The organism is Adlercreutzia sp. CNCM I-6215 (genome assembly GCF_977072315.1).
This window is the reverse complement of the sequence record NZ_CDRVMA010000011.1, coordinates 1-110,035: the sequence shown is the minus strand read 5'-3', so window position 1 is coordinate 110,035 and position 110,035 is coordinate 1. Positions and strand designations below refer to the sequence as shown.

At 61.6% G+C, this 110,035-nt stretch carries 108 protein-coding genes and 1 tRNA gene; 88 read left to right on the top strand and 21 right to left on the bottom strand.

Annotation, left to right across the window (positions count from 1 at the left end; all coding sequences use genetic code 11):
- Window positions 1-92: 92 nt before the first annotated feature.
- Window positions 93-455, bottom strand: a complete 363-nt coding sequence (locus ACW4LP_RS09430; RefSeq protein ID WP_455803751.1) for a helix-turn-helix domain-containing protein — start codon at window positions 453-455, stop codon at window positions 93-95.
- A 129-nt stretch (window positions 456-584) separates the two neighbouring features.
- Between ACW4LP_RS09430 and ACW4LP_RS09425 the strand changes: the two genes are divergently transcribed.
- From ACW4LP_RS09425 to ACW4LP_RS09185, 49 genes are all read left to right on the top strand, one after another.
- Complete coding sequence (locus ACW4LP_RS09425) at window positions 585-806, top strand: helix-turn-helix domain-containing protein (protein ID WP_452039561.1); 222 nt, start codon at window positions 585-587, stop codon at window positions 804-806.
- A gap of 2 nt (window positions 807-808) precedes the next feature.
- A complete protein-coding gene (locus tag ACW4LP_RS09420) occupies window positions 809-1,141 on the top strand; it encodes a hypothetical protein (RefSeq protein ID WP_305296654.1) in 333 nt (110 codons plus the stop codon).
- Window positions 1,142-1,176: 35 nt separating this feature from the next.
- Complete coding sequence (locus tag ACW4LP_RS09415) at window positions 1,177-1,551, top strand: hypothetical protein (protein WP_455803750.1); 375 nt, start codon at window positions 1,177-1,179, stop codon at window positions 1,549-1,551.
- Window positions 1,548-1,715, top strand: coding sequence for a hypothetical protein (locus tag ACW4LP_RS09410; RefSeq protein WP_451917252.1), 168 nt, complete (start codon window positions 1,548-1,550; stop codon window positions 1,713-1,715). Before ACW4LP_RS09415 ends, ACW4LP_RS09410 begins: the two co-directional genes overlap by 4 nt.
- Window positions 1,716-1,789: 74 nt before the next feature.
- Window positions 1,790-1,999, top strand: coding sequence for a hypothetical protein (locus ACW4LP_RS09405; protein ID WP_451918182.1), 210 nt, complete (start codon window positions 1,790-1,792; stop codon window positions 1,997-1,999).
- Window positions 1,996-3,201, top strand: a complete 1,206-nt coding sequence (locus ACW4LP_RS09400; protein ID WP_451918181.1) for a tyrosine-type recombinase/integrase — start codon at window positions 1,996-1,998, stop codon at window positions 3,199-3,201. The genes ACW4LP_RS09405 and ACW4LP_RS09400 overlap by 4 nt, the downstream gene beginning before the upstream one ends.
- 50 nt (window positions 3,202-3,251) lie before the next feature.
- The gene (locus tag ACW4LP_RS09395) at window positions 3,252-3,518 is read left to right on the top strand and encodes a hypothetical protein (protein ID WP_451917249.1); all 267 of its coding nucleotides are present in this window, start codon (window positions 3,252-3,254) and stop codon (window positions 3,516-3,518) included.
- On the top strand, window positions 3,494-3,892 hold the full coding sequence (locus ACW4LP_RS09390) for a Lin1244/Lin1753 domain-containing protein (protein WP_451917248.1): 399 nt from the start codon (window positions 3,494-3,496) through the stop codon (window positions 3,890-3,892). Before ACW4LP_RS09395 ends, ACW4LP_RS09390 begins: the two co-directional genes overlap by 25 nt.
- Before the next feature lie 462 nt (window positions 3,893-4,354).
- Window positions 4,355-4,588 (top strand): hypothetical protein, encoded by a 234-nt coding sequence (locus ACW4LP_RS09385; RefSeq protein WP_451917247.1) that lies wholly within the window; start codon window positions 4,355-4,357, stop codon window positions 4,586-4,588.
- 106 nt (window positions 4,589-4,694) lie between these two features.
- Window positions 4,695-5,321, top strand: coding sequence for a hypothetical protein (locus ACW4LP_RS09380; RefSeq protein ID WP_451918136.1), 627 nt, complete (start codon window positions 4,695-4,697; stop codon window positions 5,319-5,321).
- Between the two features lie 402 nt (window positions 5,322-5,723).
- Window positions 5,724-6,125, top strand: a complete 402-nt coding sequence (locus ACW4LP_RS09375) for a hypothetical protein (RefSeq protein ID WP_451918135.1) — start codon at window positions 5,724-5,726, stop codon at window positions 6,123-6,125.
- A 45-nt stretch (window positions 6,126-6,170) separates the two neighbouring features.
- A complete protein-coding gene (locus tag ACW4LP_RS09370) occupies window positions 6,171-6,920 on the top strand; it encodes a hypothetical protein (protein ID WP_451918134.1) in 750 nt (249 codons plus the stop codon).
- Window positions 6,921-7,497: 577 nt separating this feature from the next.
- Window positions 7,498-7,761 (top strand): hypothetical protein, encoded by a 264-nt coding sequence (locus ACW4LP_RS09365; protein ID WP_451918132.1) that lies wholly within the window; start codon window positions 7,498-7,500, stop codon window positions 7,759-7,761.
- Window positions 7,762-7,778: 17 nt separating this feature from the next.
- Window positions 7,779-8,384, top strand: coding sequence for a hypothetical protein (locus ACW4LP_RS09360; protein ID WP_451917242.1), 606 nt, complete (start codon window positions 7,779-7,781; stop codon window positions 8,382-8,384).
- Window positions 8,384-8,698: an HNH endonuclease gene (locus ACW4LP_RS09355; RefSeq protein ID WP_305296641.1), complete on the top strand. Its 315-nt coding sequence runs from the start codon at window positions 8,384-8,386 to the stop codon at window positions 8,696-8,698. The genes ACW4LP_RS09360 and ACW4LP_RS09355 overlap by 1 nt, the downstream gene beginning before the upstream one ends.
- Before the next feature lie 187 nt (window positions 8,699-8,885).
- A complete protein-coding gene (locus tag ACW4LP_RS09350) occupies window positions 8,886-9,287 on the top strand; it encodes a hypothetical protein (protein WP_452039534.1) in 402 nt (133 codons plus the stop codon).
- Between the two features lie 2 nt (window positions 9,288-9,289).
- Window positions 9,290-10,975, top strand: a complete 1,686-nt coding sequence (locus ACW4LP_RS09345) for a terminase large subunit (RefSeq protein ID WP_451917241.1) — start codon at window positions 9,290-9,292, stop codon at window positions 10,973-10,975.
- A 47-nt stretch (window positions 10,976-11,022) separates the two neighbouring features.
- Window positions 11,023-12,252: a phage portal protein gene (locus tag ACW4LP_RS09340; protein WP_455803749.1), complete on the top strand. Its 1,230-nt coding sequence runs from the start codon at window positions 11,023-11,025 to the stop codon at window positions 12,250-12,252.
- Window positions 12,242-12,847, top strand: coding sequence for an HK97 family phage prohead protease (locus ACW4LP_RS09335; RefSeq protein WP_305296637.1), 606 nt, complete (start codon window positions 12,242-12,244; stop codon window positions 12,845-12,847). Before ACW4LP_RS09340 ends, ACW4LP_RS09335 begins: the two co-directional genes overlap by 11 nt.
- The gene (locus ACW4LP_RS09330) at window positions 12,844-14,100 is read left to right on the top strand and encodes a phage major capsid protein (RefSeq protein ID WP_451917238.1); all 1,257 of its coding nucleotides are present in this window, start codon (window positions 12,844-12,846) and stop codon (window positions 14,098-14,100) included. The genes ACW4LP_RS09335 and ACW4LP_RS09330 overlap by 4 nt, the downstream gene beginning before the upstream one ends.
- Window positions 14,101-14,137: 37 nt before the next feature.
- Window positions 14,138-14,440: a phage head-tail connector protein gene (locus ACW4LP_RS09325; protein WP_451917237.1), complete on the top strand. Its 303-nt coding sequence runs from the start codon at window positions 14,138-14,140 to the stop codon at window positions 14,438-14,440.
- Window positions 14,437-14,751 (top strand): hypothetical protein, encoded by a 315-nt coding sequence (locus ACW4LP_RS09320; protein ID WP_305296634.1) that lies wholly within the window; start codon window positions 14,437-14,439, stop codon window positions 14,749-14,751. The genes ACW4LP_RS09325 and ACW4LP_RS09320 overlap by 4 nt, the downstream gene beginning before the upstream one ends.
- Window positions 14,744-15,112, top strand: a complete 369-nt coding sequence (locus ACW4LP_RS09315) for an HK97 gp10 family phage protein (protein ID WP_451917236.1) — start codon at window positions 14,744-14,746, stop codon at window positions 15,110-15,112. Before ACW4LP_RS09320 ends, ACW4LP_RS09315 begins: the two co-directional genes overlap by 8 nt.
- Entirely contained in the window at window positions 15,109-15,462 is a 354-nt protein-coding gene (locus ACW4LP_RS09310) for a hypothetical protein (protein WP_451917235.1), read from the top strand. Before ACW4LP_RS09315 ends, ACW4LP_RS09310 begins: the two co-directional genes overlap by 4 nt.
- Window positions 15,440-16,078, top strand: a complete 639-nt coding sequence (locus tag ACW4LP_RS09305; RefSeq protein WP_451918129.1) for a major tail protein — start codon at window positions 15,440-15,442, stop codon at window positions 16,076-16,078. The genes ACW4LP_RS09310 and ACW4LP_RS09305 overlap by 23 nt, the downstream gene beginning before the upstream one ends.
- A gap of 12 nt (window positions 16,079-16,090) precedes the next feature.
- Window positions 16,091-16,426 carry a hypothetical protein gene (locus tag ACW4LP_RS09300; protein ID WP_305296629.1) on the top strand — a complete coding sequence of 112 codons (336 nt, stop codon included), beginning with the start codon at window positions 16,091-16,093 and terminating at the stop codon, window positions 16,424-16,426.
- A gap of 58 nt (window positions 16,427-16,484) precedes the next feature.
- Window positions 16,485-16,634, top strand: coding sequence for a hypothetical protein (locus ACW4LP_RS09295; RefSeq protein WP_451917234.1), 150 nt, complete (start codon window positions 16,485-16,487; stop codon window positions 16,632-16,634).
- Window positions 16,635-16,638: 4 nt separating this feature from the next.
- Window positions 16,639-19,335: a phage tail tape measure protein gene (locus tag ACW4LP_RS09290; RefSeq protein WP_451917233.1), complete on the top strand. Its 2,697-nt coding sequence runs from the start codon at window positions 16,639-16,641 to the stop codon at window positions 19,333-19,335.
- A complete protein-coding gene (locus ACW4LP_RS09285; RefSeq protein ID WP_451918128.1) occupies window positions 19,332-20,090 on the top strand; it encodes a distal tail protein Dit in 759 nt (252 codons plus the stop codon). Before ACW4LP_RS09290 ends, ACW4LP_RS09285 begins: the two co-directional genes overlap by 4 nt.
- Window positions 20,091-21,992 (top strand): phage tail spike protein, encoded by a 1,902-nt coding sequence (locus ACW4LP_RS09280; protein WP_455803748.1) that lies wholly within the window; start codon window positions 20,091-20,093, stop codon window positions 21,990-21,992.
- A gap of 19 nt (window positions 21,993-22,011) precedes the next feature.
- Entirely contained in the window at window positions 22,012-22,362 is a 351-nt protein-coding gene (locus ACW4LP_RS09275; protein ID WP_451917230.1) for a hypothetical protein, read from the top strand.
- Entirely contained in the window at window positions 22,343-23,428 is a 1,086-nt protein-coding gene (locus tag ACW4LP_RS09270; RefSeq protein ID WP_451917229.1) for a BppU family phage baseplate upper protein, read from the top strand. Before ACW4LP_RS09275 ends, ACW4LP_RS09270 begins: the two co-directional genes overlap by 20 nt.
- 8 nt (window positions 23,429-23,436) lie before the next feature.
- Window positions 23,437-24,324, top strand: a complete 888-nt coding sequence (locus ACW4LP_RS09265; protein WP_455803747.1) for a DUF6273 domain-containing protein — start codon at window positions 23,437-23,439, stop codon at window positions 24,322-24,324.
- A 101-nt stretch (window positions 24,325-24,425) separates the two neighbouring features.
- Window positions 24,426-24,839: a hypothetical protein gene (locus tag ACW4LP_RS09260; protein ID WP_451917227.1), complete on the top strand. Its 414-nt coding sequence runs from the start codon at window positions 24,426-24,428 to the stop codon at window positions 24,837-24,839.
- Window positions 24,840-24,870: 31 nt separating this feature from the next.
- On the top strand, window positions 24,871-25,035 hold the full coding sequence (locus ACW4LP_RS09255; RefSeq protein ID WP_451918124.1) for a DUF6273 domain-containing protein: 165 nt from the start codon (window positions 24,871-24,873) through the stop codon (window positions 25,033-25,035).
- A gap of 174 nt (window positions 25,036-25,209) precedes the next feature.
- On the top strand, window positions 25,210-26,409 hold the full coding sequence (locus ACW4LP_RS09250) for an RNA-directed DNA polymerase (protein WP_455803746.1): 1,200 nt from the start codon (window positions 25,210-25,212) through the stop codon (window positions 26,407-26,409).
- A gap of 64 nt (window positions 26,410-26,473) precedes the next feature.
- Complete coding sequence (locus ACW4LP_RS09245; protein ID WP_305296619.1) at window positions 26,474-26,716, top strand: hypothetical protein; 243 nt, start codon at window positions 26,474-26,476, stop codon at window positions 26,714-26,716.
- Window positions 26,717-27,064: a hypothetical protein gene (locus tag ACW4LP_RS09240; RefSeq protein ID WP_451917224.1), complete on the top strand. Its 348-nt coding sequence runs from the start codon at window positions 26,717-26,719 to the stop codon at window positions 27,062-27,064. It abuts the gene before it with no gap.
- Between the two features lie 12 nt (window positions 27,065-27,076).
- Window positions 27,077-27,385, top strand: a complete 309-nt coding sequence (locus tag ACW4LP_RS09235) for a phage holin (RefSeq protein ID WP_305296617.1) — start codon at window positions 27,077-27,079, stop codon at window positions 27,383-27,385.
- On the top strand, window positions 27,372-28,085 hold the full coding sequence (locus ACW4LP_RS09230; RefSeq protein WP_451918122.1) for a C39 family peptidase: 714 nt from the start codon (window positions 27,372-27,374) through the stop codon (window positions 28,083-28,085). The genes ACW4LP_RS09235 and ACW4LP_RS09230 overlap by 14 nt, the downstream gene beginning before the upstream one ends.
- Window positions 28,082-29,125, top strand: coding sequence for a LysM peptidoglycan-binding domain-containing protein (locus ACW4LP_RS09225; protein WP_451917222.1), 1,044 nt, complete (start codon window positions 28,082-28,084; stop codon window positions 29,123-29,125). The genes ACW4LP_RS09230 and ACW4LP_RS09225 overlap by 4 nt, the downstream gene beginning before the upstream one ends.
- A gap of 12 nt (window positions 29,126-29,137) precedes the next feature.
- Window positions 29,138-29,572 (top strand): hypothetical protein, encoded by a 435-nt coding sequence (locus ACW4LP_RS09220; protein WP_451917221.1) that lies wholly within the window; start codon window positions 29,138-29,140, stop codon window positions 29,570-29,572.
- Between the two features lie 374 nt (window positions 29,573-29,946).
- A complete protein-coding gene (gene rpsF, locus ACW4LP_RS09215; protein WP_022738031.1) occupies window positions 29,947-30,240 on the top strand; it encodes a 30S ribosomal protein S6 in 294 nt (97 codons plus the stop codon).
- 46 nt (window positions 30,241-30,286) lie between these two features.
- Window positions 30,287-30,796 (top strand): single-stranded DNA-binding protein, encoded by a 510-nt coding sequence (locus ACW4LP_RS09210; RefSeq protein ID WP_041714233.1) that lies wholly within the window; start codon window positions 30,287-30,289, stop codon window positions 30,794-30,796.
- Window positions 30,797-30,816: 20 nt separating this feature from the next.
- Entirely contained in the window at window positions 30,817-31,077 is a 261-nt protein-coding gene (gene rpsR / locus ACW4LP_RS09205; RefSeq protein WP_022738039.1) for a 30S ribosomal protein S18, read from the top strand.
- Window positions 31,078-31,094: 17 nt separating this feature from the next.
- A complete protein-coding gene (gene rplI / locus ACW4LP_RS09200) occupies window positions 31,095-31,679 on the top strand; it encodes a 50S ribosomal protein L9 (RefSeq protein WP_117284093.1) in 585 nt (194 codons plus the stop codon).
- Window positions 31,680-31,859: 180 nt separating this feature from the next.
- On the top strand, window positions 31,860-33,251 hold the full coding sequence (gene dnaB / locus ACW4LP_RS09195; protein WP_041714730.1) for a replicative DNA helicase: 1,392 nt from the start codon (window positions 31,860-31,862) through the stop codon (window positions 33,249-33,251).
- Between the two features lie 9 nt (window positions 33,252-33,260).
- Window positions 33,261-34,541 carry a metallophosphoesterase family protein gene (locus ACW4LP_RS09190; RefSeq protein ID WP_418970988.1) on the top strand — a complete coding sequence of 427 codons (1,281 nt, stop codon included), beginning with the start codon at window positions 33,261-33,263 and terminating at the stop codon, window positions 34,539-34,541.
- A complete protein-coding gene (locus tag ACW4LP_RS09185; RefSeq protein ID WP_161128164.1) occupies window positions 34,538-36,763 on the top strand; it encodes an ATP-binding protein in 2,226 nt (741 codons plus the stop codon). The genes ACW4LP_RS09190 and ACW4LP_RS09185 overlap by 4 nt, the downstream gene beginning before the upstream one ends.
- Here the strand turns inward: ACW4LP_RS09185 and ACW4LP_RS09180 are convergent.
- Window positions 36,758-36,973 carry a hypothetical protein gene (locus ACW4LP_RS09180; RefSeq protein ID WP_022738058.1) on the bottom strand — a complete coding sequence of 72 codons (216 nt, stop codon included), beginning with the start codon at window positions 36,971-36,973 and terminating at the stop codon, window positions 36,758-36,760. The genes ACW4LP_RS09185 and ACW4LP_RS09180 overlap by 6 nt on opposite strands.
- A gap of 153 nt (window positions 36,974-37,126) precedes the next feature.
- Here ACW4LP_RS09180 and ACW4LP_RS09175 point away from each other — a divergent pair, with 153 nt between their 5' ends.
- From ACW4LP_RS09175 to ACW4LP_RS09150, 6 genes are all read left to right on the top strand, one after another.
- Window positions 37,127-38,452: an adenylosuccinate synthase gene (locus tag ACW4LP_RS09175; RefSeq protein ID WP_455803745.1), complete on the top strand. Its 1,326-nt coding sequence runs from the start codon at window positions 37,127-37,129 to the stop codon at window positions 38,450-38,452.
- Window positions 38,453-38,765: 313 nt separating this feature from the next.
- On the top strand, window positions 38,766-40,058 hold the full coding sequence (gene purD / locus ACW4LP_RS09170) for a phosphoribosylamine--glycine ligase (protein ID WP_161128162.1): 1,293 nt from the start codon (window positions 38,766-38,768) through the stop codon (window positions 40,056-40,058).
- A 104-nt stretch (window positions 40,059-40,162) separates the two neighbouring features.
- Window positions 40,163-41,608, top strand: a complete 1,446-nt coding sequence (locus ACW4LP_RS09165; protein WP_161128161.1) for a coproporphyrinogen III oxidase family protein — start codon at window positions 40,163-40,165, stop codon at window positions 41,606-41,608.
- 9 nt (window positions 41,609-41,617) lie between these two features.
- Window positions 41,618-42,304, top strand: a complete 687-nt coding sequence (locus ACW4LP_RS09160; protein WP_278981999.1) for a prepilin peptidase — start codon at window positions 41,618-41,620, stop codon at window positions 42,302-42,304.
- A gap of 122 nt (window positions 42,305-42,426) precedes the next feature.
- Window positions 42,427-42,502, top strand: a tRNA-Phe gene (locus tag ACW4LP_RS09155).
- Between the two features lie 135 nt (window positions 42,503-42,637).
- A complete protein-coding gene (locus ACW4LP_RS09150) occupies window positions 42,638-43,774 on the top strand; it encodes an RNA-guided endonuclease InsQ/TnpB family protein (RefSeq protein WP_161128159.1) in 1,137 nt (378 codons plus the stop codon).
- Between the two features lie 662 nt (window positions 43,775-44,436).
- Here the strand turns inward: ACW4LP_RS09150 and yfcE are convergent.
- Window positions 44,437-45,042 (bottom strand): phosphodiesterase, encoded by a 606-nt coding sequence (gene yfcE / locus ACW4LP_RS09145; protein WP_161128158.1) that lies wholly within the window; start codon window positions 45,040-45,042, stop codon window positions 44,437-44,439.
- A 281-nt stretch (window positions 45,043-45,323) separates the two neighbouring features.
- Here yfcE and ACW4LP_RS09140 point away from each other — a divergent pair, with 281 nt between their 5' ends.
- Window positions 45,324-46,673 (top strand): sensor domain-containing diguanylate cyclase, encoded by a 1,350-nt coding sequence (locus ACW4LP_RS09140; RefSeq protein WP_022738079.1) that lies wholly within the window; start codon window positions 45,324-45,326, stop codon window positions 46,671-46,673.
- Between the two features lie 88 nt (window positions 46,674-46,761).
- On the opposite strand, the gene ACW4LP_RS09135 is transcribed toward ACW4LP_RS09140, so the two are convergent.
- From ACW4LP_RS09135 to ACW4LP_RS09115, 5 genes are all read right to left on the bottom strand, one after another.
- Window positions 46,762-47,670 (bottom strand): hypothetical protein, encoded by a 909-nt coding sequence (locus ACW4LP_RS09135; protein WP_161128156.1) that lies wholly within the window; start codon window positions 47,668-47,670, stop codon window positions 46,762-46,764.
- Window positions 47,671-47,859: 189 nt separating this feature from the next.
- A complete protein-coding gene (gene proC / locus ACW4LP_RS09130) occupies window positions 47,860-48,696 on the bottom strand; it encodes a pyrroline-5-carboxylate reductase (protein WP_161128155.1) in 837 nt (278 codons plus the stop codon).
- 311 nt (window positions 48,697-49,007) lie between these two features.
- Complete coding sequence (locus ACW4LP_RS09125; RefSeq protein WP_022738089.1) at window positions 49,008-50,411, bottom strand: APC family permease; 1,404 nt, start codon at window positions 50,409-50,411, stop codon at window positions 49,008-49,010.
- A gap of 286 nt (window positions 50,412-50,697) precedes the next feature.
- A complete protein-coding gene (locus ACW4LP_RS09120; protein WP_041714237.1) occupies window positions 50,698-51,603 on the bottom strand; it encodes an acetamidase/formamidase family protein in 906 nt (301 codons plus the stop codon).
- 238 nt (window positions 51,604-51,841) lie between these two features.
- Window positions 51,842-52,303, bottom strand: coding sequence for a pyridoxamine 5'-phosphate oxidase family protein (locus tag ACW4LP_RS09115; RefSeq protein ID WP_161128212.1), 462 nt, complete (start codon window positions 52,301-52,303; stop codon window positions 51,842-51,844).
- A 233-nt stretch (window positions 52,304-52,536) separates the two neighbouring features.
- On the opposite strand from ACW4LP_RS09115, the gene ACW4LP_RS09110 reads away from it, so the two are divergent.
- The 8 genes from ACW4LP_RS09110 to ACW4LP_RS09075 all read left to right on the top strand — a co-directional run bounded on the left by ACW4LP_RS09110 (window position 52,537) and on the right by ACW4LP_RS09075 (window position 62,113).
- The gene (locus tag ACW4LP_RS09110) at window positions 52,537-54,111 is read left to right on the top strand and encodes an amino acid adenylation domain-containing protein (RefSeq protein WP_161128213.1); all 1,575 of its coding nucleotides are present in this window, start codon (window positions 52,537-52,539) and stop codon (window positions 54,109-54,111) included.
- Window positions 54,108-55,346: a diaminopimelate decarboxylase family protein gene (locus tag ACW4LP_RS09105; RefSeq protein WP_161128214.1), complete on the top strand. Its 1,239-nt coding sequence runs from the start codon at window positions 54,108-54,110 to the stop codon at window positions 55,344-55,346. Before ACW4LP_RS09110 ends, ACW4LP_RS09105 begins: the two co-directional genes overlap by 4 nt.
- 174 nt (window positions 55,347-55,520) lie before the next feature.
- Window positions 55,521-55,766: a phosphopantetheine-binding protein gene (locus ACW4LP_RS09100; RefSeq protein ID WP_161128215.1), complete on the top strand. Its 246-nt coding sequence runs from the start codon at window positions 55,521-55,523 to the stop codon at window positions 55,764-55,766.
- A gap of 219 nt (window positions 55,767-55,985) precedes the next feature.
- On the top strand, window positions 55,986-57,461 hold the full coding sequence (locus ACW4LP_RS09095) for an MBOAT family O-acyltransferase (RefSeq protein ID WP_455803744.1): 1,476 nt from the start codon (window positions 55,986-55,988) through the stop codon (window positions 57,459-57,461).
- A gap of 155 nt (window positions 57,462-57,616) precedes the next feature.
- Complete coding sequence (locus tag ACW4LP_RS09090) at window positions 57,617-58,771, top strand: hypothetical protein (protein WP_161128217.1); 1,155 nt, start codon at window positions 57,617-57,619, stop codon at window positions 58,769-58,771.
- Between the two features lie 345 nt (window positions 58,772-59,116).
- Window positions 59,117-60,190 carry an LPXTG cell wall anchor domain-containing protein gene (locus ACW4LP_RS09085; RefSeq protein WP_161128218.1) on the top strand — a complete coding sequence of 358 codons (1,074 nt, stop codon included), beginning with the start codon at window positions 59,117-59,119 and terminating at the stop codon, window positions 60,188-60,190.
- 54 nt (window positions 60,191-60,244) lie between these two features.
- The gene (locus ACW4LP_RS09080; RefSeq protein ID WP_455803743.1) at window positions 60,245-60,781 is read left to right on the top strand and encodes a phosphatase PAP2 family protein; all 537 of its coding nucleotides are present in this window, start codon (window positions 60,245-60,247) and stop codon (window positions 60,779-60,781) included.
- A 216-nt stretch (window positions 60,782-60,997) separates the two neighbouring features.
- Complete coding sequence (locus tag ACW4LP_RS09075) at window positions 60,998-62,113, top strand: helix-turn-helix transcriptional regulator (protein WP_278981551.1); 1,116 nt, start codon at window positions 60,998-61,000, stop codon at window positions 62,111-62,113.
- A 211-nt stretch (window positions 62,114-62,324) separates the two neighbouring features.
- Here the strand turns inward: ACW4LP_RS09075 and ACW4LP_RS09070 are convergent, their stop codons facing one another.
- From ACW4LP_RS09070 to ACW4LP_RS09060, 3 genes are all read right to left on the bottom strand, one after another.
- Entirely contained in the window at window positions 62,325-63,557 is a 1,233-nt protein-coding gene (locus ACW4LP_RS09070; protein ID WP_022738111.1) for an aminotransferase-like domain-containing protein, read from the bottom strand.
- Window positions 63,558-63,872: 315 nt separating this feature from the next.
- A complete protein-coding gene (locus tag ACW4LP_RS09065; RefSeq protein ID WP_455803742.1) occupies window positions 63,873-64,787 on the bottom strand; it encodes a nitroreductase family protein in 915 nt (304 codons plus the stop codon).
- A 67-nt stretch (window positions 64,788-64,854) separates the two neighbouring features.
- On the bottom strand, window positions 64,855-65,271 hold the full coding sequence (locus tag ACW4LP_RS09060; RefSeq protein WP_278980878.1) for a hypothetical protein: 417 nt from the start codon (window positions 65,269-65,271) through the stop codon (window positions 64,855-64,857).
- A 599-nt stretch (window positions 65,272-65,870) separates the two neighbouring features.
- On the opposite strand from ACW4LP_RS09060, the gene ACW4LP_RS09055 reads away from it, so the two are divergent.
- The 4 genes from ACW4LP_RS09055 (at window position 65,871) to ACW4LP_RS09040 (ending at window position 70,992) form a co-directional block, all read left to right on the top strand.
- On the top strand, window positions 65,871-66,698 hold the full coding sequence (locus ACW4LP_RS09055) for a ParA family protein (RefSeq protein ID WP_009305540.1): 828 nt from the start codon (window positions 65,871-65,873) through the stop codon (window positions 66,696-66,698).
- The gene (locus tag ACW4LP_RS09050; RefSeq protein WP_455803741.1) at window positions 66,652-67,590 is read left to right on the top strand and encodes a ParB/RepB/Spo0J family partition protein; all 939 of its coding nucleotides are present in this window, start codon (window positions 66,652-66,654) and stop codon (window positions 67,588-67,590) included. Before ACW4LP_RS09055 ends, ACW4LP_RS09050 begins: the two co-directional genes overlap by 47 nt.
- Before the next feature lie 225 nt (window positions 67,591-67,815).
- Complete coding sequence (locus ACW4LP_RS09045) at window positions 67,816-68,607, top strand: class B sortase (RefSeq protein WP_009305538.1); 792 nt, start codon at window positions 67,816-67,818, stop codon at window positions 68,605-68,607.
- Between the two features lie 93 nt (window positions 68,608-68,700).
- Window positions 68,701-70,992 (top strand): SpaA isopeptide-forming pilin-related protein, encoded by a 2,292-nt coding sequence (locus ACW4LP_RS09040; protein WP_009305537.1) that lies wholly within the window; start codon window positions 68,701-68,703, stop codon window positions 70,990-70,992.
- A gap of 51 nt (window positions 70,993-71,043) precedes the next feature.
- On the opposite strand, the gene ACW4LP_RS09035 is transcribed toward ACW4LP_RS09040, so the two are convergent.
- Window positions 71,044-71,181, bottom strand: a complete 138-nt coding sequence (locus ACW4LP_RS09035; protein ID WP_009608915.1) for a hypothetical protein — start codon at window positions 71,179-71,181, stop codon at window positions 71,044-71,046.
- Window positions 71,182-72,091: 910 nt separating this feature from the next.
- On the opposite strand from ACW4LP_RS09035, the gene ACW4LP_RS09030 reads away from it, so the two are divergent.
- The 5 genes from ACW4LP_RS09030 to ACW4LP_RS09010 all read left to right on the top strand — a co-directional run bounded on the left by ACW4LP_RS09030 (window position 72,092) and on the right by ACW4LP_RS09010 (window position 79,983).
- Window positions 72,092-72,457, top strand: a complete 366-nt coding sequence (locus tag ACW4LP_RS09030) for a TnpV protein (protein WP_139912926.1) — start codon at window positions 72,092-72,094, stop codon at window positions 72,455-72,457.
- A complete protein-coding gene (locus ACW4LP_RS09025; protein ID WP_224768026.1) occupies window positions 72,385-77,325 on the top strand; it encodes an N-6 DNA methylase in 4,941 nt (1,646 codons plus the stop codon). The genes ACW4LP_RS09030 and ACW4LP_RS09025 overlap by 73 nt, the downstream gene beginning before the upstream one ends.
- Before the next feature lie 113 nt (window positions 77,326-77,438).
- Entirely contained in the window at window positions 77,439-78,107 is a 669-nt protein-coding gene (locus ACW4LP_RS09020; protein ID WP_173011775.1) for a DNA cytosine methyltransferase, read from the top strand.
- Window positions 78,098-78,643: a DNA N-6-adenine-methyltransferase gene (locus tag ACW4LP_RS09015; RefSeq protein WP_009305534.1), complete on the top strand. Its 546-nt coding sequence runs from the start codon at window positions 78,098-78,100 to the stop codon at window positions 78,641-78,643. Before ACW4LP_RS09020 ends, ACW4LP_RS09015 begins: the two co-directional genes overlap by 10 nt.
- Entirely contained in the window at window positions 78,640-79,983 is a 1,344-nt protein-coding gene (locus ACW4LP_RS09010) for a DNA cytosine methyltransferase (RefSeq protein ID WP_009305533.1), read from the top strand. Before ACW4LP_RS09015 ends, ACW4LP_RS09010 begins: the two co-directional genes overlap by 4 nt.
- Here ACW4LP_RS09010 and ACW4LP_RS09005 read toward each other — a convergent pair.
- Window positions 79,946-80,866, bottom strand: a complete 921-nt coding sequence (locus ACW4LP_RS09005; RefSeq protein ID WP_223901145.1) for a DUF4238 domain-containing protein — start codon at window positions 80,864-80,866, stop codon at window positions 79,946-79,948. The two genes, ACW4LP_RS09010 and ACW4LP_RS09005, sit on opposite strands and share 38 nt — an antisense overlap.
- Before the next feature lie 172 nt (window positions 80,867-81,038).
- Window positions 81,039-82,061, bottom strand: a complete 1,023-nt coding sequence (locus ACW4LP_RS09000; RefSeq protein WP_009305531.1) for an Abi family protein — start codon at window positions 82,059-82,061, stop codon at window positions 81,039-81,041.
- Between the two features lie 138 nt (window positions 82,062-82,199).
- Between ACW4LP_RS09000 and ACW4LP_RS08995 the strand changes: the two genes are divergently transcribed.
- From ACW4LP_RS08995 to ACW4LP_RS08945, 11 genes are all read left to right on the top strand, one after another.
- Window positions 82,200-83,168 (top strand): toprim domain-containing protein, encoded by a 969-nt coding sequence (locus ACW4LP_RS08995; RefSeq protein WP_009305530.1) that lies wholly within the window; start codon window positions 82,200-82,202, stop codon window positions 83,166-83,168.
- A 134-nt stretch (window positions 83,169-83,302) separates the two neighbouring features.
- The gene (locus tag ACW4LP_RS08990) at window positions 83,303-83,632 is read left to right on the top strand and encodes a MobC family plasmid mobilization relaxosome protein (protein WP_009305529.1); all 330 of its coding nucleotides are present in this window, start codon (window positions 83,303-83,305) and stop codon (window positions 83,630-83,632) included.
- A gap of 1 nt (window position 83,633) precedes the next feature.
- Entirely contained in the window at window positions 83,634-84,980 is a 1,347-nt protein-coding gene (locus ACW4LP_RS08985; RefSeq protein ID WP_009305528.1) for a relaxase/mobilization nuclease domain-containing protein, read from the top strand.
- Window positions 84,955-85,680, top strand: a complete 726-nt coding sequence (locus ACW4LP_RS08980) for a PcfB family protein (RefSeq protein WP_009305527.1) — start codon at window positions 84,955-84,957, stop codon at window positions 85,678-85,680. The genes ACW4LP_RS08985 and ACW4LP_RS08980 overlap by 26 nt, the downstream gene beginning before the upstream one ends.
- A 3-nt stretch (window positions 85,681-85,683) precedes the next feature.
- Window positions 85,684-86,550, top strand: coding sequence for an ArdC-like ssDNA-binding domain-containing protein (locus ACW4LP_RS08975; protein WP_009305526.1), 867 nt, complete (start codon window positions 85,684-85,686; stop codon window positions 86,548-86,550).
- On the top strand, window positions 86,547-88,367 hold the full coding sequence (locus ACW4LP_RS08970) for a VirD4-like conjugal transfer protein, CD1115 family (RefSeq protein WP_009608917.1): 1,821 nt from the start codon (window positions 86,547-86,549) through the stop codon (window positions 88,365-88,367). The genes ACW4LP_RS08975 and ACW4LP_RS08970 overlap by 4 nt, the downstream gene beginning before the upstream one ends.
- Window positions 88,351-88,683: a hypothetical protein gene (locus tag ACW4LP_RS08965; protein WP_009305525.1), complete on the top strand. Its 333-nt coding sequence runs from the start codon at window positions 88,351-88,353 to the stop codon at window positions 88,681-88,683. Before ACW4LP_RS08970 ends, ACW4LP_RS08965 begins: the two co-directional genes overlap by 17 nt.
- Before the next feature lie 34 nt (window positions 88,684-88,717).
- A complete protein-coding gene (locus ACW4LP_RS08960; protein WP_009305524.1) occupies window positions 88,718-89,557 on the top strand; it encodes a hypothetical protein in 840 nt (279 codons plus the stop codon).
- A gap of 103 nt (window positions 89,558-89,660) precedes the next feature.
- The gene (locus tag ACW4LP_RS08955; protein WP_009305523.1) at window positions 89,661-90,044 is read left to right on the top strand and encodes a PrgI family protein; all 384 of its coding nucleotides are present in this window, start codon (window positions 89,661-89,663) and stop codon (window positions 90,042-90,044) included.
- Entirely contained in the window at window positions 90,025-92,334 is a 2,310-nt protein-coding gene (locus ACW4LP_RS08950; protein ID WP_009305522.1) for a VirB4-like conjugal transfer ATPase, CD1110 family, read from the top strand. Before ACW4LP_RS08955 ends, ACW4LP_RS08950 begins: the two co-directional genes overlap by 20 nt.
- 447 nt (window positions 92,335-92,781) lie before the next feature.
- Window positions 92,782-93,933 carry a C40 family peptidase gene (locus tag ACW4LP_RS08945; RefSeq protein WP_022738130.1) on the top strand — a complete coding sequence of 384 codons (1,152 nt, stop codon included), beginning with the start codon at window positions 92,782-92,784 and terminating at the stop codon, window positions 93,931-93,933.
- Here ACW4LP_RS08945 and ACW4LP_RS08940 read toward each other — a convergent pair.
- Window positions 93,930-94,424, bottom strand: coding sequence for a helix-turn-helix domain-containing protein (locus ACW4LP_RS08940; RefSeq protein WP_175282520.1), 495 nt, complete (start codon window positions 94,422-94,424; stop codon window positions 93,930-93,932). The two genes, ACW4LP_RS08945 and ACW4LP_RS08940, sit on opposite strands and share 4 nt — an antisense overlap.
- A gap of 595 nt (window positions 94,425-95,019) precedes the next feature.
- On the opposite strand from ACW4LP_RS08940, the gene ACW4LP_RS08935 reads away from it, so the two are divergent.
- From ACW4LP_RS08935 to ACW4LP_RS08920, 4 genes are read left to right on the top strand one after another with little or no spacing between them, the layout of a single operon-like run.
- Entirely contained in the window at window positions 95,020-96,597 is a 1,578-nt protein-coding gene (locus ACW4LP_RS08935; protein ID WP_009608954.1) for an ABC transporter substrate-binding protein, read from the top strand.
- 17 nt (window positions 96,598-96,614) lie between these two features.
- Complete coding sequence (locus tag ACW4LP_RS08930) at window positions 96,615-97,592, top strand: ABC transporter permease (protein WP_009305518.1); 978 nt, start codon at window positions 96,615-96,617, stop codon at window positions 97,590-97,592.
- Window positions 97,576-98,391, top strand: a complete 816-nt coding sequence (locus tag ACW4LP_RS08925) for an ABC transporter permease (protein WP_009305517.1) — start codon at window positions 97,576-97,578, stop codon at window positions 98,389-98,391. The genes ACW4LP_RS08930 and ACW4LP_RS08925 overlap by 17 nt, the downstream gene beginning before the upstream one ends.
- A complete protein-coding gene (locus tag ACW4LP_RS08920) occupies window positions 98,388-99,869 on the top strand; it encodes an ABC transporter ATP-binding protein (protein ID WP_009305516.1) in 1,482 nt (493 codons plus the stop codon). The genes ACW4LP_RS08925 and ACW4LP_RS08920 overlap by 4 nt, the downstream gene beginning before the upstream one ends.
- Window positions 99,870-99,878: 9 nt before the next feature.
- Here the strand turns inward: ACW4LP_RS08920 and ACW4LP_RS08915 are convergent, their stop codons facing one another.
- From ACW4LP_RS08915 to ACW4LP_RS08890, 6 genes are all read right to left on the bottom strand, one after another.
- Window positions 99,879-100,640 (bottom strand): thioesterase II family protein, encoded by a 762-nt coding sequence (locus ACW4LP_RS08915; protein ID WP_013981123.1) that lies wholly within the window; start codon window positions 100,638-100,640, stop codon window positions 99,879-99,881.
- Between the two features lie 22 nt (window positions 100,641-100,662).
- Entirely contained in the window at window positions 100,663-102,075 is a 1,413-nt protein-coding gene (locus ACW4LP_RS08910; RefSeq protein WP_158295201.1) for an SLC13 family permease, read from the bottom strand.
- Window positions 102,075-103,058, bottom strand: coding sequence for a Gfo/Idh/MocA family oxidoreductase (locus ACW4LP_RS08905; RefSeq protein WP_009305512.1), 984 nt, complete (start codon window positions 103,056-103,058; stop codon window positions 102,075-102,077). Before ACW4LP_RS08905 ends, ACW4LP_RS08910 begins: the two co-directional genes overlap by 1 nt.
- Entirely contained in the window at window positions 103,055-104,077 is a 1,023-nt protein-coding gene (locus ACW4LP_RS08900) for an NAD-dependent epimerase/dehydratase family protein (RefSeq protein WP_009608947.1), read from the bottom strand. The genes ACW4LP_RS08905 and ACW4LP_RS08900 overlap by 4 nt, the downstream gene beginning before the upstream one ends.
- Entirely contained in the window at window positions 104,074-109,467 is a 5,394-nt protein-coding gene (locus ACW4LP_RS08895) for a non-ribosomal peptide synthetase (protein ID WP_009608914.1), read from the bottom strand. The genes ACW4LP_RS08900 and ACW4LP_RS08895 overlap by 4 nt, the downstream gene beginning before the upstream one ends.
- Window positions 109,464-110,035: phosphopantetheine-binding protein (locus tag ACW4LP_RS08890; RefSeq protein ID WP_455803740.1), on the bottom strand; the 572-nt coding region annotated here is incomplete at its 5' end. The genes ACW4LP_RS08890 and ACW4LP_RS08895, both read right to left, overlap by 4 nt.

Below are 110,035 nucleotides of genomic sequence, written 5' to 3'. Positions count from 1 at the left end.
TGATTAGCGGTACCGAGACAGCCTACTCGCGGTACCGCCTTTTGCTGATCGCCGGTACCAAGCCAGGTGATCGATGGTACCGCGAGAGGTTACTACTCATGAATTGGATAATCCGGCATCTTCTTTTTTTCGTACTTGCGCGACTGCATAAGGTCATCAGCATATTCCAGTAGCCGCCCCTTCCCTTGCTCGTTCAATGATCTGAACGCTGCAAGCAAAGCTTCTTCTGCTTCGGTTAGAGAAGGCTCCTGTACGTCAACGCCAAATCCAGTTCCGATAATCGTATCGACAGAAACATCGAAATAGTCAGCAAGCTTACAAAGTTTCGCACCGTTAAGGTCACGTGTTCCCTGTTCCCAGCTGCGATACGCGCTGAGAGAAATGCCTAAATCCTTAGCAACATCCTCTTGCAGCTTGCCTTGGGATTCCCTGATGCGTTTCAAGTTCGTTTTCATGGCTACCCCTTTCAGTGCATAAGGTAACACATTCTGTAGTAATAGTAAAACATTTTGTCTTGCGAACTATCACATATCGTGTTAGTATCGGGTTCCAGAGTGATACAAAACGTGTTACTAGGAGAGGATATGACTAATACGATTGCAAGTGAGCGAAAACGCCTTGGGCTTTCCCAAACAAGCCTAGGGGTAATGGTCAAACGCGACCGCTCGACCATTGCAAGGTGGGAAGCTGACCCTTGTTGCGCATCAGCAAAAGACCTGAAGCGTCTTGCAGATATTTTCGAATGCTCGGTCGATTATCTTCTGGGCAGAACCGATGAGCGCACCCCATTAGCGAAAGCTGTCTAACCATGCGTCGCGGCAAGCAGTGCGAAATCGAGTTCGAAGTGAAGCTGAAGGGCGGCAACCACGTCCGCACGGTTTCCGAAAAAAATTCGAAAAATTATGGCACTACGAAGGCACTTCGGGCGCGAACTGGGCAAACACGCCGCAAGAAACGCGGCTGGCAGAGCCGCGCGGGGCTTCTCGCGATAGCCATAGGATGGGTCTTCGCCTTCCTGATGCTTCTCGTTCCCGAGACCATGGAGTACACGAGCGAAGAGCAGCTGCGCATGGTTCTCTACACGTTCTCCGTCGCCGCTATCGGATTCGGCTGCGGCTGGAACTCGCGGGATGACCTCTGATGTGCGCCCGCAAGAAAAAGCGCAAGCCGTGGACTGTGCAGGAAGTGCGCACGTTGGAGCAGCACGCCCACGAGGGCATCGGCAACCTGAAGAAGCTGCTGCCGGGTCGAAGCGAGCATGCCATCAAGCACACGGCATCGCGCTACGGAATATCGCTCGTTCGCCGGTGGCACTGCCCCATGTGCAACAAGGAAACGCTGAAGCCGCTCAGGCCGTCTACCGGCTGGTGCGAGAAGTGTTCCAAGCGCTACGTCATCGAGCGCAACCAAGAGCGCACCCGCGAACTGAAGATGAAGAACCTCGGCATCGACCCGCAAGCGGCCGAGATTGCCGACCTAGAGCGCCAGCTGGACGCCACCTATCAGGAGAACTCGCGGCTGAAGCGCGACTTGGAAGGCGGAAGGACATGAAGCCATACCAAGTCTATTTCCACGAATCACTCGAAGAACTCTATCTGCAATGGAAGGAACAGGAACGTGCCAAGAAAAAGAATGAGCGCCGGGCTGGAAACCAAAGCGCTCAAACGCCCCTTACAGGCAAAATCCATGTTATCACACAGTGCAAGGCATCTTAGCCGCGCATACATCGCCGTAGCAGCGACGCTCGGCACGGCATACATAGTGGCGGGAATAGTCGGATGTGGTCTGTATGCGCGCCGGTAGGATGCTGAACCGCATCCGGGTTCCCGAGCGCGACGCCGCGCAGCCCGAGACGCCCGAGCCAAGCTATCGCGGGCACTTGCCCGAAGTGGTGGACATCATCAAGGACAACACTCGCCTTCGCGGCGACAACCAGCGGCTGCGCTTCGAGAACGCGGCGCTGCGCGCCGACATCGAGCGCATGAAGGGCGCGCAATGAGCAAGATACCCGTATACCGCCACAAGGACGGCACGCCCTACGTTCGCCCCTACCTCGGCACCAACGCGGTGACGAAGAAGGCTATCCGGCCTTACAAGCAGTTCCCCAAGGGTCTGACCGACGAAGAGGTTCAGCCGCTTGCGCAGGAATGGCTGTCGGGCTTCACGCCGGCGGCGAAGTACCACGTTACCGACAGGTTGAGCGACGTCCTGTACCGCTACATAGACATCCTCGAAGCGAACAAGAAATCGCCCAACACCATAAAGACCTACCGTTCGAACGTGCGCTGCTACATCGACCCGCACATCCCCAACATCAGAGCCGGGGAGTTGAAGCCATATCAGGTCGATGCGCTCTACAACGTGCTTCTGATGCAAGGCGGGCGCAAGGGCGAGGGAATATCGCCGAGCAAGGTCATAAACCTGCACTGGATGCTCGCCGGTGCCTACAAGTGGTTCGTCACGCAGGGCATCAGCGAGTACAACCCCATCGTGTCGGCGACGCCGCCGGAAGCGCCCCTTTACGAAGCGGTCGCCTACAACGAGCAGGAATTCCAGATGCTGTCGCGGGCGCTGTCAGAAGCGCTCAGAGAGCCGGCGGACAGCCCCGAGGCCATCTTCCGCAAGAACGCCATGTTCGCGGCCTACTTGGCGCTGAACACCGGCGAGCGCTGCGGCGAGTTGTGCGCCAACAGCAAAGAGGACGCCCAGCTTGCGCGGATGATGATGCACATAGGCTACACGGCCGTGGAAGAGAAGGAAAAGGGCGTCTACCGCAAGCCGAAGCCCAAGGGCAAGAAGACCCGCAACATAACCCTGCACGAGAGCGTGTGCGAGAACATAGGCGGCTTCTACGAATGGCAGAGAAGCTACCTCGCGCCCGCCAAGGCCGAATCTTGGAAGCGGATGATATGCACCGACTACAAGGGCGGCATGCTGCGCCCCTCGAAGGTCTCGGAAGCATTCAAGGACATGCGCGACCGCGTGGGTCTTCCGAAGAACACAAGCTTCCATACGCTCAGGCACACGCACGCGACATGGCTCCTTCTAGAAGGCATGAACCTTAAGGACATCGCCGACAGGCTGGGGCATGCCAAGGAATCCACGACGCTAGAGATATACGCCCACCTCATGCCCGGCCGCGACCGCATGGCCGCCGACGTCTTCGCGAGGGCTGCGGCGAAGATGGGCGGTGAGATATGAGCGCCCAAGACCAGATGCAAGCAAAAATCCAAGCCGCAAAGCTTCAGAAGATGACGCCGGAAGAGCGCGCCGCCCACTGGAAGGCCAAGGGAGAGGAAGCGATGCGGGCGTACCGCGAGCGGCATCCCGAAGAGCCGCCGGAGCCGGTCTATCGGTTCATCGTGGAGTTCGATTGCACGCCCTCCACGTTCGAGCGCATCAAGGAAGAGATACAGAGCCGCAGGACGGCGAACAGGGCATACAGGTACTACGCGAGAAGCCGCAAGAAGCCCGGAGAGGTGGTGACGAAGACATGGCAAAGCCCTACATCAAGCTAGACATGGACTGGCGGGAAGACCCGAAGGTGATGCTCTTCGAAGAGCGCTACGGAAAGGCCGCGCTGGTCGATTGGGTGGCGCTCATGTGCCTGATGGGCGAGTTCGGCGGCAGCTTCTGCCTTGATGACGAAGCGACGCAGCTGCGCGTGCAGAAGGTGCTTCGCAAGAAGGCCAAGGCGACCGAGCAGTTCCTAGAGAAGTGCGCGGACTGCGGCCTGATAGACGAGGAAGGTCTGTACACCTTCCGCCGCGTCGGCAGCGCCCGCTCCATCAAGGACGGGGAAGCGAGAGCAAAGCGCCGCGAGTACGCCATAGCGGCATCAGAAGCGGCGCGCGAGAAGCGCCTTGAAGACCAAGGCGAGGACGGCAACTAGCTGTTGAAAACCCTGTGGAAAACTGAGAGAGGAAGTGAATCGGAGCATGAAAAATTTTCGCAGTTACACCCTTTTGAAAATTCTAAATCGCGTTTTAGAAATCCGGAAAGGGTGTTTTCAGACCTTTTGCGATGACTTATTTTCGAAATTTTCAATCGCAAACGCCCTGACTGGCGAAAAAACGCGCGGAAGTTTCGGAAGAAAAGCGCTCGCGTTTTCGGATGCGTCGCAAGACAAAAGCCCAGCTAGAGCGCTTCCGCCGCCGTGAGAACGGACACCGTGACGGACACCGTGACGGAAGGCGCTACGGACACCATGACGGAGAACCGTAATAGTTCACCCATAATTAATTACCTATTATCTATTACCTATTATCCATAAGAGAGTCCTTCCCTAAGCGCCTTCCTGTTGATACACCGCGCGCCCGAGACCAGACGGCGCGCCATCGCAGAAAGGCTACCCATGACGTACACGCAAGCACCGCTGCTCGATGAAGGCTGCTTCAACTCGAACGGACAAGACCTTCTTCAGGCGGCAGAGACGGCCATCCTCGAAGAGTGCTGCCAAAACGGCTGCACCCACGAAGCCGACGGCGCTTTCATCGGCGGCAAGGTCTACAACCCCACGCACTGCAAGTTCTTCAAGGTCTCTTCGGGCATCCCGTTCGAGTGCGCCGCCTTCGATTGCGGGGTGTAGACATGCCCATCCAGCACGAAGGCCGCGTCGAAGAGCGGCGATGCCCAAGGTGCGGCAAGCTGCGCCCGCTCGATTGGTACGTTCCCGCATCTGAAGACTGCTGGAAGTGCCGTTCGATTGCGAACCCCGTCTTCAGGGACAAGAGCGAATTGGCGGACATCGCCCGCATCAGGCGCAAAATCCGCAACGACAAGCGAAAGGCGGTGAAGCGATGAACCGCGAAGCACTGCTTGCGAAGATTCGCGCCCTTCAGAAGCGGGCTGCAACCGACGGAGAGCGCAAGGCGGCAGAGCGCGCCGCGCGGCGCATCATCGAGAAGTACGGCCTTGACGATGCCGGCTTCGATGAAGAGGAAACCGAGCGTGACCACTTCTTCAGCTATGCGACGAAACGCGACAGGAAGCTTCTGCTGCAAATCGCTGCCGCGCTACTCGGTGCAGACATTATGGGCTACATCAGCCGAGGAACCCGCCATCTGTGCATTCGCACGACCGACCTTCAGGCAGCGGAAATCGAGTACCAGTACGACTACTTCAGGCACCTGTACAGGGAAGAAGAGGAAATGCTGTTCGTCGCCTTTCTCCACAAGCACAACCTCTTTCCAAAAGATGGCGACAGCAATTCTGATGATTCTGAAGAGGTAGACCCGGAGTACTTGGCTCGCATCGTTGCCCTTATGCACGGCCTGAATGATTCGCAGCTTCGCAAGGCTCTTCCCGAAGAAGGCAGGTGAGCAACATGCCGATGGAGCGCGAGCGCTATCCGAAGAACTGGGATGCCATCGCTAGGGACGTGAAAGATAGGGCTGATTGGAAGTGCCAGCGCTGCGGGAAGCAATGCAGACGTCCGGGTGAGCCTTTCGACACGCACAAGCGAACTCTCACGGTCGCGCATCTGAACCATACCCCCGAAGACTGCCGACCCGAAAACCTCATGGCTATGTGCGGGCCGTGCCATTGCCGGTATGACGCGAAACATCATGCCGAGACGCGCAGGGCACGTAGAAGCGCCGAAATCGAGCAACCCGGCACCGATGACCGCGAAGACCCCAAGTAGCACCACAGCGGGCGCGAGAACCGCGTTTCCGGCTGAATCGAAGCAATGCACCAAACCCCGAGCGCAAAGGAACACCGAAATGACCGAAAGAAAGATTCTCAGAATCACCGAGCCGCAGGGCGAGCCAGACATCATCGAATGCGACGGCATGGCCTACGTCGTGCGCAGGACTTGCCGGCCTGTCCACTTCGAGGGCGACACCCTGTGCAGCCATTGCAAGGACTACATGGACGAATCCCGCAACTTCTGCGGCACGTGCGGCGCGCTGATATGCGACGAAGCGCCCATGGGAACGCCCGCTGCGGCAGACGCGGCGCAGCCCGTATTCCAGCCGCTGCTGAAGGAAGAGCAAGGCGCTGTTTCAGGCTGCGCGGCACTGTGTCAAAACACTGTCAATCCGACCCGTGAGCAAGCAGCGGCGCAAGCCCTCGAAAACCGCGTCCGAACTGCGCGGGCTTCCATGCTCGCCTTGGGCGCGTAGCAAAGAACACGTAATTCTTTAATTCGATAGGAAAGGAAGGCCGAAATGGCACAGCAAGAGACCTTCGGAGATACCGCCTTCGAAGTTGAAATCATCGCCATGACGCAAGAACTGCTGACGAGCGGCGAAATCGAGCAAATCATCCGCCGCGAACTTCTGAAGGGCTTCGAAAGAGGGATAGAAAGCGCCTTCAAGTGGGGCAGCCTGAAGGATGCCATAGAAAAGAGAATCACCGACACGATGGTTCCCTACATCGAGAAGTACGACATGAGCCACCACCTGCTGAAGCTTGACGAAATCCTTGCCGAACTCGTGGAAACATCAGCCATCGACGGGCACAGGAAGCTGCTAGAGAACTTCCGAACAATCATGCGGGAACCCGAAAACCCCGTCATCACGCTGGAAGAGTTGTTCAAGAGGTACTGCCGCCATGTCGAAGAGGATGTGGACACCGACGATGAACCGACCTACGAGTACGTCACGGCGCTTGCAGACATAGTTCCCGATGACCGGCCGTGGCACTTCGATTCGAGTTACAAGACCGCCATGCTCTACCTGCACATCGAGGATTCGGAAGACCTGCACTACGCCATCAGGCTTTCGAAGTTCTCATGGGATGACGGATGGAGCCTGAACTACGAACTCGAACCGGCTATCCACCGCATGGCTTCCATGTCGCCCTTCGAAACCTACCTGACCGCCCTGTCGCACGGCCGCGTCCGGCTCGCCGACGAAAGCGGAAGCCTAGAAGAGAGCGTCCAGCACGACGCCCGGCCGGAAGCGACATGGGAATGAGCGCGAAGAGCAAGCGCCGCGCAGCCATGAAGCGCAAGGGCTGCACAGACAAGGTGCGCTACTCGAACCTCATGCAAGCCATGAACGCGGGCGTGAGAACAGGCTTGAACTGGTATCGGTGCCATTGGTGCAAGGGCTATCACCTGACAAGCCGGGACGTACCGAGAACAGCGTCTAAGAACCGCCAGTCATTTTCGAACGCCAAACATCCGCGCCCGAGCAGATACTCCGACAAGGAGCGGCGCGGCTACTGGAACTCACTGTAAGGAGAAACGACATGAACCCAACGGAACACAAGGTCTACATGTGCAGCGTGTGCGGCGAGTACTACCACGCGAAGAAACAGGCCGAGACCTGCTGCGTCGGCGAGAAGTGACCTGAATGCGGAGCGCAGCGAGACTACCAGTTCTCGCCGCTGTGCAACAAGTGCCGCCAGAAGGAACGCGACCGCTTCTATGCCGAGCAGCAGAAGGCGCGGTGGGAAGCTGCGCGCAAGGTTCCCCTTTCGCAGTACGACGGCCAAGAACTCTATTGCAACCTGAACGACTGCTACTACGCCACGACCGACTACGAAGAAATGGTAGACGCGCTCTTCGCGGAAGAAAACATATCCGCCCCGGAGTTCCCGGAAGGTGGCGTCTACGGGTGCTACGAGACCAAGCTGGGGCTTGTGCCCGAGCAGGTGGAAGCGCTCATGGAAGAGAGCGAATACGCCTACGAAGACTTCGAGTTGTCAGACGCCGCACGCTGCGACATCAAGGCGTTCTGCGAATCGTTCAACGAGAAATACGCCGAGACCGTGTACTTCCCCAACTGGTCGGTCGGCGTCGTGAAGGACTAGAGCCGAAAGGTAAGACCATGAGAGCAACCATAACGAATCCGCTTGCGGTGAAAGCAGCAGCCAACCTAGCGAACGGCGGCTATCCCTACTCCATCTTCCAAGTACGGCGCGAGGGCGCAAGCGCCAAGGTGTGCGGCATGAACGGCTACACCTCCATCGCCGTGACCGTGCCCGCGACGTTCGCCCGATGGCCTGATGGCAAGAGCCTTACGCTCGGCAAGGAATCGGTCAGGGCTATGATGCGCGGAATCAGCAAGAGCCTGAAGAGCGCGCAGAGCATCAGCTTCGAGACAGTCAAGGGAAGCGTCACCGTGTCCGTAGAAGCAGACGGCGCGACCGCGCAGACCAGCTTCGCGCTTGAAGCCGACGGCCTTGCGCGCAACAAGGCCGTGGAGAAGTTCAACTGGGAAGGCGTCTCGGCCGGGCAGGAACGCGAAGCGGAAGGCATCGCCGTGAACCCGTACTTCGTCAAGCTTGCAAGCCAAGCCATGGACACGCTGAAGACCGGCAAGTCCTGCGACTTCAAGCCATGCGGCGGCAGCGCCGCCCTGCGCATGGACATGAGCGCCGAAGAGGTGAGCGCATGCGCGCTCGTAGCGCCATTCGCGAGAAGGTACGCATAATGGCTCAGCCGTGGGCGGAATGGTTCTACAACTCGAAAGCATGGCGGCAAACCCGCAAAGCCTACGCTGCGACGCAACACGGGCTTTGCGAACGCTGCCGCGCTCGCGGCCTGATTGTGAAGGGCGACATCGTTCACCACAAGACGCACCTCACACCCGACAACATTACTGACACGGCCATTACACTGAACTTTACGAACCTTGAACTGCTCTGCATGGAGTGCCACAACGTCGAACACAACACGAAACCCAACATCAGAGCCGGTTTCGTGTTCGACGCCGACGGGAACATAGCCCCCCTATCTCAGGATTAGGGGGCTGGTTTTGGGCACCGTTGCTGGGAAGAAGAAAAAAGATAGATTCACGAATCTGGAAAAGGGGGTGGTCTTGCGTGGATTGCGCAGAGAACGCTATTCTTAGAAACTTTTGCACCCGTTTCGCGGCGGCTTCGCGCACAAGCGAAGCCGAGCCGCCCCGAAACGACGTCGTGGGCGGTGCAAGATGACCCGCGAGCAGACAGCAGAAGAGCGCGCGGCGCAGCGGCGCAAGGAAGCAGCCGCGAAGGCCGTGCGAACCCGTCGCATGAACGCGCTGAAGCGCAAGATGAAGGACATCTTGGCAACGCTTCCCGATGACCAGCGCTTCATCGCGTCGGAAATGGCCGACAACTACATCTTCCTTTCGGTGCGCGTCACCGAACTGCGCGAAGCGCTGGACAAGCAGCCGACGATAATCACCTACGACAACGGCGGCGGCCAGAAGGGGCTTCGCGAGAATCCGTATCTTGCGACGTACAACAAGCTGGTCACCCGCCATGCCGACCTGTGCATGAAGCTTGTCAAGCTGATACCCGGAGAAGCAGAGGATGTTCGAGACGAACTAGAGAAGTTCATAGGGCTGTAGCCATGAAGTACCAGCGCGACTTCCTGCGCTACTTCGAACAGGTGGAAGCGGGCGACATCGTTGTGTGCGACAAGGTTGCGCGCGCCACGATGCGCGCGCTAGACGAGATACGCAACCCCGCGAAGTGGCACTACGACGAAGCGATGGCGGCAAAGCACATCGACTTCATGGAGCGGTTCTGCATGACCGCCGTCGGCAGCGCCCCGAGACCCATCAGCTTCGAGCCGTTCCAGAAATCCATCATCGCGCATGCCTACGGCATGGTCGATGACGAGGGCATCCGCAAGTACTTCGAAGAACTGTGGATGATGGCGCGAAAGAACGGCAAGACCACCGTCGGGGCTGCGCTAGAGGTGGACGCCGCCTTCAACGACGGCGAGTACGCCCCTCACATCTACAACGCGGCGACCTCCAAAGACCAAGCGATGGAAAGCTACGAGCCGTGCTACAACATGCTGAAGCTTAACCCGCTGCTGTGGAAGAAGACCAACAAGCCCAAATCTAAAGACGTGGGCAAGATAGAACTCCCCTTCAACTTGGGGCGCATCGAGCGGCTTTCCGGCAGACCGAACTCCATGGACGGCTTCAACGTCCACTTCGCGCTCATAGACGAACTAGCCGCACACAAGACACGCGACATCTACGACCTGCTGAAGCAGGGCATATCGGCGCGCACCCAGCCGCTCATATGGTGCATCACGACAAACGGATTCGTGCGGCAGTCAATCTTCGACGCGCAGTACGATTACGCGAGCAAATGGCTCGACGGCCTTATCACCGATGACAGCTTCTTCGCATGGCTCTACGAATTGGACAGCCCCGAAGAGTGGGAAGACCCGGCATGCTGGATTAAGCCGAACCCCGGGCTTGGCACCATCAAGAAGGAGCGCTTCCTTCTTCAGAACGTGGAAAAGGCGAAGAACGACCCCGAGTACCGCCCCACCGTCATGGTGAAGGACTTCAACATGAAGGAGAACGCTTCTTCGGCATGGCTGTCGTGGCAGCACATCGCGAACCCCGAGCGATACGAGTTCGCCGACATGGGCTTCCGCTACGGAATAGCCGGCTTCGACGCGGCAGACAGCATCGACCTCACCGCCGCGTGCGTCTTCTGCATGAGACCCGGCGATGACAGGATTTACAAGCGAAGCATGTACTGGCTGCCGCAGACCGTCATAGACGAAGCGGCCGAGGGCGGAAGCCGCGCCGAGCGCGACGGCGTGCCCTACACGCAGTGGGTCAAGCGCGGCCTTATGCGCGCGGTGCCGGGGAACAAGGTGCCGAAGGGCGTGCTGCTCGAATGGCTCATAGAGCTGCGCGACGAAGAAGACCTGTACACCTACGCCATCGGCTACGACCCGTGGCATATAGACGATGCGACGAAGCACGACCTTGAAATGTTCGTGGGCAAGGACAACCTCATAGTGGTTCGGCAGGGGGCGCGAACGATGTCCGACCCCATGAAATCGTTCAAAGCAGACCTGAAGGCGAACCGCATAGTGAACAACGACCACCCCATCGACCAGTGGTGCCGCCTTAACGCCGCCGTGCGAACGGACGTGAACAACAACATCCAGCTGGACAAGAAGAACAACGACAAGCGCAACCGAATAGACGGAATGGTGGCCGAACTCTGCGCCTACATCGTGCTTCAGAACCGCTTCGCTGAGTACCAGAACATCATCTAGGGCAACGCCGACCGAAAACCCCTGACACGGTTCCTATGCTTTGGAGCATGGGAATTTTTGACGCGATATTCAAACCGAAGAAGAAGCCGCAGCGAGACGTTGACGGCTACTTCACCACGCTGACAAGCTACGCCCCGGCCTACACCGACTACAAGGGCGGCGTCTTCGAAATGGCGCTGACCCGCGCGGCGGTGAACGCGGTCGCCACGCAGTGCAGCAAGCTTCAGCCCATCGTGACCGGCTCGGCGAACCGCTCCATCGCCCGGGCGCTGGAATACCAGCCCAACCCGTGGCAGGACAGGACGAAGTTCCTGTACCGCTGCTGCGCCATCCTCGAAGCGAAGACCACGTGCTTCATCTTCCCGCTGCGCGACCAGTACGGGCGCATAACGGGGTACTTCCCCGCGCTTCCGACATCGGTTCGCCCCTACTCCGTCGCTGGCGAGTTGTGGTACGAACTCCGATTCGCGAGCGGCCAGACAGCGCTAGAGCCGTCCGAGAATGTGGGCGTCCTGACCAAGTTCCAGATGGAAAGCGACCTGTTCGGCGACGGCAACGAACCGATTGCCCCGACGATGAAGCTTATCGACGCGCAGAACCAGGCCATCAACAACGCGATAGAGAACAGCGCGCGCATCGAATGGCTGGTGCAGATTACCGGGCAGAACCGACCCGAAGACATCGCGAAGAAACGCGACCAGTTCGCCAAGGACAACCTCGCCGGCTCCAACAAGACCGGCGTCATGGCATACGACCAGACGTGGGGCCGCGTAGAGCCTATCGACCGCAAGCAGTACACCGTGGACGCTGCGCAGATGGAGATTATCGAGCGCAACGTGTACAGCTACTTCGGCGTCAACGAAGAGATTTTGCAGAACAAGTTCAACGAAGACGTGTGGAACGCCTTCTACGAATCGAAGATAGAGCCTTTCCAGCAGCAGCTTTCGCTCGTTCTCACGAACATGACCTACACCGAGCGAGAGCGGGCGCAGGGAAACGCAATCGCCTTCTTCAGTTCATCCATCGACTACATGAGCAACCAGACGAAGGCCGCGCTGTGCCAAGCCATGGCAGACCGTGGCGCTATGTGCGCCGACGAGTTCCGCGCGAAGTTCGGGCTGCCGCCCGTTCCGGGCGGTGCCGGTCAGCAGTTCGCCATCCGTGGCGAGTACATCCTGTCCGAGAACCTTGCCGCGCAGACCAAGGAAGCGGCGCAGGCCGCCGCAGAAGCGAACAAACAAAGCGACGAGAAGGAGAAGGGCGAAGATGCCAGTTAAGGAAAACAGGGTCTACAGGGCTTTCACCTCGCCGCTCGCGACCTCACCACAGGGCGAGCGCCGGAAGTTCTTCGACACAGACTACTACGTGGAGGGCTACGCGACCACGTTCAACCAGCCCTACGAACTCTGCTACGGAATCCGCGAGCAGATTGCGCCCGACGTGCTGGACGGCGCAGACCTGTCCGACGTGATTTTCCAGTACGACCATGAAGGCATGGTGTTCGCGCGCAACCGCGCCGGGAACCTGCACATCGCTTCCGACAGCCACGGCATCTTCGTCGCGGCAGACCTCGGGCGCACAGAAGACGCCCGGCGTCTCTACGAAGCCATCGCCGCCGGTCTCGTTGACCGCATGAGTTGGGCGTTCACGGTGGCGGAAGAGATATGGGACAACGACAACGACCTTCGAACCATCACGAAGGTGAAGAAGGTCTTCGACGTTTCGGCGGTGTCCATCCCCGCCAACGACGCTACGGCTATATCGGCACGTTCCTTTGCTGACGGAGTGATGGGGGAACGCAAGGCGCAGGAGTTGCGACGCCGAAGGCAAATAAAACTGAAGGCTCAGATTGCAAAGGAGACCACACTATGAGTTTTCGCGACGAACTGCGCGCCTTCTTCGCCGGCGCGCCCATCCAGAAGCGCACCGCCGACGAGTTGCGCAACATGCTGAAGCGCATCGCCGAGAACACCGACGATGCCGACGATGAAGCCCTGACCGAGTTCGAGAAGGGCACGGCGGACATCACCGCAGAGTTGAACGAGCGCGCCAACGCCGCCAACAACGGCCTTGCAGAGCGCCGCGCCGCCGTGCGCGCGTCCATCGACGCCGGAAGCGCCATCGTCCTTCCCGTCCCCGCCGAGAGCGCCGAGCCGCGCAGCTACGACGCTTCTTCCCCGGAGTACCGCGACGCATGGCTGCGCGAGATGGCGAGCGTCCCCGATGGTGGCCGCCGAAGCTACATGTTCGGCGAGCCTACGGCCGAGCAGCGCGCGGCCTACACGATGACCACCGCCAACAGCGGTGCCGTCGTGCCGACCGAAATCATGGACGAAATCGTGGAGTTGATGGAGGCGGACGCGCCCCTGTACGCCGATGCATACCACACCAACTTCGCGCACATCTGCGAAATCGTGCAGCACACCGGCATCACCGCCGGCGACGCCGCCGCAACCGACGAGGGCGCGGCCAACGATGACGAGCAGAACGCATGGAACACCATCACGCTGACGGGCGAGGAAATCAAGAAGCACGTTGACCTCACCCGCAAGATGGAGATTCAGTCCCTTGGCGCGTTCCGCACATGGCTCGTGCGCGAGATTGCAGACCGCATGAAGGTCGCCATCGAGAAGCTTTGCTACCAGCGCCTTGACGAGGGCACGGCCAAGGGCGCGAAGGCGGGCATCGCCGACGAGAACATCATCAGCGGAACGCTCACCGATGCAGAGGTGCGCCGCTGCTTCGGCCTTCTGAAGGGTCGCGGCGTGCGGTCGGTCTACGCCAACGAAGCGACCATCTGGAACGTCCTCGCCGGCATCACCACCGAGGACAACAAGAAGGCGTTCATCCCCTCTGCGATGGAAGACCCCATCGTCCAAGGCCGCATCTACGGTGCCGCCGCGAAGAAGGACGATACCTTGGCCGACGGCGTTATCTACTTCGGCTATCCGGCAGAACTTCAGGTGAACGACTTCGACCAGGTCAACATCATGGATGACGTGGACGTGAAGACCCGCAAGCACACCTACTCCGGCTATGCGCTCGTGGATGCCGGCCTTCGCAACCCGAAGGGCTTCGTGAAGTACACCCACACCGCCGCAGTCGCTGCGAGCGTGCAGGGCTAGGCCGATGTCCGAGGTCGCACAGACAGAGGGAACGGGCATGCGCGACGGGCTGCTTGGCAAAGCCAAGACAGCCCTTCGCCTGACCTCCGACGCCTTCGATGACGAGGTGGACGGGCTGTGCCGCGCAGCGCGCCACGACCTGATGCTTTCAGGCGTCATCGAGGGCAAGGCGAAATCCGACACCGACCCGCTCGTGGTCGAAGCCGTGATGACGTATTGCAAGGCGCGCTTCGGTCTGGACAACCCAGACAGCGATAAGTACTGGCAAAGCTACCTTGCGTGCGAGCGCGACATGCTCAACTCGCAAGAGTACACAGCGGAAGGAGCGAAGGGGCTATGACGGGCTTTTCCGACTGCGCTCACCTCGTGAAGTTCGCGTACTGCGAAGGCGACAACGGCCGAGAGGTCGCGAAAGCGCGCCGCCGGCGCGTCTTCGTGAACCCCTTCACGGTCTCAGCCGAAGCCTTCGACGTCGCAAACGCCGAGGGCTTCAGGACGCGCTGCGTGCTTCAGATGCGCGCATGCGACTACGAAGGGGAAGACACCATCGAGTACCACGCCGAGACGCTCACCATCACCGACGCCCAGCCTACCGGGCGCGGCGAAATGGTGCGGCTGACCTGCGCCCAGAAGGTGGCCGACGATGCCTAGCACCATCAGCCCCGACAGCTTGGCGTCATCCATGGCGCGCATAGTCAAAAGCTATGCAGCAGAAGAGCGCAAAGACGCCGGCGAAGCCGTGAAGAAGACGGCTCGAAAGACCGTCCAGCGCCTGAAGAAGACGTCTCCCAAGAAGAAGGGCGGCTATTCGAAGGGATGGCGCTCGAAGGTCGAAGAGGGCATCGGAGCCGGCTCTACGGCGGTCATCTACAACGCGAAGAAGCCCGGCTTGACGCATCTGCTCGAAAAGGGGCACGAGAAGCGCGACGGCGGGTTCGTGCGCGGAATCCCGCACATCGAACCGGCGTTCCGGCAAGCAGCCGAGGAACTGGAAAGGGACATGGGGATATGAGCGAGAAGAGCGTGTGCGACGCGCTGAAGAAGACGGGGTACCCCGTCAACCTCCTAGGTTCGCATGAGACGAGACTTCCGCGCATCTCCTACACCATGCCCGACGAGAACGTGCTGTACGCCGATGACGCCCGCTATGCGGCCTTCGACCAGTGCGAGGTTCGCCTTTACACCGACCGCTACCCCGACGCGGAAGCCGAAGCTTCCGTGGAGGAATGCCTAGAGAACGCGGGCTACGGCTCGTTCTCGAAGGCTCGAAACCCCATCAGCAGCGAACGGCTGCATGAGACCACATACACGTTCACCGACACGAAAGGAAGGACAGAAGATGTCGAAGAAGAAGAAAAGTAAGGGCGTGCGCTACGGCGTGCGCAACGTGCATGTCGCATGGTTCGATGAAGAGACCGAGCAGTACGACACCCCGCTAGCCCTTCCGGGCTGCCGCTCCATCAAGACCAGCCCCGAGGGCGACACCAAGAAGTGGTTCGCCGACGATACGGTCTACTACGTAGGCCGCGCGAACAACGGCTACACCGCCGACCTCGAAATGGCGAAGGTTGCGCTGGAAGTCATGGCAGCCGCTCAGGGCTGGGAACTCGACCCCGATACCGGCGTTCTGTACGAGGTCACAGACGGCGAAGAGGTGAACAAGCCCTTCGCGCTGCTCTACGAGGTGGAAGGCGACGTCACCAACACGCGCTTCTGCTACTACTACGTGACCATGGACAGGCCGGAGAACGAGTGGTCTACCACCGAAGACAGCGTGGAGCCGACCACCGAGACCGTCAGCGTGTCCATCGACCCGCTCGCATTCGGCGACAAGCACTACGTGAAGGCCATGTGCGAACTCACCGAGAAGAGCGCAGCGGTCTTCGACAGCTGGTTCAAGAAGGTTCACACCCCGCCCGCAGCCGCGATGCCGGATGCCGGCGGAAACGAGCAGGGCGCAGAAATCACCGAGGGTTAAAGGAGAAACGACGTGCGCAGCGTGCAAATCAACAAGAATGAGAGCGTGAGCATCCACGCATCCGCCATCACGTGCTACCTCTACGAAAAGGAGTTCGACGGCCGCGACATCGTGGATGACTTCGTGGCTATGGGCGAGGTGCCCAACTTCGGCGTGCTGCGCCGTTGCCTGTGGGCGATGATGAAGACGGCAAGCCCGGCGACGGTTCCGGGCTATGCCGCATGGATGAACTCCACAGCCGACATCGACTATCAGATGGAAGGCTGGATGGAGGGCGTCACGCGCGAGGTGAAAGACGCTTTTTTTCGAGGAGCCGCCGAAGCTTCCGAAGAGGAAGAGCAGCAGTAGCCCCGGTCAGGCGACGAAGCGCTACAAGTACCACGCGATGGTGCTAGGAGCGCTTTCCATGGGCTTTTCCATGGATGACCTCTACTGGATGTCGCTCGGCGAATTCCTGATTTTCTCGGCCATCACCGCAGAAGCCTACGAAGGCCGAGAGGATGACGGGTGCCGCGACGCGACCCAAGAAGACATCGAAGCAATGAAGAGGATGTGAGAGCATGGCGACGGCCTACAAGGGTCTGGTTATAGAGTTGGGAGCAGACACTTCCAAGCTGAAGAGCGCCATGCGCGAGGTCAACACCGCCGCAAAGGGAACGCAAACCGAACTGAACCAGATACGCAGCGCGCTGAAGTTCGACCCCGGCAACGTGAAGCTTCTTGCCCAGCAGACTGCGCAGCTTGGCAACCGCGTCGAAGAGACGAAGGACAAGCTGCGCGTCCTGAAGGCTCAGCTTGCGAGCATGGACGAATCCAAGGTCGGCACAGACGAGTGGGACAAGCTTCAGCGCGAAATCATCAAGACCGAGGGGCAGCTTGACAGCTACAAGCGCGCCCTGAAGCAATCCGAGCAGGCTCAGAAGGCAGCCCAGTCATCACTCGGGCAACTCGGGCACAAGCTGCAAGATGTCGCCGATGACTACAAAGAGGTCGGCGACAGCATGAAGAGCGTCGGAACCGGCATGACGGCCGGCATCACCGCGCCCGTCGCCGCAGCCGGGACGGCGGTCATGGCGACCGCCGTCCAGTTCGATGACGCCTTCGCGAAGATGAAGGCCGCCTGTCAGGGCAACGAAGAGCAAGCGAAAAAGCTTTTGGAGGTCGGCCGCAACCTCTACAACGGCGGCTGGGGCGAATCCGTGGAGCAGATTACCGACGCGCTCATAAAGACGCGGGCGGTGCTGCGCGACGTTTCCGACGAAGACTTGGAAATTGTCACGCAGTCGGCAATCATGCTCGAAGACACGTTCGGCTCGGACATGACCGAATCGGTGCGTGGAATCAACGTGCTGATGAAGAAGTTCGGGCTGTCCGCACAGGAAGCGTGCGACCTTCTGGTGGCGGGCACGCAGCGCGGTCTCGACTACACCGACGAGTTGGGCGACAACCTTTCGGAGTACGGCGGCCGCTGGGCTGAAGCCGGCATGTCCGCGAGCCAGTACTTCAGCCTTCTGGAAGCGGGCACCGCGTCCGGTGCCTACAACCTCGACAAGGTGGGCGACTTCCTGAACGAGTTCCTGACGTCGCTGTCAGACGGGCGCATGGAAGAGGGCATCGGGCAGTTCTCTAAGGGAACCCAAGAGGTCTTCAACTCGTTCCGCGAGGGAAAGGCGACCGCGCAGGATGTGCTTAACGCCGTCATCGGCGACATGCAGACGATGACCAGCGAAACAGACCGCGCGGCCATCGCTTCCACCCTGTGGTCATCGCTCGGCGAAGACAATGCAATGGGGATGATACTCGCGCTCGGCGGCGTGAACGACAGCTTCGCCGACGTCGCGGGAGCAGCGTCCGGCGCGGCGGATGCGATGTCCGAGAACTTGGGGTCGCGGGCGAAGAGCGCGCTTCGAGAGTTGCAGGACGCCTTCCAGCCCTTCGCGGAAAAGGGCGTCGAAGCGCTGAAGGGCGTCGCGGACATGGCAAAGGGCGTGGCCGACTGGTTCAGCGGGCTAGACCCCGCCGCCCAGAACGCTGTCTTGGGCATCGCCGCGTTCCTCGCGGCCATCGGCCCCGTGCTTGTCATAGTGGGAACCCTTCTCGGCTCGCTCCAAACCATAGGAACCGCCCTCGTGTCCCTCGGCGGCTTCTTCTCGGGCGCGGGCATAGCGGCCGGCGGCATGGGCGCATCGGTCGCGGCGATAGCCGCGCCCGTGGCGGCCGTCGTGGCCGTCATAGCGGCGGTCGCCGCTGCGGTGGTGTACCTCTGGAGCACCTCCGAGGGCTTCAGGAACACCGTCATCGGCGCATGGGATGCCATCAGCGCAAAGGTGCAGGAAATAGGGGCGTTCCTTCAGCCCTACGTCCAGCAGTTCATGGCAGTGGTGGAGCAGACCGTTTCGACGGTCATTCAGAACCTCATGCCCATAATCGACGGCATCTTGCAGTTCCTGATTACCGTCGCGGTGCCCGTCATCGAGAACATCCTAGAGGTGGTCGGAAACGTGCTGGGGGCGATACTCCAGACCGTCACTTCCATAATGCAGGGCGTGCAGCAGGTCATCGACGGCGTGCTTAACGTGATTAAGGGCATCTTCCAGACGGTTCTCGGCCTTATCCACGGCATCGTGACCGGCGACTTCACGCAGATGCAGAACGGCATTTCCACCATCATGAACGGCATTTCAAGCATCATATCCGGCGTGTGGAACGCCATCATGGGCGTGGTGTCGGGCGTGGTGAACACCATACTTTCGGTGGTACAGGGCGCGTGGAACAACATCACGGCCATAACGAGCGGCGTGTTCAACGGAATAAAGAACACCATCGACAACGTGATGGGCGGTGCTAAGAACATCGTGTCCGACGCGCTCGGGGCAATCGCGAACTTCTTTTCGAACTGCAAGCTTGAACTTCCGAAAATCAAGCTTCCCCACTTCAGCATCCAAGGAAGCTTCAGCCTGAACCCGCCATCCATCCCCCATATCGGCGTTGACTGGTACGCGAAGGGCGGCATCATCAACCGCCCTTCGGTCATCGGCGTGGGCGAAGCCGGCGCAGAAGCGGTCATGCCGCTTTCGAAGCTTCCCGAACTGATGGCCGAAGCGCTCTCCATGCTCGGCGGCGGCGCTGGTGGCGGCGCGACCGTGGTAGTGGAGAACATGAACGTGCGCAACGAGAGCGACGTTCGCGCCATGGCGCAGGAACTCTACCGGCTCGGCAACCGCGCAGCGCGAGCGAAGGGGCGTGTGTACGCATGATTTACAACAACTTCGACTTCTCGGGGTACTTCGTGGACGAAGACATCCGCGAGAGCATCCTTCCAGAGACGGTTCACACCGCGACCGACATCCCCGGTGCCGACGGCCAGCTTTTCCAGAGCGCGCGGCTCGGCACGCGGACAATCGAGATAGACGCCCGCGTCATCCGCCGCAACCGCCGCGAATTGAACGAGGTGCTTCCCTTCATCGCGCAGAAGCTGTACGCCCGCAAGCCCTCGCCGCTCTACACGCGGCTTCACAATGGCGAGTACTACAAGGCGCTCCTTTCGGGGACGGTTGACATCGAAAAGTGGCTGGGTACCGGCGGCTGCACCCTCACGTTCATCGCATACGACCCGGTGCGGTTCGCCGACGGCGAGCGCGCATCGTCGCTTGGCTACGCAGCCAGAGACGTGAACATCCTCGGCAACTATCCGGCGAATCCCGTCATCGAGGTGGACATCCCCGCACCTTGCAGCTACGTCGCCGTCTTAGACCTCACGACCGGCCTTCAGATTCGAAGCGAATACTCGTTCAAGGCCGGCAACCGCGTCGTGTTCGACTGCACCACCGGCACCGAAGCCATGAAGACGGCGCTCCTGTACGCCACGAAGGATTCGACCACGCCGTCGAAGCTTGCCGTGACGCCGCAGTCCCGCTGGTTCGAATTGGAGCCGGGCGTACACAGCATGCGCATCCTCGCGCCTTCATCGGCGGTGTCTGGGCGCATCCGCTACGTCGAAAGGCGGCTGTAGATGGTGGAACTGCTCATATACGACAGATGGGGCGCTCAGATAGGCGCTCTGTCCCCCATAACCTGCACGCGCGCAGAGGAAATCAACGGAGAGGACACGCTGACCTTCACGACGCCCGTGCGCTTGGAGAAGGGCGACCGCGCACTTTTCCAAGATGACAGCGGGGAATGGCACGAGCATGTGGTAACCGAAGCGGAAGAGTTGCGCGAGACCGCCGACGTGCTATGCACCTACGTCGCAGACAACAGCCTGTGCGAGACCATGGGCGACTATCTGGAAGACGTCCGCAACCAGAACATGACCGCCGCCGGAGCGCTCGCTAAGGCGCTCGCCGTGACGCGCTGGTCGCAAGGCTCCACCTCTTCGCTCGGCTCGAACTCGCAGAACTTCTACCACACCAACGCCCGGGCTGCCATCAACGCGGTGGCCGAGACGTGGGGCGGCGAGATAAAGACCGAAATCGGGGTGGGAACATCCGGCGTCACGTCGCGCAAGGTGGCAATCGTCTCTAGGCTCGGAACCGACAACCACCGCCGGTTCGAGTACAAGAAAGACCTCATATCCGTGAAGCGCCACGTGGAAGCCGAAAACGTGGTGACGGCGCTCTACGGCTACGGCGCAGGGCTTGCCGCGACCGACGATGAAGGCGAAGAGACCGGCGGCTTCTCACGGAAGCTGGCCTTCGGCGACGTCAACGGCGGAAAGAACTACGTTGCGGATAGCGCAGCGCTCGCCCGGTGGGGGCGTCCAGACGGCAAGGGCGGGAAGGCTCACGTGTTCGGAGAAGTGGAGTTCAGCGAATGCGAGGATGCCCGCGAACTGCTCGCGCTCACCAAGGCGGAACTGCCGAAGCGCACCCAGCCGCAGGTCTCATACGAAGCGACGGTGCAAGACCTCTTCGCTGCCGGCTACCCGTTCGAAGGCTTCCAGCTAGGCGATGACGTGCAGATTATCGACTGGTCTTTCGCGCCGGCGCTCGAACTGTCGGGGCGCATCCTCCGCATCGAGTGGAACTACCGCGACCCGTCTCAGACCGTCATCACGCTGGGCAACATAACGCCGGCGATAACCGAGCAGGTCAACCGCCAAGCTGCGGCATTGCAGACCCTGCGCGACCATGCGGGCGCATGGGATAAGGCGGCGACGGCAGACCAAAGCTACATCAACTCCGTGATTGGCGTCATCAACGACGTGATGAACGCCACGGGCGGCTACGTCTACATGGAGCCGGGCGAGGGCATAACGGTCTACGACAGGCCGGCTGACCAGAACCCGACCATGGCAATACAGCTGAAGGGCGCTGGCTTCCGTATCGCCAACAAGCGGGTGGGCAACACATGGCAGTGGCGCACGTTCGGGACGGGCGATGGATTCACGGCCGACGAAATCAACGCTGGCGTCATCCGGGGCGGCTCTAACTACTGGAACCTCGCCACCGGCGACCTGCTTTTCAAGCAAGGCCAGATAGCGGACACCGCAGGGCGCAACGTATGGAACCTCAACACCGGGTCGCTCACGACGCGCTACATGAAGGCGTACAGCATCGACGCCACGGGGAAGTTCTCGTGCGGGAGCGCCGCGCAGCTTCTGACCGTGCAAAGCGGGCAGATTCAGGGAAGCGAGAGCGGCGAGCAGTTCGCCTTCATAGACTTCAGCGGACACTCCTACAACATCGACACCGGCGCGCAGTACAAGGGAATGCAGATGCAAGCGAAGCACACCATCCGCATATCCACGCCCCAGATAGCCGTCTCTTCGTCAGCGGACACCACGGCGATGGCGACCATCACGAAGACCGGCGAGCAGCAGTACATATCCGAGATACACGACAACGGGAACGGAAGCATCGGATGGACGCGGCGCACGATGCGCTTCATCAACGGCTTCTGCACCGTGACGTAGGAAGGGGAACGCTTTGATAGTGGGAAGGCTCGAAAAGCTGGGCATCCAGTGGGGCATCGACACCGAAGAGCGCATGGAGCGCGCCGCCGAGCATGGCGCGTCCATCGTTGACATCGAGAACGATCGCGAGAAGGTGCTTTTCGACGGCAGCGCGTGGCTTGCTGAAAAGCCGATGTTCCAGCCCGAGGAAGACACTGTATATCTGGTCAAGAAGGAGTACGTGGACGAACGGATGAAGCTTCTTTTGAAGCTGATGGAAGAATCCTTCGCCCCAGCATTGGCGCTCATACCGGCGAAGTACAGGAGCGGCATCGAAGACACATTCGGCAAGCTGAAGGGACTGATAGACGATGGCGAAGATGAACGATAGCTGGTTTCTGCACCCCCTGACGCTCGACGCGGCAGACCAGCGCCCGCCCGAACTGCTCTTCGCCACCCCCGAAGACGCCCGAGGGCGCGGCATAGACCTCACAATCAGGAACGGCGGCGAGGTGGTGGACACCACCGGCTGCACCGTGCTTCTGGCTTGGCACAACCTGAACACGGGAGAGAAAAGCACGCGCAAGTTCGACGCCGTGGACGCCGCCAAAGGCCGCTGGAAATGCACCTACCCGACCTCCATGCAGAATCCCGGGCTTGTGAGAGCGCGCATAGTGGTCATGCTAGAGAGCGGAGAGACCATCACATCGAGCCGCGAGTTCGACATCAAGGTAGAGCATGTCATAGCCAACGACCTGAGCGAACAGGCGAAAGACGACCTGTCCGCATTCCAACAGGCGGCCTTGGAGTTGAACAAGCTGAACGACGATGTGAAGAAGGCAGAGGAAGCCCGCGTCGCCGCCGAGACCGCCCGGGCGAGCGCCGAGCGCAGCCGTGCTTCGGCCGAGACGGCGCGCAAAAGCGCCGAGACCGCCCGCGTCACGGCAGAGACATCCCGCGCCACGGCAGAGACAGCCCGTGCGAGCGCCGAGACCGCGCGCGTCGAAGCGGAGAAGGGACGCGCGACCGCGGAAGATGCCCGCGCCGAAGCGGAGAAGGAGCGCGTCATCGCCGAGGAAGGCCGCGTCGAAGCGGAGAAGGAGCGTGTATCGGAGTTCGCGCGATTGAAGGGAGAATCGGAGAGTGCGACCAGTGCGGCGAATGCCGCAGCAGAGCGCGCCAACACAGCGGCCACCAACGCAGAGACCGCCGCAGAGACGGCTTCGAGCCTTATCAACTCGGCCATAGGCTCCATCCCGCAGGGCGGCTTCACGGGCGGCGGTTCCGGCGCGGGCGACGCCGATTCGCTCGCGAAGATACTGCGCTCGGACTACGGGTGCTTCCACAGCGGCGGCACCATCTGGACGCAGCCCGAGCATGTGGAGTTCGAGGGAAGCAACTGCGTGCTTTCATGCGCCGAATACGACGAAGAGACGAAGACCATCACGCTAGGTTAGGAGAAAAGATGCCACAGGCGAACTACATCACCGACAAGCACGGGGCGAAGTGCGAGATTGCCGACACCACCGCCCGCGCGACCGCAGCCCTCGCGAAGCAGGAAGCCGAGTTCAACCGGCAGCTTGCGGCCAACATCTACCCCGGCCGCGACATCGCCACCATCGAAGCCCTTCAGGGCGAGTTGGACGAATACGGCAGCGTGCGCGCCCTGCTGAACGCCCGCGCCATGGCCGGCGACTTCCGCCACCTGCGACCGGGCGACTTCACCCAGATGACCCACACGTCGGGCAAGACATGGGAAGTGTGCATCGGGGAGTTCGACCCGTACTTCAACATGTCAGACCAGCCGCTTCCCCACCACATCGGCATGGTCTACCGCGAGGGCTGGACGTCGAACGTCCAGTGGAACACCACGAACAACAACAACGGCACGGCGGCCGAGCAGAACCCCTACCTCGCGTCGAACATCTACAAGTACATCAACTCGACGGTGCTTCCCGAGGTTCCGGCCGACTGGAAGGCGAACATGCTCGACTTCCGCACGCTCGCCGAGACGCGCTACCAGGCATCAGGCGCGCTCACGACGTCGCCGGGCTTTGCATGGAAGAGCAACGGCAAGCTGTTCCTCTTCAGCGAGACGGAAGTGTACGGCTCGCCCGCTTTCGGCACTCAGGGCTACTCGCAGGGCATGGACAGGCCATGGGCGTTCTTCAAGAACGTGGAGAACCGAGTGTGCAAGGTGAACGGCGAGCGCGTCACTTGGTGGCTGCGCGTGGTCATGGCGGGGTCTTCGGCGTATGTCTGCTGCGTCCACTCCACGGGCACTGCCCACTACGGTTCGGCTTCGGGTGCCGGCATCCGTCCGCGCTTCGGCTTCCTTCTAGGCGCTGAATAGCGCCGGCATGCCCTACACTGAGAACAGCGCCCGCCGTGCGCGGGCGCTTGTCTTTTCCCGCGAAGCGGGCGGCTCGATTTTTGATTTTCGGAAGGTATGCTATGACGGTTCACGAATCGAAGCGCAACGAATCGGAACTTGAGTTCTACGACAACGCGGTGGAGTTGCGCATCGCGGTATTGCGGCTCATGCGCTCGCCGGACGTCGTTCCCAAATCCTCGCGCTTCATGCTCGCCCTGCCGACGGCGGATGCGGCGCGCTCCATGGTGAACAACATCGTTCGTGGCATGGAGTTCTTCCCCAACAGCGAATCGAACGTGGAAGCGCGCAAGCGCTACTACACGCTCGCGATAGCCGATTGCCGAATCATCCAAGAGGACATCAAGTGCATGAAGCGTCTGCTCGGGAACGTCCGCGCTTCGGCGTTCGAAGAGGTCACGGCCATGATTGCCCGAGAGATAGACCTGCTGAAGCGAGCGCGAAAAAACGTGAGAGTTCGGGGGCAAGAGCAATAATGCCCGCGCTCTGCCCTATAATTGCCGGAGGTTGCATCTTGATTGTCGCGTCAATTGGTGGCTGCGCGTGGTCATGGCGGGGTCTTCGGCGAATGTCTGCTACGTCAACAACACGGGCAATGCCAACTACAATTCGGCTTCGAATGCCGGCATCCGTCCGCGCTTCGGATTCCTGCAACAAGGCCAGACCGAGTAGCCGGAAGGTGAAAGCCGTGCCAGTAAGGAAGGAAGATGCGACCATCGGCGCAAGCGCCGTGAATACGCACCCCGCGAGGGATGGCGGACGCTCCTTGCATGGCGTCGCATTGGCCGTTCTGCGGCGTTTCATGCCATCTTCTCATGCGGCTGTCCGAACGAGCCATTGCGAGCCGTGCGGGGTGCCCCTGTGAACTCGGAAGAGCGCAAGGCCGCCCGCCGCGCGCGCCGCGAAGCCGAGCGGGCACGCAAGCGCGAGCGGCGGCTTCGAGACTGCACGCTTGAGAACGTGGCCGACCTCGAAAACCTCTACGACGCCGCCATGAAGGCGAAGAAGGGCATCGCTTGGAAGGCATCGACCCAGCGCTACCACAAAGACCTGATGCTGAACCTGTCGAAGGCAAGAAGCGACCTCATGGAAGGCCGGGACATCCGGCGCGGCTTCCACCACTTCACGCTCTACGAGCGCGGGAAGCTGCGCGAAATATCGAGCGTCCACTTCTCCGAGCGCGTCATCCACAAATCGCTTTCCGTGAACGCCCTCGTTCCGGCAATAGCGCCCAGCTTCATACGCAACAACACCGCCAACACCAAAGGTCGCGGAACAGATGACGCGATAAAGCGACTGCGAAGAGACCTGACGCGCCATTTCAGGCGTCATGGACGCGAGGGGTACGTGCTGCTCATAGACTTCAGCAACTACTTCGGCTCAATAGCGCACGAGCAGCTGAAGCGGCAAGTGGCGCGCGCACTCGATGACGAGCGGCTGGTGCATCTCGCCTTCGACCTCATAGACGCTTGCGGCGACGTCGGGCTTGGGCTTGGCAGCGAGCCGAACCAGATATTCGCCGTCGGGTTCGCGTCGCCCTTAGACCACTACGTGACCGAAATGCTCGGCATCGACCTCTACGGCCGCTACATGGATGACATCTACTGCATCCATGAGAGCAAAGAGTACCTTCAGGTGGTTCAGCTGCTCATCGAGCGCAAGTGCGAAGAACTGGGCATTATGGTGAACCAGAAGAAGACGCACATCGTCAAAATTAGCCATGGCTTCACATGGCTGAAGAAGAAGTTCAGCATCACGGAAACGGGGAGAATCGTCATGCGCCCATGCCGTGAATCGGTCACGCGAATGCGTCGAAAGCTGAAGAAGCTGCGCCGCAAGGTCGCAGAAGGCAAGATGACGCGCGAACAGGCGCTGCGCTCCTACCAGTCGTGGCGCGGCAGCATAGTAAAGCTTGACGCCCACAGAACCCTTCTCGAAATGGACGCGCTGTGCAAGGCGCTGTTCGGCGACGATGCCGAAGACCTGCGGGGGGGGGGTCTCACCGCTGAGACCTTAGAGCGCATGGCGCTCGCCCTAGCGGCCTGACGGCCGAAAAACCCTGACACGCTTTCTATCCTTGGATTGTAGGACTTGGATAGAAAGGGCGTTCATGGACGAACAGCGAAACGAGAAACAGGCTCAAATCAACGGCCTGAAGAACCTGCTCGAACAGTCAGACCACGACATCTTAGAGGCCATCGAATCGGTCTTCGCGTGCGACAACCTGCTGGACGTCCCGCAGGTCATCATCGACGCCGGGAAATCCATCGCCGGCATCGTCAAGCAGCGCGTGGAGTGGCGCAAGGAGATTCGCCGCCTGACCGCCGAAATCGAAGCAGAGAAAGACGCCTAGATGGAAGTGCTGCTTCAGAACCCGGAAGCATTCCGGGAAATGGGCTTCTTCTGGACGTTCGTCCTCGTCATCATCGCGGCATGCGTCTACTTCGCGCCGATTATCAAGCAGTGGCTGAAGACACGCATCGAAGGCCAGAAGCGCACCGACCAGATTATCGAGAACTGCACTGCGGCCATAAACAACAACTCCGAAGCCCTGCGGAACAACTCCGAAGCCCTGCGCGACAACCTCGCAGACCGCGACAAGATGGTCGCCATCATCCGCGAGCATGACCGCGCGAGCGACTTGCGCTTTCAGGAGCAGAACGCTTCTTTGAGCCGGATAGAGCATGAAATCCACCGATAGAAAGGAAGGGAAATGGAAGACATCGAGAAGGTAGAGGTAAGCGCAGACGTCACCGCCACGGTAGAGGGAACGAGCCTGAAGCCGACGGGTGCCACGCTTGCGCGCACAGTCGCGTTCGCGCTCGTTTGGCTGAACCAGCTGTTCGCGTTCATGGGAGCGCCGACGCTCGACCTCGACCCCGAGGGGGTATACGCGGCCGTCAGCACGCTGGTCACGTTCGTTGTGACCTCCATCACCTACTGGAAGAACAACAGCTTCACACCGGGCGCGCTTCTGGGCGACGCCGTGATGAAGGCGTTCAACTCCGATGAAGACCAGTAAGCACTACGTCACCGTATCGCGCGGGCGGGCTGTAGCCCTGCCCGCGTTCGCATTCCTTCTTTCCCTAGCATGCGTCGGCTTCGCTGCCTTCACCGTTCAAGAAAGCACCAAGCCGGCGCAGGAAAGCAGATTCGAGACCTTGACGCTGGAAGTGAACGACATCCCCCGCGAAGAGGGGCAGAGAGCGATTCACGCCGGTTGGATTATGCCGCTCTACCTTCAGGATGACATTCAATGGTCGCACATCGACTACGCCGAGGGAACCATCGGCGATAGCGGCTGCGGCCTGTCATGCGCAGCGATGGCGATAGAGTACCTAACAGGCCAGATTGTGACGCCGCTCGACCTCGAAGCCATCGTCGGAAGCACATGCACCGTCTACGGCGTTAACGACATGGCGCGCTTCGGTGCCTACATGTCGGAAGCATACGGTCTTCGAATCTCCGAAATCTACTACGACCTAGACCGCGCCCTGTCGGAAGTCACATCTTCGAGCGTCGTGTTCGCGGGCGTTCGGGGCGAGTTGTGGGAGCGGGCATACGGCGGCCACATCGTCTGCATCTGGAAGACCGATGGGGACAGCGTATACATCCGAGACCCTGCTTCCGGCGCGAACTCGCAGCACCGCTTCACCGTAGAAGAGTTGCGCGGCACCGAATGGCTCTACTTCTACACGACATCGAAAGGGGAAGGCCGATGAAGGGCATCGACATATCGAACTGGCAGAACGGCATCAACCTTTCAGCTGTTCCTTGCGACTTCGTAATCATCAAGGCAACGCAGGGCACGTCCTACGTCTCACCTGACTTCCACCGCCAAATCGAACAGGCTTTGAGCCTTGGAAAATACGTGGGCGTCTACCACTACATCGGCGGTCAAGGCGCGAAGAGCGAAGCCGAGCATTTCGTGAAGACCGTCAAGCCGTACCTGAAGCGCGTCTTGCTCTGCCTTGATTGGGAGAAGGAGCAGAACAGCAAGTTCGGCAACACCGCATACCTCGAACAGGTAGCGCGAGCAGTCATCGACATGACCGGCGTCCGCCCGCTCGACTATGCGAGCCTTTCGGGCTTCCCTTGGGATGTTGCGAGAAAGCAGAACTGCGGCACGTGGGTCGCGCAGTACGCCGACATGAACGCCACGGGCTACCAAGACAGCCCGTGGAACGAGAGCGCCTACAGCTGCACGATTCGCCAGTATTCGAGCAAGGGGCGGCTTTCCGGCTGGGGCGGAGACCTAGACCTGAACAAGGCCTACATCACAGGCCAGCAGTGGATGAAATACGCTTGCCCTGACGGCGGCACACCCGAGCAAGCCCCAACGCCAACACCAGCCGACACCTCGCTTGCAAACATGGACGTGACCGACATCGTGGCCGACGTCATGCGCGGAAAGTATGGCGATGACGAAGAGCGCAAGGCCGCGCTCGGCGCTCGCTACGACGAGGTGCAAGCGCTCATTAACCATATCGACCGAGCCGACGCCGCGACGCTTGCCGACGAGGTGTGGGCTGGCGATTACGGAAACGGCTCGAAGCGCAAAGCGATACTTGGCAGACGCTACGAAGAGGTGCGCGCGATTGTGAACGCCGGCGGCTCCACGGGTCGCATCTACACCGTCGTGTCGGGCGACACGCTGTCGGGCATCGGCCAGAAGCTGGGCATCAAGTGGCAGACCATAGCGTCGAAGAACGGCATTTCAAGCCCCTACACCATCTATCCGGGGCAACGTCTCACCTACTAGAAAGGAAAAACCATGGCACGCAGCAACAAGAACACCAAGCAGAACGAGCAGAAGCCCGCAGAGGTTGCGCCCGAGCAGCAGACCGACACGGCCGCAGATGACGAGAAGGACGCCGGGGCGCAGGATGCTACGGGTTCCGCATCGGAGCAGCAGAACGAGCAGAAGCCCGCAGAGGTTGCGCCCGAGCAGCAGACCGACACGGCCGCAGATGCCGAGAAAGGCGCTGATGATTCAGGCAAGCCGGCGTACCATGCGGTCAAGGTAGTGCATCCAGACCAAAAGGTTGGCTTCATCAACCTGCGCGATGCGCCCGTAGATGGGGCATGGGGTGAGGTTGACCATCCCGTGGCAGTCGGAACCCAGCTGAAGGCGGTGGAGAACATGGGCGAATGGACACGCCTAACCCATGACCTCTATGTCCTGTCGGAGTTCGTCACGCCGCTTTAAGCGGTATGCAGATGCCGAATCCGTTTTCGAGTAGAATAATTGGTGCCCCTGTGCTAGTGTAAAGCGAGCGGCCTGTGGTGTTCGCATTGATAGAGTTATGGGGCGCCATGATGTGAACGGCGGAGCTTCGGCTCCGCCTTTTTTGCGACGCCCATACGGTCGGCGCGAGGAACGAAACGGGACATTCCCGCGTCATTTTTACGGTTCGCTTGGTTTACCATGGCCCCAGCGACCGAGGCAATGTGTGCTTACCGTGATGGAGAAATGCAGGTTCAACCGCAGCGGGGAAAGCTCTGCTAAGATAACAAGGCTATTCCTGCTCCGGTGTGTGCCTTCACCAGCCCGGAGCCGTAAAGTCCAAAGGAGGTGAGCTGATGAAGGCGTATGAACTGCTGTTTATTGTTGCTCCGACGATTGACGACGAGACGCGCGCTGGCGTTATGAAGCGCATCGAGACGACGATCACCGACGCCCAGGGCGTGGTGGACAACGTCGACAATTGGGGCAAGCGTAAACTCGCTTATGAGATCAACGGTCTGTCTGATGGCGACTACACTCTCATCGATTTCCATACTGACCCGCAGAGCATTGCCGAGCTCGATCGCGTGCTGCGCATCAACGATGCCGTTGTGCGTCACATGATCGTCGCCCGCACCGATCGCGACTAGTTGGAAACTGAGCGTTCTTAAGCGCTCACCATGAGAAGAGGTAGAAATGAGCATTAATCGAGTGATCATCAGCGGCAATCTGACCCGCGACCCCGAGCTGCGCAGCACCCAGTCCGGCATGGACGTCATGAGCTTCGGCGTGGCCGTGAACGACCGTCGTCGTAACCCCCAGACCAACGAGTGGGAGGATTATCCGAACTTCGTTGACTGCACCATGTTCGGCAATCGGGCTCGCAGCCTGCACCAGTACTTGTCCAAGGGCACCAAGGTGGCCATCGAGGGCAAGCTTCGCTGGAGCCAGTGGGAGCGCGATGGTCAGAAGCGCAGCAAGCTCGAAGTCATCGTTGACGAGCTCGAATTCATGTCGAGCCGCAACGGCGGCGGCGCTCAGTCCTACGGCGGCGATTTCGGCGGCAACCAGGGCTATGCTCCGGCGGCTCCGGCCTATAGTGCTCCGGCTCCCATGCCCGCACCGGCTCCGGCGCCCGCGCCCATGCCCGCTGCACCGGTTATCGACGCTTCCTCTTCCGTGTACGATGATGACATTCCGTTTTAAGCGAAACGAAAGAGGTTAATATGGCCGATTACGCTAAGCAGCCTCGTCGTAAGTATTGCCAGTTCTGCAAGGACGACGTGGAGTATATCGATTACAAAGATACTCAAATGCTGCGCAAGTACGTTACCGATCGTGGCAAGATCAAGCCCCGTCGCGTGACCGGTGCCTGCACCCAGCACCAGCGCGACATCGCGGAAGCTGTTAAGCGCGCCCGCGTCATGGCTCTCATGCCCTATGCCGTTCCCGCTGTCAGCGGCCGTGGCGATCGCCGCAACCGCTAGGCGAAGGGAGGAGAACCATGAAAGTTATTCTTCTGAAGGAACTCCAGGGCAAAGGCGGCGAGGGCGACGTCATCGACGTCAACCGCGGCTTTGCCAACAACTTCCTGCTGACCCAGGGCTACGCGGTGAAGGCTACTCCGGGCAACCTGAAGCAGCTTGAGGAGCGCAAGAAGAACATCGCCAAGCGCGAGGAGACTCGCATTGCCGATGCCAACGCTCTGGCCGAGAAGCTGAACGACGCTACGGTGCGCGTTATCGCCCAGGTGGGCGAAGAGGGCGTGCTCTTCGGTTCCGTCACTGCTCCTCTGGTGGCCGACGCCATCGCCGAGCAGCTCGACATCGAGATCGATCGTCGTCGTGTGGAACTGGGCAAGCCCATCAAGATGACCGGTACCTACCAGGTGCCCGTGTCGCTGTACCGCGACATCAAGGGCACGGTGACCGTGATCGTTGCTGGCGAGTCCGAGGCCGAAGAGGCCATCGACGCTATCGAAGAGGCTATCGATATCGCCGAGACTCCGGCCGACGAGATGGTTGAAGTTGACGGCGAAGTTGCCGCCGACGGCACCGTCGAGGTTGAGGTGACCGAGACCGAGGAGTAGTCCTCGTCTTGCGAGACCCTTTGATGGCCCCTCTTCGGAGGGGCCATTTTCTATAATGAGCCTGTTTCCCGTGAAACAGTGGCGGTAAGCCGAGTTCCGGCGTTCGCGGGAAGAAACGCGATACAATAGGCGCACCGACGACGCGAAGGATGTTTCATGCCCTACCAGCCTCAGCCTCCCATGGATGCCAACAATACGCCCGGACTTGCGCCCCGCGCGCAGTTGCCTCAGAACATCGAGGCCGAGCAATCGGTGCTCGCCGCCTGTTTGCTCAACGGGGAGGTGACCGAAGAAGCGGTGATGCGGCTGCGTCCGGAAAACTTCTTCCGTCCGGCCCATCGCATCATCTTCGAGGCCATCATCAGCCTCACGAACCGCCATATTCCCGTTGACCCCATCGCTCTCGCCGACACCTTGAAGTCCACGGGGCAGCTGGAGGCTGTGGGCGGCCGCGCCTATCTGGCCGAGCTGGCCGACAACACCTTCTCGCTCACCAGCTGGGAGCGCCATGTCGACATCGTCAAGAGGCAGTCCATTTTGCGCGAGCTCGTGTTCGCCGCTACGCAGATTAACGCTTTGGCCTACGACGCGCCCGATGATTTGGATCAGGTGGTGGAAGAGGCGGAGAAGACGCTCTTCAACGTAACCGAGAAGCGTGTCAGCTCGTCGTTCCGCAAGATGGACGAGTTGGTAAGCGATGCCTACGAGGAAATTTCCCGCCTCGCCAATCAGAAGGACAAGATGGCCGGCGTTCCCACAGGCTTCAAGGACGTCGATGAGCTCTTTCATGGATTTCGCGGCGGCGACCTGGTTATTCTGGCGGCGCGTCCCGGTGTTGGCAAAACCTCCTTCGCTTTGAACCTGGCCACCAATGCGGCGAAAGCCGGCGCCGCTGTGGCGTTCTTCTCCTTGGAGATGGGAGCCGAGCAGCTGGTTCAGCGTATCCTGTGCTCTGAGGCCCGCGTGAATCTCTCGAAGCTGCGCAGCGGATTTATTGCCGAGGGCGACTGGGGCGCTTTGGCCGAAGCCTCGGGCAAGCTCTCCCAGCTGGATATGTTCATCGACGACACCCCGGGCCTTTCGGTGTTGGAGGCCCGTGCCAAGGGCCGCCGCGAGCTGCATGGCCTGAAAGAGGGCCAAAAGGGCCTCATCATCGTGGACTACCTGCAGCTCATGCAGCCGGGCCCCATGACGGCCAATAAATCCACCAACGACCAGGTGAGCGAAATTTCCCGCGGACTCAAGATCCTCGCCAAGGAAATGAACATGCCGGTGCTCGCCCTGTCGCAGCTGTCCCGCGCCATCGAGCAGCGCGGCAAGGACAAGCGCCCCATGCTTTCCGACCTGCGCGACTCCGGCGCCATCGAGCAGGACGCCGATATCGTCATGTTCATCGACCGTTCCATGAACGAGATCGAGGCGGAAAGCGAGTCGCGCCCCGACTTGGGCATGGCGAAGCTCATCGTCGCGAAGCACCGCAACGGCGCCACCCGCGACATCGACTTGGCCTTCAACCCCGAGTTCACGAAGTTTATGGACTTCATCGACGACTCCCGTGTGGGCAGCTTCTAGGGTCTGTTCGTGCCGGAAACGCTGACATTCATCCACGCTGCCGACCTGCACATCGGTGCGCCGTTTCGCGGCCTGCGGGCGCTGTCCGACGAGTGGGCGCGCCGTTTGGTTGACGCCATCCCCGGCGCTTGGGATCGCGTGGTGGAAGCAGCTGTGTCGCGCAAGATTGATTTCGTGGTCGTTTCCGGCGACATCTTCGATTCGGTTCGCGCGTCCTATCGCGACTACCTGCGTTTCTTCGACGGGCTGAACCGCTTAGACGCGGAGGGCATTCCTTCCTACCTGTGCACCGGCAACCACGATCCGCTGAGTCTTTGGCAGCAGGATTTCTTCGCCTTGCCCCCGTCCGCCACGATGCTCGCCGCCGATCGTCCCGATTTCGCCCTGTACGAGCGCGACGGGCGTCCCCTTGCGGTCATCGGAGGCCGCGGCTACCCGAACAAGGTATGGTCGCCCAACGAGAACATCGCCGAGGGTATCACCCGCGCCGCCGCCATTCGGGCGCTGGGCCCGCGCGCCGCCGAGGCGCCTTTTGCGGTGGGCGTGCTGCACACCGGGCTTACGTTCGATCCTGTGAAGGCTCCCACCGACCCCGTGGCATTGCTGCGCGCCGGGTTCGACTACTGGGCACTCGGGCATATTCACAAGCGGTGGGTCAACGACGAGCGCGCGCCGCGCATTGCGTTTTCCGGCTGCATTCAAGGGCGCGATGTGCGCGAAACGGGTCCGCGCGGTGTTAACCTCGTCACGCTGGCGGTTGACGCGCCACCGAAGGTGAGCTTCATTCCCACGGCCTCGGTGGTGTGGGAAAAGGTTCGCATCGACGTCTCCGATTGCACGAACATTCCGGCTCTGGTGTCCAAAACCATGCGGGAGCTGTTCGCGGTCAACGGCGACGCCTCCTGCGAGATGATGGTGTCGCGCATCATTCTCACCGGAGCGACCTCCCTTCACGAGGTGCTCGGCCGCCCCGGGGTGCTGGAAGAGGTGCGCGCCTCTTTGAACGATGCGTACTCGGAATTCTACTGCGATAGTCTCATCGACGAGACAACGGCTCCCATCGACGAAGAGGCGTTGCGCGCCGAAGGGCTGTTCCCAGCGGTGTTTCTTCGCACCGTTGATCGGCTCTCCGAGGATGTCGAAGGGCAGATCGACTATTTGCAGGAAGAATACCTTGCGCGCAACGTTCCCCTTACGGCGGCTCTTTCCGAGAAGAAGGCGCGCCAGCTCACGAACGAGGCCGCCCGGCTTGTGCTCGACTTGCTGCTGCAAGGGGGCGACGACCGATGACCGAGCCGCGCATCTACCTCCGCTCTATTCACTTGGAGCGCTTCGGCCGCTTTCACGATACGGTGGTCGGGCCCTTCGGCGATCGCATGAACATCGTCCTCGGCGCCAACGAGGCGGGCAAGACGACGGTGGCCTCCTTTGTGGGCGGCGTGCTGTTCGGCTGGGAAGAGGCTCGAGGAAACCGGAACACCTACAAGCCCGAGGGGGCCGAGCGAGTGGGCTCGCTGCTTTTCGCGCGGTCGGCGGGGGCGGACGCGAGCGCGGGTGCGAGGGAAGATGAGGAGACGTTCGTGCTTTCCCGCGCCCGCAATGCCGACGGCCTGCAGGGAGACACCTTCCTGGTGGAAGACATTGACAAGGACACCTATCGCACGATGTTTTCCCTGAACAGCGATGAATTGCGCTCGCTACGCAACACGACGGACACGACGGCAAAGTTGCTGACGGCCGGTTCGGGTACCGGCTCGTCGCCGGCCCACGCCCTCGCTCATGTGAACGAGCGCTTGGCGTCATTCACCTCCCGCGCCGCCTCGGCCGAGCAGTCGATCCCCCAGCTTCTGGCCCGGCGCAACGCCCTGCGCGCCGAGCAGCAAAGCGCGGCTGACGTCGCCGATGCCTATCGCGCCCAAGATCGCGAGCTGCACGAGCTGGAGCCCGAGCGCGCCGCCATGGGAGAGCGGGTGGAAGAGGCCAACCGCGTGATTGAGGCGCTCACCATGGCCAAAAGTTCTCTGGCGGCCCTGGATGCCGAACGCGACAAGCTTAAAGGGGATGTCGCCCGGCTGGCCAAGAGCGAGGAGGAGGCAGCCAGCAACTACGAACTTCACGAGCGCTCCTGCGGGCGGCGCCTCGCGCGCCTGACGGCCTCCGACGAGCGGGCCTTGCGTGATCGCTTGGAAAACCTCGCGACCCGTCAATCGCGGCAGGCCCATGCCGTGGAGGTGGCTCGCGCGAACTACACGTCTTCCGTGGCGGTGTACGAGGCGCTGCAGGAAACGGCCGACGATGAGGCCGATCGCCGCAGCGAGCGATCGAAGAGACGCATTCAGGTGGCATTCTGCGTGGTCATTCCCGCGGTGCTGTTTCTTCTGGGTGTCCCTCTTTTCATCGAGGGTCGTGCCCGTGGTGCTCTCAGCTATATGGCCATCGGATTTCTCCTCTCCGTCTTCGCGGCGCTTATGGCCACCGGCGGCTTCGCCCTGTTGTTCCGACCGAACAAGGAGGAAGGCGCCCGCAAGGCCCGTTTCGACGACGCCCATTGGGTGATGATCCAGGATAAGAAGAAACTTGAAGCGTGCCAGGCTGAGGAGGAATCGGTGGCCGCTCAGGTACGCGAGGCGCTGGATGAGGAAGGGCTGGGCGAGGCCCAAGGGTCGGTGCGCCAGGCGCGGGCGCTTCTTGACGAGGCCCGCGAGGCGCGCCAGGCCATGGCGCTGTGTCGCCAGCGTCAGCAAGCGGCGGCGGCTCGGCGAGCGGATGCCGAACATCGCCTTCAGGAAATCGCCTCTGAACGGGCGGCGGCGCTTCAGCGCGCTGGATTGTCGCCTGAAAGCGGGCTAGGCGATGTCGAGGAGGAGCTCGAGCGGCGCGTTCGCCAGCGCACGGGGCTCATTGAGGCGCTGGAGTCCATGAACCAGCGAGCAGGGGAGTTGGCCGCTGTCCTCGCCCAAGCCGAAACGGAGCGCGACTTCGATCGCATCAAAATTGAGGTGCAGGAAGTGACCACGCGCTTGGAAGAGGCGCGCACCGATTTCGCGCGATTGCTTCTAGCCAAGCACATGCTGGAGGCGGCCATTGCCACCTGGGAATCGAAGCGCCAGCCGGAGGTGTATCTGCGGGCGAGCCGGTTGCTGTCCCTCATGACCGAAGGGCGGTGGACTCGCGTGAGCCTTACGCGCGAGGGCACTCTGGAAGTAGCTGACGCCCTCGGACGCACGCGCCAACCGGTGCACTTGTCCCTCGGCACGTGCCAGCAACTGTATCTGGCCCTGCGCATTGCGCTGCTCACCTGCGCCGATAACGTGGGGCGGGCCATTCCCATTCTCGCCGATGACATTCTCGTGAATTTCGACGAGCAGCGCCGGCTGGGGGCCGCCCGCGCTTTGGTGGAACTGTCGGAGCAGCGCCAGGTCATTCTCTTCACCTGTCACGAAGGGGTCGCGAGGGCCTTGAAGAAGGCCGCGAAGCAATCAGGACGCCCGGCGACGGTGATCAACCTATAGATTAAACGGGTGTGGCTGCATGAACTCAGTCACCAGAAAGACCACGAAGGACAGCACGAGCAGAATCCCCACAACGATGCTGAAGATGCGCCGGTTGCGCTGCAGGCGTCGCAGTGCCGTGCGCCTTACGAAGGCCCGATCGCCCTCGGGCGTGCCCAGGGGAGGATCTGCCGCAGGGGGCGTGCGGCGCGGTGGCTGGTTGTCGGTCATGTAGGGTCCTTCGCAAGCGGAAGCGTCTTAACTCCGTAAATCTTAGCACGAAGCCCTCCATTCCGAAGCATTAGCCTGTGCGGCTGGTATACTGAGCCCTTGCGGAATGTCGTTTTCAGGGCATTCCCCGCCCAACGTCGAAAGGACTTGAAGATGCCCAGCACAGTGCTCGTCGGCGCCCAGTGGGGCGACGAAGGCAAGGGTAAGATCACCGACCTCATCGCCAGCGACTACGATTACGTGGTGCGCTTCCAGGGAGGCAATAATGCCGGCCACACCGTCATTCACGGCGGCAAGAAGCTGGCGCTGCACCTGATGCCCTCCGGGGTCATGTACGAAAACGCCGTCCCGGTCATCGGCAACGGTGTCGTGGTAGACCCGGGCGTGCTCGTGAAGGAAATGGCCATGCTGGAGGCCGAGGGCATCTCCTGCAAGAACCTGAAGATTTCCAACGACGCGCATCTCATCATGCCGTACCACAAAGATTTGGACGGTGCCGACGAGAAGAGCCTCGGCGACAAGAAGATCGGCACCACCAAGCGCGGCATCGGCCCCTGCTACCAGGACAAGATGGGCCGCAAGGGCATTCGTATGCAGGACTTGCTGGACGAGAAGATCTTCCGCCTGAAACTGGAGGCGGTGCTGGCCCAGAAGAATCCCATTTTGGAGAAGATCTACGGCCTGCACACCTACACGGTGGAGGAGATCTGCGACGAGTACCTGCCCTACGCGCGCATTCTGGCCCCTTATGTGTGCGAGTCAGCCCATATGCTGAACGCGGCGCTGGCCGACGGGAAGTCCATTCTCTTCGAAGGCGCCCAGGGCACGCTGCTCGACATCGACCATGGCACCTATCCGTTCGTGACGTCTTCCAGCTGCTGCGCGGGCGGCGCTTCCACGGGTACCGGCGTCGGCCCCAAGGCCATCGACCGCGTGCTCGGCATCCAGAAGGCCTATGTCACTCGCGTGGGCGAGGGCCCCTTCCCCACGGAGCTGAAGTTCCCCGAGAACGGCGGCACCGGTCAGGATGCGGAGGACGGCGAGCTTCTGTGCGCCGCCGGTCATGAGTTCGGCGTCACCACGGGCCGCAAGCGCCGCTGCGGCTGGTTCGATGCCGTCATCGGGCGTTACGCTGCCGAGGTGAACGGGCTCACCGATGTGGCCCTCACGAAGCTGGATGTGCTTTCGGCCTTCGACACCATCAAGGTGTGCGTGGCCTACGAGTGCGACGGCGTGCGTTACGACTACTTCCCCATGCAGCAATCGGTGCTGCATCACGCGAAGCCCATTTACGTGGAGCTGCCCGGCTGGAAAGACGAGGACATCACCGGCTGCCGCACCTACGAGGAGCTGCCGGAGAACACGCGCAAGTACATCGAGTATTTGGAAGAGGTGTGCGGCGTGCCCATGAGCATCATCTCGGTCGGGCCTGATCGCGACCAGACGATTATCCGCATGTCCTGGCTGCGAGACGAGTAGCTTTTACCGGCTGTCCGGGCGCGTCCCCCCGGGAGGGGTGCCGTGCTCAGACAGATGCGAAATGCGCTCATCCGATTCCGGCTCGTGGAATCGTGGGGCGCACTTCGCATAACTGCGCGTGGCACCCCTCCCGGGGGGACGCGCCCTACGTTGAGGCCACCCTCTCCGTAGGGGCTGACCTTGGTCAGCCCTCCCGACCGAGTTCGTCCTTGCAGGTTGATCACGGTTGGGACCGAGGGGCGACCAAGGTCGCCCCCTACGGAGGAGGCCAGAGTACGGAACAACTTGCTGCAAAGCGAGGAAAGGAACGAATGTGAACATTCTGCTGATCGGTTCGGGTGGGCGCGAACATGCCATCGCGTGGGCGCTGCAGAAGTCTCCGAACACCGACGTGCTGTACGTGGCGCCGGGCAACGGCGGCACGGCGGAAATCGCCGAGAACGTCGATCTGGATATCGCCGACGGCGAGGCGCTGCTGAGTTTCGTGCACGAGCGCAACATCGGGCTGGTGGTTATCGGCCCCGAGGCTCCGCTGGTCGATGGCGTGGCCGATCTGCTGCGGGCCGACGGCGTCCCGGTATTCGGGCCCAACGCCGACGGTGCCCAGCTGGAAGGCTCTAAAGCCTATTCCAAGGAATTCATGATGGCCAACGGCATTCCCACGGCCGCCTATGGCCGTTTCGATAACGAGGCCGACGCGCTCGCCTACGTGCGCGAGCAGGGCGCTCCCATCGTCATCAAGGCCGACGGTCTGGCGGCGGGCAAGGGCGTTGTGGTGGCCGAAACTGTGGAAGATGCCGAGGCTGCCGTGCGCGCCTGCTTCGACGGCGCCTTCGGCGATGCCGGCTCCACGGTGGTTATCGAGGAGTGCATGACGGGCCCCGAGTGCTCGCTTCTGTGCTTCGTCACGGCCGGGCAGTCGTTCCCCATGGCTCCGGCGCAAGACCACAAGCGCGCCTACGATGGCGACTTGGGACCCAATACCGGCGGCATGGGCGTGTACTCGCCGGTGCCCATCGTCACCGACGAGGAAATGGCCGCCATGGTGGCCATCATGGAGAAAGCGGCCGCCGCTACGGCCGTCGCTCCCTTTACCAGCGACTACCGCGGCACGCTGTACGGCGGCTTCATGCTGACTCCCGAAGGCCCGAAGATCGTGGAGTTCAACGTGCGCTTCGGCGACCCCGAGACGCAGGTTGTGCTGCCCCGCTTGGAAAGCGACCTGGTTGAGGTCATGCTCGCCGTGGCCGAGGGACGTCCCGAGGACGTGCAGCTGGAGTGGTCCGACGACTGGGCTGTTTCCGTGGTGCTTGCCAGTGAGGGGTACCCGGGCGCTTACGAGAAGGGCAAGGTCATTCTGGGTATTGAAGAGGCCGAGGAGCTGCCCGGCGTGACGGTCTTCCACGCGGGTACCCGCCGCAACTACGACGGCGAGCTGCTCACCAACGGCGGCCGCGTGCTGAACGTGGTGGCCAAGGGCGACAGCTTCGAAGAGGCTCGCGAGCGTGCCTACGAGGCCTGCGATCTCATCAACTTCGAAGGCAAGATGTTCCGTCACGATATCGGCAAGAAAGCTTTGCAGGGCCGATCTGCCTGGGATCAGTAGCCGCTGCCTAGAGGTTCAGCGCTTGGGATAGATTCCGTAGGGGCGGACCAAAGGTCCGCCCTTCTCAACCAAGGCAACCAGCCAAGAAAGAAGGAACGCGCGACATGCTTTCAGAACGAATGCTTTCCAAGGTAGTGGAGGCGTGCACGGCCAACTACCTGCAGCTTAAGCCCTGCGACGAGGCATTTATGCCCTCGCCCAACCCGGGTCAGCCTTACATGCTGTACATGCACGTGCCGTTCTGCGAGCGTCTGTGCCCCTACTGCTCCTTCAATCGCTTCCCCTTCCGCGAAGATCGCGCGAAGCCCTACTTCGAGAACATGCGTCGCGAGATGCGCATGCTGAAGGATCTCGGCTACGACTTCGATTCCGTGTACATCGGCGGCGGCACGCCCACCATCATGATCGACGAGCTGTGCGAGACTATCGATATGGCCCGCGATCTGTTCTCGATCAAAGAGGTCTCCAGCGAGACGAACCCGAACCATCTCACCCATGAGTACCTGGAGAAGTTGAAGGGCCGCGTGCAGCGCCTGTCCGTGGGTGTGCAGTCCTTCGACGACGATCTGCTGCGTCAGATGGACCGTTACGAGAAGTACGGCAGCGGCCAGGAGATTCTCGAGCGCATTCAGGAGGCGTCGCCGTACTTCGTTTCCATGAATGCCGACATGATCTTTAATTTTCCCGCGCAAACCGAGGACACGCTCATCCGCGACATTGAGATGGTGGTGGCCTCCGGCGCAAGCCAGACGACGTTCTACCCGCTGATGGCCTCACCGTCGGTGCAGCGGTCGCTGGCCGCCACGGTGGGCAAGGTGGACTACAACCGCGAGCGCCGCTTCTATGAGATCATCTGCGATTTGCTGCTGGGGGATTTGCCTGGCGGGCAGCCGGGCCTGTTCGAGCTGGGCAGCGCTTGGACGTTCAATCGCCGCGGCACCGGTGCTGCCGGCGAGGACGCCATGATTGACGAGTACGTGGTCGATTACGAGGAGTACCCGGCTATCGGCTCGGGCGGCATCACCTATCTGGGCGAGAACCTGTACGTGAACACGTTCTCGGTGCGCGAGTACAACGAGGCCATCGAGGCGGGGCACATGTCCATGATGGGCAAGACCACGTTCTCGCTGCGCGACCGTATGCGCTACCGTTTCATGATGCAGTTGTTCGGGCTGCGCCTTGACAAGCGACAGTTCGAACGCGATTTCGGCATGTCCGTCGAGCGCGGTCTGCCCGTGGAGATGGGCTTCATGCGCGCGTGCAGCGCTTTTGCCACCGACAACGCCGACGAGCTGACGCTGACCCCCAAGGGCCGCTACCTGGTGGTGGTCATGATGCGCCAGTTCTTCATCGGTGTGAACAACCTGCGCGACCAGGCTCGCGCGGCGCTCACGGGAGAGGAGCGCGAGCTTATCTTCGGCGACGGGAAAGGATGCGGGACCGTGGTGGCCAAGCCGGCATCGGCCGACGCTGTCGCGACGAAAATTGCTCGGGAAGAGGCGGCCTCGGCGATTCTTGATGGCACTCAAGCCGTGGCTTCGGGGGAATAAACGGCGCCGATGACTTATGTTTCCATCATAACGCTGGTCACGTACGCCCTCGTGCTAGGGTTGCTGGCCGTCGTATCCGTTATCGATGTGCGGTCGCGGCGCGTGCCCAATGTGCTGGCCGGCGCACTGGGTCTTCTGTGGGTGGCTTGGCGTGTGGTGCTCGGGTTCGCGGGAGCGCACATGGGCTTGGGTTTCCGAGCTGAGTTTCTCGGGCCCGCGCCCGATGTGCTAGTACCCCCCGGCCTGGAAATCGGCGGCATCTCCTTTGCGAGCGGCATCTTAGGCGCTGTGGTGCTCGGCGGAGGCTTGCTCGTGCTGACGACGGTTTACGAGCTTGTTCGGCGCAAGGAGGCTTTCGGCGGCGGTGATATCAAACTCATGGCCGTGCTTGGGTTGTTTCTCGGGTTGGAGCGCGGGGTTGTTTGCCTGCTGACGGCGTGCGTGCTCAGTGTCGCCTATGTGTTTGGCCGCGAGATTGGCCGCCGAGTGATGGGACGAGGGCGCCACGATCGCAACACGGGCGCTTCCGGCAGCGCCGATCATGCTGGCACTGGAGTGCCTTCTGTCAGTGAGCCTTTCTTAAGCGGCGCCATTCGGGAGGTTGCCACCGAGCACGACCGCGATTCCCTCCTCGCCGGCACCATGCCCTTCGCCCCTTTCATCGCCCTCGGCACCCTCGTCGCCTTCGTCGCGTAAGTCAGGAGAACCGGGAGAACCGTCCCCTTGACTCAGGCGCAGATAAAAAAGTTCTTGCGTCTGGGAGGAATACCCGCTAGAATATATGATCGCGTCGAAACGGAAACCGTTTCCGCGTATCCGGTCGGGTAGCTCAGTTGGTAGAGCAGCGGACTGAAAATCCGCGTGCCGAGGGTTCGAGTCCCCCTCCGACCACCATCGAGATGAAAGGCCAGAAGCCATCAGGTTTCTGGCCTTTTTTCATTACGGGACTCATATTTTGATTCCTTCCTGAAGAGAGATCTGATATAATACAAATGTTCTAGATTTCTAGTTGAGTAGGGGTGTATCGATTTGAATAGATCTTTCAAATACCGTATTTACCCTACTGCTCAGCAAGCGCTTCTCATCGCGAAGACGTTTGGGTGCTGCCGAAAGATCTGGAACTTGATGCTCGATGACAAGCTTCAAGAATATCGGGCTGGACGAAAGATGAGTCGTCAGACGCCAGCGCAGTATAAGAAGGACTATCCCTACTTGAAAGAAGTTGACTCAATGGCTCTCATAAATGTTCAACTGCATTTAGAAGAAGCCTTCCGGTCGTATTTTCAGCAACCAAGAAAAGGGCTGCCGAGGCACAAAACCCGGAAGCGTAGCTCGCGAAGGTACACGACTAACCTCATCAAGAACAATATTGAGATTGGCCGCAACTGGATTAAGCTTCCGAAGATGGGAAAGGTAAGGGCAAAGATCCATAGGGCATTGCCGCTAGGAGCACACATCAAGAGCGTGACCGTCTCTCAAGATAGGTGCGGAGATTATTATGCGGGGGTGTTGGTGGAGATTGATCCCTTAAAAACTAAACAGAATACAGATAGGCTAGGGGCAATTGAAAGTACTGCATCGATCGGTCTCGATTATTCTATGCCTTCTTTCTTTGTGAGCACGTCTTTCCCCGCCTCTCATCCTCGCCCAATGAAAAAGAACCAAGAACGATTGGCTCGGGCTCAAAAATCACTGTCACGTAAGCGTCGAGGTTCGGCCAATTATCGACGGCAACAAAAGAAGGTGGCCCGCATCTATCGAAAAATCGCCGACCAGCGGCGCGATTACATACATAAGGCATCAAGGGAGATAACCAATCGCTTCGATGTCATTGGAATTGAAGACATCAATATGGTTGCGATGTCGCGCGTGCTTCACTTTGGGTCGGCGGTTTTCGACAACGGCTGGTCATTGTTCGTCCATTGTCTAACTTACAAAGCAGAAGAGCAAGGGGGGACAGTTACTAAAGTCGGGCGCTCTTACCCATCCACGAAACGCTGCTCGCAGTGTGGGATAGTGAATCAGGAGATTCGCTTAGGAGATAGATCTTGGACTTGTCCCAATTGCGGCGCCTTTCATGATCGAGATAAAAACGCAGCGGAGAATATACGGCAAGAAGCCGTGCGCATTATGATGTCGAGACAACCGCAGGGCATGCGGGGCTAGCCTGTGAACGCTTGGGGCTCTAGCCCCATCGAGCAGGAAAAGAGAACGGGGTTCGCTCCGGAAAGCCAATAGCCTGTGAAGGCATGCTGGCAGTCACGTCCCCCTCCGACCACCTTGAACCGGAGGGAGTGGAAGATAAGGTTAGAAGATCAAAGTTCAGTCATGCCGGTTGTTTTAGCTGCTGGTCTATGCTGGCTCATGCAAGAAGCGAAGGAGTCCAAGAGGTAGTTTTCTCTGCATCCTTTCGATACACAAGCCAGCGATCGTCATTAGCGGCGGAAATCACTCTTATATGTTGGGTCGCAAGGTCTACAAGAGGGGGCACAAGGTTAAAAAGCATGCGCGGCAAACCGATGTTGATAAGGTTCGCTACTTCGAAATAATCTTGAGGTTGACCAAGAACAGGTCACGACTGCTGATCTAAATGGATCTGCTCCATTTAGATCAGAGCGTTGCCTATTACGAAATTTCTTAATTGGTGAAAAGGACGACCTGCGTGTTGTGCGCAAGGGGAAGAGCTTGCGCTACGCGTCTTCTCCAAGATGAATCTCAGGATTCTGAGATTCTCCCGAGGTCGATGGATGGCGTAGGCAAATTGCCTTGGCGTTGCGTTGGTTCCATGGCCTGTTCTGCTTGTAGGGGCTGACCTTGGTCAGCCCCTCTCAACCAAAGAGCGGGCGCAGCTCCACGGTGCCATTGTCCCAGACGGCATAGCTGGCGGAACCGTCCTTGGGGTGGCCGATACTGCCGGGGTTGACGAAGGTGACTGAGGGCTGTGCGGACAGCGCGGGGCAGGCTTCGGCTGCTCCTTCTTTGCTGCCGGATTCTGCGGCCCCGGCGTCCTTCACGAATGCGGGTGCCACTTCCGGCCCGATTCCCTTCACATGGGTGTGGCCCGAGAGTACGAACGAGCCTGCGGGAAGCCCTGCGACAACGCGCGACAAATCCAGGTGCCCATGGGTGAGCATCAGCGTAGTGTCTGCGTCCACCACCAGCGCGTAATCGCCCAGGCAGGGAAAGTCCAGCACCATCTGATCCACCTCGGCATCGCAGTTGCCACGCACGGCTGTAATGCGGTCGGCGTATCCGTTCAGCAGCTTCGCCACCTCGGCCGGCGCATAGCCTTCGGGCAGGGGATTGCGCGGGCCGTGGTACAGCAGGTCGCCAAGCAGCAGCAGTCGGTCGGCGCCTTCTTCGTGGAAGCGAGTCATAAGTGCTTCGGCCGCCGGTAGCGCGCCGTGGATGTCGGAGGCGATGAGATAGCGCATAAGGTTCTCCTATCGAAAGAGGTACGCTTAAGGGGTACCCCGTCAATACTGCGTCGTCAGTATAGCAGCGCTTTTCGAAGCAGCGATGTACGTCGCGGCCAGGCGTTAGCTTGCGCCGCTGGCCCCTCTTCTCGCAGCAAATAATTACATATGAGGGGGGAGTTGTTGCAGCAAGGGGTTTCCAGAGGCACCGGCGGTGGTATGATCGTGGGGGAGCAATGAGACGTGGGGGGTCGCGGCTGGCGGCTTCCCATTGGTAAGAGGTACGTAAGGGGCTGGTTATGACGGTCTTTCATCGGGTGACCGAGGGCAAGCTCGGTTCTCATGACGGGTGCACGATTGAAGATGAGGTATCCCAGGAGTTCCTCGACCGCATTCCCGGAGGCCTGTTTCGCTATCGCGCCGATGACGAGGGCGGCACGATCGACTACGTAAGCCGCGACGTGCTGGAGCTGTTCGGCTGCGCCACCTACGAAGAGTTCTGCTCCATTACGGGCAACAGCTTCATCGGCATGGTGCACCCGAACGATCGTCAGCGGGTCACCGAGGAAATAACCTCTCAAATCAAGTGTGGCAACACTGACGCAGTCACCTACCGGCTGAACCGTCCCGACGGCGCCGAGGTGTGGGTAGATGACCGCGGCCGCTACGTGGTGGACGACGAGGGGCAGGCCTGGTTCTACGTCACCATCATCGACATCACCGAGAAGATGAGCTATCAGCGCAAACTGGAACGGGCCGAAGAGCGAGTGGAAATGCTCACGGTGCTCTCGCGCGACGTCATTTTCGATATCGACTGCCAGGCGCAGACCGGCGAGATCTTCGGCGATTTCGAGGCGCGGTTCAACCGTGAGCCGCAGTCGGACGACCTCATTTTGCAGAAGCGTTGCGACAAAGAGTGCTCTATCGATCTGGAGGTGCACGACATCGAGCGCATCCGCGACATCGTTGCACAAGGCGACTTCATCGATATGGAAACCTCGCTGCCCAATGCGGAGGGCGACCCCATCTGGTGCCGCTACCAGTCTTTCGTGCTGTTCAACGGCGTCGGTTGTCCCGTTCGCCATGTGGGTCGTCTTCTGGACACCCACGATATGGTTATGCGCGAGGCCACGCTGCGGAAGAAGGCCGAGCTGGATGGGCTCACGGGCGTTTTCAACCGCGAGGCGGCTATGGCGCGCATCGAGAAGGCCCTGGCCAGCGAGGATTGCTCGCACGGTTGCAGCCTCTTCCTCGTGGATGTGGACAACTTCAAGCAAGTGAACGATGGCTTCGGCCATCCGGAGGGCGACCGCGTGCTGAAAGAGATTGCCGCGTTCCTCGGGCGCAACATGCGCAAGGACGATGTCGTGGCTCGCCTCGGCGGTGACGAGTTTGCCGTGTTCGCTGCAGGCCTCGTGCCAGGGCCGGCGTTGGAGCGTGTGCTCGCCCAGCTCTCCGGTGGCATTTATGCGCGCAATCCGCGTCCGGCTGACATGCCCGAAGACTTGCAGCCTTCTATCTCGATCGGCGCTGTGGTCTGTACGCGCACCTCCGTCACCTTCGATGACTTATATCAGGTAGCTGATGAGGCCCTCTATGTGGCCAAGCGCGGCGGCAAGAGCCAAGCGGCCTTACGGCGTCTCGACTAACGCCGGTTTCTCGGTGAGCATGACGATGGCCCGGCTGTCTCCCTGTTTGAGGAATTCAGCCGGGCCGTCGTCATTTGAACGGGACGAGTTAGCTTATGGTGTAGAACGCGTACTCGGCCTCGCCCTGGGGGAACGTCGCCTTCACCTCGTAGAGGTAGTTCGGTTCGATGCGCAGGGCCGCGGTGCCGTCGTCGCCCAAGGTGCACGGTACGTCCTCGCCATCGCTCTGCGGATCAATCTTGGTGGTTTCGCCCTTCACCAGGGGCTGACGCTCGATTTCCAATGACGTGGGATTCACTGAGAAAGCGATGAACGCATCGATAGCGTTAGGGATGCGCGCATCGACGATCGTTTCGTTCAGGGTTCCGTTTCCATCAGCGGCGGAGCCGTCAACCTGGGACGTGCTGGTTTGGCCGTCTTCCGTTTGCCACTGCCAATCGAACTCGTAGGGATTCAAAACGACGGAGGTGTCGGCCTGATCCGTCTTGTAACTGAGGCTGCCCACAGGCACTTGGCTTTGGTCGGGCGCCGCGAACACGGTGTCCACGATGTCGGCGTACTGCTCGGCATCGGCGGGGCTACCGGTTTCTATGACTTCGACTTTAGTGATGCCAGGATACTGCCCCGGGTAGCTTTCCAGCATGATGCCGTTGCCCGTGACCTGCACGATATTGCCCGCCACCAAGGCCTCTTCGTCAGTCTGCTGCCCGTCGACGATGATGGTCGCATCATCAATTTCCGTAGGAATGTAGGGAGTCTGCGTCTCTTGGTCGACGAAAAGCACCTGATCGCCGTTGGCGTAGGCAACCATGGCCGTGCTGACGACGTCGCCCTGGGTCGCCTCGCTTGCTCCATCAGCGGAGCGATTGCCCACGGCATCGGGTTTGCCGGGCGAGTCGTTGGAGCCGCCGGCGCAGCCTGGCAGAACGAGCATAAAGCTTGCGGCGGCGAGAGCCACTATAAGCAGGGTAAGGGAGGTGCGAATATGTTTCCTCATGGCAAAACCTTTCAACGAGGAGCAAAGAGGCATTTCGAAAGAGCGCCTTGCTCTGCTTCGGGAGAGCCCTTCCGTAACGCGATTGGCCTTTCATAATAAGGTAAGGAGAAGCGGGCGCGAACCCTGCACAGCCGAACTGTTCCTGGGCTGCTACGCAATTCCACGCAGTCTGCACGGCTTGAACGGTGGCTAGAGGGCTTTCGCCTTTTCCACGCAGGCTGAGATGGCATTCATGACCGATGCGCGGAAAGCGCCTTCTTCCAAGGCCCGCACGCCCTCGATGGTGGTGCCGCCCGGAGAGCAGACCATATCCTTCAGGTCGCCCGGATGGCGTCCGGTTTCCAGCACGAGTTGGGCCGATCCGGCGACGGCCGCCGCGGCGAATTCGTACGCTTGCGCGCGGGGCATCCCGGCGGCCACGGCGCCATCGGCCAGGGCCTCGATGAACATGAAGACGAAGGCGGGGGAGGAGCCGGCCGTGGCGCTTGCGGCATCCATCAGCCGTTCGGGAATGACGATGGCCCGGCCGAAGCTTTCCATGAGCCGTAGGCAGAGAGCTTCGTCGGCCTCCGTCGCCCCGGGCCCCGGTACGACGGCGGTGCACCCGGCGTTCACGAGGGCCGGGGTGTTCGGCATGCAGCGAATGAGCCGCATGGCGGTAACATCGCGGTCGAAAAGGCCCGCGATGCGCTCGAGTGTGAGACCGGCGGCGATGGAGATAACCAGGGTGTTTTCGCTCACTGCGTCGCGGATCTCGGCGATCACTTCAGGAAAGAACTGGGGCTTCACAGCGAGCACCAGCACATCGGCCGCTTCGGCAACCTCGCGATTGCTGGCGGTGACGGCGATGCCGAATTGTTCGGCGCGCTTCTGCCGCGTGGCCTCGGTCTTGGCCGAGCCGATGATGTTGGCGGCGGTGATCACAGTCACGTTGCCGTCTTCGCTGCTGAGCGTTGTGTCCTCGCGCAGCAGGCCTCCGATAATGGCTGTGGCCATGTTTCCTAATCCGATGAAACCGATCTTCATGGGAATCCTCCCCTTTCCTTTCCGCAAGGACCAGCAAACTGATTCCATCATTTCGCGCGTCCAGAGGTATTGAGTTCTCTCAAAACCCCCATCTATTTCTTGTTCGTCCCTCGAAACTCCCATCTATTTCCGATTTTTATTTACTTATTTGACCTGGGAAAATGTAAAGAACCCCCTGGTCAGCTCATCGGAAATAGATGGGAGTTTCGAGGCTGAATCTAGTATACAAGAAGAGCCCCCAACGTTGTCGGGGGCTCGAAAGATGCCGTGCGCTACGGCGGGCAAAGTTGCTGGATCTGCAGGAACGGCGCCTACACTTCCAGGTTCTTGAAGGCGTCGGGCACTTCCTTGAAGCCCTTAGAAATGACTGCGGCAATGATGAGGCCCACGATGAACCAGCTGACGCCCACGCCATAGGTGAGTAGATCGAAGCCGGTGAACACGTAGATCAGGATAAGGATGCCAATCCAGGGGCAGATGAGGTAGCGCAGAACGGCCTTTCCGCCGCGCTGCTTTTCCTTGCACCAGAAGTACCAGAACACGCCGAAGTTCAAAACGATGAAGGAGGCCAGCGCGCCGAAGTTGACCATGGGGGCGAGCACCGTCATGCCGCCGAACTGGCCGGCGGTCAGAGTGAGGACCAGCGAGAACGCGCCCAGGAAGATAGCGGCCACCCAGGGGGTCTGGTACTTGGGATGCACCTTGCCGAGCACGCGGGGCAGCACACCGTCGCGGCCCATGGAGAACAGCAGACGCGAAGAGGCGATCTGGGCATTCATGATGTTGGCGATGCCGATGGCGACGATGTTGATGACCAGCATGAAGTTCTGCAGCAGCAGACCGCCGGCAGCGTAGCAGGCGTCGAAGAAGCCCATGTCGGGATCGGTGTTCGCCCAGTCGGGAAGAATGAGCGCGGCCACATAAGTCTGAGCCACGAACACGACGATCATGATGCACAGCGCGATGAGGATGCCCTTGCCGATGTTCTTCTCGGGCTTATAGGTTTCCTCGGCCAGGGTGGACATGCCGTCGAAACCGAGGAACGACAGGCAGGCCAGGGATACGGCCGTGGCCACAAAGTGGAGGTCAACCTCGCCGGGTTTGTAGAACGGCTCGGTGGAGAACTCGCCGTAGCCGCCGCCGCCGGAGACATACATACAGCCCACAGCGATGAACACGATGAGCGCCAGGATCTCCACGGCGAAGATGATCCAGTCAACGCCCTTCGACATGGTGATGCCACGCACGTTCACAAACGTGTTGAAAGCGATGAACACGACCACCCAAAGCCACCAGGGAGAGCCGGGCACGAGGGTGGTTCCCCAGTTAGCGACCATGACCAGCAGAAGCGAGGGCACCAGGATGTAGTCCAGCAAGATGAGCCAACCGGACATGAAGCCCACATGCGGGTTGATGGCGCGCTGCACGTAGGAGTACACCGAACCCGCGATGGGAAACTTGCTGGACATCGCGGCGTAGCTCAGGGCCGTGAAGCTGATGGCAACGAATCCGATGATGTACACGAGCGGGGTCAGGCCACCGGAATCAACCTGCAGCGATCCCCAGATGGACTGCGGTGCGATGAGCACCATGAACAAAACGCCGTACAGAACGACGTCGTGAAGCTGAAGGCCGCGCCTCAGCTCCTGCTTGTAGCCGAACGCCTCGATGTCCTCGCCGAGGCCGATAGTCGGCTCTTGGATGGGTTGTGACATAGACGTCTCCTCTCTATCCCTTCCAAGTCTTCTCCTCGTGAATCGTGCGGCCCGTGATCCCTCCCAACACGGGTCGGGCGATTCCCCTTTCCTGCGCTTTTGCGCGGCCATAGTTTACCATTTTGCACAGCATTATGAAGCGTAAGCGGCCCGTATTCCGCCAAGGGAGAAGGTGCAGAGACCAAAAAGAAGCCGCCTTCCCAAGCGGCTTCTCGAGCAAAGCGGCGACGGCGGTGACGGCGGCGCGGGGCGCTGCGGCGGCGCTGCGGCGCGGGCAGGGGAACGCCTACCCCACCAGCGGCGGGAACTCGGTCAGCTTCGGGGTGCCGATGCGCAGGGACAGTTGCACCTCGCAGGGCTTACAGCCCTGGCTGATCTCCACGTCGGACTGCACCGACATGTACATGTAGGTTTCCACGGCATCCCAGCCGGTGATGTTCATGAGCAGGCGCTGCATCTCCTTAGATGCGCACACGAGCGCCTCGTTGTACTCCTGGGCACTGGCGTTCACGTACCACTTGCCCGCCGGGCCGAACGTCTCCAGCACCGGCCAGTTCAGCTCGAAGTTCTTCAGCACGTTCACGCGGACGGTGATCTGCGCGGCAATCTCGATGCCGGTGCCGCACAGTTCGGCGTCGCCCATGGTGGCGTGCACGTCGCCCATCTGCAGAAGCGCGCCGGGAACGCGCACGGGGAAATACAGACGCGTACCCTTGGTGATGAGCTTGTTGTCCATGTTGCCGCCGTAGTTGCCCACGAAACCGTCGGCGGGCGCGCCCTCAGCGGGCGCGGTGCCGATGACGCCGATCATGGGGTTGATGGGGAAGCGCACGCCGTTGAAGTCGGCCATGCCTCCCTCGATCTTGATCTTCTTCGTGCGGTAGTCGGTGCCCTCGAACAGAGGCCCGCAATGGTCGTCAGTGGCGATGGTGCCCTCGTCGGCCACCTGAATGTCGTAGATGTCCACGACAAGCACGTCGCCCACCTCGGCCCCTTCCACGTACACCGGGCCGGCGGCGGGGTTGGTGATGTTGTAGGAGAAGTCCATGTCCTTCATAGTGACCGTCTCGTCGGTCAGGCGGCCCGAGAAGCAATCGAGCGTGTTGAATTGCAGCACCTCGCCCGGCTGGGCGGTGTAGCATGGCGGGTTGTCCTTCGAGAACGCGTACACCTTGTCTTCGATGATTTGCACGGTTTCCTCCTCTGCTTGCGCGACGGCGCGCTGCTCTTTTCGCGCGCCGGTTCCATCATACCCCGCCTGAGTCAAACCGCAACCCACGCCGTATCTTCTTGTTTTGTTCCCCTAGGGGGAGTGCCCTTGATCGCAGGAATAGTCCGTAGGGGGCGACCTTGATCGCCCCTCCTCAAGCTCGCTCGTCTCTCCTGATGAGGGCTGACCAAGGTCAGCCCTTACGGAGGGGGCGCAGGGCCTACTCGTGCAGGCGGGCCTTCGCGGTTATCTCGGTCGGGGTGATCTTCCACACGAGCGTGCGTGATAGCTCCTCAGCCAGGGCGGCCTCGAAATGCTCGAGGTTCTCGGCGGCGTAGCGCTCGGCGACGGCCCGCAGGGCGGCAATGCGCTCGGCATCGTCGGTCACCTCGGCGACGGTGCCGCGCACCACGGCGCTGGCGTACTCGGTGGAGTACGCCTCGGGCAGCGGCACCACATCGCGCACGCCGACGAGGCACACATCAGGGTGCTTGCGTAAAAGCTTCGATTTCGTGCCGTGCTTGGCGGAATGGAAGTAGATGACGCCATCGAGCACGGCGGGGGACACGGGAATGCCGTAGGGCAACCCTTCGTCATCGGTGGTTGAAAGCACGGCGTAGGGGCACGTCTCAAGCACGCTCCAACCGAACTCCTCGCTCTGCTCGCGGTCTTTCCTGCGCATGGAAGCCCCTTTCTTCGGGTCGGTGGATTCCGCATCGGCGGATGCTGCCCGCATTATAGCGCGTGCCGCTCGCCGAGTGGGAATGTGCCATGTTCCACGTGAAAACAGAGAGAATGCGGGCCTTCTGCAAACACTTTGCAGAAACTTAAGAAAATCGTTTATGAAGAAATCTTCTCAGTTACGCAGAACGTGCTAGAGTGGCTGAGGCTGGTGACATCAAAGGGGATACGCACATGGCTTTGCGAAGAAGTGTGCTCTCCTACCTTGAAGACGATGCGGCGCGACATTCTGGGCGTTGCGCGGTGATCGACGAGGGAGGGAGCTGCACCTATGGACAACTGTACCTACGGACCCGCAAGGTGGGAAGCGCGTTGGCGGAGTTAGGCGCGCGTCACCGGGCGGTGGTCGTTTATATGGAAAAGGGCATCGATGCGCTCAGCGTCATGTTCGGCGCGCTGTGCGCGGGCGGATTTTACGTCCCCGTGGATCCGCAGGTGCCCGCTGAGCGATTGGCGCGCATCGTCGGGGTCTTGCAGGATCCGCTCGTTATTGCCGATGAACTCACGCTCGATACGGCCGAGAAAGTCGACGAAAGCACCGGGTTGTCGAAGGTTCTTCTCGCCGAAGATCTTCTTAGTCACCCCGTGGACGAGGCGCTGCTTGCGTGCGCCCGCGCGGGTGTTATCGATTCCGATCCCGCGTACGTGCTGTTCACCTCTGGCTCTACCGGCACACCCAAAGGCGTTGCCGTCAGCCATCGCGCGATCATCGATTTCATCGACGACTTCGTGCGCTTGTTCGGTTTCGAGGAAACCGATCGCGTGGCCAACCAGGCTCCCTTCGATTTCGATGTGTCGGTGAAGGACATCTACGGCGCCTTGGCCTGCGGTTGCACGCTGGTGGTGGTGCCGCGCGCGCTGTTCTCCCAGCCCGCCGCGCTGGTGTCCTATTTGGAAAAGAAGCAAGTCACGATCATGACCTGGGCGGTGGCAGCGCTTTGTCTCATCACGAGCCTGCACGGGCTTGAGGGGCAGACGCTCTCATCGGTGCGCCGGGTCATGTTCAGCGGCGAGGTTATGCCCGTCGACCATTTGCGCACGTGGATGGATCACCTGCCCGAGGCCGTCTTCGTGAACCTCTACGGTCCCACCGAGGTCACCTGCAACTGCCTCTACCACATCATCGATCGCGATCGCGCCTATGGTGAGGGAATCCCCCTCGGGGTCGCCTTCCCGAACCGCCAGGTGCTGCTCGTCGGCGAGGATGGCTCCCTGGTGACCGAGCCTGGCGTGACGGGAGAGATCCTCGTGCGCGGCGTGTCGCTCGCCTTGGGGTATGTGGGCGACGAGGAGCGCACGGCAGCGGTGTTCACTCAGAATCCGCTCCATCGCCGGTTCCCCGACCGCGTTTACCGCACGGGCGATTTGGGCGCTTACAGCGAGTCGGGGGAGTTGTTCTACCGCGGCCGCAAGGACAACCAGATCAAGCACCAAGGGCATCGGGTGGAACTAGAGGAAGTGGATCTGGCCATAGAGGCGGTGCCCGGCGTGACGCGCTGCCGTTGCGTCTACGACAAGGAGAAGAAGCGCCTCATCGCATTCTACGAAGGTACAGCCGACGCGGCTTCGCTGCGGGCGCACGCCTTGGAGACGCTGCCGCCCTTCATGATGCCCACGAAGATCCTGCCCATCGAGGCGATGCCGCTCACCAAGAACGGGAAGGTGGATCGCGCCGCGCTGCTGGCGCTGAGCCGCGAGGCTGCCGCCCGTCGCCGCGCCCGGACGAAGAAGCGGGAGAAAGACCTATGAACGATACCCAGTTGATGACCCTCGCCCGCGAATACGGCACGCCGCTCTACCTGTTCGAGCAGACGGCGTTGCGCGATCGTGTGACGCTTTTGCGGGAATGTCTGCCGGCGCGGGCCGAGCTCTGCCTCGCTATCAAGGCGAATCCCTTCGCGCTTCCTATCATCCGGCCCTACGTGCATCGGTTGGAGGTGTGCTCGCCGGGCGAGCTGAACATTTGCGAGGCCTGCGGTACGGCCCCGGAGGAAATCGTTCTTTCGGGCGTGTACAAAGACGAGGCCATGGTGCGCCACGCGCTGTCCTTCGGCGATATCCACCGCTACACCGTGGAATCGCTCGCTCAGTTCGAGCTGCTGCGCCGCCTCGCTCAGGAGGCCGGCCGTCGCTTGCCGGTGTTGCTGCGACTTACCTGCGGAAGCCAGTTCGGGATGGATGCCGACGATATCCGCGCTCTTGTGGCCGCTGCCCGTGATGATGCGTGGATCGATGTTCGCGGCTTGCAGCAATTCTCCGGTACGCAGAAGACCTCGCTTCGCCGGGTGGAACGCGAGCTGGCCCGCGCCGATGCGCTCATGGCCGAGCTGGAAGAGACCTGCGGGTTCGTCTGCCGCGAGTTCGAATACGGCCCTGGCCTTCCCGTCGATTACTTCGACGCGCCCGACCCGGCCGCCGAGCGGGCGTTCCTCGAGCAGCTGGGCGACAAGCTGGACGCCATGGCCTTCCAGGGCCCGCTCACACTGGAAATCGGCCGCGGTCTTACCGCGTGCTGCGGCACGTACCTCACGACGGTCGTCGACGCGAAGACGAACCAAAAGGTGAACTACGCCATTGTCGACGGCGGCATTCACCACCTCACCTATTACGGCGGTGCCATGGCCATGAAGCAGCCCCCGGTGCGTTTTCTGGAAGAAACCGACGGCAACGGGAAGCGGTGCGAGGCGGTGTCTCCCGCAGCGGCGATTGACGACGCCGAGGCGAGCGCCGAATCTTGGACGATCTGCGGGTCGCTCTGCACCACCAACGACATCCTCGTGAAGTCGCTGCCGGTGCGCGATATGCATCCGGACCGCGTGCTCGCCTTCGAGCGTGCCGGCGCCTACTGCATGACCGAGGGCGTGTCGCTGCTGCTGTCCCGTGAGCTCCCCGCCATTGTGCTGGCGGACGAGACCGGGACGACCCACCTGGCCCGCCCCCATACCCGCACCGACCCCTTGAACACTCCAGCCGTTGTTCCGTAAAGCACCCGTGATTCGGAACTGAGGGGCGACCAAGGTCGCCCCCTACGGAGGAGGGCGACTAGCTTTATTCCCCCGTAGGGGCTGACCTTGGTCAGCCCTCCCAAGCAAGACCCTGTTCGCGAAAGCGAAGCGGCTATAACCATAAGTAAAAGCGCCCGACGAGAAAGGACCATTATGGAAGAGCGCGAGACCATCCTGGATATTCTGGACGAACTGGCTCCTGGAGCCGAGGTGGAAGGCTGCACGACGCTCGTGGACGACCGCGTGCTGGACTCGCTGACCATCGTGGCGCTCGTGGCCGAGCTGGAGGACGCCTTCGACATCACCATTCCCGCCGTGGAAGTGGTCGTAGAGAACTTCAACTCCGTGGACGGCCTCACCGCTATGGTCAAGCGCCTCGTGGAAGATCAGCTCGACTAGCCCCGACTGATCTCGACGAGTCCCAGCTGAGCGAGCCCCGCTTCGTCCCGACTCGTCTCGCATTGCCGAACGTTTCCGACCGAAAAGACCTATGACCTCATATTTCTCCTTCATATTTCTGGCGGCGTTTCTTCCCGTCGTCGTAGTGCTGTACGCTGTTGCCCCGCGCCGTACCCGCTGGGTGGTGCTGCTTATTGCCAGCTACGTGTTTTCTTCTGGTTGTCGCGCACGCTTATCTTGGCGCTGTGGGTATCCACGCTGTCCATCTACCTCACCGGCTTGGGGTTGGGCGCGCTCATCCGCCAGCGCGATGCTGCTGTGAAAGCCGTCAAGTCCGGCAAGCGCGAGATCCGCGCCCGCTACGCCCGGAAGATGAAGCTCGTGTTGGCGGCGGGCCTCGTTGTGAACTTCGGGCTTCTGGCCGCTTTCAAGTACTTGGCCTTCTTCGGCTCCATCATCGACGGCGCTTGCGCGGCGGTGGGCATCCCGCTGAATCTGGAGCTGCCCGTCTGGGCCGCCCCTATCGGCATCTCGTTCTACACCCTGATGGCCGGCTCCTACCTGATCGATGTGTTCCGCGGCACGGTGGCCCCCGATCGCAATCTGGGCCGTGTGGCGCTGTTCCTCGGCTACTTCCCTCAGATTATGGAGGGACCCATTTGCCGTTACGGCCAGACGGCTGACGCCCTTCTGGCCGGCGAGCCGGTGACGCGGCCGAACTTGTATGCGGGCAGCTTGCGGATGCTGTGGGGCCTGGCGAAGAAGATGATCGTCGCCGACCGCCTGAATGCCTTCGTGAAGCCGGTGTTCGCCGACTACACCTCCTACGACGGTACGGTGATTGCCGTGGCGGCGGTGCTCTATACCCTGCAGTTGTACTGCGACTTCTCCGGCACCATGGACGTAGCCCTCGGCATGAGCCGCATCTTCGGCATAAGTCTGCCCGAGAACTTCCGCCAGCCGTTCTTCTCGCGCACCGCCTCGGGATTCTGGCAGCGCTGGCACATCACTTTGGGCACTTGGCTGCGCGACTACATTTACTACCCCGTCTCGCTTTCCAAACCGATGAAGAAGCTGACGAGCAAGGCGCGCAAACGTTTCGGCAACCGCTACGGGCCGCTGCTCGCCTCGTCGGCAGCTCTTTTGTGCGTATGGCTCGGCAACGGCCTGTGGCACGGTGCGGGCTCGCAGTACATCTTCTTCGGTATGTACTACTTCGTGCTCATTGTGGCCGGCAGCCTCATCGATCCGACGGCGGCCCGTCTGGCCGAGCGGCTGCACATCAGTCGCGAGTCTGTGGGCTATCGCGCGTTCCAGATTGCGCGTACGCTCGTGATCATCGTGGTGGGCGAGCTGTTCTTCCGCGCCGAGGGGCTCGATGCGGGGCTCGCCATGTGCGGTGCCATGTTCACCGATTTCGTGCCGGCGACCCTGACCGACGGAACCCTTCTGGGCATTGTGTCGAGCGGCATCAGCATGGATATGCACGATTTCGGCGTTGTGATAGCATTCACCGCTCTCTTGCTGGTGGTTGACATTCTGCGCGAGCGCGGAATCGCTATCTGCGACACGGTGGGCACGTGGAGGATCCCGGCGCGCTGGGCCGTGTGGTACGCGCTGTTCTTGGCGGTAATCATCTTCGGGGCTTACGGCACGGCCTACGCTCCCGTGGATCCGATGTACGCCCAGTTCTAATGCGCAGAAGGGCCACCTCGAAGGTTGTTCTCCGTAGGGGCAGACCTTGGTCTGCCCTCCTCAGGTGAGGTTATCCGCTTGAGGAGGGGCGACCAAGGTCGCCCCCTACGGGAAAGGGAAGTCCTGCTGTTAGGTACGATTGAACGAGGAAGACGATGGAAGAGAAACGCGATACGGAAAACCTCATAGCGTCGGACACGGCGGCGGCTCCTATTACCCCTATGGAAGAGGTGGACGTTCCCGCCGCCGCGACCCCTCTTGGGCGCAGCCGTGTGCGCTCGCTTGCTCGCAGCGCCGGCGCGCTTCTGGCCTTCGCGATGGTGGGCCTTCTCGTGCTGTACGGGGCGTCGCGCGTCTTCGAGCCGAAGAACAACGGCGGCGTGGGAGGCCTGAACGCGGCGCACCAGGCCGCCGAGGCCTTTCTCGGCGAGCCGGAGAACTCTCTGGATGCGCTGTTCATCGGCGACTCGGAAACCTACAGTGCGCTTTCCCCTGTGGAAATTTGGAAGGACGCGGGCATTCCCTCCTACACCTGCGCCATTGGCAAGCAGTACCTCACCTATTCGAAGTCGCTGCTCAACCGGGCGCTCGCGGTGCAGAATCCGAAGGTGGTCATGATTGAGGGCAACTCGCTTTTTCGACCCTTCGACGAGCAGAAGCTCGTTAAAACGGCCGTGAAGGACGCCTTCCCCATCTTTGAGCGTCACGATCGATGGAAGGCGCTCACTCCGGAGGACTTCGTTGCCGCGCCGGAGAACACCTGGGTCGACGACATGAAGGGCTTCCGTCTGAAGTGGGGAATACGGCCGGCGGATGCCTCGAAGTATATGGCTTCTGACGAGCGGGTGCAGGAGGTGCCCGAGCTTACGATGACCGTGTTGCGCCAGATGGCTGACGCCTGTCACGCCGACGGTGCTCAGATGGTGCTCATCGCGACGCCTTCCACGAAGAACTGGTCTCAGGCGCGCCACAACGGCATGGTGAAGGTGGCCGAGGAGCTGGGCATCGATTGGATCGACTTGAATACGGGCGACGATGAGGTGGCCATCGACTGGGACACCGACACGCGCGACTACGGGGATCATTTGAACTACTACGGGGCCACGAAAGCCTCCCGCGCAGTGGCGGATATCCTGCGCGATCGCTACGGCTTGCAGGATCATCGCGCCGACGTCGGCGATACCTACCATCATTGGGATCGTGCCGTGCGCGCCTACGAGCGCCAGATTGAGGAAGCCGAGCATTTCAATGCGACGTGCTTGGCACCCCTTGGCAGCGATTTGCGCGCCACCTTGCCCCTGGAGGGGTAGGGGAAGCGAACGGGGGCGGTTGGAGGGATTCTCTGCCCTCAGGCACGCCCTTTGCCGCACGTTTCTGAAGCGGCCCTCGAGGTGCGCTGCGGCAAATTCAACGTGAAAAAGTCATCAATGTTTAACTTATGGAACGGGATCGTTTCCGCTCTTTTCTAGGGGATATGTGGTTGAATGCCTATCCCCCTTTTGGTACAGTTGCTATGAAAGTCTAGCAATATACTAGACATTGATGGAACCACGAATGCCGGTGACGAGCCGGCCCCGATTGAAATGAGATTTCACGTGAAAACGCTGCTTACTTTTGCTTCGCGATCTTGTGCTGCGCTGAAAGGTCGCCTTAGCGTGCCGGTGATGGCCGGCGTTCTCGCCCTTGCCCTTGCTGCGGCACCGCTTCCGGCGATGGCCGATGAGGAGGCGACGCAAACGGTCACCATCTACCATTTCGAGCTCGTGCACTACGACGACCCGACGCTCGAAGATTGGGGCGTTCCTGAGCTGACCGGTACGCGTCTGCTCGGCACCACGACGGTGGAGGGCTTGAAGCCGGGCGACGTGGTGAAGGCATGGGATCACGTGGGCACCACTCCCGGATTCGCCTTCTTCGATGGCTGGCCGCGCGAGCTGACCGTGTCGGAAGATCCGTCGAAGAACGCCATTCGGCTGAATTACTTCCGCCAGTCCAGCGATGTGACGGTGAACTACTACGAGGCGTCTTTGCTGGATGCCACGGCTTCGATGCCGCTGTACAGCCACACGGTGGTCGAGACGATCGGCGATCATACGGTCGGGTTCACGAAGATGGGCAGCGAGGTACGTAGCAACGAGCTGTTCGCCGATGTTCTAACGGGCGACGAGCTGGCCGAGGCGACCGAGCCCGTTGACGGCTTGGCCTATGTGGGCAGCTACCCCGAGGACGTGTTTGTGAACATGGACTCTTCGAAAAATGAGATCAATCTCGTCTACACGCGCCCTGTCGTGCGGCCCGATGAGATTGAAGTGGGAACCGAATCGGCGGATACGCCCGACGGTCCGGGTGCGGGCGAGACGCCTGATGCTCCCGAAACGCCCGAAACGCCGGGAACGCCGGACGTGACGCCCGACGGGCCCTCGAACGGTGACGCGGACGATGGGAGCAATACACCGGGCACGCCAGGTGGCTCCTCGAGTGGCAGTTCGGATGCGAGCAAGCCGAACACGGGGGCGACTTCCAATGGCGGCAGCCAGGGCACCCAGGTGATCGACGAGGCTGCGGCGGGGAATGCCAATCATGCCGAAGCGGAGGCCGCTTCCAAAGACGGCGTGCTGACGCTTCCCCAGACGGGCGATGAGAAGGGCCTGGTGTTCGCCGTGATCCTTCTCGTGAGCGGCGTTGCCGCCGTTGGGGCCGCCATGGCGTTTCGCAAGATTCGCCGTTAGCGTGCGTTTCTTCGTTGTACACTCTGGGAGGCAATCTTCTAAGAGGAAGCAATGATGACGGTGACGAATCAGGCGCGCTGCGAGCAACATTACGAGCAACGCTATGAGCAATGGGCGGCTCCCCTGCGGGGCCGCCCTGGCGTTGTTCGGGCGCTCAACATCGTCAACCACGGCATCGTGGTGGTGTTCTACGGGGCCTATGCGCTGTTGCTCGGGTGGGCCTGCGTGAGCGATCCGTGGAAGCTGGCTCCCCTCGTCGGCGTCACCGCCGTGGCGTTCGCCGCAGTGAGTTTCTTCCGGAGGCGGTTCAATGCGCCGCGGCCCTACGAGTGCTGCTCCATCGCGCCGCTCATTGCTCGCGATGGCGCGGGCAAGTCGTTCCCGAGCCGTCATGCCTTCTCGGCCTTCGCCATCGCGGCAAGTTGGTTTGCGGCCAGCTCGCCCATTGCCGTCGTGCTGCTGGTCGCGGCCGGTGCGCTCGCGGTTTGCCGCGTTCTCGGCGGCGTGCACTTTCCGCGCGACGTTGTTGCCGGCGCCTTCATCGGCTCTGCCACGGGTGCGCTTGCTGCTTTTCTGGCGGTGCTGCTCTAAAGGCTTGACCTGGGGTTTGCAACCAAAAGGCGCCTGCTCGTTGCGAAAATTGATGCCGAAAGTTGGTAGAATGCACCCTGAGTGACAGGTAAAGTGGTCGTTGTTGATCAACCGAACTTGTCCTTTGGGGAAGGCGACGACTGACGGCGCGGGCTTCTGCGGCACCTGGGATCCGACGCCGAACGCCTTCCCTCCTTTAAAGAAAGTAGGCCCATCATGAGCTTCCGCGACAATCTTCAGCATCTTCGCGCTACCCATGCGATGACCCAGGAGCAGCTGGCCCTCATGCTTGGCGTCAGCCGTCAGTCCGTCACGAAATGGGAGGCCGAGAAGTCCTATCCCGAAATGGACAAGCTGTTGAAGCTGTGCCAGATATTCGACGTGACGTTGGACGACCTTGTGCAGGGCGATCTGACGACCGGCGTGCCCACGGCCGCTGTGCAAGCGCGCGCCGCCGTTCTGCGCGAGGCCGCCGGTGGGCCGCCCCAAGATGTGTGCGGCTACGACGAGCACATGCGCGCCTTCGCATGGAAGATCGCCTGGGGCGTGTTCGCTATTCTCATCGGTGTGGCGCTTCTCATGGCCGTGGCCGGTTGGGCCGAGGCGACAGCGCCCTCTCTTGCGGGCGCGAGCCTCATCCCCCTGTTCGCGGGCATCGCCGTCGGTCTCGGCCTTATCGTAACAGCTGCTTTTCAACATACGGAGTTTCAGCGTAGCCACCCCTTCATCCAGGATTTCTACACGGTGGAAGATCGTCAGCGCACCCAGCGTCTTTTCGCGTGGCTGCTTGTAGCGGGCATTGCGCTCGTTTTTACGGGCATCGTGCTTACGGCTTTGACCGACTCCTTGAGCGAATTTGTTCAGACCGAGGCGGCCGCGCTCATGATGGGGCTCATTGCGGTCGGCGTGTGGTGCATCGTATACGGTTCCATGATGCTCGGCCGGCTGAACATCGCCAACTACAACGATGCGCGCGAGCAGGCGATTGCTGAAAGCGACGAGGGTAAAGTCATTGCGAACTCCGACGCGGCGGCCCTGCGCGCGATGTACACCGACGAGCAGATCTGCGCGCTGCTCGGCGTGTCCGAGGCGTCCGATGAGGAGATCGAGCGCGCCCGCGCCCGTATCGAGCGCAAGCGCCGCAAGGATCAGCTTACCAGCGGCTTGTGCGCCTGCATCATGATCGTCGCGACCATTGCCGGCTTGGTCATGCTGTTCGTGCCCGAGTACGAGACGCCGTACTTCTGGCTCGCGTGGGCCATCGGCGGCCTGCTGTGCGCTGTGGCTGCCATCGCGGTCGGCTCCTTCGTGAAGGATCAACCGAGCCGATAGAGCTCGCGTTCCCCGCTGCATCCCCCCCCTATCGCGCATCCCACTGTAGGGGCTGACCTCGGCCTGCCCTCCCAGTCCCCAACGTAGGGGCTGGCCTCGGTCAGCCCTTCCGAGCGCGTTTTGCTCGCATGACAAAAAAAGGGGCGACCAAGGTCGCCCCCTACGGAAGATACGGAAAACGAATGAGCTGCGAGTGCCCCTTCGAAACGGTTTACAGCGCGGCGGCGATGACTTCGCCCAGGCGCTGGATGCCGTCGCGGATGGTCTCCTCGTCGGCGTTGGTGAAGTTCAAGCGCATGGTGGAGCGCGCGCCCGGCTCGGGGTAGAACGGGTCGCCCGGCACGAAGGCCACGTTGCGCTCAAGCGCCTTCGGGAACAACTCCATGGTGGAAATGCCCTCGGGCAGCGTCGCCCAGAGGAACATGCCGCCCTCGGGCTTGGTGAAGCTTACCTCGGCGGGGAAGAACTCGGCCATGGCGTCGGTCATCGCGCGGGCCTGGGTGCGGTACAGCTCGCGGATCTTCACCAGGTGCTCGTCCAGGTCATTGTGACGCAGGTAGTCGAGCACCACGAACTGAGCGAACACGTTGGTGTGCAGGTCGGCGGCCTCCTTGGCGGTGTTGAGCGCCTTCAGCAGGTCGTGATCCTTCGTGAGCAGGTACCCCATGCGGAAGCCGGGGGTGACCGTCTTCGAGAACGAACCCATGATCACGCCGTGGGGCAGCGCGGTGCCGCCGATGTAGGGCAGCGAGTCGCCCTCGAAGCGCAGCTCGCCGTAGGGGTCGTCCTCCACTACCACGATGTTGCGGCCGGCCAGCACCTCGCGCACCTGCTCGCGATTCTCGGCGGTGTAGGTGAGGCCCGTGGGATTCTGGAAGTTCGGGATGAGGTAGATCATCTTCGCGCCGGCATCGAGCGCCGCGTTCAGCTCGTCGATGTTCAGGCCCTCTTCGGTCAGCTCCACCTCGCGGAAGACGGGCTGCTGCAGCGCGAACGCCTGGATGGCAGCCAGGTACGTGGGCTTTTCCACGATGACGCCGTCGCCCTTGTCCAGCAGCACCTTGCCGAGCAGATCGAGCACCTGCTGCGAGCCGGTGGTCACGAGCACGTCCTCTTCGGTGTAGTCGGTGCCGAAGCGGTGGTTGTAGCGCTCGGCGATCCAGGCGCGCAGCTCGGGCACGCCGGCGGTGACGGAGTACTGGAAGGCCTCCGGGCCGCGCTCGGCCACCACGCGCTGCATCGATTCCAGCAGCTTTTCCTGTGGGAAGGAAATGGGGTTCGGCAGGCCGCCGGCGAAGGAGGTCACCGCAGGATCGGACGCGGCGGCCAGAATGGCGCGCACGAACGACGGCGGCGTGTTGGTGATGCCGTCAGACAGAAGCTCGTCGATGGGGAATTCCCCGACGGTCTCGGTGGTTTCGGTCGCGATGGTCTCGTTGGTCATGGTTGTTGCCTCCGCTCGGTTGAAAGCGCTTCGTCGATGGCGTTGCGTTCGTTGACTAATCTGCTCTTCCATTTTTCCACGAACCGGTCCGCGTGCAACCATTATTTCGGCTTACGTGTAGAAGTGCTCCGCTTAGGGCAGCTTCACCGCCGTCCTCGCCGATCACGCCTTCACCGCCCGAGTCAGCGAACGCATGCTCCTTGGCTCCTCATAAAAGACAAAGCATGAAGCGTCGACAGAAGCCATCTATTTGCCATGCAAACGTAATCCCTCGAAGGAGTGGGCTCACTTCCGCCTCGGCATGGGCTTGGGATCCTAGAACGTCTCCCAATGCACCTTCCCCGGCAGCGCTTCGTCGAAGGGGCGGCGCGGGGCTTCGACTTCGGGCATGCCGAGGGAGAGGATGGCCTCCAGCTGGTAAGGAGCCGGCACTTTCAGGAGGTTCGCGACGAACTCGTGGGTCGAGCGTCCGTCGGCCGCCTGGCGCAGACGGCCCTGAATCCAGCAGCTGCCCACACCCGAGGCTGCCGCCTCCAGCTGCATGTTCGCCATGACGATGGAGCAGTCCTCCACCCAGGTGTCGGCGAGTGTCGGGTCGGCCACCACGACGATGGCCGCGTCGGCTCCGGTGAGCATGCCCGCGCCCTGCTCGCGGCATTCGGCCAGATCGTCCAGCATGGCTCGGTCGCGCACGACGATGAGTTCCCACGGCCGCCGCGAGCGCCCCGATGCCGAGCGCAGCGCCGCCTCCAGAATGCGGTCGAGCAGCGCTTGCGGCACCGGCTCGCCGGAATAGCGGCGCAGGCTGCGGCGGCGCGCCATGGCGTCCAGCACGTCCACGCCGGCCTGGGGCGCGAACTCGGCCTTATTCGGCAGAATTTCCAGCCAGCAGCCGTCGGGGTCTTCGATGAAGTACAGCCCCATGGCCTCGTTCACGTGGCAAATGCAGCCCATCTCCTCATGCAATGCGCGGGCCGCTTCGTAGTCGTCCACGATGAAGGCCAGGTGCGAGTCGCGGCCGCCATTGTCGTAGGGCTCGGTGCGCCCGCGGTTCCAGGTGAGTTCCAATTGGAAGCCCGAGGCGTCGCTGCCCATGAACACGTTGGTCCACGAGCCGTCCTCGGGCCCCATGCGGCGAATCTCGGTCATGCCGAGCGCCTTCTCGTAAAACGCGATCGACTTCTCCAAATCCAGCACATGCAGGCACCGGTGAATAGCTTTCCCGTCCATGCGATTCCTTTCTCAAGTGTTCGCGAAGATATGAGTCCGCTGGCATTTTAGCCTGAGGATTGGCTCTCTACGACTTCGTCGTGAACTGGTTGCGGCACTTCGGGCACGTGATCTTCAGCGTGCCCTTGCCCTTGGGCACCGAAAGCGACTGGCCGCACTGCGGGCACTTCAGGAACTTGGTCGTCTTGCGCTGATCCCACCGCGTGTTGAAACGAGCCCAGGCAGCGCGTGGTTTGGCCGTGAGTGCGATGTAGCGGGCGTTTTCCCGAGCGCGGGCGGCAATATTGCGCGAGAAGCAGCGGAACATGAAGTACAACAGGAACACCATGCCGATAAGCGAGCAAATGCCCAGGCCGGTGACGATTTCCAGGAACGTGAACAGCACGCCCATCCACAGCGACGCGCGCGCCAGCGCATCCGGCCCGTTGCGCCCCGCCATGAAGTTCGCCAACTTATACGGCAGATTTTGGAAGAAGTTGCTCATAGGTGCCTCCTTGGCTGTTCGACAGGCACCTTATCATGGGCACAAATGGTTGCATGAAACAATTATCAAACTGGCATAACTGCAACATCTCTTGATATCGTGCTGCTGAGAAGGCTTTATTGCTGGGCCGTCGAAACCCCGTAGGGGCGGACTTTAGTCCGCCCTCGTGTTCCGATAGTGGCTACGTCTGGGGTCGGGGGGGGGTGACTAAAGCCGCCCTCTGCGTCCTCTGCGGGAAGACCGATCAACCATGTCGAAATATGTGTTTCTTCTCGAATGGGAAAAGGTGCGCTATAATTCCCTTCACGCATGCGGGCGTCGCCAAGTGGTAAGGCCCAAGCTTCCCAATCAATTTCACGCCCGATTTTTCAGGAAACTCACAAAACAGACAATCACAAAAAACCAGTTCAAAGGCGTACTTTTCGACACGCCTTTGTTTTTCCATCCGTTCGGGAAACAGGAGAAACGCGCGTTTTTGACGAACTTTTGACGAACGTGCGCATTCTCGACCCCGCCGGACCATGCAACAGGGGCTTCGTTTGTGTTCGTTTCGTGGCCGCATCGTCGCTACCTGCCCTGCGAACCATTGGAGACCGCCTATGAGCAGGTGCAAAGTCGTAGCGATAGCAAATCAGAAAGGCGGCACGGGCAAGACGACCACCGCCGCAAGCCTCGGCGTGGCGCTCGCCATGAGCGGGAAGCGCGTTCTGCTAATAGATGCCGACCCGCAGGGCGACCTCACCGCATCGCTCGGCTGGCGCAATCCCGACGAGCTGGAAACCACGTTGGCGACCCATTTGGAGGCGGTCGCCCGCGACGAGCCGCTGGAACCCGATGCCGGGATATTGAAGCACCCCGAGGGCGTTGACCTGATGCCCGCGAACATCGAGCTGTCGGGCACAGAGGTGGCGCTCGTCACCGCCATGAACCGCGAGCGAACGCTCAAAGCATGGCTCGACGAGGCCAAGCGCGGCTACGACTACGCCCTCATAGACTGCATGCCGTCCCTCGGCATGCTCGCCGTCAACGCGTTGGCCGCCGCCGATTCCGTCATCGTGCCCGTGCAGGCGCAGTATCTTCCCGCGAAGGGCATGACCCAGCTCGTCAAGACGATAGGGCGCGTGAAGCGGCAGATCAACCCACACTTGGAAATCGAGGGCGTGCTGCTGACGCTCGTTGACGGCAGGACGAACCTCGCCAAGCAGATCGAGGCCTCGCTGCGCGAAGGCTACGGGAAGACGCTGCGCGTGTTCGGCGCCACCGTGCCCTTGGCGGTGAGGGCTGCGGAGACGAGCGCCTACGGAAAGAGCATCTTCCAACACGACGCGAAAAGCCCCGTCGCGGCGGCCTACGCGAAGCTGGCGGAGGAGGTGCTCGAAGATGCCCAGAGAAAGCGCGATACCCATCGACCTGCCGTCGCTCGATGACCTGTTCACCACGCAGGCCGAGCGCGACGAGGTGGGCTGCGAGAAAGTGGGGGTCATCCCCCTCTACATGATAGATCCCTTCCCGGACCATCCCTTCCGCGTCGATGACGACGCCTTGCGCGACATGGCCGAGAGCGTTTCCAGATTCGGCGTGCTCGTGCCCGCGCTCGTGAGGCCGAAGGAGAACGGGCGCTACGAGATGGTGAGCGGCCACAGGCGCAAGCGCGCCGCCGAGATGGCGGGGCTGGAGGCCCTTCCCGCCGTGGTTCGGGAGATGACCTACGACGAGGCGGTCATCGCGATGGTGGACGCGAACATCCAGCGCGAGAACGTGTTGCCGAGCGAGAAAGCGTTCGCCTACAAGATGAAAATCGACGCTCTGAGCCGGCAGGGGTACCGCTCCGACTTGACTTGTGCCCCAGTGGGGCACAAGTTGGCCAACGCACGCTCGCGCGACATTGTGGCGGAACAATCGGGGGAGAGCAAAAGCCAAGTACAGCGCTACGTCCGCCTCACGCACCTCAACCCCGATCTGCTCGACATGGTGGACGGCGGGTCGATGGCCATGCGCCCCGCCGTGGAGATCAGCTATCTGTCCGAAAGGGAGCAGGACGACCTGCTCGACGCCATGGGGATGGAGGCGTGCACGCCGTCCCACGTCCAGGCGATCAGGATGCGCAGGCTCTCGGAGCAGGGCGCGCTGTCGCGAGAAGCCATGGCGTCCATCATGGGCGAGCGCAAACCCAACCAGGTGGAACAGTTCCGCATCCCCCGCGAGAAGATAGAGCGTTTCTTCAAGCCCGGCACGAGCAGGGAGGCCGTGGAGGCCCGCATAGTCAAGGCGCTCGAGCTCTTAGAGCGCCACGAGAGGAAGCGCGCCCGCGAGCGCTGAGGCCCACCGACAGGCCAAGGGGGACGTGCGCCCTGATCCAGCATATGTTGCAACCAGGGCGTTTTCCGGGTTTCCCCCTCCCCACACCCCACCCCCTTCCGGGGATTACCAGCCGAAGAAGGGGATGGCAACCAACCTTGCCGGAAATAAAACCTCATACCGGAGAGAAACGAAAACCGAAGGCGGCTCTGCGGGGCCGCCTTCGGTTTTGGAAGGGGGCAGCCAATGAGCGAAGCCGACCACAAGCGACCGAGGCGGAGGGCGGCGGGCTGGCTTCTCGCCGGGATCCTGCTGCTCGCCCTCTGCGGGGCGATGGCCGCCTTCCAGGCATCGACCGCCGGAAGCGCCGCGTCGGTGGTGCCCAACCCCAGGGGGCAGCCGTTCGGAAGCCTGTCAGCGGCAGCGGTTTCCGCAATGGCTTCGAACGAATCGCCCACCGCGGCAGATGCCGAAGGGGTCGATTGGGATTACTGGCGGGTTGTGAACCCCGCGATCGTCGCGTGGGTGAGCGTCGATGGCACCGCCATCGACTACGCCGTCGTGCAGGCGCCGGGCGGCGACCCCGATTACTACCTGAGCCACGACATCTACCGCTCGTGGAACCCCTACGGATGCCCCTACGTGGACGCGGCGTGCGACGGCGTGGGCGGCATGAGCGCGGTGGTGTTCGGTCACAACATGGGCGGCGGATTCGTGGCGATGTTCGCTGACTTCGCGCGCTACTCGGACGAGGCGTTCGCGCGCTCGCATCCGACCATCGAGCTGCAAACTCCCAACGGGGCCATGGAGCTTTCCGTGTCGGCGGTGGACGTGATCGACGGCAGCGAAAACGCCAAGCGGACGGACTTCTCATCCGCCGACGAGATGCGCGCCTGGTACGCGCAACGCTTCGAGGAGTGCGACGTGCGCATATCGAACGACGAAAACGCTTCGCAGCTGTTCACGTTCGTGACCTGCTCGTACACGACCTACGCGAACGAGAGGACGCTCGTGTACGCGCAGCCCGCGGAAAGCTGACGGCCTCAAAGCGAGAGAAGGGAGCACGGAATGTAAGGGCGATCCGAACGTCCGGCACGCAAACGCAGAAAACGACAACGCAAGGAGAAGAACATGAAAGCACAGGCAACCAACGGCCGCGCTGCGGGCAAGATAATCCGCTGCATGCTCGCGGCCCTCCTCGTCGCGGCGGCGGTGTTCGCGGGGCTTCCTTCGCGCAGCCAAGCGGCATACGCGGCAGACGGCTCGCTCAGCGACGCCACTTGGGAGGAAGTGAAAGGCGGCATAGAAGACCTGATGGGCACGCCCTACGTCTGGGGAGGCAAAGGCACCTCGGGCTGGGATTGCTCGGGGTTCGTCGGCTGGGTCATCGCCAACGTCTACGGGCTGAGCTGGCCCGGCGGAAGCCCCGGCAACTGCGGAACGGACGCCATCGCGGCGTTCTGCGCCGCGCACGAGACGTTCCGCGGCTCGTCGGCGGATGACTACAACGCCGCGTTCGCGGCGGGAACCGTGAAGCCGGGCGACGTCATCGTGTTCTCCAACGCGTCGGGTGCCACCGTGCACTGCGCCATCGCGGGCGAAGGCGCAACGGTCTATCACGCATGGAGCGAACACTTCGGCACCTGCAACGTGCGATTCGACTACATGTGGGGCATCGACGGCGGGCACGGCAAGACCTACGCCAGCTTCGCCGTGTACAGGGGGCTGTCCGAGGGCGGCTTCGTCACGCTCGACAAGACGAGCGCCGATGCGTCGGTGACGGCCGGCAACGGCGAGTACACGCTCGCCGGCGCGGTCTACGGCGTCTACCAGGGCGGAAGCCTCGTGGCGCAGTTCACCACCGACGAGAGCGGCCACGGGCAGACCTCCGAGAAGCTGCCCAACGGCGACTACGTCGTGCGCGAGATCAGCGCGCCAGCGGGCTACGCGCTTTCCCAGGAGGAGTTCCACGTGACGGTCGCCGGCGGCAACGTTCACGTGAACGCGCAAGACGCCCCCGTCACGGTGAATCTCACGCTCATCAAGAAAGACGCCGAAACCTTGCTGCCCGAGCCACAGGGAGCCGCATCTCTCGACGGCGCGGAGTACGAGGCCACCTACCTTCACGGCGGCGAATACGTGACCGCGAAGGGCGTCGTGGAGAACTCGAAGCTGGCTTTCGAGGGCATCCCCCTCGGCACCGTGACCATCAAGGAGACGAAAGCGCCCGCCGGCTACCTGCCCGACCCCGAGGCCCACGAGATAACCGTCACAGCGGACATGGCGGGCAGCGAATCGCCCGTTTTCGAACACGAGGTGGCCGACGAGCTCACTGAGCAGGTCATCCGAGGCGACTTGAAACTCGTGAAGGTCGGCGAGGGCGACCAAGGCCGCATGGCCGGCGTGCCGTTCCTCGTCACCAGCGCCACCACTGGAGAAAGCCACACCATCGTCACCGACGCCAACGGCTGCGCATCCACCGCCGCGTCGTGGAACCCCCACACCGCCGACACCAACGGCGGCACGGCGGAGTCCGGCGTGTGGTTCGGCGGCGGGGAGCCCGACGACGCCTTGGGCGCGCTGCCGTATGACGCCTACATCGTGGAAGAGCAGCCCTGCGAGGCGAACGCCGACCGGGAACTCATCCCCGCGTTCGAGGTGAGCGTGTACCGAGACGGCGCGACCATCGACCTCGGGACGCTGGTGAACTCGGACAAGCCGCACGTCTCCATCTCCAAAGCCGACATCGTGACGGGCGAGGAGCTTCCGGGCGCCACGCTCCAAGTGACCGACGCCGAAGGCAACGTGGTGGACGAATGGGTGTCCGGGGAAGAGCCGCACGAGATCGTGCTCGACGAGGGCTCCTACACCCTGCGCGAGGAGATCGCCCCCGAGGGCTACCTGGTCGCAAACAGCGTGGATTTCGAGGTGGTGTCCGGCCAGGTTTCCCAGAAGGTGACCATGGAGGACGACTTCACCAAGGTCGATGCCGAGAAGGTGGACGCGGAAACGGGCGCGCCGCTTTCCGGGGCGGCCATGCAGGTGCTCGACGCCGAGGGCGCCGTGGTGGAGGAGTGGGTTTCCGCCGAAGAGCCCCACCGCATAGAGAAGCTCGCGCCGGGAACGTACACCTTGCACGAGGAAAGCGCGCCCGAGGGCTATGAGCTGGCGGAGGACGTTGAATTCGAGGTCGAGGCCACGGGCGACGTTCAGACAGTGACCATGGAGGACGAGGCGACCCCTGCGCCCGCAGTCGAAGGGGGCGAGCCCTTCGACAAGACCGGCGTGAACCTCGCGCCCTTGGCCGCCGTCTCGGCCGCCATCGCGGCGGCCGGCTTCGGATGCCTTGCCGTCGCTATGAAGCGGTGCCGCGAGAAGGACGCCGAAGAACTCGGCGAGCGCGAAATCCCCGAGATCCGATGAGAACGCGCGCGGCGGGCGGGCGGCCCGCGAGGGCCATTCGCCACCTGCCGGCTAGCGGTAGATGGAATACCCGGAGGTCGCGCTGTCGAGAGCCGAGAAAACGCCGAAAACGACGAGGCAAACGTAGGCGGCAGCCGCCAGAGCGAAAACGGCGGCCACCAGCCTGAGCAGGGCGAGCAGCTTCCTCATGAAAAACTCCCGTCTATTGGAGGATTTGGCCGATTCTAACCAAGGGGCCCGCGGGAAATCACGCCTGCGAGCGAACCTACGAAGCTTCCGAGGAGGTGACGCGTGGCGAGCACGTACCGGACCATTGAAGAACTCTACCGAACGACCCTCGTCGCTTTGAGCGAAAGCCCCGAGGCGTGGAAGGCGTTCCTCGAATCGGCGGGCCGCAACTACAAGCTGCCCTTCCCGGAGCAGGCGCTCGTCCACGCGCAGCGCCCGGACGCCAAGGCGGTGTTGGAATTGGAGCGCTGGGATGCCCTGTTCGGCCGGCGGGTGAAGCGCGGATCAGTCGGAATCGCCGTGTTCGGAGCCCCGGGAACGGGGCGGTTGCGCTACTACTTCGACGTGTCGGACACGGCGCCCGGGCGCGCCGCCCGCCCGCTGCCGCTTTGGGCTGGCGGCCCGGAGCAGGAGGCGGCCATCGTCGGCGCCCTCCATGAATCCTTCGGGGCTGATGCCAGGAAAGGCACCATCGAGGCCATCGCCGAGGCGGCGAGCGCCGCCGTACGCGAAAACGCGGAATCGGCCGTCGCGGCCATCGGGGAAGCGCGCGGCGGAAGCGGCCTGGAACGCCTCGAAGCCCCCGAGGCCGGGGATCTGCTTCTGGAGCTCGCGGCGGCATCTGCCGCCTACGAGGCGGCGTCGCGCTGCGGCATCGAAGGCGGCGCGCTCATCACGCCGCGCGCGGCGGACGCCCTGCCGATGTTCGGCACGGTCCGGGCGATGAACGCGCTCGGCTGCCGCACGGCAAGCGCCGCCGCAGCCGTCCTGCGCACGATAGCCCCCGCGATGCGGGAAAGAGCCCCGGAAGCATCCCATCGCACGTTTGCGCCCTTGGCCGCCGCCGTCCATAATCCGGCAAAAGAGCCCGATGAAAGGAGAGGCGATGGAGATGGCGTACAGGGAGGGCGGTGGTCTTCTGCTGCCGACCCTGGCAACGGAAGAGGAAGCGGCGGCGAACCTGGGGCCGTTCGCGCTGATGAGGGACGAATACCTGAGATCGAGCAAGCCCGAGCTGCGGGCGGACCTGCTGGCGCAGGGGGCGCTGGCGAGGCACCTGGCCGAGACGGAAGCCCTCGCGGAGGCGATGGCGGACGACCTGGCGGCCCGCGTGGCGAAGAGCAGGGGGTTGGACGAAGCGGCGAAGGTGGCGGATCCGGCAGCGTGGGCGGCGAAGATGGCCGAGGCGGCGGCAGCGGCCCGCGAAGCGGCGGCGATGAAGGTCGTGTACGCCTAGAAAAGCAGCGCGGCCAAGAGAAAACCAAGACAAGCCGAAGGGAGGCGGGCGACAAGCCCGCCTCCCGCCGTTCCGAGGCAAAGCCGCCCGAACGGGGCCAGCTGGCTTTCTCGTTCGACGATGGGGCAAATGAGTATCCCGAACAGCTCGCCACCCCGCTCGGGCGGCTGCGCGGCAACATCGCGGCCATCGAAGCGCTCGTCGCCGTCGAGGGGGAAGGCCGCCCGCCCGACGCCGCAGAGCGCGAAGCGCTCGCGCGCTACGTGGGCTGGGGCGGCCTCGCCGACGCGTTCGACGAGGAATCGGGGAAATGGGCGCACGAGAAGGCCCGGCTGCGCCAGCTGCTCTCCGACGGGGAGTACGCGGCGGCGCGCGCCTCCACGCTCACGGCGTTCTACACCCCGCAGGAGATCGCGCGCCCCATATGGGAGGCCATCCGGGGCATGGGGCTTTCGGGCGGCAGGGTGCTGGAGCCGTCATGCGGCACGGGCGCGTTCTTCGCCGCCATGCCGGAGGCGCTTGCGGGCTGCCGCCTCGTCGGCGTGGAGCTCGACGGCCTGACCGCGCGCATCGCCCGCGCCCTCCATCCGTCCGCGGAGATCATCCACGGCGGCTTCGAGCACGCAGACCTCGACGACGAATCGTTCGACGTCGCGGTGGGAAACGTGCCCTTCGGCAGCTACCAGGTCGACGATCCCCGCCATCGGGACGAGGGGCTGCTCGTGCACGATTGGTTCTTCGCGAGGGCGCTCGACTTGGTGAGGCCGGGAGGCATCGTGGCTTTCGTCACGTCCAAAGGCACGCTCGACAAGAAGAATCCCGCCGCCCGCAGAAGGATCGCCGAGCGCGCCGAGCTCGTGGGAGCGGTCCGCCTGCCCAACACGGCCTTCTCGCCGCATGCCGAAGTCACGGCGGACGTGGTCATCCTCCAGAAGCGCGAGCGCGCCGAGGTCTGCGAGCCCGAATGGGCGCACACCGAGCGCGTCGAGGCGGGCATCGACGTGAACTCCTACTTCGCATCCCACCCCGACATGGTGCTCGGCGAGCTCGCCGCGACGACGAACGCCTACGGGCGGGCGGACTCCGAATGCAGGCCGAAGCCCGGCACCGACTTGGAAGAAGCGCTGCGCGAAGCCCTCGGCAAGATGACCGCCCGCATCCCCGAATGGGATGCGCCCGAAAGCGAGCCCGGCGACGCCATCCCCGCAGACCCGGACGTGCGCGACTGGTCCTACGCCGAATCTGGCGGCGCCCTCTACTTCCGCATGGGTCCCCTCATGCACCGGCAGAATCCCTCGAAGGCGGCCGCTGAGCGAATCGGGGGAATGATCCCCCTACGGGATTGCGCCCGACGGCTCATAACGCTCGAAAAGGACGGCGCGCCCGATGCGGAGGTGGAGGCTGAGCGCGCAAGGCTCAACGCGCTCTACGACGCCTACGCGGCGAAGCACGGCATCCTGAACTCGCGCGCGAACGCCGCCGCGCTCAAGCAGGATTCCTCCTACCCGCTGCTGTGCGCATTGGAGATCCTCGACGGCGAGGGGAACTTCGAGCGCAAGGCGGACATGTTCTCCAAGCGCACGATACGGCCCAACGCGCCCGTGACGCACGCCGACGACCCCCAGGCGGCGCTGGCTGCCTCGCTGTCTGAACGCGGACGGGTCGATCTGCCCTACATGGCGAGGTTGACCGGAATGGGGGAAAACGAACTGGCCGAAGCGCTGAAAGGCGCCATATTCCGCGTTCCCACGGCGACCGGAGAGCAGCCCGTCTGGCAGCCCGCCGACGAATACCTCTCCGGCAACGTGCGGGCGAAGCTGCGCATCGCCGAGCTGACGGCCGCGTCCGACCCCTCGTACATTCCCAATATCGAGGCGCTGCGCTGCGCCCAGCCGCCCGATTTGGGGGCGGCCGAGATAAGCGTGCGCCTCGGAGCGACGTGGATCCCCGCCGACGACGTGCGTGAGTTCGTGCTCCACCTGCTCGACCCGCCCTACTGGGTCCGCGAACAGGTGGCCGTGAGGTATTCCGCCGCCACGGCGCAGTGGCGCATCGAGGGCAAGGGCCGCGACGGCTCGAACGTGCGCGCGCTGTCGACCTACGGCACGCGCCGCATGAGCGCCTACCACATCATCGAGGAGACGCTCAACCTCAAGGACGCGCGCGTGGTCGATTACGTCGAGGACGAAAACGGCAAGAAGAAACCCGTCCTCAACAAGAAGGAGACGGCGGTGGCGCTCGCCAAGCAGGAGGCCATCAAGGCGGCCTTCAAGGAGTGGGTGTTCTCAGACCAGGCGCGCAGGGAGAGGCTGGTCGCCGCCTACAACGAGCGGTTCAACGCCATCCGCCCGCGCGAGTTCGACGGCTCGCACCTGGCGTTTCCCGGCATGAACCCCGAGATAGAGCTGAGGCCGCACCAGAGAAACGCCGTCGCCCGCATCCTCTACGGGAAAAACGCGCTTCTCGCCCACGAGGTGGGAGCGGGCAAGACATTCACCATGGCGGCGGCCGCCATGGAATTGCGGCGCATAGGGCTTTGCTCCAAGCCCCTGTTCGTCGTGCCGAACCACCTCACGGGGCAGTGGGCGTCGGAATGGCTGAGGCTCTACCCCGCCGCCAATTTGCTGGTGGCCACCAAGCGCGACTTCGAGCGGCGCAACCGCAGGCGCTTCTGCGCCCGCATCGCCTCGGGGGACTGGGACGGCGTGATCATGGGGCACACCCAGTTCGAGAAGATACCCGTATCGGTGGAGCGTCAGCGAGCGTTCATAGAGAGCCAGATCGCCGAGCTCTCCGACGGCATAGCCGAGATCAAGGCGCAGCACGGCGAACGGTTCAGCGTGAAGCAGATGGAGATCACGAAGAAGCGCCTGAACGTGAGACTCGCCAAGTTCGCTGACCAAACCGACAAGGACGACGTGCTCACGTTCGAGGAGCTCGGCGTCGACCGGATCTTCGTGGACGAGGCCCACTACTACAAGAACCTGTTCTTCCACACCAAGATGCGAAACGTCAGCGGCATCGCCCAGAGCGAGGCCATGAAGTCTTCCGACCTGTTCATGAAGTGCCGCATCCTCGACGAGCAGACCGGCGGACGCGGCACGGTGTTCGCCACGGGCACGCCGGTGTCCAACTCGATGGCGGAGCTCTACACCATGCAGCGCTACCTGCAATACGGCGAGCTGGAGCGCTTGGGGTTTTCCCACTTCGACTGCTGGGCGTCCACGTTCGGCGAGACAGTGACGGCATTGGAGCTGGCCCCCGAAGGCACGGGCTATCGGCAGAAAACGCGCTTCTCGCGCTTCTATAACCTACCCGAGCTCATGTCCATGTTCAAACAGGTCGCCGACGTGCAGACGGCGGACACGCTGGCGCTTCCCACGCCCAAGGTGCATCTGCGCAACGTGGCGGTGCAGCCCTCCCCCGTCCAGCGCGAGCTGGTGGCGGGGCTCGCCGAGCGCGCCGAGGCGGTGAGGGCGGGCAGTGTGCCCGCCGAGAAGGACAACATGCTCCTCATCACCAACGACGGCCGCAAGATAGCCCTCGACCAACGCCTCGCCGACCCCGCGCTGCCCGACTTCGAGGGCAGCAAGGTGAACGCTTGCTGCGAGAACGTGCTGCGCATATGGCGCGACGGCGCCGAGGAAAGGCTCACCCAGCTCGTGTTCTGCGACCTCTCCACCCCGAAGGGCGACGGGTCCTTCAACGTGTACGACGATCTGCGCCGCAAGCTCGTGGCGCGCGGCGTGCCCGAGGGCGAGGTGGCGTTCATCCACGACACCGACACCGAGGCGAAGAAGCTCGCCCTCTTCGGGAAGGTGAACGCCGGAGCCGTGCGCATCCTCATGGGGTCCACGCAGAAGATGGGCGCGGGCACCAACGTGCAGCGCAGGCTCGCCGCCATCCACGACCTCGACTGCCCGTGGCGCCCCGCCGACCTCCAGCAGCGCCTCGGGCGCATCGAGCGCCAGGGCAACATGAATGCCGAGGTGGAGGCGTACCGCTACGTCACCGAAGGCACCTTCGACGCGTACCTCTACCAGCTCGTAGAGGGAAAGCAGCGATTCATAGCGCAGGTCATGACCTCGAAGTCGCCCGTTCGCACAGCCGCCGACGTTGACGAGGCGGCGCTTTCCTACGCCGAGCTCAAAGCGCTCGCCACGGGAAACCCGCTCGTCAAGGAGCGCATGGGCCTCGATGTCGAGGTGTCCCGCCTGCGGATGCTGAAGGCCGACCACCTAGCGCAGAAGTACGCGCTGGAGGACAAGGCCGCCAAGGACTACCCGCAGCGCATGGCGTCGCTGTCGGCGCGCCTCGAATCGCTGGAGGCCGATGTCGCGAAGGCAAGGGCGAACCCGCCGCCGACGAAGGAGGCATTTTCGATGGAAGTGCGCGGCACCGCCTTCCGGGAGCGTGCGGCGGCAGGCGAGGCGGTGCTCGCGGCGCGCGGCGAGATGACCGAGACGGGGGCCATGCCGCTCGGGTCGTACCGGGGGTTCTCCCTGGAGTTGACGTTCGACCGCATGAGCGCGGCGTTCGAGATGCGCATCGTCGGCGAAGCCGAGCACAAATGCGAGCTGGGCGGTGATGCGGCAGGCGCCGTGACGAGGCTGGACAACGCCATCGCCAAGATGGGCGCGGAGGCTGACGAGTGCCGCGCGCGCCTCGAAGAAGCCCGCAGGCAGATGGAGGCTGCGCGCACCGAGGCCACCAAACCTTTTCCCCACGAAGGCGAGCTGAAAGAGAAGTCCGCCCGCCTCGCGGAGCTCGACGCCCTGCTCGACGTGGGAAAAAGCGGCCCCGAGCAGCTGTGCGACGACGGTCATGAGCCGGAACGTGCCGAAAAGAAAAAGGAGTTCGAACGGTGAGGGCGCACACCGCGCCGCGCGAGATGCGCCTCATCGCCGGCAAACCGGAATCGGTCGATGGAGCGCCTTGGCGGCAACGCCGGGGCATTCCTTTTCGCGAAGGGGGAATGTTTATGAAAGTGCTCGAACTGTTCAGCGGAACGCGCTCCATCGGCGAGGCGTTCGAAAAGCGGGGCCACGAGGTGTTCTCGGTGGAGTGGGACGAATCGCTGCCCGCCGACCTCCACGCCGACATCGAGTTCCTGAAAGCGCCGGACGTCCTGCGCGCATTCGGCCGGCCCGACGTGGTGTGGGCGTCGCCGGACTGCGCCACGTTCTCCATGGCGGGCATATCGCGCCACAGGCGCAAGAACGCCAACACCGGCAACCTGGACCCCGTGAGCGACTACGCGCTCAAATGCGACCGGGTGGATCTGGCGATGCTCCGCCTCATCCGCGATCTGAGGCCGGCGCTCTACTTCATAGAGAACCCGCGCGCGGGCCTGCGCAAGCAGGACATGATGGCGGTCATCCCCCGCCACACCGTCACCTACTGCCAATACGGCGCGAGGGCCATGAAGCCGACCGACATATTCACGAACGCCTCCGACCCGCGATTCTGCCCGCCGTGCCGCAACGGGGCGCCCTGCCACGAGTCGGCGCCGCGCGGGTCGAAGTCCGGCACGCAGGGCCTGGCGAACGCGCGCGAGCGCGGGCGCATCCCCGAGAGGCTGTGCCTGCACATCGTTGACGTGTGCGAGCGCGAGGTGCCCATCCGAAAGGCGGCGGGGCTATGCCGGTGAAAAGCGCGGCAGCAGCGCCGCCAGGCGGCTTCACCGGCGCCGGCGGGGCGGCCTTCTCGTCGGCGCGCGACGACTGGGAGACCCCCGCGTGGCTGTTCTCGGCGCTCGATTCCGAGTTCCACTTCACCCTTGACGCGGCGAGCTCGGACGCCAACGCCAAATGCGAAAGGCACCTCACCAAACGAGACGACGGGCTCGCGGCTGACTGGGGCGGCGAGAGAGTGTGGGTGAATCCGCCCTACGGCCGGGGCGTCGGGGCATGGGCGCGCAAGGCGGCAATCGAGGGCGCCAAGCCGCGCACGACGGTCGCGCTGCTGGTGGCGGCGCGCACGGACACCGAGTGGTTCCTCCGTTACATCCTCGGCCATGCAGAGATAAGGCTCGTTCGCGGCCGCATCAGGTTCGAGCTCGCCGGCGTCGCTCAGGGCCCCGCGCCCTTTCCGAGCATGGTCGCCGTGTTCGGGGAGGGCGCCGCCCCCGGCAAGGTGTCGTCAATAGCCAACGCCGCAGCGCGCGGCGGGAAGGGGGCTTCGTGAGGTACGTGAGCCTTTTCTCAGGCATAGAGGCGGCGAGCTGCGCGTGGGGGCCGCTCGGCTGGGAGGCGGTCGCCTTCAGCGAGATCGACCCGTTCTGCAACGCGGTTCTCGCTACTCGCTTCCCGAGCGTGCCCAACCTGGGAGATATATCGAAGGTCGAGTGGAAGGAGATGCGTGGCGAGATCGACGTTGTCATCGGCGGAAGCCCGTGCCAGAGCTTTTCCGTCGCCGGAAAGAGAACGGGGCTCAAAGGCGAGTCGGGCCTCATGCTCGAATTTATTCGAGCTGTACGTGAGGTCATGCCGAGATGCTTTGTCTGGGAGAACGTCCCGGGAGCGCTCTCGAGCGAGAACGGGGAGGCTTTCCGATGCCTGCTCCGGGCGATGGATGAGGTCGGGTACGGTCTGGCATGGAGAATTCTGGACGCGCAATTCTTCGGCTTGGCCCAGCGACGCGAGCGTGTCTTTCTTGTCGGAGTGCTTGGAAGCGCCGCCCGTGCCTGCGAGGTACTATTTGAGCCCCACTGCATGCGCTGGGATCATCCGCCGGGCAAGGAGAAGAGGGCGCTCCTTGCCGCCGCAGCTGGAGGAGGCGCTCGAACGGCAGGCTTCAAGTACTCCGCCGCCCCCGCCAGCGGGTCGGTAGGCCACGCCGCCGAGCAATCGCCCACCCTCACGGCCGACTGGCACGCGCCCGCCGTCTACGGCATCGTTGGCAACTCCATAGGCCGAAAGCCTGAAAACGGGGGCAATGGCGCGGGCTTCTGCGACCCCGACGAGAAAGGCATGTACACCCTCACCGCCGCCGACCGCCACGCCGTGGCCCTGCCTGCGGGCGGGCCGCCGCGCGAGGCCCTGTGCCTCGCGTCCACCCATGCGAACGCGCACGTGGGCGACGGCCTGTGCGGGTGCCTCACGGCGAACGCCGCCAAGGGGCCGCCCATGGCGTGCCTTTCGGGGGACGCGGCCAACGCGGCGTGCGACGTGGACCTGGCGGGCACGCTGAAGGTGGGCGGCTCCCCGTCGTGCGTGGGCCCCGTCGCGGCGTTCGCCCAGAACACGCGCGACGAGGTGCGCTTCGTCGGCGGGTCGGGCAGCCACGTGGGCGCGCTCGCCGCGCATCCCGGCGTCAAGCAGGCGAGCCACGTCCTGCAGGGTCCGGCGGTCAGGCGGCTCACGCCGTTGGAGTGCGAGAGGCTGCAAGGCTTCCCGGACAACTGGACGAACGTGGAGTTCCGCGGCAAGCCGGCTCCGGACGGCCGTCGTTACAAAGCCCTCGGAAACGCCATGGCCGTCCCGGTCGTCAAATGGATCGGCGAGAGGGTGGAGAAGGCCGTTTAGCCTCGGCGAAAGAGCGGGCCTCTTCCAGGGTCCGCCTGTCCTTCGCTACGACGAAGCGGACGAAGTCCGCCTCGAAGTAGGCGGCGTTGAGCCTGACGACATCGCGCGCGCCGAGCAGCTCGCAACCTCCCATCCCCCGACGGGGGCCGGGGCCGTAGATGACGGCCGCATTCGGGCTGATAGGGCAGTACAGAGAGGAGAGGCGATCCCGCCCCCCTGTTTCCCGAACAACGGGGAGGACGGGGAAAGACGCGGTGGCGAACGAGGCGCACCCGGGCGCGCGCAGGACGATCCCCTCCATTTCGAGCAGCTCTCCTACGATGAGCCCTTGGTAGGACCCGTCGCCCGTATCTAGCAGCAGGCGGCGCGTGACGCCTTCCGCCGCCACCCCCTCGAACGCGCCCTCGTGCCCCAGAGCCCTCATAAGGTCGCGATACGGAGAGAGGTCTTCTTCCGAAGCCGACAACATAAGCTCATTCCGGAGGGGCTTGAACACGCTGGGATGGCGAGCAATCGCATTCGCCACAAAAGACGCGATGATTCTCGCGTCGTCATCGCCGACGCACGTGAACGGGGCGTTCGGCACGCACAGGGCCGCCACCCTTTTCAGGACGGGGGCAAAAGCGCTCTCCAGTTCGCAGAGGCCGTCCTCAGTGTAGTTCGGATAGACGAATTTCCCCTTGTACCAGTTGGGGTCGTTCGATAGGGATTCGTACAGGTACCTCTCCGCACAGAAATCGCCAACCGAGGGTGTAAATATTCCCCCCGACTCCTTATCTAGCGCGAACACCGTGTCGCCGCTCCCGCAAAACCCACGCAAGTAGAACTTCGGAACGTAATGCTGCTTCTTCTTTTTCGGCCCTTTTGTGTTCATGGAAGTCACCGCCAAACCGAGCTCCGCCGTCGGGCAAACGAGGGCGATCTGCCGGACGTCGGTTCGGAAGACGCAGTTGAAGCGACGTGAGAGCCAACCAAGCCCAAAAAACTAGAGCCAATCCCAGCGGGATTGGCCCATACAAAACCCGAAGGTTTTTGAATCTGAGGTTATGGTGCCATCAGCCGAGCGCCTTGTCAATGAGATTCGCCAGAAACCTCAGGTACGACACGAACCCGTTCTGGACGCCGTAGCTCTCGCACGTGCCGAGAAGACTCGCGCGCAGCCCTTCCAGCAGCGCCGTCGAACGGGGACAGAGCGCCGGCCCTCCCAATCGGTCGAACATCACGAGCGTCTCGAGGAGCTGCTGCATACGACGGTTCCTTAACTTGGCGCGGCGCGTCTTGCTGTTGCCGACGCCTTTCTCGGCGAGCCAATCGTAGACCAGGCTGGAAAGCGCGTAATCGCACTCGTTGGAGCCGTCCATCCCGTTGACTATGCAGCTGCCGTGGGAACAGCAGTTCCTCACGGCCTTCACGCCCTTGAGGATGTAGTGCTCCTCCCGCATGACGGCGTCGTCCCATCGCTCGGAGCAGAACAGGCAGAAGGCCAGCGCCGTTCCGAACGTGACCACCTCCAAAAACGCCCATACGGGCATCGCGTCTCGGTAATGGCCGATGATGCGCCCGGTGTAAACGTCGCCGACGATGCCGGCGGACATGCGCGAGGAGAGATCCCGCTCGATGTAGCTGCGGTATCTCCTCTGTTGCGCCCTCATGAAATCGGCGACTATGCCGTAGCCGTCCTCGTCGTCGAGCCTGGAGGCGCGCGTCACCATGGAGGTCTTGGCCAGCCGCTCCACGTCTTGCGAGACAGCTAGGAACGCCTTGCGGAGCTCGTCGTCGAGCGCATCGAGAGCCAGCAGGTCGGCGAAGTCAAGCCTCACGTACTTCCCCCGGTCGTCGCCGGACGCGTGCTTCTGGAACAGCCTGCGGCATGACGCGAGGTGCACGAAGGTTCCCCGGCGGGCCAAAGCGTCCGCGGCTTGCTCCTCGCCGCATCGCTCGAACGAGACGCCTTTCGCCTTCAGAAGCGCAACCTGCTCCTCCGGGTTCAGCATCGGCTTGAGCCCCGTCACCTCGTGCGCGCCCTCCCCGATGCTCCATGCAGTGTATGTTTCACTCGGATTCACCATGCCCGCCATTCTACCCCTTTCAGCGTCTCTTGGGCACGCCGCGTTCCGCGCATCTCGAATCGGCATGGCGAAGCGAAGGCGAATGGGGGCACGCCGCGCCGCTCCGGCGGCCACAGGCAAATCCGAAGACAAGAAAAGGACGAAAACATGCCATACGTCGACCCTGAAATCATCGCTGAAGTGAAGCGGGTTGACCTGCTTACTTACCTGCAAGAGCGCGAACCCGACGAGCTGGTGCGCATTTCGCCCGGCGTCTACTGCACGAAGGAACACGACAGCCTTAAGATCTCCAACGGCAAGTGGTTCTGGTGGAGCCGGGATCTCGGCGGCAGGAGCGCGCTCGACTTCCTCGTCAAAGTGCGCGACATGGCCTTCCTCGACGCCGTGGAGCATCTGCGGGCCGACCGCCCTGCCGTTGCGAGAGCATCCCCGCCCGCGCATGCCGCCCCACCGGCGAGCGCGCCGCGCCCGGCGTTTCGCCTCCCACGCCGGTGCGCCGACGACGATGCGATGCGGTACCTCGAATCGCGCGGCATCTCGCGCAGCCTGCTGAAGGGCCTCGTGGATGCCGGAGACGTCTACGGCACCATGCGCGGCGGGGTCGCGTGCGCGGTGTTCGTCGGCAGGGACCGCACGGGCGTTCCGAGGTACGCGGCCTTGCGCTCGTGCGAGGGAGGCTTCAAGGGCGAGGCTCCCAGATCCGACAAGCGCTTCGCGTTCTCCCTGCAAAGCGTCCGAAACAACGGCGTGCTCCATGTTTTCGAGAGCGCCATAGACGCGCTTTCCTACGCGACCATCCTCGAGCACGAGGGCAAGCAGACGGCCAGCTTGGGGATGCTGTCCCTCGGCGGGGTGTCGGTCCCCCATGCGCGCAACGGAGCCCCGAAGCTGCCGCTCGCCCTCGCGCAGCATCTTGACGACCGCCCATACATCGCCTCGTTGGCCTTGCATCTCGACAACGACGAGGCGGGCAGGCGGGCCGCCCGCGAGATCGCGCGCGCAGCCGCTTCTCGCGGCGTGGCGGCGTCGATGGAGCCTCCCCCGGAGGGTAAGGACGTGAATGAGTTCCTCTTGGCCCGCCGCTCCAGAGGCCGAGCGCCCGACAGGGGAAGGTGATCTTTCTTTCGGCGGGTTGCGAAGTCCGCCGCCGAGGCGGCGGAAAACCGTCGCGTACCAGCAAGCAACGCCGAGCGCTGGCGCTCGGCAGACGCAGGGGGCACCCCCTGCAACCCCGCGAAGGGAGGCGGCGAATGGAAAGGCGCACGCGCAAGGCCACGGTGAGGCTCACGGAGGAAGAGCTGGCGCGGCTCAAAGAGGCGGCGCGCAGGGCGGGCTGGTCGCAGGAGGCGTACCTGCGCGCGCTCATAGGGGGCATCGACCCGAGGCCGAAGCCGCCGCCCGACTACCTGGCGATGACCCGCGAGCTGCACGCCATCGGGAACAACCTCAACCAGATCGCGCGCAAGGCCCACGCCCTCGGCACCGTGGACGCCGCCCGCTACGACGCCGAGGCGCGAAGGCTCGAAGCCGCGCTCCGCGAGATCGTGGCGGCGGTCAAAGAGCCGGGAAGGAGGCGATGAGGTGGCCGTCACGTCGATTTGGAAGGTCGAAGGGCGCCTGGCGCGCGTGCTCGGGTACGCCGGGAACCCGGACAAGGCCGAAGGCTCGCCCGACGAGTGGGAGCTCCAGGGCGTGGGCGCCGCCATCCTCTACGCCGCCGACCCCGGCAAGACTGAGCGGCAGCTGTACGTGACCGGCGTCAACTGCCTGCCCGCCACGGCGCTGGAAGAGATGAACGCGACCAAGCGCCAATACGGCAAGACGGGCGGCATCGTGGCCTTCCACGGATACCAGGCGTTCGCGCCCGGCGAGACCGACCCCGCCACGGCCCACGAGGTGGGCGTCGCCCTCGCCCAAGAGCTGTGGGGCGGCCGCTTCGAGGTTGTGGTGGCCACCCATCTGGACAAGGCCCACCTCCACAACCACTTCGTGGTCAACTCTGTGTCCTTCGCCGACGGCAGGCGCTTCCACCGAGACGCCGCCTGCTACCGCGCGATGCGCGAAGCGTCCGACGAACTGTGCCGGGAGCATGGTCTTTCGGTGGTGGAGAGCCCCGGGCGCGGCGGCGCGCGCCACCACGCCGAATGGCGCGCCGAGCGCGAGGGGCGCCCCACGTGGCGCTCGCTCGTGAAGGCCGACGTGGACGAGGCCGTAGGGCGTGCGGCGAGCATGCGCCAGTTCCACGCGAACCTGCGCGCGATGGGCTACGACGTGAAGGTGGGCAAGGACATATCGGTGCGCCCGCCCGGCAAGGAGCGTTTCGTGCGCCTGCGCCGCAATTTCGGGGACGCGTACTCGCAGGAGGGCATCGGCGCGCGCATCCTCGCCAACAGCCGCCAGCGCCTGCCCCTCGGCAGGCCGAGGCCCGCTCCCAAGGAGCGCCCGCCCGTGCCGAAGGGCACGCTCGTGAGCCTGTACCGCAGGTACATGGCGCTGCTCAACGGCGCGAAGAGGCAGAGGGCGCCAGGCGGGCGGGCGCATTTCCTGCTGCGCGAGGATCTGCGCGAACTCGAAGCCATATCGGGGGAGCTCGCGCTGCTCGCGCGCGAGGGGATAGAGACGCGATCCCAGCTGGCGGCATACGAAAGAGCCTTGGCCGACAAGTCCGAGGCGCTGCAGGCCGAACGCCGCGCGCTGCGCAACGAGGCGAGGCGCTCCAAGGCGGCGGGATCCCCCGCGCCCCCAAACCCCCGCATCGCCGAGATAGCGTCGGAGCTGCGGGGCGCAAGGCGCGAGGCGCGCGCCTGCGCGCGCATCCGGGCAAGAAGCGCCGAGCTGCCGGCCCGCATCGCGCAGATCGAGGGCGCCGAAGCGAACAGAGAGGAAAGGCAGGTGGAAGGTCATGGACGCATCGAGCGAGGCTGCTGAGCAGATCGTGAGGATGACGCTCGAGGGAACCGAGGTGGCGCTGCGCATCACGGGCGCCGGCGCGAAGAACGCGGCCGCCATGCTGCTGGCGGCCGCGGCGAGCAACGAGAAAACCAAGGGCAGGGCGCGGCTTTCGGCGATGCTCAAATCGGGCCGTGAGCTGCGCGTGTTCCCCATCCGCTTTGACGATCTGAAAGGGTTCGCGAAGGAGGCCCGACGCTACGGCATCGCATACGCCGTCGTGAAGCAGAAGGACGGCGAATCCGTCGATCTTCTGGTGCGGACCGAGGACGCGAGCAAGGTGAACCGCATCGCGGAGAGGCTCGGCCTGTGCCGCATGAGAGACGACGCCCGCGAAGCGCCCGAGCCGCGCGAGGGGAATCGGCACGATGGGCGCGCGCACGCCGCGCAGGCGCCGCGCGCACCCGAACAAGCTGCGGCGCTCCTCGATGATTTGCTGGCATCGCCGGGCGACAGCGACGCCTCCCCTTTAGCGCAAGCCCCGGCGGAAAGCCGTCCGTCAGGGCCTACATCCGCGAGAAAACGGCTCTCAGAAAAGGATGGTGAGGCAGCGCGCAAGCGCTGCGGCAGGCTGTCCGTGCGCGCGGAGATGCGCGCCATATCGGCGGCACGCGAAATGAGCGGCGAAGCGCATGCGACTCGCAAGCCCATGGCGCGCGCCCTGGAGAAAGGAAGGTAGAGCATGCAAGATATCTACCGGATGATGGAAGAACGCAGTAGCCGGGAATTCGCGCCGGAAGGCGAGTTCGACAAGCAAGCGTGGGCGGAGCGGAAGCAGAGCGAGCGCCAAGAGGCATTCGACCGCGCCGACGCCGCCGCGCTGCGCGCGAATTCGGATCCAGCGGCGCTGGAGACGTACATGCGGGTGGCGGCGCAGCTGCCCCACCATTCCGCCACGAACATCCTGCTCATAGCCGACCGCATACCGAACGCGACGCGCGTCGGCACGGCTGAGCATTGGCGCAGGCAGGGAGCGTCGGTGAGGCGCGGGCAGAAGGCGATCCCCATCATCGAACCCGTCAAGGAGTACGTGCGCGACGACGGCAGCATCGGCGTCTTGTACGACGTGCGCAAGGTGTTCGACGTGTCGCAGACCACCGCGCGGCCATGCCTGCCGCGCAGAGTGGACCCTCACGCCGCGCTCGCGGCGCTGGTCGCTCGCTCGCCGACGAGAATAGAGCCGGTTGACGACCTCGGCGGCGTCCCCGCCGAGTACGATCACGCCTCGGGGGCCATACGGGTGCAGCGAGGGCTCGATGAGCCGCAGCTGCTCTCGGCGCTGATAGTCGAGGCGGCGCATGCCAGCATGGCGCTCGGCCTCGATGCCTACGACAGGGAGACGCACGCCGCGAAGGCCGACCTCGCGGCGGGCATAGCCGCCCGCCGCCTGGGACTCGAATGTTCGGGAGCCGTCGCCGCGCCCGCGCCACCGGAAGCGAGCGCGCGCGAGGTGAGGGACGCCTTGGGCGAGATCGGCAAGGCCGCGCGCGACGTGTCGGAGCGCATGGCCCCGCCCGAAAGGCGGCGCGACAGGTCGGAGGGCAGATGAGGCCCCCGACGGCTGGCGAGGCGGCAGCCGCCGCGCTCGCCGCGCCGCTGGCGGCGTGGGCGGGGTTCGTCGCCGCCCCCGCCTTGGACGGCGGGGGGTCGCTCGCCTCGCTCATCGCGGCGTTCTCGGATCCCTTTTCGACGAAGCCCACGGCGGGCGGCGCGCGATGGGCGCTGCTGTTCCTGGTCCTGTATGCCGCCTGCGCGGCGGCGTGGCTGCTCACCCGGCGCAACCTGCGCCCCGGCGAGGAGCACGGCAGCGCCCGGTGGGGTGACGCCCGCCGCATCTGCCACCGCTACCGGGGGCGCGACCCCGCAGGCGACAAGCTGCTCACGCGCAATTTTCGCATGAGCTACGACACCCACGCCCACAGGCGCTCGATGAACACGCTCGTGGTGGGCGGCTCGGGCGCAGGCAAAACGCGCGGGTTCAGCCTGCCCAACGCCTGCCAGGCCAACACATCGATGGTGGTGCTCGACCCGAAGGGCGAGATCGTGCGCGCCGTGGGCGGGCTGCTCGAATCGAGGGGCTACGAGGTGCGCGTGCTCGACCTCGTGCGCATGGAGAGGTCCCACTGCTACAACCCGCTTTCCTACATCGAGTCGGACGCGGACGCGCAGCGGCTCAACACCAACCTGTTCAAGGCGACGACTCCCAAGGGCGCGCAGAGCCAGGATCCTTTCTGGGACACGGCCGCCGGGATGCTGCACCTGGCGCTTCTGCTTTACCTCGTGCACGAGGCACCGCCCGAGGAGCGCAACTACGCCACCCTCATGGAGATGCTGCGCGCCGGCGAGGTGCGCGAGGACGACGACGATTACGCCTCGGTGCTCGACGAGCTGTTCGACCGGCTGGAGATGAGGGACCCTGGCCACATCGCGCTCAAATACTACCGCAGCTACCGCTCCGGCTCGGCCAAGACGCTCAAATCCATCCAGGTGACGCTCGCCTCCAGGCTGGAGAAGTTCAACCTCGACGCCCTGGCGTCGCTCACCGCCACAGACGAGCTCGACCTGCCGTCGCTCGGGGAGCGCAAGGTGGCCCTGTTCGCAGTCATACCCGACAACGACACCAGTTTCAACTTCCTGGTGTCCGTCCTCTACACGCAGCTGTTCCAGCAGCTTTTCGCGCTCGCGGACGGAAAACACGGCGGGCAGCTGCCCGTGCACGTGCACTTCCTCATGGATGAGTTCGCCAACGTGAGCTTACCCAATGATTTTGAGAAGATACTCTCCACCATGCGCGGGCGCGGGGTGTCCGCGTCGATCATCATCCAGAACATGGCGCAGCTGCGGGCGCTGTTCGACAAGCAGTGGGAGTCCATCGTCGGCAACTGCGACGAGTTCCTGTACCTGGGCGGCAACGAGCAATCCACCCACAAGTACGTCAGCGAGCTTCTGGGCAAGGAGACCATCGACCTCGACACGCACGGCAGGACCACCGGGAGGGGCGGCAGCTGGTCCACCAACCAGCAGATCTCGGGGCGCGAGCTCATGACGCCCGACGAGGTGCGCATGCTCGACAACTCCCGCGCGCTGCTCTTCGTGCGCGGCGAGCGCCCCATCATCGACTTAAAGCTCGACATAGCGCGGCATCCCGCCGCGCGGCTCACCCCCGAGGGCGGCGCGCCGCCCTACGAGCACGGCGCCTGCCCGCTGGCAAGCGCCGCCGTGGCGCCCTACGAAGGCGTTGCCCCCGCGAGCGCGCAGGCCGCGCCTGCGGGCTGCGTCGTGCTCGACGGGGAGGAGGCCGAGGCAGCGCTCGCGGCGGAGGCGGCGGGCGGGAAAGGAGAACCAACGCATGAGAAAGACCACTGAGGGGAAGAAGGCCCGCCCCGCAGCCCGCGCGCGGCTCATGGCGGCAATCGCCGTCTGCGCCGCTTCGGCCTTGGCGCTGGAGCCGCCCGCCGCGTTCGCGGCGACCGACCCGATAGCGGCGGTGGACAACCTCTCCACGTTCATCTTCGGGCTCATCAGGAGCGTCGGGCTCATCCTGCTCGGCTTCGGCGTGGTGCAGGTGGGCATGTCGCTCAAGAGCCACGACCCGTCCCAGCGCGCCAACGGCTTCCTGACCCTGGCGGGCGGCGTGGTCATCACGTTCGCGAAGGAAATCTTGGATATCATCGTCGGATAGGCCCGTCGCGCGGGCCCCGAAAGGAGGCGGGCCGTTGGATTCGGACAACTGGGTGGTCAGCAACCTCCAGGGAGCGCTCGACACGTGGAACGAGAAGATGGGCGAGATCGTGGGGTTGCTCACGGCGTCGCCCGCCGACTTCCGGGGCGGCGGGATATGGGACGCGGTGCTCTCCATCCACGGCGCCGTGCAGGCGGTGGCGCTCGCGCTCCTCGTGCTGTTCTTCCTGTCGGGCCTCGTGAAGACCTGCGGCTCGTTCGCCGAGGCCAAGCGCCCGGAGGTGGTGTTGAAGCTGTTCGTGCGGTTCGTGCTGGCGCACGCCGCCGTCGTCTACGGGCTTGAGCTCATGATGGCGTTCCTCGACGTGGTGCAGGGGCTCATCGGCGACATGATGGATGCTGCGGGCTTTGCGTCGGCCGCGCCCGCCGCGCTGCCTGGCGAGATGGTGGAGGCCATCGAGGACGTGGGCTTCCTCGACGCCATACCCCTGTGGGCGGTGACGTTGCTCGGCGGGCTGCTCGTCACGGTGCTCTCGTTCATCATGATACTGGCGGTGTACGGCAGGTTCTTCAAGATATACATGTACACCGCGCTCGCGCCCATACCCCTGTCCACCTTCGCGGGCGAGCCGAGTCAGTCGGTCGGCAAGGCGTTCCTCAAAAGCTACGGGGCCGTGTGCCTCGAGGGTGCGGTCATCCTGCTCGCATGCGTCATATTCTCGCTGTTCGCATCGGCGCCGCCGGTGGTGGATGCCGAGGCTCCCGTGGTCACGCAGGTGTGGTCGTACGTGGGAGAGCTTGCCTTCAACATGCTGGTGCTCACGGGCATGGTCAAGATGGCCGACCGCGTGGTGCGCGAGATGATGGGGCTTTGACGCCCCTCCCCTTTCCCGAAACAACCGAACGAACACATTGCCCGCGCCGCGCGCGGGGCGCTTTACGCGCCCGCTTCGCCGCGCAGGCAGAGAGGAGCAAGAAGTGGAAGTGAAGGTCAACCGAGAGATACGCGAGTATACCGAGGGGGTGTTCTTCGGCATGTCGCTTCGGCAGTGCGTCTTCGCGCTGCTCGCCTGCGTCGCCGCCGTGGGGCTCTACTTCGGGCTGTCGCCCTTCCTGAGACTGGACGAGCTCTCCTGGGCGTGCATCGCGGGAGCGGCCCCGTTCGCCGCGCTGGGGTTCGTCACCTGGCACGGCATGGCGGTCGAACGCGCGGCGTGGGCGTGGGCCAAATACGCGCTTTTGACCCCCAAGGAACTGCCCGCGCGCCCGCAGAACCTGTACTACGAGGCCGTCTGCACGCCGCATCGCGCGAAGGGCATCCGCCGCGAGAAAGGAGGGCATCATGGCCGCACTCGCAGCTAGGCGGCGCAAAGGCGGCACGCGGTTCGTCCCGCCGAAAACCGCCGAGGACGCCGTGCCCGTGCGCCGCATCTGGCCCGACGGCGTGTGCCTCACCGACGACGGCGAGTACGCGAAGACCTGGCGCGTGAGCGACGTGAACTACGCGGCGGCGTCAAAGGAGGATAAGGAGGCCATGTTCCTGGGCTACTCGGACCTGCTCAACTCTTTCGACTCCGACGCGCGGGCCAAGGTCACCGTGGCGGTGCGCAGGCTCGACGCCGAAGCCCTCGGGCGGCGCATCCTCATACCGCCCAAGGGCGACGGGCTCGACCGCTACCGCGAGGAGTACAACGCCATGCTCATAGAGAAGGCCACGGGGGCGAATTCCATGGTGCGCGAGATATACCTTACCATCGCCGTGGGAGGGAGAAGCATCCAGGAGGCCCGCTCCTACTTCAACCGCGCGTCGGCGGAGACGGCCGCGCACCTCGCGCGCCTCGGGGCGCACTGCGAGGAGCTCGACGCAGAGGGCAAGCTGCGGCTTCTGAGGGGCTTCTACCGGGGCGGCGCCGACGACCTGCCCATCGACGTGCGCGCCTCGATGCGCCGGGGGCACTCGTTCAAGGACGCCGTTGCGCCCGAGGGCGCGGGCATTGAGGCCGACCGCCTGCGGGTGGGCGGCCGCTGGGCGCGCGCCCTGTACCTGACCGACTACGCGTCCTACATCAAGGACGGCTTTCTGGCCGAGCTTACCGACGCGAGGCGCGCGATGGCGCTTTCCATAGACGTCGTCCCCGTGCCCACTGACGAGGCGGTGCGCGAGGTGGAGCGGCGACTGCTCGGTGTGGAGACGAACATCACCAACTGGACGCGCCGGCAGAACGCCAACATGAACTATAACGTGGCCGTGCCCTACGACATGGAGCAGCAGCGCAAGGAGAGCCGCGAGTTCCTGGACGACCTCATGTCGCGCGACCAGCGCATGATGTTCGCCACGGTGACGCTCGTCCACTTTGCCGACACGCCCGAGGAGCTCGACGCCGACACCGAGGCGCTGCTCTCGTGCGCGCGCAAGCACCTGTGCCGCCTCTCGGTCCTGCGCTTCCAGCAGCTCGACGGGCTGTCAACCGCGCTGCCCATAGGCGTGCGTCGCATCGAGGCGATGCGCACGCTCACCACCGAGAGCCTCGCCGTGCTCATGCCGTTCCGCGTGCAGGAGATCATGGAGGAGGGCGGCATGTACTTCGGCGAGAACGCCATATCGCGCAACCTCATCCTGTGCGACAAGTCGCGGCTCCTGAACCCCAACGCGTTCGTGCTGGGCGTGCCGGGCTCGGGCAAGAGCTTCTCGACCAAGGAGCTCATAGCTATGCTTGCGCTCTCGACCGACGACGACATAGTGATATGCGACCCCGAGCGCGAGTACGCCTCGCTCGCCGAGGCACTGGGCGGCGAGGTGGTGCGCATCGCGGCGGGCAGCCCCCACCACATCAACGCCATGGACATGGTGGAGGGCTACGGCGAGGGAGGCAACCCCGTGGCCGACAAGAGCGAGTTCGTGCTGTCACTGTTCGAGCAGCTCGACCGCCGGGGACTGGGGCCGCAGGCCAAGTCGGTCGTGGACCGCTGCACCTCGGCGGTGTACGCCGACTACCTGCGCGGCGGCGAGGCGCCCACGCTCGCCCACCTGCGCGACAAACTGCTCGCCCAGCCCGAGCCGCAGGCGCGTGACCTGGCGCTTTCGCTGGAGCTGTTCACCTCGGGCACGCTGGACGCGTTCGCGCACCCAACCAACGTGGACACCCGCAACAGGCTCCTCGTCTACGACATCATGGACCTGGGCCGCCAGCTCAAGACCATGGGGCTGCTCGTCATCACCGACGCGATGCTCAACCGCGTGACGGACAACTGGCGCGCGGGCAGGCGCACGCACATCTTCATAGACGAGTTCCACGTGGTGTTCGAGAACGAGTACTCCGGCGCGTTCTTCAACAGCGCGTGGCGCCGCTTCCGCAAGCGCAACGCCTACCCCACGGCCATCACGCAGAACGTGGAGTACCTGCTCGATTCGGTCTTGGCCTCCACGATGCTCTCCAACTCCGAGCTCATCGTCATGCTCAACCAGGCGGCCGCCGACCGCGGGAAACTGGGCGAACTCCTCAACATCAGCCGAGAGCAGATGGGCTACATCACCAACGCCGAGGCGGGCTGCGGCCTCCTGCGCTACGGCGGCGCCATCGTGCCGTTCGCCAACCGCTTCCCGAGGGACACCGAGCTCTACCGCCTCATGACCACTAAGCCCGGGGAGTGACGAAGCAGAAAGGAGGCCGCCTTGCCGAGCGACATCAAGGAGCGCGTCGTCGCCAGGAACGTGAAGACCCTCGACCGCGCGGCGCTTCTCCAAAAGGCGGCGCGGCCCGCAGCGCTGCGCGTCGGCGAAACGGCGAAGGCGGCAAACCCCGCACACACACGCGAACGAAGGGGCGATGAAGCCGAAGGCGGCTGGGCGGCGGCGCGCGGCGAATCGGAGCGAACGGCGCACGAGGGCTTCGCGGCCACAGCGAACGGTGCGCGGGTCGCCCGCGCAATCCGGCGGCGCAATGTCCCCAAGGAACGCGCGCGCACGACCTTCCCGTCCGCAGAGCGCGGCGAACGTCGCACGCCGAGGGGTTGCGCGGCATCCTGCGGGTCAAGCCGCGAAGCATCGAGCCCTTCGCCGAGGGCGCCCCGGCCGGCGAACGCGCGCGCCCGAGAAGCCATGCGCACGAGGGCGCAGGCGGCGTCGCGCGCACGCGCGGCCCGGGCATCCCGCAAAGCTACGGCGAAGGGCGCGAACGCCGCCGCGCGGCGGGCGGCAAGCAGCGCGGGCCGGTTCGCGCGCATGGCCGCGCTCCAGGCGCGGGCGGCAACTGCGGCGCTCACCGGTCTTGGGTCGTCCGCTGCCGCAGTGGTCGTGGTGACATGCCTCGCGGCGTTCGTCGCCACCTCGGCGTTCGGCATCTTCCTCATGGGCGGCGACATAGGCGACGGCAACCCCCCGCTCCGCGAGGTGGTGGCGGAGATAGACGCCGAGCACGCCGCCAAGGTGGAGGAGGCCAAGGCGTCGGCGGAATGCGACGAGGTTTCGGTTTCGGGCGGCAAGAGCCCGTGGAAGGAAACCCTCGCCGTGTTCGCGGTCAAGCTGGCGGCAGACGCCGAGAACCCGCTCGACGTTCTGACGCTCGACGCCGCGCGGCAGGGCGCGCTGCGCGCCGTGTTCTGGGACATGAACTCCATAGAAACCGAGATAGAGGAAGCCGAGCCGAGCGATTCCGACGGCGAAGACGCCCCGCCCGCCAAGGTGCTGCGCGTCACGCTCTCGGCCAAGACGGCGGAGCAGATGGCGTCGGCCTACGGGTTCGACGCGGGGCAACTCGAAACGCTGCGCGAGCTTCTGGACGAGCGCCACGACGCCGCATGGCGGGCCGTACTCCACGGGATCGCGGGCGGCGCCGCCGACATCGTGGAGATCGCCTCGAGCCAGCTGGGCAACGTGGGCGGCAGGCCGTACTGGTCATGGTACGGGTTCGAGAGCCGCGTGGAATGGTGCGCGTGCTTCGTGAGCTGGTGTGCGAACGAGTGCGGGTACATCGATTCGGGCGCGGTGCCCAAGTTCTCCTACTGCCCCACGGGCGTGCAGTGGTTCAAGGCCGCAGGCCGCTGGCTGCCGGGAGGCAGCGCGCCGGCGCCTGGGGACATCGTGTTCTTCGACTGGGACGGAGACGGCGTCTCCGACCACGTGGGCATCGTGGAGTCGTGCGACGGCTCCACCGTGCGCACCATCGAAGGCAATTCGGACGATGCGTGCAGGAGAAGCGCCTACGGCGTCGGAAGCCCTTTCATTATGGGGTATGGGGCGTGCTCTTTCTAAGAAATCTCTATCCATCTTGCCAATAAAGGCAGCTCCAAATGACGCAAAACATCGTTGCACTCGTAGATGGTTAGGCTGTCGTTCATGGACAGCAACTCTCTGTATGCCTCATGAAGCTTACACCCTCCAAGGTAATAACCCGCCGCATTGAAAAGATTCTCGGATTCTTCCAAAGAGAGTCCGAGGCCTACGCAAAATTGCATCACTGTTTCTGGTTTAGGACGATCTGCAAGTTGACCATATTTGATTCGCTCGTAAGTTTTCTCCGACAGCAAAGTACGTCTGCAGAACTCGCTTTTTGAAATGCCAAGCTTCAAGACGTACTTCGCAGAAAGCAGAGAAAATGGTGCTGTCTCTCTTTCTGACCCGCTGCTATCGTGTTCGATTGACGCTGGAGTGCCATAAGCTTTCCCCATCGTCTTCTTGAAGAGGCGGTCTCTTAGTCGATAGCAACACTCCGTTACTTTTTGAGTAATGGCATCCTCCTTCACGGCTGGGCACCTACCTCGGTTGGCGCTGCCAGCGCAATAAGCCCTGGGGGATTTAGTCTTCAAGGTCGAACTCCCTCAAGCCAACCTCCTTTTGGCGCCTGCGTTGTTTTGCTCTCAAACCGAATTGCTCCCGGGATGCATGCTTTTCACTGTCTCCATCAGAAAAAGAAGAGGGCGTAATCGCAAGCTATTTGCAAAGCGTGCCTTTCTGACCACATGGCTAAAAAATCTTTGCCACCTGCAAGCAAAAAAGCGCGTGCAGGGAGCTAGTGGGCTGGAGAGACCGATTTGATTCTGAGGATATCAGGAGACCCCCTTCGTCGCTTCAAATACACTTCTCTACTACTCGCTTACGACATATTGCCGAGCCGGGTATCAAACCAGTTTTTCTGTTAATCAAACTAAAACTGATTTGTAAAACACGGCTTTAAAAGAACGGTTGTGCAGGTTTCAATCGAAAGCCACCAACAAAAAAGTTAGACATAGAAACCTTTTATCTTTATAATGTCCTTGTTCTAATTGGACAGTGTCTATCTAAATATAAAGGAATAGATGCTGATGTACGGGATGATATGAAAAAATGATTGGAGCGGATATGTCACAAGATGAAACAATGCTGGGGAAAGGGGTTCTTTCTCGCCGTGACTGCGTGAAGCTGATGGGAGGCTTCGCCATCGCCATGGGCACGGGGTCGCTGCTTGCTGGCTGCTCGTCGGGCACCAGTGATTCCGGCGAGGGCGCTTCTCAGTCGGATGAGACGCCCAAGACGTTGCGGGTTGCCATGATGGGCAGCTCGACGGACACGTTGGATCCAGCCACCTTCAGCACGCTTCTTCCGTTGGCGATTGCGCTCAACGTGTACGACTCGCTTATCCTCCTGCGCAACGGCGTGGTGGAGAACTCGCTTGCCGAAAGCATCGAACCCAACGAGGATGCGAGCGCTTGGACCGTCACCCTTAAGGACGGTGTGAAGTATCATGACGGCGAGACCGTCACGGCTGAAGATGCGCTCTACAGCCTCCAGTACGCCGGCACCTCACCCATGTACTCGTCGTTCTACGCGAACGTCGATTGGGAGGGCAGCTCGGTTGTGGACGAGCGCACGTTCACGCTCCAGCTTCTCTCGCCGCAAGCCACCTTCTGGGACGAGGTCGTTTCCGCCGTCACCTTCGTGTTCCCGGCGGGCAGCGCCGGCGACGATTTCTCTGGCGACATCGGCAGCGGGCCCTTCAAGCTCGTTTCCTTCTCTCCCGACACTGGAGCCGTGCTTGAGAAGAACGCCGATTACTGGGGAGGCGCTCCGGCCATCGACACGGTTGAGATCGTCCCCATCACCGATCCCGAGACGAGGTACACGGCGCTCACGAGCGGCGAGGTCGACTTCGCCCACCAAATCTCGACGACGAACGCGGCCACGCTCGAAGGCCAGTCCGGCTTCAACGTTTTGAACGGCGGCATCGAGAATTCGAGTTCTTTCCGCTTCTGCCTCAACGCGTCCGCCGCGCCTTTCGATGATCCCGAGGTACGCGAGGCCCTCAAGCTTATCGTCGACCGCCAGACCATGAACGACACCATCTTCCGCTCTGCGGGTGTGGTTGGCAATGATGTGCTTGGCCAGGGTATGCCGGGCTACAATGATTCCCTCGAGCAGCGTGCTTACGACTTCGACACCGCCAAGAAGGTGCTCGAAGAAAAGGGCGTGACCGAGCTCGAGATCACGACCGCCGAAACCACCACCGGCGTCAACGATTCTGCAGAGATGCTCAAAGCCCAGCTGGAGAAGGCGGGCATCACGGTGTCGGTGAAGGAGATCGATCCGACGACGCTGTTCTCCGACATGAACAACATCTACGGAGCGCAGATTTTCGCAACCTATCTCATCAATCGCCCGTATATCGCTTCGGCCGTCATGTACACCGGTGGCAGCTCGCCGTACAACTTCAGCCAGTGGAAGGATGACGAGTACGATTCCCTCTTGGCCCAAGCAACCTCGGCAGTGGATGAGGCCGACCGGGCGGAACTCCTCAACCAAGCACAGGAGCGTCTCTGGGCCGAGGGCGGCGATATCGTTTGGGGATACTGCGCCGATCTGAGCGGGCAGGTAGATGGCCTCGACGGCATAGACATCACGCTCTCGGTGCCTCTGTTCGCCAAGGCAACCCTCTCCGCTTAGCGAATCGGACGAAGGGCATGTCACCGAACGCCGACCGTACGGGAGGGCACCGCGCACTGCGGATACTCTCCCGTATTCTCCTCTTCGCGATCTCGCTGATCTTCACGTGTCTGCTCGTGTTCCTCGCCCTTGAGGCTCTGCCCGGCGATGCCGCCACGCAGCGTCTCGGATTACAGGCGACTCCCGAGCGTGTGGCCGAGCTCACGCAGCAATACGGCCTCGACAAGCCGGTACTCTATCGTTTCGTTCTCTGGTGCGCTCATGCGCTGCAGGGCGACTTCGGAACCGTTCTTGCGTCGGGATTACCCGTAGCCGACGCTATGGTCGGCCCTCTTGCGCGAACTGGAGTGATTTTTGCGATCTCGCTTGTTTTGGTGATTGTGGTCGGCACGGCTGGTGGCATTTTCGCGGGTCTTCATGGCGGCAAGGCGGCAGACAAGATTGTGAGTACGCTTGCGCTTGCTGTTGTGGGAACACCCGAGTTCGTTGTCGGATTCTTTCTCATCTTGGTGTTCGCGACGCAGCTCGGGTGGTTTCCCGCCGTATCGCTTCTTCCCGTTGGGAGTGGCTCGATGTTCGACAAGCCCATCATCATGGTGCTTCCCATCGTCGCCATATCCCTCATCGGGGCTTGCACCCTTGTGCGCCCGGTGCGCGCCGTGGTCGAGCGGGAGAACCAAACGCTTCATGTCGAATCGGCCCGACTTTCTGGTCTGCCGGAAAGAAGGGTGATCGTCAAAAACCTCTTGCCCGGAATCGTCGCCCCCGTTGCGCAGTCGGCGGCTTCGGTCGTACCTTATCTTATTGGCGGCACGGTCATCATTGAATCCCTTTTCAGCTTTCCCGGCTTGGGCACGCTTCTTGTCAACGCCGTGCTCAACCGCGAGCCCGATTTGCTCATGGCTTGCTCGGCGGTTGTCATAGCGGTGTCGCTTGCGGCTTTCTGGATTGCCGACGGGTTGGGAAGGAGGCGGTCCCGTGAGATCGAAGCGTAGCATTAGCGAGAAGCTGCTCTCTTGGCCCGATCTTGTGCTTCTCGTCTTCTTCATCGCTTTTCTCGCTCTTGCGCTCGCCGGATCGCTTTCCCCGGCAGACGGGACAAGCACCGTGGGGGCCGCGTTCATGCCTCCGAGCGCCGAGCATCCTTTGGGCACCGACGGGCTTGGCCGCGATGTTTTGGCGCGCCTCATGCACGGCGGCGCGCACCTTATCGCCGTTGCCGCTGTTTCCACCGCCGTCGCCGCTGCCGTGGGCGTGGCTCTCGGGTTCGCCGTGAGTGCGAAGGGCAGGTTCGCCGATGTGTTATCGTACCTGCTCGATCTGCTGCTGGTCATTCCTTCGATACTCGTAGTCATGGTTCTTGTGTTCGGGCTTGGTTCGGGAGTGGGGACGATGATCGTGGTGACCACGGCGGTGTCGGCACCCTACATAGCTCGGTACACGCGCTCGCTCGTCCGTCCCGTGGCCGCATCGCCTTATGTGACGGCGGCGCGCCTTTCCGGCGATTCGGCGGCGAAGACGGCTGTGCGCGAGGTGCTTCCGAACTTGGCGGTTCCCTTGGCAACCACGGTGGGCATGAGGTTCATCAACTCCGTCTATCTTGTTGCGACGGCCGCTTTTCTCGGGTTCGACCCCCTCGGAACGGGCTCCGACTGGGGAACCATGATACAGACGGGCGTCACGGGCATCAGCCTGAACCCGTGGGCCGCGCTTGCTCCCACTATCGCGATTGCCTGCATCACCATATCGGGCAATCTTCTGCTTGATCGAATAGGGAAAAGGAGCAACCTGTGACGAACGGATCGGACGCGATTGTCGAGATAGCGGGCCTTTCGATTGCAACTCTCGGGGGTAAACGCGTTATCGACGATCTGTCGATAGAGATTTTGGCCGGAGAAAACCGCGCTCTCGTCGGAGAATCGGGGTCGGGCAAAACCACGCTCGCCCTCGCGCTCATGGGACGCATCCGCAGCGGCCTCGTCCACGAGGCCGGAACGATCTTCGTCGACGGGGCGAACGTGCTTTCTCTCAAAGGCTCATCGCTGAGGCGCTACCGGGCGGAAACGGTATCGTGGCTGTCGCAGGATCCCGCTCTCTCGCTCACGCCCCACATGACGGTGCGCGCGCTGCTGTCAGAATCCGTCCCGATGGACGACGAGGACGCGCTCGGCTTGCTTGGCAGGGTGGGCCTCTCGGGTGTCAAAGGGCTGCTCGACCGGAGGCCGCGCTCGCTTTCCGGAGGGCAGCGTCGACGTGTGGCCATCGCCAAGGCCATCGCGTCGAAACCTCGCGTGCTTATACTCGACGAGCCCACTGCCGGCCTCGACGGAGCCACCGCCGATGAGGTCGTGGCCACCATCAAGGGAATCTGCGCCGAATCGGGAATGAGCGTTGTCGCCATCACCCACGACCTTGATGTGGCCGGCAAGTTCGCCGAATCCGTCACCGTCCTCAAAGAGGGCTGCGTTCTCGAAACGGTTTCGCATTCCGAGCTGATGAACAACCCTGGAACCGATTACGCCCGCAAACTCGTTGACGCCCAGCGGCTTGAACGGCGTCCCGGCGATGAAATGGATTCATCCGCCGGTGCCCCTGTGTTTTCAGCATCAAGCTTCGATGTCGTGACGCCCGACGGCAAGGTTGCAACGAGGAATGCCGCGTTTTCGATCAATCATGGCCGGGGGCTTTCCCTTTTCGGGCCTTCGGGGTCGGGCAAGAGTACGATTGTCAGGGCCATCACGGGAGAGCGCCCTGCGGAAAGAGGTTCTGTGGCGCTCGATTTGGGCGATGGGGATATGCATGTTCTCGCGCGCTCGTTCAAGGATCGGTCGCAAACCGAGCTTGCCGCCGTGCAGATGGTGCCGCAGGATCCTGCGACAAGCCTCAATCCCGCGCTTTGCGTGGACACCCAGCTTTCTCGCGCCGTCAGGCGGGTGCATCCTCGCTGGTCGAGGAAAGAGGTGAGGGAGCGGGTCTCGGAGCTTTTGGCCTTGGTGCGTTTGCCCGACGAGATCAAACGCCAGCACCCCCGCTCGCTTTCGGGTGGACAGGCCCAGCGCGTTGCCATCGCCCGGGCCCTCGCCCATGAGCCCAAGGTGCTTGTTTGCGACGAATCGACCTCCGCCCTCGACCCCACCACTCAAAAGGACATCCTCGATACGTTGAACCAGCTGAAACGAGACGAGGGCTTGGCGCTTGTCGTTGTCACCCATGCGGAAAGAGTGGCGCGCTACACCTGCGAGGAGGAAATCGCCGTGCCTTTCGAGGGTTAGTGTGGCGATCTAGACGCTGGATTGTCTGTTGTTGTGCAGCGTTTCGACTAGAGCAGTGGCGACTTGGGAAACATCGTCCATGAAGTAAAAATGCCCTCCTTGGAAATGCCTCATCTCGAAGAAGCCTGTCGTAACGTTTGCCCAATCCCTCATTTCATTCTCCAGAGCTTCCGGATCGTCCTTCCCTAAGAAAGCCGTAACGGGACAGTCGATGCCCATCTCATAATTTTCTGTAGGAACGTACTCTTCTATCAGTTTGTAGTCGTTCCGAATGATCGGCAAAAATATATCGCAGAGTTCGTCTATCTCGAGCACCTCGGGAGATATTCCGCCTACGCGAAGCAATTCTTCCCTAAATTCGGCATCGTCATAGAGGTGGACGTGGGCCTCTCTGATGCTCGAAGGAGCTTCTCGGCTTGATACTATCAAATGCGAAGGGCCATGCAGTTTATCCAGCGCTGCGATTCGAGCTGCTTCATGGGCAAGGGAGGCCCCCATGCTGTGTCCGAAATAGGCAAAAGGTCGATCTTCAAAATATGCGGACGCTGCTTTGGCGATTCCCTCTGCTACAAACGAGAAATCGTCTACGAGAGGCTCCGATATTCTATTTTCATGACCTGGATAGCAAATAGCGTAGACAGGAAGTTTCCTGCGAATCTCGCGTGCGACAGATCTGAATGCATTGGGTCCTCCGCCCGCATGGGGCACAAATACCAAAGCTGTTCCTCTCGCTTGCTCTTTCTGATTGAGATCGACTATCCAATTGTTCACGCTTGTCCTCCTAGGAGCGATCCTACAAAACGTCTGCAAGAAAAAGCCAGCCAGTCACGAGTACCTGCTGAACAAGCGCAAGGCAAGTCATGGGAGCGCCAAGCTTCATTACGGTCTTTTCGCCGTACCCAGCAAGCTCCATGCCAGAGGCAATCGGTGCCTGATGCATCGAAAGAAAAAACTGGCTGGCAATCATTTGGTATGCGATCAGAACAGCGCCCGCATCGCTTACGCCCAATCCCGCTACATCGCCGAACGATATCAGTATGGGAAAAATAACGACAGCGGTGGCCAACACTGATCCTATCAAAGTATGGATGGCCAATGATATTGCTGATATAAAAATGACGGTTGACAGAATATCGCTTGGTAAAGAAGCTGGGAGCGCCGTATCGGCAATCCACTGGCTCATACCTGTGGCTTCGCCTACAGATCCGATCGACAACGCACAGGTGAGGAATACAAGAGTTCCCACGGGAACGTCTGCAAAAGCTTTTGCGTCAAGTACTCCGATTCGAGGTAGGAACATAAGCGATGTGAGAAGCATAGTTCCCCACGCTATACCTATTCCCATGAAAGGGTAAAGCAACCAGAATGCAATCATCAGAGAGAGCCACAAAGCCATCTTCTTTTCTTTAGGGCTCAATCTGCCAAGGTCTTCTAACGAAGCGCGGCTTTTTACCCCATCTACAAAGACCTTTCCAGACGGCTTAAACACTCTTATAAACAGAACTGTCACTAAAAATAAGTAGATGATGTTGGGAATGCCTATAGTGCTGAACCAGCCAACCCAGCTCAACCCTAATTCGGAATATTCAACAACGAGTGTATTGAGGGCTGGTTCCGAAGTCAAAAAGATAAGTGTCGTGGGAACTGCAAGCGCAAAACATGCAAAATTGATTACAGCGGCATCCGTCTCAGATACGCTATTTTCTTTGCACACTTCTTTTGCAACTGCCAATATGACGAATGTTCTTGCAAAGGCGCTTGGAATGATCAGTGCGAACAACAGCTCTATGACGGCTATCGCTGCAATGAGCGATTGAAAACCTTTGACTTGACCGGATGCGCAAATACTCAGAGCTGCTCTTCTAGCAAGTCCAGACCTTTCAACTCCAGAAGCTATGAGAAACGCGCAAAGCACCAGCCATAGACCGCCTCCTTCGTTCGTCCAGCCAGAAAAAACTGTTAGCGGATCAGAGGAGTTCGTGATGAGCAGTAGCCCCATATACAGCATGCCCGTAATTGGGGCCGGCATCACTCCGCTTGCCCAAAACGATAAAGCACCGAGAGTGAGAGCAAGCTGAATACGTGCTGGGCTTTCCAACTCCGGCAATGGAAATATCAAAACGAGAAGCCCAGCGGTCAAACCTACCGAAGCAACAATGCCTTTTAAATGAAGCTTTCCAAATGACGCTGTTCGCTCGACTACCATTAACGACGTTGCCTCAATTCGCTTGGGGCACCTAAGGCCGAAGTAAACTCTTGCCAGGCTAGGCATGCGGAAATCTGGAATTGGGTTGTGGCAAGGGAGTTGCGCTCTCCAAGTCTCTCCGAGAGCATATTGGCAATCCCCTTCGGCCACTGTTCAGCGAGGATAGAATTATATGCCTCTGCTCTCCTATGAAGAACGTTAATACTTGCGCTTTCGACGGTTGAGAGATTCGAGCTGTCGGCTGCTGCCTTTCCGACATGAAACCGTGGCGTCCAAAGAACATCTCCGTAAACGTCGCATAGGGACAGAATGCCTTTATCCGAGCAAACATCCATCCGCATCAGGGCTATGGCATTATTGTCTGGGTCACTGGAATCCATTTCGTTTTGGAATCGAACGGAAAGGGGAACTCCTCCTACTTCTCCGACTAGGATGTCAAAAGGACCGGCATCTGCTATCTTCTCCAATCTGAAAGGATGCAAGCTTCCGGCCACTTTCCCAACCACCTCTACAAAAGGGTATGCTACTTGTACGCATGTAGTCACATCTATGCTTAGCAATTCGTGTTCCTTGCGAAGGGAAGCTGCGGCATCAATGAAGCGCTTAACCGAATCGAGATATGGATAGAAACCGTTAAGCATGAATTTGCAATCATGTTCTGCAGCGCATCTGGTCAGCTCAAGAACCTCGCTGCTATGCATGGGCTGCTCTTGGATTACGTGAATGCCCTTCTCGAGGAAGGAGCGAGATATTTCAACTCCATCTCCTCCAACCATGGCTGATCTTACCACGACACAAGCAAGATCTATGTTTGCCGGAACGGCATTAGCCCCTTGATACAGAGGAACTCCGTATGATGCAGCCAAGGCGGCGCTTCTCTTGCTCCCCCTGCCTACAATACCAGCCAGCTCTACATCGTCGGCAATCTTAATGCCCTCGGCATATACGCTTCCGAACGTGCTCCCCACAACCACGGCTTTCATAACTCGCCTTCCTCGACTTCAAACAAAGACTTTGACGGTGCAATTTCGATTCGAGCACTCTTAGACAAAGATAGAATTCCGTATATCGCCAGTTCTGGATCAAGCAGATCGGGCAAGTTGTATACGCCATTGGGGATGCTCCCAGCAAGGAAACTCTCTATGGCATAGCATGCCACTGCTGCAGTTAGCTCATAGCTGTCGGCCGATTTAACAATGTAGGCCATTTCTCCAGAAGTTGCAGCCAACGTATAAAATGCCTGTCTACCCATAGCATCGATGGATGCGGCTATGCTGATTTTCTTGCTTGCTTCTTCGAGGCTCTGGGTTTTCGACAACTGTGCGTCGACAAGAGCCTTGCAAAACAGATCACCTACAAATACGTTATACCATTCAAGTCTTGGAAGTGCCTCCTTCTCGGCTATGACTCTCGCCTCTTCTGACAAAAAGGCTCTGCAAAACGACCCTTCGGGAAAGCAAGAGGGGGCGGGGGTTGGATCGTGGTCAAGTTCGCGGACTGCGCCGCTACGCCACATGGAGCCATTGTTGCCATATCCCGACGTATCGGACATGCTCAAAACTAGATCCGCCGCAGCACCCAGAGAGATATCTTGGACTCCCCCGGCAAAGCCAACAATATCCTGTCCTTTGTTTGCGGAAATAGCCATCTTTAGTAGAAGACCCGAGAGCCCCGGCACCATTCCTGCAGAAAATACAACCGGTGTTTCCGCCGATTCGTCAGCTAGGGTTTTGCACAGGTTTTCGCAGCCGGCAACGTCAAAGTATGCAACGCCTGAGCTTATGGCGGTTCTTGCTGCTGGTTCGCTCAGTAGATACGCGGGGCCAGCGCAGTTGACCACCGCATCGCATCCATCGAGAAATCTTGACAAAGAACTAGGGTCTGTCATGTTGACGATGAATCCGGCCGAGCGAGAACCGAGGCGAAGCTCGTACCCCTTAGCTTTCAGCATGTCGGCAAGCAGTGATCCAACATGCCCGCTCGACCCAAGCACTCCAATCATCGAAGCCCCACTCTCTTTGCGACATCTTTTGCGTGTTCTCCGGATATGCAGGTAAAGTGATCTCCTTCTATATCTTGGGTGTCTATCCCCATGAGGGCGACGCTGTTCCAGAAAACCGTTTCATCACCACCGATGTTCTTGAATAGCCCCATTCTTCCACTGTCTCGCAAAAAGTGGATAGGGCCAAGATAGGGTTTTGATTCGTATTCCATTACTGCAATCAAATTATGTTTGAACGTCCTGTAAATTTGGGTCAATCTTTCTACGACGTTGCTATCGGCGGTCACGGTTGAAAGTATCCTACGCATGCGCTCGTTCGAATCTAGGGAGGCAATCTTCTTCAGTTTTTCGACAACAGGGCCTTCACCATCGAGAAGATCCAATACTCCGGGGTGTCGGATCTGGGCATCAGCGATTGCGTTGGCGAAGGCTTCGTCGTCTTTCGGATACCCGAGGTCTTCAGTTGGGGCATTAAGTACGCGAGCAAAAGCATACTCAATCATTACGTCTTCGGTGATTTTGAACGGGAACCCATATGAGCTGATGACAAAGAGATCGGCAACGGTTTCTCCCTGCTCCATCAGGTTTCTTGCAATCTCTGTTGCGATCAAACCTCCCATGCAGTATCCCACTATCCTAAAGCTGCATCCATTCCATTCCGAGAGGCGGTCGGCATACTCTCTTCCGAGGGTTTCTATAAGAGATCGGGTGTCATAATCCAAGGCTTTTTGCATGTCGGGCATTTGCACACCGATGATGAGTTTGTCACCCGAAGCGCTAATAAGGTCGCGGTATGGGTCAAGAGTGCCTGTTCCGTCATGCACCAATACGTTAACGACGCCATCTCCGTTTCCGTCTTTCAATACGACAACAGGCGCCATCTGCCCTTTGGGCGCGGCCTTTTCTGCTTCTTCTGTACTGGAGAGCGCGAGTGCGAGTGAGCTGACCGTTGGGCTTTCCATCATCTTTCTCAAAAGCCACTCCCATTCAAGCTCAGCCGCTTCGTCTACGTTCTTCTTTATCTGGGCTGCGAGTTTGGTGGCCAAAAGCGAATCGCCTCCAAGCTCAAAGAAGTCATCATCCCTCCTGACGCTATCTGCTCCGAGTACTTCAGAAAACTCTACAGCTAGGCGTGCTTCCAAATCGCTACGGTAGCTGTCTCTCTCATCTCCGATGCCCGCAGTTTTCGACTGCGTTCTTCCGAGCAGTGGTAGGCGTTTAAGCTCGGCTCTGTCAACCTTTCCGTTTCTCGAAAGGGGAAGGGTGTCGATTATCCCAATGGCTTCAGGAATCATGTATGAGGGAAGGGTTTCTTGTGCGGCTGATACCACATCATCGACCGAAAGCGCGGCTATATCAGCCTTTGCTTGTGCGACTATCAGGTGCTGGCCAAAGAGATCCGGTTCTTCGTTCGTAGGAGAGCAGTCCGTCAAGCCAAAACCTGCTTTTGCGAGGATTCCGCTCCATTCGTCGAGGTTAAGGAATACCTTGCTGGTTCCTGCACGCAAATCCGAGTACTCCATCCCGAGGGCATCTTGGAAATCCATGCTGACCATAAGGGGAAAGCTCTCGCGCGTGGCCTCAATAAAGGCCAAAATGCCTCCCGGAGAAAGAAGGGATTTGATTTGCCCCAGCCCTGCAAGGACATCGATGCAATTATGGAGTACGTTTGCGCCTACGATGAGATCAAATGAGTTGTCTGCAAGTCCCTGAGTTCTGGCATCCTTATTGACATCGTAGATGGCGTAGCCAATCCAGTTTTTACCTTCGTAGCGATTTCGGGCTTCAGAGAGGAAGAATTCAGAGATGTCAGTAAAAAGATATGTGCTCCCCGTTCCCTCAAGCGCATCGATGAGCGAGTCGCTGCTGCCTCCCGTACCGGCCCCGACCTCAAGAACTCTCAACCCACCCTTGATGCGCGCAAATTCCGAAACCATGCTAACTAGTGTGGAGTTGAGAGTTTTGGAGGCTAGGTTGTCCCTGTAGGTTGAAGCGGCTACATCAAAACCACCTTCGGGAAAAAGTATGGATAAATGATCCACTTTCCCCGACACGAGGCCGGATAAGGAATCTATGCATGTGTGCAAAAACGACAAAAGCCCTTTGCTGTACTCGACTTTCAGTTCCAAGGATTCGAGCTGTTGCCATAAAGCTTCAATGTCGCCTCTCTTATAATCGTCCGAGAAGCAAAACGAGTCGCCCTTTGCATTGAGCGCTTTCATGTCGACGAGAGACTTCGCCCATCTCTCTAGGAGCCTTCTGTTCCTCTCTTTGGCATTGAGTCCATGCATCATGTCATCCATTGAGAAGCCATCTTTGCTAACGGCATCTGCTATCAAATTCATCATGGCCGACAAGCAGACCTCGTCAACTTTGCGGCAATACTCTGCAACTTCGTTGACAGCCATTTTGCTGAAGCGATCTCTCATACATTCTTTCATGGCGACCGTAGATCTCTTGAACAAGGATTCTGCCTTGTCGGGATTGACCTTTTCGGCGATGACTGCGGCGAGAAGATGCTTGTCGGTTTTATCGTTGTCGGCAGCAAATGCGACAGCCTTGTCCACTCCCGGTGCCTTTTCTAAAGCGGCTTCCACTTCGCCTAGCTCGACGCGGTAACCCCGTACTTTAATCTGCTGATCTGCACGCCCGAGAAACTCGATGTCGCCGTTTTCCAGGTATTTGCCCATGTCGCCGGTTCGATAGCATTTCACTCCATCCCGCATTATAAAACTCTCGGATGTTCGAACAGGGTCATTGAGGTAGCCCGAAGCAAGGCTCTTTCCGCTAATGATGATTTCACCCGGAACGAGAAGAGGCAGCGATTCAAGTTCGCGTCCTACGATATCAAACTCCTGGTTGGCAAGAGGCTTTCCGTAGGGAATGCTTGCCTTTTCCGAATCCGATGGATTGATTTCGTGGAAGATCGACCAGATTCCTCCCTCGGTGGCACCGCCGAGGCTCACCATTTTCAAGTGAGGGATTTTATCTGCGATATCGTTGGGTAGAGAGACGGGTATCCAGTCGCCAGACAAGAGAGCGAGCCTCAAGGAAAGAGAGGGGACATCCGGAGCCGTATCAAGGTAGTAAGAAAGCATTTGCATCTGCTGGGGGACAGAATTCCATATCGTTACCTTGCGTTTAACAACTACGTCGCACCAGCTCGACGGATCATTAAGTGATGAGGGTTCGGGGAAGATAAGCTCTCCTCCGACGGAAAGGATTCCAAATATATCATATATAGCTAGGTCGAAGGTTAGCTCGGCCAATCCGATGATCTTGTCGCTCTGCCTAACGTTGAATCGAGAATTTATGTCGGCGATGGTGTTCCACGCGGCGGCGTGGCTCACCGCCACCCCCTTCGGCACCCCGGTGGAGCCGGACGTGTAGATCACGTAGGCTTCGTCAGATGGCAAAGTCCGATCCTCGAAGTTAGCGGAAATGTCATCGCTTAGGATAAGGTCGATATCCATAGCCTCTTCTTTGCCGGCCAAGTCAAGCCTTTCGAGGGTTTCAGCTTTGGCGAGAACCGCGCCCACTTCCGCATTGCCCATAACGGTGTCGACTCTTGATCGAGGATGGTCAGGGGATAGAGGAATAAAGGGAGCGCCGGCAAGGCTGCAGCCGATCACCGCAACTACTTGTGCAATGCTCTTCTCAAGAATGATCGCAGTCCGAACTCCTCGCTTTAACTTATGGGCCACTTTGAGGGAAAGCGCCCTCAGCTCCGCATATGTCACAAACTCATCTCCCAATCGCACGGCGGGGAGCTCTGGATGAGAGAGGGCTGTCTTCATAAAGTCTGAGTGGAGGGTACTCGACACTATTTCTTTGCCGGTGTCGTTTGCTGCGATACGAACAAGTTTCTGCTTTTGAGGTAAATGGACTATTCGTGTCTCTTCCCATGTCGCTTTGCTCGAGGCAAGACTTCTAAGGGTCTGTTCGAAGGATGAAAAGGCATCTGAAACCAGACCGTCAGGGAAGACTCCAGCGCGCTCATCCCAATTGATTACAAGAGACCCATTCCACTCCATCGCTTGGCAGTCAAGCCATACTTGGGGGGTTTGTGAAAGTCCGCCGATGACTCGAGAGCCACGAAAGAGGCTTGTTTCACTCAAGGACGATCCTCCGCGTAGGCCGATGCTGCTCGTGAAAACGAACGGCATGAGCGCCCCACCGCCCGCACGTCCACGTCGTCGCGCGATCTCTCTCAGCACGGAGACTCCGGAGAAGCTTCTATGTTCAAGATCCGACCATAGCTGTGATTGCGCTGCACGAGCGCGGGAGAAGAAGGGCGCGCGCTCGTCACGAATCAATCCCAATAGGCTTGACATTGTGAAATCACCGACCGTACGCATGATTCCAGGAATGTCGTCCCCCCTGTTCAACATTGTCATATTGATCGTGAAATCCGATGATTCCGCCCACAGCGCCAAAGTGTCCGAGAATGCAGCGACCAATGCAGCTGTGGGGGTAACCCCTTTCTCTGCGCTTGTGCGACGGAATTCTGCCCATTCGTTATCGGTAAGGCTCATCTGGTGCCTAATGAATCTAACTCCCGTTCGCACGTCAGGATTCGGCCCCATGGGAAGCATAGGGGCGGGAGGCAATTCGTCAATGCGTGCCGACCAGTATTCCTCATCTGCTTTTAGAGAAGGGCTGGAAACTCCTCGGGTTTTTGCATCCATGACAAAATCTCTGAAGGAAATCTCGTCGCTGCTATCTAGTTGCTCGCCGTCATATGCCCGAGCCAGATCATTGAGGATTATGGTAATGCTCAAAAAGTCACAAAGAGCCAAGTTGACTGATATGTGGAGGATTGACTTAATCCCATCAGTACTCACTTTCAGTTCGTACGGATGGACCGAGGTTGCATAATCCTTGTGATCCATGGTTCTACGACATTCGGAAGCGACCTCTTCTAAGCTTCGCGATTCGGCTTCGACGAATTCAATCAATCCCACATCATATTCTTCCAGCACCTGCTGATAACCGTCTTCAGAAATGACCGAGTGAAGTACGTCATGCCGAGCCACCACTTTTCGCCATGCGTTGTTCAATCGCTCGAATTCAACGCCTCCCAAGCTAATCTCCATGTACCCTTGGCATCCCACTCCGCCGTAGGGATAAGCTTCGCTCTTGCCAAGCTGATAAGCTTGCTGTATGTCTGTAAGAGGATAAGGATCGTACCTTTTCTCGGGCTCGCGCTTTATCGGGCGAGGTTCGTTGAGGGCTGCGATTACAGCATCCCTGTTCTTCTTTATCAGGTTAGCCCTTTCTACCGTCATGGCTCCAGATGGCGCTCTGAATTTTAGCTTTCCGTCCTCGACCCATAAACGTATTCCCGCATCTGCCATCTCTTCAAGAAGGCATCGGATCTCGTCCATCATAGGGTTCCCTCCTCATATGTGTCCCCGCATGTCGTATCTATCTTTTGGCAGATTCCGGCTACAGTCGGATCGGATATAAATTCTTGAAGTCCAATTTTGAATCCAAGACGCTTTTCCAAAGCGCTCGTCATTCTCATGGCCATGAGGCTGTCGCCGCCCAGCTCGAAGAAGTTCGACTCCCTTCCGACGGGCCCCGCATCGAGCAGCTCCTCCCACACCGACGCCACGGCGCGCTCCGCTTCGGTGGCCGGTTCGGACAGGGAGGATGCGGACGGGGCCGCTTCGGGGGCCATGCCGGCCAAGGCCTTTCGATCGACCTTCCCGTTCGCGCTCAAGGGCCACTCGTCTAGGACCGTCACGTCATGGGGGACGAAGTAGGAGGGAAGGAGCCCGGCCACGCGGGACAGCACCCCGGCCGGATCCACGTCAGCCCCCTCGTCGGCGACCACGAACGCATGCACCACCGAGCGCTCGCGCTCGCCGGCCACGACGGCCACGGCCCCCTTCACCCCGGGGCATCCGGCCACGGCGGCCTCGACCTCGCCCAGCTCCACCCTGTGGCCGCGTA

What these genes read in the sequence shown, in the direction of transcription:
- ACW4LP_RS09430 (WP_455803751.1), bottom strand. Translation starts at nt 455, where the DNA reads ATGAAAACGAACTTGAAACGCATCAGGGAATCCCAAGGCAAGCTGCAA.
- ACW4LP_RS09425 (WP_452039561.1), top strand. Translation starts at nt 585, where the DNA reads ATGACTAATACGATTGCAAGTGAGCGAAAACGCCTTGGGCTTTCCCAA.
- ACW4LP_RS09420 (WP_305296654.1), top strand. Translation starts at nt 809, where the DNA reads ATGCGTCGCGGCAAGCAGTGCGAAATCGAGTTCGAAGTGAAGCTGAAG.
- ACW4LP_RS09410 (WP_451917252.1), top strand. Translation starts at nt 1,548, where the DNA reads ATGAAGCCATACCAAGTCTATTTCCACGAATCACTCGAAGAACTCTAT.
- ACW4LP_RS09405 (WP_451918182.1), top strand. Translation starts at nt 1,790, where the DNA reads ATGCGCGCCGGTAGGATGCTGAACCGCATCCGGGTTCCCGAGCGCGAC.
- ACW4LP_RS09400 (WP_451918181.1), top strand. Translation starts at nt 1,996, where the DNA reads ATGAGCAAGATACCCGTATACCGCCACAAGGACGGCACGCCCTACGTT.
- ACW4LP_RS09395 (WP_451917249.1), top strand. Translation starts at nt 3,252, where the DNA reads ATGACGCCGGAAGAGCGCGCCGCCCACTGGAAGGCCAAGGGAGAGGAA.
- ACW4LP_RS09390 (WP_451917248.1), top strand. Translation starts at nt 3,494, where the DNA reads ATGGCAAAGCCCTACATCAAGCTAGACATGGACTGGCGGGAAGACCCG.
- ACW4LP_RS09385 (WP_451917247.1), top strand. Translation starts at nt 4,355, where the DNA reads ATGACGTACACGCAAGCACCGCTGCTCGATGAAGGCTGCTTCAACTCG.
- ACW4LP_RS09375 (WP_451918135.1), top strand. Translation starts at nt 5,724, where the DNA reads ATGACCGAAAGAAAGATTCTCAGAATCACCGAGCCGCAGGGCGAGCCA.
- ACW4LP_RS09370 (WP_451918134.1), top strand. Translation starts at nt 6,171, where the DNA reads ATGGCACAGCAAGAGACCTTCGGAGATACCGCCTTCGAAGTTGAAATC.
- ACW4LP_RS09365 (WP_451918132.1), top strand. Translation starts at nt 7,498, where the DNA reads ATGGTAGACGCGCTCTTCGCGGAAGAAAACATATCCGCCCCGGAGTTC.
- ACW4LP_RS09360 (WP_451917242.1), top strand. Translation starts at nt 7,779, where the DNA reads ATGAGAGCAACCATAACGAATCCGCTTGCGGTGAAAGCAGCAGCCAAC.
- ACW4LP_RS09355 (WP_305296641.1), top strand. Translation starts at nt 8,384, where the DNA reads ATGGCTCAGCCGTGGGCGGAATGGTTCTACAACTCGAAAGCATGGCGG.
- ACW4LP_RS09350 (WP_452039534.1), top strand. Translation starts at nt 8,886, where the DNA reads ATGACCCGCGAGCAGACAGCAGAAGAGCGCGCGGCGCAGCGGCGCAAG.
- ACW4LP_RS09345 (WP_451917241.1), top strand. Translation starts at nt 9,290, where the DNA reads ATGAAGTACCAGCGCGACTTCCTGCGCTACTTCGAACAGGTGGAAGCG.
- ACW4LP_RS09340 (WP_455803749.1), top strand. Translation starts at nt 11,023, where the DNA reads ATGGGAATTTTTGACGCGATATTCAAACCGAAGAAGAAGCCGCAGCGA.
- ACW4LP_RS09335 (WP_305296637.1), top strand. Translation starts at nt 12,242, where the DNA reads ATGCCAGTTAAGGAAAACAGGGTCTACAGGGCTTTCACCTCGCCGCTC.
- ACW4LP_RS09330 (WP_451917238.1), top strand. Translation starts at nt 12,844, where the DNA reads ATGAGTTTTCGCGACGAACTGCGCGCCTTCTTCGCCGGCGCGCCCATC.
- ACW4LP_RS09325 (WP_451917237.1), top strand. Translation starts at nt 14,138, where the DNA reads ATGCGCGACGGGCTGCTTGGCAAAGCCAAGACAGCCCTTCGCCTGACC.
- ACW4LP_RS09320 (WP_305296634.1), top strand. Translation starts at nt 14,437, where the DNA reads ATGACGGGCTTTTCCGACTGCGCTCACCTCGTGAAGTTCGCGTACTGC.
- ACW4LP_RS09315 (WP_451917236.1), top strand. Translation starts at nt 14,744, where the DNA reads ATGCCTAGCACCATCAGCCCCGACAGCTTGGCGTCATCCATGGCGCGC.
- ACW4LP_RS09310 (WP_451917235.1), top strand. Translation starts at nt 15,109, where the DNA reads ATGAGCGAGAAGAGCGTGTGCGACGCGCTGAAGAAGACGGGGTACCCC.
- ACW4LP_RS09305 (WP_451918129.1), top strand. Translation starts at nt 15,440, where the DNA reads ATGTCGAAGAAGAAGAAAAGTAAGGGCGTGCGCTACGGCGTGCGCAAC.
- ACW4LP_RS09295 (WP_451917234.1), top strand. Translation starts at nt 16,485, where the DNA reads ATGGGCTTTTCCATGGATGACCTCTACTGGATGTCGCTCGGCGAATTC.
- ACW4LP_RS09290 (WP_451917233.1), top strand. Translation starts at nt 16,639, where the DNA reads ATGGCGACGGCCTACAAGGGTCTGGTTATAGAGTTGGGAGCAGACACT.
- ACW4LP_RS09285 (WP_451918128.1), top strand. Translation starts at nt 19,332, where the DNA reads ATGATTTACAACAACTTCGACTTCTCGGGGTACTTCGTGGACGAAGAC.
- ACW4LP_RS09280 (WP_455803748.1), top strand. Translation starts at nt 20,091, where the DNA reads ATGGTGGAACTGCTCATATACGACAGATGGGGCGCTCAGATAGGCGCT.
- ACW4LP_RS09270 (WP_451917229.1), top strand. Translation starts at nt 22,343, where the DNA reads ATGGCGAAGATGAACGATAGCTGGTTTCTGCACCCCCTGACGCTCGAC.
- ACW4LP_RS09265 (WP_455803747.1), top strand. Translation starts at nt 23,437, where the DNA reads ATGCCACAGGCGAACTACATCACCGACAAGCACGGGGCGAAGTGCGAG.
- ACW4LP_RS09260 (WP_451917227.1), top strand. Translation starts at nt 24,426, where the DNA reads ATGACGGTTCACGAATCGAAGCGCAACGAATCGGAACTTGAGTTCTAC.
- ACW4LP_RS09245 (WP_305296619.1), top strand. Translation starts at nt 26,474, where the DNA reads ATGGACGAACAGCGAAACGAGAAACAGGCTCAAATCAACGGCCTGAAG.
- ACW4LP_RS09240 (WP_451917224.1), top strand. Translation starts at nt 26,717, where the DNA reads ATGGAAGTGCTGCTTCAGAACCCGGAAGCATTCCGGGAAATGGGCTTC.
- ACW4LP_RS09235 (WP_305296617.1), top strand. Translation starts at nt 27,077, where the DNA reads ATGGAAGACATCGAGAAGGTAGAGGTAAGCGCAGACGTCACCGCCACG.
- ACW4LP_RS09230 (WP_451918122.1), top strand. Translation starts at nt 27,372, where the DNA reads ATGAAGACCAGTAAGCACTACGTCACCGTATCGCGCGGGCGGGCTGTA.
- ACW4LP_RS09225 (WP_451917222.1), top strand. Translation starts at nt 28,082, where the DNA reads ATGAAGGGCATCGACATATCGAACTGGCAGAACGGCATCAACCTTTCA.
- ACW4LP_RS09220 (WP_451917221.1), top strand. Translation starts at nt 29,138, where the DNA reads ATGGCACGCAGCAACAAGAACACCAAGCAGAACGAGCAGAAGCCCGCA.
- rpsF (WP_022738031.1), top strand. Translation starts at nt 29,947, where the DNA reads ATGAAGGCGTATGAACTGCTGTTTATTGTTGCTCCGACGATTGACGAC.
- ACW4LP_RS09210 (WP_041714233.1), top strand. Translation starts at nt 30,287, where the DNA reads ATGAGCATTAATCGAGTGATCATCAGCGGCAATCTGACCCGCGACCCC.
- rpsR (WP_022738039.1), top strand. Translation starts at nt 30,817, where the DNA reads ATGGCCGATTACGCTAAGCAGCCTCGTCGTAAGTATTGCCAGTTCTGC.
- rplI (WP_117284093.1), top strand. Translation starts at nt 31,095, where the DNA reads ATGAAAGTTATTCTTCTGAAGGAACTCCAGGGCAAAGGCGGCGAGGGC.
- dnaB (WP_041714730.1), top strand. Translation starts at nt 31,860, where the DNA reads ATGGATGCCAACAATACGCCCGGACTTGCGCCCCGCGCGCAGTTGCCT.
- ACW4LP_RS09185 (WP_161128164.1), top strand. Translation starts at nt 34,538, where the DNA reads ATGACCGAGCCGCGCATCTACCTCCGCTCTATTCACTTGGAGCGCTTC.
- ACW4LP_RS09180 (WP_022738058.1), bottom strand. Translation starts at nt 36,973, where the DNA reads ATGACCGACAACCAGCCACCGCGCCGCACGCCCCCTGCGGCAGATCCT.
- ACW4LP_RS09175 (WP_455803745.1), top strand. Translation starts at nt 37,127, where the DNA reads ATGCCCAGCACAGTGCTCGTCGGCGCCCAGTGGGGCGACGAAGGCAAG.
- ACW4LP_RS09165 (WP_161128161.1), top strand. Translation starts at nt 40,163, where the DNA reads ATGCTTTCAGAACGAATGCTTTCCAAGGTAGTGGAGGCGTGCACGGCC.
- ACW4LP_RS09160 (WP_278981999.1), top strand. Translation starts at nt 41,618, where the DNA reads ATGACTTATGTTTCCATCATAACGCTGGTCACGTACGCCCTCGTGCTA.
- yfcE (WP_161128158.1), bottom strand. Translation starts at nt 45,042, where the DNA reads ATGCGCTATCTCATCGCCTCCGACATCCACGGCGCGCTACCGGCGGCC.
- ACW4LP_RS09140 (WP_022738079.1), top strand. Translation starts at nt 45,324, where the DNA reads ATGACGGTCTTTCATCGGGTGACCGAGGGCAAGCTCGGTTCTCATGAC.
- ACW4LP_RS09135 (WP_161128156.1), bottom strand. Translation starts at nt 47,670, where the DNA reads ATGAGGAAACATATTCGCACCTCCCTTACCCTGCTTATAGTGGCTCTC.
- proC (WP_161128155.1), bottom strand. Translation starts at nt 48,696, where the DNA reads ATGAAGATCGGTTTCATCGGATTAGGAAACATGGCCACAGCCATTATC.
- ACW4LP_RS09125 (WP_022738089.1), bottom strand. Translation starts at nt 50,411, where the DNA reads ATGTCACAACCCATCCAAGAGCCGACTATCGGCCTCGGCGAGGACATC.
- ACW4LP_RS09115 (WP_161128212.1), bottom strand. Translation starts at nt 52,303, where the DNA reads ATGCGCAGGAAAGACCGCGAGCAGAGCGAGGAGTTCGGTTGGAGCGTG.
- ACW4LP_RS09110 (WP_161128213.1), top strand. Translation starts at nt 52,537, where the DNA reads ATGGCTTTGCGAAGAAGTGTGCTCTCCTACCTTGAAGACGATGCGGCG.
- ACW4LP_RS09105 (WP_161128214.1), top strand. Translation starts at nt 54,108, where the DNA reads ATGAACGATACCCAGTTGATGACCCTCGCCCGCGAATACGGCACGCCG.
- ACW4LP_RS09100 (WP_161128215.1), top strand. Translation starts at nt 55,521, where the DNA reads ATGGAAGAGCGCGAGACCATCCTGGATATTCTGGACGAACTGGCTCCT.
- ACW4LP_RS09090 (WP_161128217.1), top strand. Translation starts at nt 57,617, where the DNA reads ATGGAAGAGAAACGCGATACGGAAAACCTCATAGCGTCGGACACGGCG.
- ACW4LP_RS09080 (WP_455803743.1), top strand. Translation starts at nt 60,245, where the DNA reads ATGACGGTGACGAATCAGGCGCGCTGCGAGCAACATTACGAGCAACGC.
- ACW4LP_RS09075 (WP_278981551.1), top strand. Translation starts at nt 60,998, where the DNA reads ATGAGCTTCCGCGACAATCTTCAGCATCTTCGCGCTACCCATGCGATG.
- ACW4LP_RS09070 (WP_022738111.1), bottom strand. Translation starts at nt 63,557, where the DNA reads ATGACCAACGAGACCATCGCGACCGAAACCACCGAGACCGTCGGGGAA.
- ACW4LP_RS09065 (WP_455803742.1), bottom strand. Translation starts at nt 64,787, where the DNA reads ATGGACGGGAAAGCTATTCACCGGTGCCTGCATGTGCTGGATTTGGAG.
- ACW4LP_RS09060 (WP_278980878.1), bottom strand. Translation starts at nt 65,271, where the DNA reads ATGAGCAACTTCTTCCAAAATCTGCCGTATAAGTTGGCGAACTTCATG.
- ACW4LP_RS09055 (WP_009305540.1), top strand. Translation starts at nt 65,871, where the DNA reads ATGAGCAGGTGCAAAGTCGTAGCGATAGCAAATCAGAAAGGCGGCACG.
- ACW4LP_RS09050 (WP_455803741.1), top strand. Translation starts at nt 66,652, where the DNA reads ATGCCCAGAGAAAGCGCGATACCCATCGACCTGCCGTCGCTCGATGAC.
- ACW4LP_RS09045 (WP_009305538.1), top strand. Translation starts at nt 67,816, where the DNA reads ATGAGCGAAGCCGACCACAAGCGACCGAGGCGGAGGGCGGCGGGCTGG.
- ACW4LP_RS09040 (WP_009305537.1), top strand. Translation starts at nt 68,701, where the DNA reads ATGAAAGCACAGGCAACCAACGGCCGCGCTGCGGGCAAGATAATCCGC.
- ACW4LP_RS09035 (WP_009608915.1), bottom strand. Translation starts at nt 71,181, where the DNA reads ATGAGGAAGCTGCTCGCCCTGCTCAGGCTGGTGGCCGCCGTTTTCGCT.
- ACW4LP_RS09030 (WP_139912926.1), top strand. Translation starts at nt 72,092, where the DNA reads ATGAAAGGAGAGGCGATGGAGATGGCGTACAGGGAGGGCGGTGGTCTT.
- ACW4LP_RS09020 (WP_173011775.1), top strand. Translation starts at nt 77,439, where the DNA reads ATGAAAGTGCTCGAACTGTTCAGCGGAACGCGCTCCATCGGCGAGGCG.
- ACW4LP_RS09015 (WP_009305534.1), top strand. Translation starts at nt 78,098, where the DNA reads ATGCCGGTGAAAAGCGCGGCAGCAGCGCCGCCAGGCGGCTTCACCGGC.
- ACW4LP_RS09000 (WP_009305531.1), bottom strand. Translation starts at nt 82,061, where the DNA reads ATGGCGGGCATGGTGAATCCGAGTGAAACATACACTGCATGGAGCATC.
- ACW4LP_RS08995 (WP_009305530.1), top strand. Translation starts at nt 82,200, where the DNA reads ATGCCATACGTCGACCCTGAAATCATCGCTGAAGTGAAGCGGGTTGAC.
- ACW4LP_RS08990 (WP_009305529.1), top strand. Translation starts at nt 83,303, where the DNA reads ATGGAAAGGCGCACGCGCAAGGCCACGGTGAGGCTCACGGAGGAAGAG.
- ACW4LP_RS08980 (WP_009305527.1), top strand. Translation starts at nt 84,955, where the DNA reads ATGGACGCATCGAGCGAGGCTGCTGAGCAGATCGTGAGGATGACGCTC.
- ACW4LP_RS08975 (WP_009305526.1), top strand. Translation starts at nt 85,684, where the DNA reads ATGCAAGATATCTACCGGATGATGGAAGAACGCAGTAGCCGGGAATTC.
- ACW4LP_RS08970 (WP_009608917.1), top strand. Translation starts at nt 86,547, where the DNA reads ATGAGGCCCCCGACGGCTGGCGAGGCGGCAGCCGCCGCGCTCGCCGCG.
- ACW4LP_RS08965 (WP_009305525.1), top strand. Translation starts at nt 88,351, where the DNA reads ATGAGAAAGACCACTGAGGGGAAGAAGGCCCGCCCCGCAGCCCGCGCG.
- ACW4LP_RS08950 (WP_009305522.1), top strand. Translation starts at nt 90,025, where the DNA reads ATGGCCGCACTCGCAGCTAGGCGGCGCAAAGGCGGCACGCGGTTCGTC.
- ACW4LP_RS08945 (WP_022738130.1), top strand. Translation starts at nt 92,782, where the DNA reads ATGCGCACGAGGGCGCAGGCGGCGTCGCGCGCACGCGCGGCCCGGGCA.
- ACW4LP_RS08935 (WP_009608954.1), top strand. Translation starts at nt 95,020, where the DNA reads ATGTCACAAGATGAAACAATGCTGGGGAAAGGGGTTCTTTCTCGCCGT.
- ACW4LP_RS08930 (WP_009305518.1), top strand. Translation starts at nt 96,615, where the DNA reads ATGTCACCGAACGCCGACCGTACGGGAGGGCACCGCGCACTGCGGATA.
- ACW4LP_RS08910 (WP_158295201.1), bottom strand. Translation starts at nt 102,075, where the DNA reads ATGGTAGTCGAGCGAACAGCGTCATTTGGAAAGCTTCATTTAAAAGGC.
- ACW4LP_RS08905 (WP_009305512.1), bottom strand. Translation starts at nt 103,058, where the DNA reads ATGAAAGCCGTGGTTGTGGGGAGCACGTTCGGAAGCGTATATGCCGAG.
- ACW4LP_RS08900 (WP_009608947.1), bottom strand. Translation starts at nt 104,077, where the DNA reads ATGATTGGAGTGCTTGGGTCGAGCGGGCATGTTGGATCACTGCTTGCC.
- ACW4LP_RS08895 (WP_009608914.1), bottom strand. Translation starts at nt 109,467, where the DNA reads ATGATGGACGAGATCCGATGCCTTCTTGAAGAGATGGCAGATGCGGGA.